This window comes from Marinovum sp. 2_MG-2023, assembly GCF_030548265.1.
In the GTDB taxonomy this organism is placed as follows: Bacteria; Pseudomonadota; Alphaproteobacteria; order Rhodobacterales; family Rhodobacteraceae; genus Marinovum.
In genome coordinates this window covers 113075-228417 of sequence record NZ_JAUOSD010000004.1, presented here as the reverse complement: position 1 = coordinate 228417, position 115343 = coordinate 113075, and the positions used below count along the sequence as shown (strand labels likewise).

Sequence of the window (115343 nt, the reverse complement as noted above, 5' to 3'; positions counted from 1 at the left end):
GTGAACATCGAAAGGGCTTTCATCGCGAACTCCTGAAACAACTGTTTGGCGGCATGGTGGGCGTTGCCGCGACCAAGGTCAACGCCACCACCTTGCCCCGAGACGCAAAAACCGCTATCGCCCGCCGCTAATACTGCTGTTATTCCCGCCGTTGTTCCAGCGTGCCGTCATTCAAAAAGGAAATCGCACATGTCCGCGCCCAAGAAAGTTGTCCTGGCCTATTCCGGCGGCCTTGATACCTCGATCATTCTGAAATGGCTGCAAACGGAATATGGCTGTGAGGTGGTGACATTCACCGCCGATCTGGGCCAGGGCGAGGAATTGGAACCGGCCCACAAAAAAGCCGAGATGATGGGCGCGGCCGGCATCTATGTCGAAGATCTGCGCGAAGAATTTGTGCGCGACTTCGTCTTCCCGATGTTCCGCGCCAATGCGGTATATGAGGGGCTGTATCTGCTGGGCACATCCATTGCGCGCCCGTTGATTTCCAAACGTCTGGTCGAGATTGCCGAAGAAACCGGCGCCGACGCGGTGGCGCATGGCGCGACCGGCAAGGGCAATGATCAAGTGCGGTTCGAACTGGCTTGTTATGCGCTGAACCCCGATATCAAGGTGATCGCGCCCTGGCGGGAATGGGATCTGTCGTCGCGCACCAGATTGCTGGAATTCGCCGAAGCGCATCAAATCCCGGTCGCCAAGGATAAACGCGGCGAAGCGCCGTTTTCGGTTGATGCCAACCTTCTGCACACCTCGTCCGAGGGCAAGGTGCTGGAAGATCCGGCAGAACTGGCACCAGAGTATGTCTATCAGCGCACCGAAGACCCGATTGGCGGACCGGATGCGCCTGAATACATCGAAGTGACCTTCGAAAAGGGTGACGCGGTTGCGATCAATGGCGTGGCAAAAAGCCCGGCAACCATCCTGACCGAATTGAATGAATATGGCCGCCGTCATGGCATTGGGCGTCTGGATTTCGTCGAAAACCGCTTTGTCGGCATGAAATCGCGCGGCATCTATGAAACGCCCGGCGGCACCATCCTGCTTGAGGCGCATCGCGGCATCGAACAGATCACATTGGACAGCGGCGCAGGCCATCTGAAAGATTCGATCATGCCGCGCTATGCGGAACTGATCTATAACGGTTTCTGGTTCAGCCCGGAACGCGACATGTTGCAGGCGCTGATCGACAAAAGCCAGGAACATGTCACCGGCACGGTCAAACTGATGCTGTTCAAGGGCATGGCGCGCACCGTGGCCCGCTGGTCCGATCATTCGCTCTATTCAGAGGCGCATGTGACCTTCGAAGATGACGCGGGCGCATATGATCAGAAAGACGCAGCAGGCTTCATCCAATTGAATGCCCTGCGGCTGAAACTGTTGGCAGCGCGGAACCGTCGGCTGAAGGGCTGACAGCCCCGCGCACCACTCGTTAAGCCAACTGCCCGGCGGCTGAGGGTTTTGCCGGGCAGTTGGTGACGCATAAAATCGAACTCGTTAAGACACAGATCCGGCGGTTACTGGGCGGTGATGGTTGTCATCACCAGCTTGCCGTTGGGTTTGATCGGGCCATCTTCGGTTGCGCCAAGGGTGTATTCGAACACACCGGTTTTCATCCCGCCCGCTTCGGCGTGGATCATCAGCATCAACATGTCCCCGGATGCGACCTCTTCTTGCAGGATCGCGGCCACGTCGGTGGTTTCACCTTTGCGGATCGGGGCATAGGCCACGACCGGGCCGGGCTTCATCTCTGCATCGGTGCGGTGCACAACCAGCCAGCCATTTTCACCCGCAGTGATTTTGGAGGCACTTACAACGCCGTTCGATACATCCTGATCGACGGCTTCGACAGCGGGGGCCATACCGTGCCCACCCGCGAAAACGGCCGTGGCGGTCAGGGCTGCGGCGACGGTTGCAATGGCGAAACGTGTCATTTGATAGTCTCCTTCGGTCTTTGGTTACAGCGGAGCATCCCCGCCATCTGAGGGAGATACGCAGCGGTTTCCGAAAAAGTTTCATTTCAGGAAAAGTTTTTTTCTCACACCGCGAATTTTCGCCCCCCGTGGTGGCCGTGGTCGGTAAACTCGGCTCACCTCTGTGTGACGTTTGATGTCAGGGCTTGTCCGACGGCGCCGTCCCGGACAAGGCTGACAGCAGGAGGACCGATCATGACCCGTTTTGACATTTTTAAACCTGCGCTGTTGGCGGCGCTGATCATCGTCGGGCTATGCGCCCAATCACAACAAGCCCAAGCGGCAGACAAACAGGTGCTGACCGTGGCTGGCGGCTGTTTCTGGTGCGTCGAAGCCGATTTTGAAAAGGTCAAAGGCGTGACAGAGGTTGTCAGCGGCTACACCGGCGGAACCAAGGCGAACCCAAGCTACAAGGATGTGACGCGCGGTGGCTCTGGCCATTACGAGGCGGTTCAGATCATGTTCGACGCCGATGTGGTCAGCCGCAGGCAGCTGCTGTCGCTGTTTTTCCGTTCTGTTGATCCGACGGACGCGGGCGGCCAGTTCTGTGACAGAGGTGACTCTTACCGCACCGCGATTTTCGCCAATGGGGCGCAGGAAAAAACACTGGCCAACGAAGCCAAGACCGCAGCCCAGGCAGAATTGGGCCGGAATATTGTGACACCCGTGCTGAACACATCGGCATTCTATCCCGCCGAAGACTTTCACCAGAATTACTATAAATCGACCGAGAGCACATTGACCCGGTTCGGCTATGTCACCCGTGCCAAGGCGTACAAGAAGTATCGCGCGGCCTGTGGTCGTGATGCCAAGGTGCGGGCCCTCTGGGGTGATGCGGCGCCATTTGCTGGAAGCTGACGCCGGGCTGCGCGCCGTTCGCTGACGCGCACCCCAAACCCGGGTTTCAACGCAAAATCAGCGCTGGAACCCGGCCAGATCCTTCAGATCCGGGATCACATCCGCCGTGCCCTGGCGTGTCACCATCAACGCGCCAGCCCGCTGGGCACGTTCGATTGACGCCTCCATCGACATGCCGGCATCCAGACCCGCCACAAGATAACCGGTAAACGTATCGCCGGCCCCGGTGGTATCGACCACCTCGACCTTGATGCCGGGGAAATGCCGGTCGATCCCGGCGCCGCTGGAAATATGGCGGCACCCATCGCCACCCAGGGTGATGACAATATCCGCCACATCCAGAGCGGTGATCTCGCATCCCATGGCTTGCGTCAGCTGCGCGGCCTCTATCTCGTTCAACACCAACAGGTCGATACGTTCCAACACCTCGGCCACGGCGGCGGCATCAAATGGCGCGGCTGCATAGACCACGCGCATTCCTTTTTGGCGGGCCAGGCCGGCAGCATAGCTTTGCAGATTGGTCTCGTTCTGGAACATCAGGGTATCGGTTGGCCCCGCGTCGCCCAGCGCGGCGGTCACATGCCCCTGCCCCAGACCCAGATTGGCACCGCCAAACAACACAATCTGGTTTTCGCCCGCACCATCCACATAGATCACCGCATGGCCGGTGGCGGCCTCACTGCTGGCAATATGACGGGTATCAACGCCGTATTCCATAAGCCGGGCAACCGCCCATTTACCATCCTCGCCCACCGCGCCAATATGGGCGACATGGGCCGCCGCACGGGCCGCCGCCACCGACATATTGGCCCCTTTGCCACCAAGTCCGCGATGAAACCCGGTCGAGGCCAGGGTTTCCCCCGGCCCCGGAAGATGCGGCAGCTGATAAAACAGATCGGCGTTGATTGACCCAAGATTGTAAATCATCGCCCGCCCTAGCCCACTTTGCAGGCTGCCAACACCGCCATGTTGAGAATGTCATTTGCGGTCGAATTGCTCGAACAGATCTGGATAGAGTTATCGACCCCCGCCAAAATCGGCCCGATCACCGTTGCGCCGGCCATTTCCTGAAGCAATTTGACCGAAATGCTGGCCGAATGCCGTGCCGGCACGACCAGGATATTGGCAGGTCCGGTCAGACGCGAAAACGGATAGGCCTTTTGCGCATTGGTGTTCAGCGCCACATCGACGGTCATTTCGCCTTCGTATTCGAAATCCACCCCACGCTGGTCCAGAACCTGGGACGCGACATGCATTTTGGTGGCGCGTTCCGACACCGGATAGCCAAAGGTCGAAAAGCTGACAAAGGCGACGCGCGGTTCCAACCCCAGATCGCGGGCCACATCGGCGCTGCGTTCGGCGATGGTGGCCAGATCTTCCTCGTCCGGCCATTCCTGCACCAATGTATCGCTGATCAGAACAATCCGCCCCTTGTGCAGCAACGCCGTGACACCCACCGCGCCATGTTCGGCATCGGCATCAAAGACATAATTCATCCGCTCCAGCACATGCGCCGATTTGCGGGTCGCCCCGGTGATAAGCCCATCCCCATGACCATGCGCCAACATCAGCGCGGCAAAGACATGCCGGTCTCGCGCGGCGAGCCGGTGAATGTCCTTCATGTCATGGCCCTTGCGTTGCAGGCGCTGATAGAGAAAATCCTTGTAGGTATCGAGGTAACGGGAATTCGCCGCGTTGATGATTTCCAGCTCGCGGGCCGCATCGCCCAGACCGGCGGCTTCAAGTTTCATGCGCACGTCGTCTTCGCGCCCCACCACCAGAGCTTTGCCCAGACCATTGCGTTGATACATCACCGCCGCGCGCAATACGCGGGGATCATCACCTTCGGCAAAGATCATCCGCGCCTGATTGGCCCGCGCACGGGTATTGATGCCGCGCAGGATGGACGCGGTCGGATCAAGCCGGGATTTCAGGCTTTGTTCATAAGCCTCCATATCGACAATCGGCCGCCGCGCAGCGCCGGTGTCCATCCCGGCCTTGGCCACGGCGGGCGGAATACGGTGGATCAGCCGTGGGTCAAACGGCGTCGGAATGATGTAATCCCGCCCGAAGGTCAGGTTTTTGCCATAGGCCAGCGCCACTTCGTCGGGCACATCTTCGCGGGCGAGTTCGGCCAGCGCCTCGGCGCAGGCGATTTTCATTTCGTCGTTGATCGCGCGGGCATGCACGTCCAGCGCCCCACGGAACAGATACGGGAACCCCAGAACGTTGTTGACCTGATTGGGGTAATCGCTGCGCCCGGTGGCGACGATGGCATCAGGACGAACCTCATGCGCTTCTTCCGGGGTGATTTCGGGATCGGGGTTTGCCATGGCAAAGATCACCGGATTGTCGGCCATGCTGGTGACCATGTCCTGGGTCACCGCGCCCTTGGCCGACACCCCAAGGAACACATCCGCCCCTTTCATCGCCTCTTCCAGCGTGCGCAGATCGGTATTGGCGGCATGGGCCGATTTCCACTGGTTCATACCCTCGGTACGGCCCTGATAGATCACGCCCTTGGTGTCGCACATGATGCAGTTGTCCTGCTGTGCGCCCATGGATTTCACCAGCTCCAGACAGGCAATCCCCGCCGCGCCGGCCCCGTTCAACACGATGCGGCAATCTTCGATCTTCTTGCCCGACAGATGCAGCGCATTGATCAGCCCGGCCGCACAGATCACCGCTGTGCCGTGCTGATCATCGTGGAACACCGGGATGTCCATCTCTTCTTTCAGGCGCTGTTCGATGATGAAACATTCCGGCGCCTTGATGTCCTCAAGGTTGATGCCGCCGAACGTCGGCCCCATCAGACGCACCGCATTGCAAAAGGCGTCCGGGTCTTCGGTATCCAGTTCGATGTCGATGGAATTGACGTCGGCAAAGCGTTTGAACAGCACCGCCTTGCCCTCCATCACCGGTTTTGATCCCAGCGCGCCAAGATTGCCAAGGCCCAGAACCGCCGTACCGTTGGAAATCACCGCCACAAGGTTGCCCTTGTTGGTGTAATCATACGCGGTTTCCGGATTGGCAGCGATTTCTTCGCAGGGGACCGCCACACCGGGGGAGTAGGCCAGCGACAGATCCCGCTGGGTGGTCATCGGCACCGTGGCCGAAATTTCGAATTTGCCCGGTGTCGGCTCCAGGTGGAAGGCCAGTGCTTCTTCCCGTGTGATCTTGGCTTTTGGCATTTGATGGGCCTCCCGTTCCATATGGTCCTATTGCTCTTACCGAAGCGCTGACCCGCTGCCAAGGACAGCTGTTGCAGTGTCTGGCCGATGGTGCTTTCGGCTTTTCGTGACAATGCGGGCTTTGTATGGTCCGCCGAAACCCTGGGGGACTTTATGAGCCGCGAAAAATCAACCGTCACGCCAATGATGGCACAGTATCTGGAGCTGAAATCCAATCATACGGATTCACTTCTGTTTTACCGGATGGGTGATTTTTACGAAATGTTCTTTGACGACGCCCGCGCCGCAGCAGAGGCGTTGGACATTGCGTTGACCAAACGCGGCAAACATGACGGCGTGGATATTCCGATGTGCGGCGTGCCGGTGCATGCCGCCGAAGGCTATTTGCTGACGTTGATCCGCAAGGGGTTTCGCGTCGCGGTCTGTGAACAGATGGAAAACCCCGCCGAGGCCAAGAAACGCGGATCAAAATCCGTGGTGAAACGCGATGTCGTGCGGCTGGTCACGCCGGGCACCTTGACCGAAGAGACCCTGCTGGAGGCGCGGCGACATAATTTCCTGGCCGCCTGTGCCCTGGTCCGTGACGAGGCCGCCCTGGCCTGGGTCGACATATCCACCGGGGCGTTTCACGTGATGAGCTTGCCACAGGTCCGGTTCGGCCCGGAATTGGCGCGTCTGTCGCCCTCTGAGGTGCTGGTGGCCGAAGCCCATGAACGCGACATCGCGGATGTGGTGACCGATGCCGGCGCGGCGCTGACCACATTGGGCCGTGGATCGTTTGATTCCGCTTTGGCCGCCGACCGGATCACAGAAGTGTTTGGCGTCGCCTCGCTTGAGGCCTTTGGCCATTTCGAGCGTGCCGAGCTGTCGGCCATGGGGGCCTTGGTCGATTATCTGAAAATCACCCAGAAAGGCAAATTGCCACTGCTGCGTCGGCCACAAAAGGAATCCAGCGGCGGTGTCATGCAGATCGACGCCGCCACCCGGCGCAATCTGGAGCTGACTTCGGCCTTGTCCGGCGGGCGTGCCGGATCTTTGTTGGCGACCATTGATCTGTCGGTGACGGCCGGCGGCGGGCGGTTGCTGGAACGGCGATTGTCCAGCCCGTCCCGCGATCTGGCTGATATTTCGGCACGGCTTGAGGCCGTAGGCTTTGCCACGGAAAACACCGGGTTTCGATCCGCGCTACGGGATGCGCTACGCAAGGTGCCGGACATTGACCGCGCCCTGTCACGATTGGCGCTGGACCGGGGCGGCCCCCGCGATCTGACCGCGATGCGCAATGCGTTGGAACAGGCCGCGAGGATCGGTGCGGATCAGCAAGACGCCGAACTTCCGGCCCGGTTGCAGGATGCCGTGGCGCGCCTGTCGGGGTATGACGCGCTTCACGACCTGTTGGATCAGGCATTGGTGGCGGAACCGCCGCTTTTGGCGCGCGATGGTGGGTTCATCGCAGCCGGCTATCACCAAGAGCTGGACGAGGCGCGCACGCTGCGAGACGAAGGCCGCAGTGTGATTGCCCGGATGCAGCAGGATTATATTGCCGACACCGGCATCAATTCGTTGAAAATCAAGCATAACAACGTGTTGGGCTATTTCATCGAAACCACGGCCACCCATGCGGAAAAGATGCTGTCGGCGCCGCTGTCGGAACGCTACATCCACCGCCAGACCACGGCCAATCAGGTGCGTTTCACCACCGTTGAACTGTCCGAGCTGGAAACCCGGATCCTGAACGCCGGCAATCGCGCGCTAGAGATCGAAAAACGGCTGTTTGCAGATCTGCGGCAAAGCGTGCTCGACGCGGCCGGGCCCCTGGGCGATTTGGCACGTGCCCTGAGCGAGCTGGATGTCAGCACCGCCTTGGCAGAACTGGCCGTGCAACAGGATTGGACCAAACCGACCGTCGATTCCTCGCGGATGTTTCACGTGGAACGGGGGCGCCATCCGGTGGTCGAAGCGGCATTGCGAAAATCCGGTGATGCCTTTGTCGCCAATGATTGTGACCTGAGCGATGGCGACAGCGCGGCGGCCATCTGGTTGCTGACCGGGCCGAACATGGCGGGTAAATCGACCTTTCTACGTCAGAACGCCCTGATCGCGGTCCTGGCGCAAATGGGGTCTTTTGTCCCGGCAGAGGTGGCGCACATCGGATTGGTCAGCCAATTGTTCAGCCGGGTTGGCGCGTCGGATGATCTGGCGCGGGGGCGATCGACCTTTATGGTCGAAATGGTCGAAACCGCTGCGATCCTTAACCAGGCGGACGACCGCGCGCTGGTGATCCTGGATGAAATCGGCCGTGGCACAGCGACCTATGACGGGTTGTCGATTGCTTGGGCGACGCTGGAGCATCTGCATGACATGAACCGCTGTCGCGGATTGTTTGCCACGCATTACCACGAAATGACGTCACTGGCCGGGCGCATGGATGGTGTGGAAAACGCCACCGTTGCCGTCAAGGATTGGGAAAACGAGGTGATTTTCCTGCATGAGGTCAAAAAGGGCGCGGCGGATCGCAGTTATGGTGTGCAGGTCGCGCAATTGGCAGGGCTGCCGCCGGTGGTGGTCAGCCGCGCGCGGGAAATCCTGGATGCGTTGGAAAAAGGCGAGCGTGAGGGCGGCAAGCAAAAGGCCGTAATCGACGATCTGCCATTGTTTTCCGCGGTTGCCGCCGCGCCACCGCCCGCGCCCGCCGCAGAGACATCACCGATCAAAGCCCGACTGGATGAAATTCATCCAGACGAGCTTTCGCCACGCGAAGCCTTGCAATTGATTTATGACTTGAAGGCACTGACCGTCCAGTGAGGGCGGTCAAATAGAACCGGGTAAGAAATGTGCGCGGCAACCGCCCCGCACATTTGACCTTAGCCGCCGGTGTTTGACGACACACCCACCTGTGCCGGGCGCAACAGCCGGTCGTGCATGATGAAACCGTCAGCAGAGACCTGAATGATCTCGCCCGCTTTGGTGCCGGGCACAGGCGCTTCGAACATCGCCTCGTGGTGCTGCGGGTCGAATTTGTCACCAACCTTGGGCGCAATGGGTTCGATCCCGTGTTTCTTCAGCACAGAAACCATTTCCCGCATCGTCAATTCGACACCTTCGATCAGGGCAGCGGCAAGTTCCTTTTGCTCCTGCGGCGCGGATTCAACAGCACGCTTCAGGTTGTCGTACACCGGCAGCAAATCCCGCGCCAAGCGCGAACCGCCATAGCGTTCGGCATCATGACGTTCCTTTTGCGCCCGCTTGCGCGAGTTTTCGGCATCCGCCAAAGCCCGCATGAATTTGTCCTGAAGCGCATCACGTTCCGCGCGCAGCGAATCCAACTCTATCGCTTCCGGCTCCAATTCCTCAAACTCATCCGCCAATTCCTCGGCCTCGGCTTCGTCGATATCATCGAGGAAATCGTCCTTTTCCGGCTCTGCCATTCTTCACCTCTAACTTCGGTCGGAAATCAATTTTCCAACCAGCTGTGCCGTGTAATCCACGATCGGAACGATGCGCCCGTAGTTCAGCCGCGTGGGGCCAATCACACCGACCGCACCGATGATCTTTCGATCCGCGTTCATATATGGAGAGACCACCAAAGAGGAACCCGAAAGTGAGAAAAGTTTGTTCTCGGAGCCGATAAAAATGCGCACACCTTCGCCGGTTTCGGTCAGTTCCAGAAATTCCGCAATGTCACGTTTGCGTTCCAGGTCGTCAAACAGCACCCGGATGCGATCCAGGTCGGCCTCTTCATCCTGATCCCCCAGAAGATTCGACCGCCCCCGAACCAAAAGACGCGCCGAATCAGCGGCCTCTTCCGACCAGACGGCAAGGCCGCTTTCCACCAGATCGTGGCTGAGTTGGTCGATTTCCTGCCGGCGGTTGGCAATTTCGCGGGTAAACTGCGTGCGCAATTCGCTGAGCGTGCGCCCGCCAATCAGGGAATTCAGAAAATTCGCGGCTTCGCGCATCGAGCTGGGGGTCTGGCCCGGCGGTGGCGTGAAGATGCGATTTTCCACATGTCCATCCGCAAAGACCAGAACCACCAACGCGCGGTCCTGGGCCAGCGAGACAAATTCGATGTGGCGAATGGGCGCTTCGTGTTTCGGGGTCAACACCAACGACGCGCCATGCGTCACCCCCGACAAGGCCGATCCAACCCGATCCAACAGGTTCGACACATCCCGGCCATTGTCGCCAAGGGTGGAATCAATCGCCGCACGATCCTCAACCGCGAGGTCATCAACCTCTAGCAGGCCATCGACAAACATCCGCAACCCCTGTTGCGTCGGGATGCGCCCGGCCGAGATATGCGGGCTGTCGAGCAGACCAAGGTATTCCAGATCCTGCATCACATTGCGCACTGTCGCGGCGCTGACCTTTTCCGACATACTGCGGGTCAACGTGCGAGAGCCGACAGGCTCGCCATTGCTCAGATAACCTTCGACAACGCGACGAAACACTTCGCGCGAGCGGTCATTCATTTCTTCCAGAAGTCTGGAACCATCGCTCATCTGGTTCGCTACCTTTCCTATTCCGGCGCTTTCCCCGGTTTTTCACCGGATCACGACAGGGTTGCGAAACATGCCTACCCCCCGTATCCCAACATTGAAACCAACAAGGACAAGATCATGCGACCCTCTGGACGGAATTTAAGCGAAATGCGCGCCGTTTCAATCGAAACCGGTGTGACCAAACATGCCGAGGGCTCTTGCCTGATCAAAGTTGGTGACACCCATGTGTTGTGCACCGCAACGATCGAAGACCGCGTGCCGCCCTTTATCAAGGGCTCGGGTCTTGGCTGGGTCACCGCCGAATATGGCATGCTGCCCCGCGCCACCAACACACGGATGCGCCGCGAGGCCTCGATGGGGAAACAGGGCGGAAGAACTGTTGAAATTCAGCGGCTTATCGGTCGCTCCCTACGGGCCGGTGTCGATCGCGTGGCCCTGGGCGAACGTCAGATTACCGTCGATTGCGATGTCATTCAGGCCGATGGCGGGACGCGCTGTGCCGCAATTACCGGTGGTTGGGTGGCCTTGAAACTGGCGGTGAACAAGCTGATGAAGGTCGGCGATGTTGTATCGGACCCATTGGTTGACCCGGTTGCCGCTGTCAGCTGCGGTATTTATGCTGGTCAGCCGGTGCTGGACCTCGATTATCCCGAAGACAGCGAAGCCGGCGTCGATGGTAATTTCATCATGCTGGCCAGCAAACAATTGATCGAAGTGCAAATGTCGGCCGAGGGATCGACATATTCCCGCGCTCAGATGAACGAGCTTCTGGACCTGGCCGAAAAAGGCGTGACCGAATTGGCCGAACTGCAAAGAGCGGCTGTGGCATGACCCGGAAATTTGCCGACAAGAAGCTGGTTATTGCCACCCACAACAAGGGCAAGCTGGAAGAAATTCAGGACCTGTTGAAGCCCTATGGGATCGAAGTTGTCGGCGCCGCCGAGCTGGGGTTGGCCGAACCGGACGAAACCGAAGATACCTTTGTCGGCAATGCCCGGATCAAAGCACATGCAGCAGCGCAGGCCACGGGTCTGCCTGCGCTGGCGGATGACAGTGGAATCGAGATCGAAGCGCTGGACAATGCGCCCGGTGTCTATACTGCCGATTGGGCGGAGACCCCAAATGGGCGCGACTTTGTCATGGCAATGCAGCGCAGTCATGACGCGCTGGAAGCGCGCAATGCCCCACACCCCCGTCTGGCCCGGTTTTGCTGCACCTTGGTGCTGGCCTGGCCAGATGGCCACGACGCGGTTTTCCCCGGCGTGATGGCCGGTCAGGTTGTCTGGCCGATGCGCGGCGCGCTGGGCCATGGCTATGATCCAATATTCATGCCGGACGGCTATGACATCACCTGTGGTGAGATGGATCGTTGGGAGAAAAACCGGATAAGCCATCGCGGCGACGCATTTAAAAAACTTGTGGCAGGATGCTTTGACTGAAGATTGGCAACTCGGCGGATTTGGGCTTTATCTTCATTGGCCGTTTTGCGAGGCGAAATGCCCCTATTGCGATTTTAACAGCCATGTCACCCGCCGAATTGATCATGAGGCCTGGACCGCAGCCTATTTGACAGAAATCGACCGAGTTGCCGCAGAGACCCCGGACCGGATCCTGCGGTCGGTTTATTTTGGCGGTGGGACACCGTCGTTGATGCAGGTCAGCACCGTCGGCGCCATTTTGGAACGTATCGCTGCGCGCTGGACCCTGGCGAATGACGTTGAAATCACCCTTGAGGCCAACCCAAGTTCCGTTGAAGCAGCGCGGTTTGCCGGCTTTCGCGACGCCGGCGTCAACCGGGTGTCGCTTGGGGTTCAAGCGCTGAATGATCCGGATTTGAAACGCCTTGGCAGGTTACATGATCTCGGCCAGGCCGAAGCGGCAATTGAAATTGCGCAAACGACGTTTGACCGGATGAGTTTCGATCTGATCTACGCCCGTCAGGACCAAAGCATTGATGATTGGCGGGCTGAGTTGCAGCGTGCCTTGGACATGGGCGCAAGTCATCTGTCGCTCTATCAATTGACAATCGAAGACGGAACCGCATTTGGGGACCGGTTTCGCGCCGGAAAACTGCGGGGTCTGCCGCAAGACGACATCGCCGCTGATATGTATGAGGTGACACAGGAGATGTGTTCCGCCGCGGGATTGCCGGCCTATGAGGTGTCAAATCATGCGCGCAGCGGTCAGGAATCCCGACATAATTTGATCTATTGGCGGGGCGGAGATTACGCCGGTATCGGCCCGGGCGCACACGGACGGCTGACGCTGCAAGGGCAACGGTGGGCCACAGAGGCCCGGCGCAACCCCGGTGCCTGGCTCAACGCCGTCAAGGAAAACGACGCAGAGCAGCGTGATCCCCTATCACTTCAAGATATTGGGTTGGAATACCTGATGATGGGGCTTCGTACCATTGAGCCACTTGATTTGGACAGGCTGGAGCGTCGCACCGGCCTATCCATCCCGTCCGAGAGGTTGGAATCTCTGGTCTCGCTTGGGGTTTTGACCCATCACGACCGCCAAATTGCCGTCACCGCCGCCGGACGTCCGGTGCTGAACGCGGTAATCGGCGAATTGATCAGGGACTTTAGCTGATCAAACGCCCTATTGTTGGTTAAATATTGCTTTCGCCGCTGATTTCAGGATCCCGCGAGCAATCGACAAATGTCATCAAGTTGCTCCAGCGAACTATAGTTCAGTACAAGCTTGCCGCCTTCGGTCCCTGCTTTGTGCTCTACACTCACTCGAAGCCCCAGATGCGCTGAAAGATCGCCCTCAAGTGCGCGCGTGTCGGCGTCTTTTCCGCCGCCTGATGGTGCAGCTCCACCGAACTCACTTTTCGAAGGGGCCTCTGGCTTTGGCGTTTTGACAGCTTTTTCCGTATCACGGACCGAAAGACCCTGTGACACGATCCGACGCGCCATGCCAATCGGATCTTCGCAGGGAACAAGCGCCCGGGCATGTCCGGCCGAAAGATCCCCGGAGCGCAACATGTCAAGCACGTCACCGGGCAGATTCAAAAGGCGAAGCAGGTTGGCAATGTGGCTGCGGCTTTTGCCAAGCGCACTGGCCAGCTTTTCTTGGGTATGACCAAAGCGATCCATCAACTGGCGATAGCCCATCGCCTCTTCCACGGGGTTCAGATCAGCGCGTTGGATGTTTTCAATGATCGCAACTTCCAACACTTCTGTGTCAGTAAACTCGCGAACAATAACCGGAACTTCATGCAGTTGCGCCATTTGGGCGGCGCGCCAGCGGCGTTCCCCCGCAACGATTTCGAACTGATCCTCGCCTTTTGGCCGCACGATCAGCGGCTGGATGACACCCTTGGTCGCAATGGAATTCGCCAATTCCTGCAGCGCATCCGGCAAAAATTGCCGCCGTGGCTGTTCAGGATTTGGGAAGATCTGTTCAACCGGAATGTGACGATCCGCGCGCCGAGGTGTTTCCGCGTTTTCAGTAGGTTCAACGTCCGCCATCAACGCGGAAAGACCGCGACCCAGGCCGCGGCGTTTCTCTTTTCCTGAATTCATAGATCGCCCCCGATTATGCTGCGCGTCGTGCGTTCTTGCCGACGAGTTCTTGCGCCAAAGCGCGATACGCCATCGCGCCTTTGGAACCACTATCATATTCCAACACGGGAATGGAATAGGATGGCGCTTCGCTGACCCGAACATTTCTGGGAATCAGGGTTTGGAACACCAAATCACCAAGGTTATCCCGCGCGTCCGTTTCGACCTGTTGCGAAAGATTGTTGCGAGAATCGTACATGGTCAATACCACGCCCTCGATCCGAAGTGCGGGGTTTGCGGTTTGGCGCACTTCCCGAATGGTCAACATCAATTGCGAGAGCCCCTCCAGGGCGAAAAATTCGCTTTGAAGTGGAACAAGAATGGAATGCGCAGCCACCATGGCGTTCACTGTCAAAAGGTTCAGCGAAGGTGGGCAATCAATCAAGACGAAGTCGAACTTAAATTGATCAATGGCCGTTTGCCGCAAGGAATCATGCAACAGAAAACTGCGTTTTTCGTTTGAGATCAGCTCGATATCTGCCGATGAGAGGTCCACAGTTGCCGGTATGATCGCGAGGTTTTTTACAGCCGTGGTTTTGATTGCCTCTGCAAGATCAACGTCTTCCAGCAACAATTCATAAGTTGTCAGATCCCGATCCTTCGGCACCACCCCCATTCCGGTAGATGCGTTGCCCTGAGGGTCGAGATCGACAATCAGAACGTTGAACCCCTGCTCGGCCAAAGCCGCGCCGAGGTTGATTGTGGTCGTGGTTTTACCAACTCCACCTTTTTGATTAGCGACAGCGATGATCTTTGGGCCGACGGGCCGGATCGGATCAGACACGGGAAATCTCTCCTATTCGAAGAATGACGGCGCCTTCTTGGGTACGACTCTTAACTATCTCGTGCTGAAATGAAAACATGCTCTCTGCCTCTTTCAGTTCTTTTTTCCAGGTCACGCCCTTTGGAAAGAGCGCGAAACCACCGGGGTTGAGGTGTAGACTGGCGAAATCAAGCAACTTTGCCAGCGGCGCAAGTGCACGGGCGGAAATTACGTCGGCGTTCTGGGGCGTAATCGCCTCTATTCTCTCGGCAATAACCTCTGCCTTACATCCGGTTTCGCGAAGGACAGTCCGGAGGAAGGTCGATTTACGTAAATCGGACTCGACCATTGTGACCGCAAGATCTGGATTAGACAGAGCAATCACCAGTCCAGGCAGGCCACCGCCTGAACCAAGATCAACCCATTTCTCGCCCGTAGCTCCAGCTGCCTCAACAACCTGGATTGAATCTGCAATATGACGCTCCCAGACTTGGGCCATCGTTGACTTGGACACAAGATTTATACGCGGTGACCATTTGCGTAGCAATGCCACGAATATTTCCAATCGATCAAATGTTTCACGTGAAACATTGAGAGACTCAGGTGTTGGGTTAATCATGCACTGCGCCGCTGTGAAAGTTTTCGTAGCCACGAAAGGATCAATGTCAGTGCCGCCGGCGTCATACCCTCTACCCGAGACGCTTGAAGGATATTTTCCGGCCGCGCTGTGTTCAACTTTGACTTCAATTCGTTCGACAGCCCCTGCACCAGGTCATAGGAAAAATCCGCCGGGATTGTCAGTTTCTCGTCACGCTTGAGCGCCTCAACATCGCGGTTCTGCCGATCCACATAGTTTGAGTAGAGAGCATCGCGAGCCAACTGATCAACAATTTCCAGATCGAGATCGTTCAACCCTGGAACCAATGGACCAAGTTCAGCAACGGTCACGTTGGGAAAGGAAAGAAGCTGGTAGGCGCTGCGGCGAACACCGTCATTGGCAACAACAATTCCAACACCCGCAACATCGCGCGGCGTGAAGGTATTGGACTGTAGCAAATCCAGTCCGGTCCCGAGTTTTTCTGCCTTCTCGCTATACTCCGCTTTCCGCGCGTCACCCACGCAACCTATTGAGATGCCACGCGGCGTCAGTCGCTGATCTGCATTGTCAGCTCTGAGAGAAAGACGGAACTCAGCTCGAGAGGTGAACATCCGATAGGGCTCGGACACGCCCCTGCTGATCAGGTCATCGACCATCACACCAATGTAACTTTCCGCACGGCTAAACAGAACGGGATCTTTTTCCAGAGCATGTGCCGCCGCGTTCAATCCTGCAACCAAACCCTGTGCCGCAGCTTCCTCATAGCCGGTGGTGCCATTGATTTGACCAGCCAGAAAGAAGCCGCTCAACCCCTTGAGTGCAAGTTGCGAGGTCAGCGCGCGCGGGTCGACGTAATCATATTCAATAGCATACCCGGGTTGAAGAATTTCCACATTCTCCAGCCCACGAATTGACCGGACATAGTTGTGTTGAACTTCTTCTGGAAGACTGGTGGAAATCCCATTTGGATAGACCGCGTTGGTGTTAAGTCCCTCAGGTTCCAGAAAAATTTGATGACTGGCTTTGTCGGCAAAGCGCACGACCTTATCCTCGATCGACGGACAATACCGCGGGCCGACACCATCAATATGACCACCGTACATTGCTGAGCGATCAAGATTCTTGCGAATAATCTCGTGGGTGGCTTCATTCGTATGGGTAATCCCACAGGGAAGCTGCGCCAATGTCGGCCCGGTGGATAGAAAGGAAAACAACACAGGGCTCTCATCGCCCGGTTGATTTTCCAATAGATCCCAATTGATGGTCTCGGAATTCAATCTTGGCGGTGTACCGGTTTTCAAGCGGCCGATCGGCAGGTCCATTGCGTATAAACGATCCGCCAGCGCGTTTGAGGCATTATCGCCCATTCGTCCGCCGGAATATGACACATCCCCGATATGGATCAATCCGTGCAGAAACGTGCCGGTGGTCAAAACCACGGCAGTCGCACTCAGCTCAGATCCATCCGCCAGAACGACGCCATTGACGGTCGTTCCCGTCATGCGCAGATCGGCAACCTCACCTTCGACAATCGTTAGACCAGGAAGGGACTGCATTTCCTTCAACATCTCTTGACGATAAACCGCACGATCTACCTGCGCCCTGGGACCTTGAACAGCGGGGCCTTTACGCCGATTGAGCAATCGAAACTGAATACCGGCACGGTCGGCAACGCGACCGATGACGCCGTCCAGCGCATCAACTTCGCGAACCAGATGGCCTTTACCCAACCCGCCAACAGCGGGATTACAGGAAAGAACCCCTATCCCGTCGATTTTCAGCGTAACAAGAGCGGTCTTGGCCCCCATCCGCGCCGAAGCATGCGCAGCATCACAACCAGCATGTCCACCACCCACCACGATGACGTCAAAATGTTTCACGTGAAACACTCCTATTTACCGACACAGAACCGAGAGAATATTTCATCAAGCAGGTCCTCGACGTCGACCCGCCCGAGCAACCCCTCTAACGCACGAATCGCGATGCGTAACTCTTCTGCAGCTATATCATATCCATCCGGTCCTTTTTGAACCCAATCCTTTGCAATCTTAAGTCCCGCCAACGCGCGTTCCATTTCGTCACGGTGCCGCATATGCGTCGCCAAACCGGCATTTGCACTTCGATCCGTCAACACATCCGTTATGCGAGACACAAGATGATCTATACCCACACCAGATTTCGCGGAAACCGACAATCCGTCTACTTGATGAAGATCGGCCTTCGCAGTCACCACAAGATCACCCGGCAAGACTTCTATATCCGGGGTATCACCTGGAAGCAAAAGTATCACGCGCAGATCTGCCGCCAGCGCCCTTTCGCGGGCCCGCGCCACGCCCATTGCCTCAATCTGATCTTCGGTCTCACGCAGACCCGCAGTATCAAGCAAGGTCACCGGAAGGCCATTCAAATCCATGCGAACTTCAATCACATCCCGCGTTGTGCCAGCAATTTCCGATGTGATCGCCGCTTCACGACCCGCCAGGGCATTGAGCAGCGTCGATTTTCCGACGTTGGGTTTTCCGACAATTGCAACTTCGAAACCGGATCGAATCCGTTCTGATACAGCAACCCCCGCAACCTGCCGTGCGATATCCTCTTCGACACCATCCAACAGCGACGCGACCTCTGGCGTGACATCAACCGGCACCTCTTCATCGGCAAAATCGATGACCGCTTCTAGCAGCGCCGCGGCCCGGACCAAATCATTGCGCCATTTCGCAACCAATCGCCCAAGATCACCGGACAGCACGCGCAACGCATGACGTCTCTGCGCCTCTGTCTCGGCATCAATCAGATCTGCCAAGCCTTCGGTCTGGGCCAGATCCATACATTCATTGTCAAATGCACGGCGGGTAAATTCGCCGGCCTGCGCCAACCGAAGACCAAACATTGCCGTCAGCTCTTCCAGAATCTTGCGCACCACCGCAACAGAGCCATGAACTTGCAGCTCAACACTCTCTTCCCCGGTAAAGCTCGCGCCTTTGGAAAAACACAAAACCAGTGCCTGATCAATGCGGTGCCCTGCCCGATCGGTCAGGATCCGCAGGCCGGCGCGACGCGGCTCTGGCAGATCCCCGCAAAGCAATCGGCCCGCGGCAAATGCCTGCGGGCCGGAAATCCGAATGACCGACACGCCGGCCTTTCCCTGGGCCGATGCCAGGGCAAATATGGTGTCCATGGCCGCCCCCGGCTCAGGTGTTCATCGAATCGAAGAATTCCGAATTCGTTTTGGTCTGCTTCAATTTCGACAGCAGGAATTCCACCGCATCTGTTGTCCCCATCGGGTTCAGGATGCGCCGCAACACAAATGTCTTTTGCAGATCCAGTTTTTCGATCAACAGATCTTCTTTCCGCGTTCCGGATTTCAGAATATCGATCGCGGGGAACACGCGTTTGTCTGCAACCTTGCGATCCAAGACAATCTCACAGTTACCGGTCCCTTTAAATTCTTCAAAGATCACCTCATCCATCCGGCTGCCGGTGTCGATCAGCGCGGTCGAGATAATGGTAAGCGAACCACCCTCTTCGATGTTACGGGCCGCACCAAAAAACCGTTTCGGGCGCTGCAGGGCGTTGGCGTCAACACCACCGGTCAGAACCTTGCCCGACGACGGCACCACGGTGTTGAACGCCCGGCCAAGCCGCGTGATGGAATCGAGCAGGATCACCACGTCGCGTTTATGCTCAACCAAACGTTTGGCTTTTTCGATCACCATCTCTGACACTGCAACGTGACGCGCCGCAGGTTCATCAAAGGTCGACGAAATGACCTCGCCTTTGACCGACCGCTGCATGTCCGTCACTTCTTCGGGACGTTCATCAATCAGCAAAACGATCAGATAGCATTCCGGGTGATTGGATTCGATCGAATGCGCAATATTCTGCAGCAACACGGTTTTACCGGTCCGGGGTGGCGCGACGATCAGGGCCCGCTGGCCCTTGCCAATCGGCGCAACCAGGTCGATCACCCGTGCCGAGCGGTCCTTGATGGTCGGATCTTCGATTTCCATCTTGAACCGTTCATCGGGGTAAAGCGGTGTCAGGTTATCAAAGGCAATCTTGTGCTTGGCGCGTTCAGGATCCTGGAAATTGATTGCTGTCACATTGATCAAGGCAAAATAGCGTTCGCTGTCGTCCGGCGCGCTGATTTCCCCTTCAATCGTATCCCCGGTGCGCAAGGAGAACTTGCGGATCATCGTCGGCGATACATAGATGTCATCAGGACCCGGAAGGTAATTCGCTTCGGGGGATCTCAGAAATCCAAACCCGTCCTGCAACACCTCCAGAACACCATCACCAGAGACTTTCCATCCCTCATCCGCGCGTTCACGCAGGATTTGGAACATGATCTCACCCTTGCGCATGGTCGAGGCGTTCTCGATCTCCAGCTCCTCTGCCATGGAAAGGAGGTCCTTGGGGCTCTTGGCCTTCAGGTCAGCAAGGTTCAGGTGTTCTTCTGTCATGAAATATCCGCGCCTGCGCCGCTTCTTGGCGTTCTGGCAAGTTCTGAATGGGAAATGCGCCAACCGGACGGTAGCGTAGGCCTTAGGTAAAGAGACTGGCGACCAAAGTCAATCTTTGCCGTTACCGATTTTTTTCGGCGGCCTGTCGTCCGTGTGGGTTCTTATTAAAATAAAGAAAAGAAAAGAAAGGATGATGAGGTTAGTGTCGCGGTTTCTTGTGGATTATCTTGTGATCCCTAGACTTATCAACACTGTGCGAAACCTGACAGGTGCTTGGGGGAAAGATTTGGGCCTTGGCAATCAGTCTTTGGAAATTTCTCTTGTTTTCAAACTGTTGACCAGAGATTTGGCCTGTTTCGACCTGTGTGTATCTCCGTGGGTGAAATCAGGATGGATGATATTCCCCCCTGCTGCGGGTTTATGCTTTTCCCGTTGTTAAAACTTTTGTGACAAGGCCACGAGATACGCGGTCTGTGGATGTATCCGGTCTCGACCTTTAAGTTTCGCTTCGGTATTCCTTAATTCGTTCCGCCGCTCATCCACGGATTCATCCACATGAAAAAACCGCTTGTTTTGGCATCTGCCTCCGAAGTTCGCGCAGATTTGCTGCGGCGGGCACATGTGCAGGTTGAAACGATGCCATCACGGATTGATGAAGAATCGGTAAAGGCCGGGATGTTGGCCGAAGATGCCAGCCCACGGGATATCGCCGATCTGCTGGCAGAGATGAAAGCAACCAAGGCCGCTGGTAAACGGCCCGATGCGCTTGTGCTTGGCTGTGATCAGGTGCTGGACCTGAACGGCAGCCTGCTGTCGAAACCAAGTTCGCCACAGGATGCGGTCCGGCAATTGCATTTGATGCGGGGTCAACGGCACAAGCTTCTGTCTGCCTGCGTCGCGGTGGAAGACGGAAAACCGGTCTGGCGACATGTCGGGGTTGTGACCCTGCAGATGCGCGACCTGTCGGATACTTATGTGGACGACTATGTCGACCGCAACTGGGACAGCATTCAATCCAGCGTTGGTGCGTATAAATTGGAAGAAGAAGGCAGCCGCTTGTTTACATCAATCAGCGGGGATTACTTCTCTGTACTTGGCCTTCCGCTTCTGCCCCTGTTGAATTGGCTCGCGATTCGAGGAGACATTGCAACATGATTGAAAATGTGCCCCTGGCCGGGGTGATCGGACATCCGATCACACAATCAAAATCACCGGTGCTGCATGGCCATTGGCTGCGGCGGTATGGTATTCGCGGGCATTATATCCCGATGGATGTCGCATCGGCGAACCTGGACTCTGTGTTGCGGGCATTGCCAAAGATGGGGTTTGTCGGGGTCAACATCACCATCCCGCACAAGATCAAGGTGCTGGAGATCGCCGATCAGATCACAGACCGCGCCACAATTATCGGTGCGGCCAATACGCTGATCTTTCGGCGTGATGGCAAGATCATGGCCGACAACACCGACGGGTACGGGTTTATCGAAAACCTTCGCCAACATGCGCCGCAATGGGCAGCGACAGATGGGCCCGCGGTGGTGTTTGGCGCCGGCGGCGCCAGTCGCGCGGTGGTGTCGTCATTGATTGATGCCGGCGTGCCCAGGATACTTTTGTCCAACCGGACAAAGATCAAGGCAGAGCAACTGCAACATGAATTTGGCAAACGAATTCAAGTGGTTGAATGGGTTCAGGTTGGCAATTACCTCGAAGAGGCCGCGCTGGTGGTCAATACCACCGCCTTGGGTATGACCGGGCAGCCGGACATGCGGGTGCCTTTGGATGGGTTGCGCCCGGGCACCTTGGTCACGGATCTGGTCTATAACCCGCTGCGCACCCATCTTCTGGAAGAAGCCGCGCAGCGCGGCTGTCACACCGTTGATGGTTTGGGAATGCTCTTGCATCAGGCGGTGCCGGGGTTTGAACGCTGGTTTGGGCATCGCCCCGACGTTGATGACGCCTTGCGGGCGGCTGTCCTGTCATGACCTTCCGGCTCGGCCTGACCGGGTCAATTGGCATGGGAAAATCCACCACGGCCGCCATGTTTGCGGAACTGGGTTGTCGTGTTTGGGATGCGGATGCGGCGGTTCATCAATTGTATGATGTCGGCGGTGCCGCGGTGGCACCAATCGCCAAGGTCTGGCCGGTGGCAATCCAGGATGGCGCTGTCTCTCGGGCAAGATTGAAGGACATCATCGCCGCCGATCCAGATGCCTTGCATCAGCTGGAGGAAATAGTGCATCCGCTGGTTGCCCAGGACCGGGGCAATTTCGCCCGCAATACAGATGCGGACATTCTGGTGTTTGATATTCCTTTGTTGTTCGAAACCGGCGGCGAGGCGATGATGGACGCCGTGGCCTGTGTGTTTGTGACCCCAGAGGTCCAGCGCCGCCGCGTCATGGCGCGCGGAACAATGACCGCCGCTCAGTTTGAGCAAATTCTCGCAAAACAGATGCCGATTGACGAAAAATTGGCACGGGCCACTTTTCAGATCGAGACTGATACGCTTGAACATGCGCGGACACAGGTCAAAGATGTGGTGCAACAGATAAGATCGGGATTTGCAGATGCGTGAGATCGTTCTGGATACGGAAACCACCGGGTTTGAACCCGAAAGTGGCGATCGGATTGTGGAAATCGGCGCGGTGGAATTGCTGAACCACATGCCGACCGGCCGCACCTATCATCAATACATCAACCCCCAGCGGTCCATGCCAAAAGAAGCCTTCGAAGTGCATGGTTTGGGTGACGAATTTTTGGCTGACAAACCGTTGTTCAAGGCGATTGCGCAGGATTTTCTTGATTTCGTGGCCGAGGATTCGATCCTCGTGATCCACAATGCGTCCTTTGACATGAAATTCCTCAATGCGGAACTTGGCTGGCTCAACATGCCAAAGATCCCAATGGAGAGGTCGCTGGACACGGTCGCCATGGCGCGCAAGAAATTTCCCGGCTCGCCGGCGTCGCTGGATGCGCTGTGTCGTCGGTTCAATATCGACAATTCCGCACGGACCCTGCACGGCGCGCTTCTCGACAGTGAAATTCTGGCCGAGGTTTATCTGGAACTTATTGGTGGCCGACAGCCGGGGCTTGTCCTTGCCAATGTCGAGAAAACCAATGTTGCCAGCCAGGGCGGTGTTTGGAAACCCAAACCGCGGGCCAATCCCCTGCCCCCGCGTCTGACCGAGGCCGAATTGGCCGCCCATGCCGAATTTGTCGACGCCATGGGCGATGATGCTTTATGGAAAAAAGCCTGACGGCTTATGCGTCGGGTGCGACCTTGGCCTGTTCCGCAGCCCGGCGCGCGATTTCATTGCGGTAAAGTGCAATAAAATCAATGTTTTCCAGGTTTAGCGGCGGGAAGCCACCATCGCGGGTCACATCGCTGACGATGCGGCGTGCGAATGGGAAAATCATCCGCGGGCATTCGATCAACAGGAACGGATGCAGCTGTTCTTCTGGCACGTTTTCGATATTGAAAACGCCAGCGTAATCCATTTCCAACAGGAACAGAACCGCGTCACCGTCTTTGGCTTTTGAAGTGATTTTCAGCTTCAACACAACTTCGTATTGGTTCGGCTGCTGGCGCTTCTTGGCATCCAGATTGACCTGAACCTGAACGTCAGGTTGGACTTCTCCGGTGGCGCCCTTTTGCGACAGGATGTTTTCGAACGATAGATCGCGCACATATTGTGCCAGAACGTTCATTTTGACCGGTGCAGCTTGTTCCGCCGCGCCATTTTCGATTTCCGCCATATGTCCTCTCCGCAGGAAGTTTTTGGTGCTTTACCAGCCCCGTGTCCTATCCTCAATGGTTGCTCCATCCTGATGGGCCGGCTTTGTCGTCCTTTTCTGGCGGGACTTCGGAATATTCGGCATCAATCACGGTGTCCTGGGGCCGGTGTTGGCGGGGATCATGCGGTTGCCCCTGCCCCAACTGGAATTTCTGGACTTTGATCCGCGTGCGGGCAAATTCATAGACCGCCTGGCGCACCGGCGGCATCAACAGGGCAAACCCAACCGCATCGGTAAAAAACCCCGGCGTCAGCAGCAATGCGCCAGAGATCAGGATCATCGCCCCGTCCGCCAGTGGTTTGGTTGGATCCTGCAGTTCAGAAAACGAGCGTTGCAAACCGGCCAGCGCCTGACGTCCCTGTTGTTTGACCAGCATCGTGCCAAGGATTGCGGTGATCACCACAATTGCCAATGTCGGCCACAGGCCAATTGCGCCACCGACCTGGATGAAAAGCGCAATCTCGATGATGGGGACGATAAGGAAGGCCAGTAGAAGATACATTTGTTGTTATCCCGAAGGTTACCGATGGTGTGGTGGACTTGACCCCACCTAGCGCTTACATAAGTGCAACACCAACCGCTTTCAAAGTGCGCCAATGATGAGGTCCAGATGAATTCGCCCCTGCTCCAGCTCTTAGTCCTTGCTGGGATTGCTGTTTTTCTAATTCTGCGGCTGAAATCCGTGCTCGGCACACGTGACGGTTTTGAGAAGCCGCCAGTGCCACGCGGGGCCGAGCCCAAGGATTCGCGCCGCGAGTTCGAAGTCATCGAAGGCGGGCCAGATCACGATATCGTTGATAACGTCGACGCGAACAGCGACGCCGCTGATGCGCTGGCGCGGATGAAGCGGATTGAACCGGGGTTCAGCGTTTCGGAATTCATGGGCGGCGCTCGCGGTGCCTATGAGATGATCCTGATGGGTTTTGAACGCGGTGACCTGGCCGAGATCAAGCCGTTCCTGGCCGAAGATGTGTATGAAACATTTGCCGAGGTGGTGGAGTCTCGTGAAGAGCAGGGTCTGACCATCGAAGCCGAATTTGTCGGCGTGCGCGAATTGACCCTGCACAACGCGACATTGGATGAAGGCACAAACCGGGCCGAGATCACGATGAAGTTCATCGGCGAATTGACCCAGATTGTGCGCGACCGCAGCGGTGAGATCATCGAAGGCAGCCCGACCCAGGTCAAAAAGCAAAAAGATATCTGGACCTTTGCGCGCGATATGGGCTCCGATGACCCGAATTGGGCGCTTGTGGCCACGGATGAGTGATCTGTTACGATGCGGAGGTTGCTGTCCCTTCTTGGCTTGATTGGCCTGACGATGGGCGGTGCGCCGACCTCTGCTGAGACCACATATTCGGTGATGTCCTTTGACCAGCTGGACGGCTGGCAAGAGGATGATCACGATGCAGCCCTGACGGTTTTCCGCAATACCTGCATTGATATGAAGGGCCCGGACTGGAAGGCGCTTTGCGCTTTGGCGCATGACATGTCAGACGGCCGGGCGTTTTTTGAACTGACGTTCCGGCCGGTGCTGATCGAAGATGGGCAACCGGCCCTTTTCACCGGATATTTTGAACCAGAGCTTGACGGATCACGCTATCGCACGCCGCGCTATCGTTATCCGGTCTACCGCATGCCGGGCGAAGCACGGCGCAACCAACCTTGGCTAAGCCGACGCGACATCCTGACCAGCGGGGTCATGGATGGGCGCGGGTTGGAAATTGCCTGGGTAGATGACCCGGTCGAATTGTTTTTCCTTCAGGTTCAGGGCTCTGGCCGTATTCGCATGAACGATGGATCGGTGGTCCGGGTCGGATATGGCGGCAAGAACGGCCATGAATACCGCTCTGTCGGGATGGAGCTGGTGCGGCGCGGCGTCTATCAGGCGCATCAGGTGTCAGCGCAGGTGATCAAGAACTGGGTGAAACGCAACGGCGATTTGGGTGAGGATCTGTTGCACCATAACCCGTCCTATGTGTTTTTCCGCGAAGTATCAGAGGTGCCTGCCGACAAGGGGCCTTTGGGGGCCATGAACAGATCGCTCACCACCATGCGCTCGATCGCGGTTGATCCTTCTATTGTGCGGTTGGGCTCGCCGGTCTGGATTGAAAAGGACGGTGCTGATCCGCTGCGCCGGTTGATGATTGCCCAGGACACAGGGTCAGCGATCAAAGGTGCACAGCGCGCGGATGTGTTTTTTGGCACCGGCGATGCCGCGGGGCGTGCGGCGGGCAAGCTGCGCGATCCCGGTCGGTTGCTTGTGCTGATGCCAATTCAACGCGCCTATGCCTTGCTGCCGGAATCGATTCAATGACGCGCAAGCGCAAGCTGCGGGCCGAAGAAGTTGAACTTTGGGGGCAAGTGGCCAAGACCACCACCCCATTGGGAAAGCCCCGTTCGGCCCCCGCCGCGCGACCCGCGCTAAAATCACCCAGCCCAAAGCCGGCACCGGAACACCCGCAACAGATACCGGAGTTTCGGGTCGGCGAAACGGCGCGCCAGGACAGACCATCGCATTCTCTGGCCCCTTCCCTGTCGGCGTCATTGGCCGCCGATCCAATTGCGATGGACAAGAAGGCGTTCACGCGCCTGAAGCGTGGCAAGCTGAAACCCGAGGCCCGGTTGGACCTGCATGGTATGACCCTGGATCGGGCCTATCCGGCGTTGATCGGGTTCATTCAGCGCGCCGCCGCCCGCGATCTGCGGCTGGTTCTGGTGATCACCGGCAAAGGCAAACACAAACCCGACGAAGGCCCAATCCCGCAACGCATGGGGGTTTTGCGCCATCAAGTGCCCCAATGGCTGCGGATGCCGCCGCTTGGCCCCTTGGTGATGCAGATCAGCGAAGCGCATTTGCGCCATGGCGGTGGTGGCGCGTATTACGTGTATCTACGCCGGCGGCGGTGACGTCGATCTTAGCCTTTTGATCTGTTCGATTGGGTATGACCCACCTGCGCGATGCCGATTTTCATCATCACCGTGGCAAAGATGAAATAGCCGGCAACAAACAGATATTGCGTCTCGATGCCGATCCCAAGGTCGATCAAAGCGCCGGTCAGCCCCGGCCCAAGCGCAGATCCCAGCACCATGACAGCGGCGGACATCGCCTTGATCGCGCCCAGATTGGCGGTGCCGTAGAATTCGGCCCAAAAGGCGTTTGGCAATGTGGCGTTGGCCCCGGCGGTCATCGCCAGGAAGAACAATCCAACCAGCGCCGACATTGGCGAGCCGGCAATGGCGAACCAGGCAAAGGCCACAACCATCGGCAATTGGTAATATGGGATCAGACGACCGGTGCCGACACGGTCCAGCAACCACCCCGATCCCAGCATCGCCGCAATGCCAAACCCGGTGTAGATTGGGAACAGGCTGACCAGGTCAAGATGGGTCCAGCCTTTGATCTCTGCATAATGGACCTGTTGAAAGAAAAACGCCGTGATGAACGCCGGCGGGCCCAATAACGCGGGCACCATGAACCAGAACAATGGATGGCGCAGCGTCTGGCCGCGGGTCCAATGTATGTTTTTCATGCCTGTGCTTTGATCGTTTTCCGCCATGCTTTGCGGTGTACGCTCGCGGCGCAGCAACAAGCGCAATAGCGGCACGCCGGCAATGGCGATCAAAGCGGACAGAACCCAAAGCTGGCGCCAATCCCAGACCGTCAACAGGGCGACAAACAGGATCGGCATCACCGCTTCGGCCAGCGATGACCCGACCGAGGCGATCGAAAGCGCCTTGCCGCGTGAGGCAACAAACCAGCGCGCCATGGAAACAGCGGCAATATGGACTGTCATCCCCTGGCCTGTCAGGCGCAGGGCAAATATCACCGCCGGCAACAGCCAAACAGTGGACACAGCCATCGCCAGACATGCCAAGGCCAAAAGGATCAGAACGCCCGACCCCAGCAATCGGGACCGAAACCGATCCGTCAGCCCGCCGGACCAGACCATGACCGCGGCCGACAATGTGGTTCCAAGGGAATAAATCCCGCCCCATTGCCCATGTGTCAGGCCAAATTCCGCACGAATTTCGCCGGAAAATATCGAAATGAAATAAGTTTGGCCGAAGCTGGACAAAAAGGTCAGCAACGTCCCGGCCATCAACCAGGGCGCGTTAGCAACCAAAAAAGATCGGTCACGCAAAGCGATTGCTCCTCTTGCACGTTCGTGCCGGAGCAGTCGCGCTGGATTACAGGTTAATTCGAAACCGCTGTGGCGACCCGGGTCGTGGTGTTCAACGCCGCCCCAAACAGGGACAGAACGGTGCGCAGGGCCACAACCGGCGATTCAGTTGCCAGAACAGTGTCATTGGGATTGATCAAGAAGTTACGTGCGGCAAACAACCCGTCTGCCGTCGTGAGATCAAGCGAAAAGATGACTTGTTGCTGGCGCGGTCCCACTTTGGGTTCGGCAACAACGGCCTTTGCCGGGTACTCCCGCAGGACCAGAATACCTTTGGGGTCGGCCCGGTCATCTTGAATTCCACCCATCAACGACATCGCCTCAAGCGCGGTGACATATTCCTTGGGGAAGTAAATCAGGCTTTCCGAACCGGATGCGCCAAGTGCGGTAAAGGCGCGTTCGTCCTGTTGAACGATAATCTTGTCATCGCCATAAAGCCGGGCGTTTTTGTCTGGACTGGCAAACAGATCCTTGGCCGGGATCGAATATGTCGCGTTGCCACGGTGCAGGGATACCACTGGATTGCGGAAGCTGTTATTGATACCGCCCGCAGAGGCGATCACACTGAGAATAGAGGTATTGCGGTTCGGCAGCGGGTAACTTCCGGGTGACGCCACGCCACCAACCACAGACACCGAATTGTCGACGCCGGGTGTGGCGGTCAGCTGGACCTGGGCGTCTGGCGCGATGGTGGCCAGTTCGTTTTGAATGCGTTTGCGGGCCCCGTCCGGGGTCAACCCGTTCACCACGACATCGCCAATGTAGGGAATGAAAATCGTGCCGGAAGGCGACACCATCAACCCGTTCAATATCGCCAAATTGTTGCCGGATTGGGTCAGCAGGGAATTTTCCTGGTTGTCCCAGATATTAAGATCGATCCGGTCGCCGGTGCGCAGCACCTGGCTCTTGGGACCACGGCTTGATTTGATCCAATGAAACCCGCCGGTCCAACCGGTCACCGGCCATTTGGCAATCAATTCAGCATTTGCGCGGGTGACTGGCACCAAATCGAATTGGGCCGTTTCGGCGTTTGCTTCGCGGATAACTTCACGTTGCAAGGCGGCACCGCGGGGCAGGTTGCCACAAGCAGAGACCGCAAACATCAAAGCAATGGCCAGAAGGCGCGTCATCATCTTCACGAAGATATTCTCCTGATCACCGTCGCATCGTCCAAGCGCTTTCTAGCGGCTCTTGGCGATGATAAACAGAGTGTGAGGTGAAGAAAATTCAGAGTATTGCTTGTATGACTCAAATGAGGACGAAAAAGACGGTTTTGGTCTTGGGCGCATCCGGGCGGGTTGCCGAAATGCTGGCCAAGGTCTGGCTGGAAAAACCATCCGAAAACATAATCTTTGTCCGGGTCGCGCGCAAAGCGGGCCGTGGTGTGGACTGTCAATGGGCACCGGGTGACAATGTGGCCAAATTGCCACGGGCCGATGCCGTGGTTGCGTTGTGGGGTGTGGTGCCGGGCGGGGGCGCGCCGGTCGAAGAAAACATTGATTTGGCCCGCATTGCCCAACAAATTGGCACATCTTGTGGTGCTGACCGCGTCATTCATGCGTCAAGCGTTGCGGTCTATACGCCATCCGATCAGGTTTTGGATGAATCCGCGCCTTGCGTGCCCCGCAACGCCTATGGGCGGGCAAAATTGCAAATGGAGACGGCAGTTTCCAAATCCTTGCCGCGATCTGTGTGTTTGCGGATTGCGAATGTCGCGGGCGCTGATGGGGTGTTTTCTGCCTTGGCCGGTGATGGGCCTATCACCCTGGATCAGTTTGCCGATGGCACCGGGCCCCGGCGCAGCTACGTGCAGCCGTCAACCTTGGCTCAGGTGATAGAAACACTGGTGTCCTTACCGACAGAGCACCTGCCGCAGGTGATCAATGTGGCCGGGAAAACGCCGGTTGCCATGCAGGATATTGTGGTCGCGGCGAATCGGCCAGTGTTATGGCGCGCCGCCCCGCAAGAGGCCCTGCCGGTTATGGCGGTGGATGTCGGACGATTGAACGCCTTGGTTGACTTGGGGGCGCAAAGCACGGATGCCGTTGAACTGGTTCAGGAATGGCGCAAATACGGGGGCGGGGCGTGACAGCACAGAAACGTTTGTTTGATATTGCCAGTGCTTTGTTTCTGCTGGTTGTGCTGAGCCCCCTTATCCTTTGGGTGGCGTTTTTGATCTATTGGCGGGATGGTGCGCCGGTTCTGTACGTGTCGGAGCGGATGAAAGCACCGGGGGTGCCATTCAATTTGTACAAATTCCGCACAATGACCAAAACCGACCAGAATACCGGTGTCTCTGGCGGTGACAAATCCGAGCGCATCACCAAGACGGGCAAGTTTCTGCGCGCCAAGCGATTGGATGAATTGCCGCAACTTCTGAATATCCTGAAAGGTGATCTGAGCTTTGTCGGCCCGCGCCCGCCGCTGCGGATGTATGTGGAACGGTTTCCAGAATATTATTCCAAGGTGCTGCAGTCGCGGCCAGGTGTGACCGGTCTGGCGACCTTGGTCTTTCATCGCCACGAAGAAATGCTCTTGCGTCCCTGTCAGTCGTCGGAAGAAACCGATGCGGTTTATTCCCGCCGCTGTGTGCCCCGCAAAGCCCGACTGGATTTGATCTACGCCGCACATCAATCGGTGTTTTTCGACCTTAGGTTGATGTTTGCCACTGTGTTTCGCGCAATTCCTGTAAGAACGTCGCGTAAATCAGCCGGTTTGCCGGGCAAATAGGCGGAAAATTGCCATATGTGGCGCTAATGCTGCACCCGCGAGAACGAATCTAGCCCGAATAGACCTGTCACGATACAGTGACTAATACGCCGATATGTAAGTCTGCGCTGTCCTTGCTGATCGGTGTCGCAACTGCCTGGGGAATGCCAATGCTATACAGTCTATTGGTTCGGATGAGCCGTGGCCAGAAGGCTGTGATCATTGCAACGATCGATTTTTGTCTTGTTGTGCTTTCCTTTGTGGGGGCCAATTCGCTTTTGGTGGGCCAGGTTCCGTCTTTCGAGGTCTTGCGCGCAAGTCTGCCTTATTTGGCTGTGATGGGTCCGGTTGCCTTGGCCGTGGTGCTCTATTTCGACCTGCACCGAACCAAACTTATCTCATATGAGCTTAAGGGTGTCTTACAGACCGCCCTGGTTGCGGCGGCTGTTGGCGTGTCCGGGCTTTTGACCTCAGTGATGATTGGCTCGCGTATCTCACCCCAGCTATTTGTCATCGCATCCATGATCCTGCTGATTTCCTCTGCCAGCATTCGCCTGATCCTGCGCGAGGTGGTGATCCGGATCTATCGTCGCGGCAAGTCTTTGAAACGGGTGTTGATTTACGGTGCTGGACGCACAGGGCAACAGCTGGCATCAGCGTTGTTGACTGATATTGAACTGTCGCTTGTCGGGTTTGTCGATGACAATCCGGCGATGCACGGGCTGACAATTGCGGGCTTCAAGGTCGCCCCGTCCAGCCGGGTGGAGCGTATGGTTGAAAACCTGCGAATTGACCGGATTATTTTGGCGATGCCCTCCGCAAGCGAGGCTGACAAGGCGCGCATCGCGCATCAGCTCAGCCATCTGTCCTGCGAAGTGCATATCATGCCGTCCTTTGCCCAGATGTTGATCACGCAAAGCGGCCCGGTGTCGACCACACCGCTGGATTTCTCCAAACTGCTGGGGCGCAACCACCTCGAGGCAGAATTGCCCGGGGTGAGCGGCGCCTATGAAGGCAAATGTGTGATGGTCACCGGGGCAGGGGGATCAATCGGATCGGAACTCTGCCGTCAGATCGCAAGCTGCCAGCCATCAAAAGTTATCCTTTTCGATCACTCGGAGCTGCTGCTGTATAATATCCAGCGGCGGTTGGCGTCGATCAATCCCGGTGTGGAAATCGTCACGGTGCTGGGCTCGATCTGTGAACAGGGTCTTGTGGACCGGGTGTTCGGCGATCACGATATTGATGTGGTGTTGCACGCAGCGGCGTATAAACACCTGCCGTTGCTGGAGCTGAACACCATCGAAGGCATGCGCAACAATGTCATCGGCACCAAATTGCTGGCGGATGCTGCGCGGCGCAATCACGTGGAACGGTTCATCCTGATTTCCACGGACAAGGCTGTGCGCCCGACCAGTGTTCTGGGCGTGACAAAGCGGCTGGCAGAGATGTTGATTCAGGATCTTGCCACCCGGTCTGAACATACGATGTATTCGATGGTGCGGTTTGGCAATGTGCTTGGCTCTTCCGGGTCGGTCATCCCGCTGTTTCAGGATCAGATCGCCAAAGGCGGGCCGGTCACGGTGACGCATTCCGATGTGACCCGCTATTTCATGACCGTCAGCGAAGCTGTGCGTCTGGTGCTTTTGGCCGGGTCGTTTGCCCGCGGCGGTGATGTCTTTGTGCTGGACATGGGCAAGCCGATTTCGATCTGGCAAATTGCCCGCAAGCTGATCCAAAATGCCGGCTACAAGGTGCGGGATGCCGCCAATCCGAATGGTGATATCGAGATCATGTTTACCGGTTTGCGCCCCGGTGAAAAGCTTGAGGAAGAATTGTTGATTGGCACCGACATGCTGACAACACCGCACCCGAAAATTCTGCGCGCGCAGGAAACCCATTTGTCCGAGCTGGAAATGGCGAATGTCATGGCCGAAGTGCGCAAGGCGGTGGCAGCGCATGATTGTGATGCGGCAAATGAAATTGCCACCCGCTGGGTCGAGCGTCGGCGTGACAAAAATCAGCAGTCCGAAGGAACGCTGGAGGTCATCTGAGGATTTTGTTGCTCCTCAGACCCGCGTAATGCCGCGCCACATGTGTTGGGCGGCATCATGATCTATCGGTGAAATGGTGGTCTTGGCCTCGACCACTCTCACATAGCTAAGCAGTGAGAGCGATCCAGACGATCAGAAGCGCAGTTGCTGAATCTTGACCTGGCCCAAATAGTTGCTGGCCCATTGATCAGAGCTGACAACACGGCCCTGGCCATCCACGTCATAGGTATTGGTGAAGCGGATGTTGCCGTTCTGCTGGGTGCAGTTTTCGGTCATTGTGGTCACGCGCGGCGCGCCACCGGTTCCGGTCACAGCCACGTCGCAGCTGAACTGCTGCCGCACGGTGATGTCTTCGCCGTTCAGAATCCGCACTTCCCGCTGTGTCGACCCGGATTGCCGGCGGGCGATCAACTGTGGCAACCGACCAAGATCAGCTGACATCAAATCACCGCCCATACCGCGAGTGCCGCGCAACAGACCATTTTCCATGGACAAGGTCTGGCGGGCTGCTGTGGCATAGGTTTCCACAGACCGGTTTTGGCCAATACGGACCAGAACGGCATTCGACTGGGTCTTGGGGAAGTCGATCAAGATCAACGCATTGGTCGCTCTTGCGGTCAATTGCTGAACCTGGGCCGGGGTAACACGCACGGGTCCACGACCGTTGGGACCAAACCGTTCCACAACGGCGTTACGAATGAGTTCCGGGCCATCCCGGCCTTCGCCGCCACCGCTACAGGCCGCGAGCAAGGCCGTCGCGCACAACGCGGCCACGGGGGCGAAACCACTCCGCCGGATCTTTTGTTTCACGCTCATCTCCAGAACTTGCCCCAGGTCTTGGCCATTTGTGGTTGGTGATAGTCGCGAACCTGTTCATAAAGCCGCCCATCAACAAGCACCTTGGCCCCGCCATCACGCGTCAGCGATTGAATGTCAAAAGTGGTTCTGTCGGTCGATGGCGAACCGGACACGCTTCCAAGCGGAATGGTCACGCGGATGCCTTTGTCAAACGACCCTTCGCCAAAGTCATCGTAATCAACGTTGGTAAAGGTGGCATAGGCCCCGACGCGCCAGCCATTGGCAAATTCGCGATCCAGGGTCACTGTCGCACCATAATCGCCGGCAAGATAACGGCCGACATCAAGCTGGCCGTGGAACCCGTTGCCGATGTCGTAATAGGCCGACACATGGCCGTTGAAATCCGGGATCACGCCAGCGCGGGTTTCCGAAGACCGCAGGCCGAACAGCTGATCGTAGTCGCGTGGTTTGACGTAGTTCATTTCGACGCCAAGGGCCAAACGGCTGTTTACCGGTTTCCACAACAATTCGCCGGACACCCCGGCATACATTGATTCAAGGTAACCCGCCGTCACGCGGCTATACAGATTTGTCCCGGGACGGGCATAATGTGCGACGGTCAGCCGCTCGATGGCGGGATCGCCCTCTTGTGAATACCGGGCCTTTTCCGTGCGTACCGACGGCAGGGCCGATCCGGTGTTCCGGTTGGATTCGTCCAGGTTGCCCGCGAGCTTCTTGGTGATCGATCCGGAAAACACCAAATTCGCGGTCGGCCGGAAACTTGCGCTGGCCCGAATGCCAAGGTCAGCCCGTGCCGGGTTATCCGGGTCAAAAACCGAAAATTGCGTATAAGGCGCAATCGCCCAACCGAACCGTGGGTATACTTCGTCAAAAGCCGAAGGCGCGCGACCAAAACCATCGGTGATCGACGCGCGTGCCAGAATTTCGGCATTGTCGGAATGTTCCAAAGCTTCAAGATCCGACCGGCGCACCGTGACCGCAGAAAGCGCCATACCTTCGACCACTGGCACAATGACAAAGGTTTCCACCGATGCGGGCAGAACACGTGTCATGGCGCGGGCCGTGCGACCAATGGCCTGTGGCACCTGGCCGTAACGCGGATTGCGCAGACGCACGGTGGCCTGACGGGCGTCCAGTGTCAGTCCCTCAAGCACCAATTCATCATTTTCCAGCGCAGCGGTCAGAGTCTGCCGGTAGCTGTTTGTGGGCAGAGCCGTCCAGCCGAGGTCATTTGCCGCGCCGGGCCGTCGCACCGATACCGGGACCGGCGCGGTTTCGCGTCCGCCCGGGGTCGCCGCAGATTTCGGATTGGTGTGGAAAGAGATCTGCGCGCCAAAGGTGTTGCCAAAGGTATGGTAAAGCGAAAGTTGCGTGCCATCGCGGAACCGGTAATCCACGCCAAAGTTCCATGGCGAATCGTCTTCATGCTCGCCGCGCCGTTGTTCCCGGGCATAGGTATCGGAGGAATATTCCGCCGAGAATGTCAGGAATTCGGTGGGTGAATAGCTGACCCCGCCAAAGCCGGCGGCATCGCCGCGAAACCATTGGTCATAGGTCGGCGTTCCGCCCGTGCCGATGTCTACATTCGGGCGTGTTCCCGTTGAGCCAAAGGGATCGCGAGAACCCAATCGGCCCCACCCAATCCCGCCAGTCAGCTCAAGCCCAGGCAGCACCTCTTTGGTCGCGACCAGATATTCCCCACCATAAATGCCGGTGCCGATGAAATCCTGTAACCCGACCACAACGCTGGGCAGGTAGTCAGTTTCCTTAAGCAATTGGTAGCGCAGGTCGAAACTGCGGTCGTAATAGACGCCATCAACCGACCCGCCGATCGGAAATTCGGCAATCCCGGAATAGCGAAAACTGCCGGACAGGCGCGGCGTGATCTGAAAGCTCAGCGTGCCGCGCGTGTGGTTTCCGGCATTGGCCGCCGTGATGCTCAGCGTGGCATCCGGCGATACATTGGCCGTCGGCATGTCGATCAGACCGGGCACACCATACAGATTGTATGATGGGATGCCTTCGGCCAGACCGGCCGGCGCGGCAAACAGGCTTGCGCCCGCCAGCAACACAGCTGCACTGCCCTTCAGGGTAGCTTTCAAAGTATTTGGCATCAATACGTCCCGCCCGCTGAAACTCTCTGGATTACTACGGGTAATGTCGGGACAAGTCCATCGTGCTGCCAAGGGAAACCCAGGATTGTGGCAAATACCGAACGCCGATCTGCCAGGGCGAAAAAAGTTCCAATTGTAAGTGTTAAGGCAGCGGTAACAGCTGGCCTGATATTGCCAAAGGTGGGTGAAAATAGGTGGTGAAAAATGGCTGTAGACGGAAACGTCGCGCCAGTGATCATCAAAAGGAAAAAAGTTGTTGCCAGTGATGCGCACCATGGCGGTGCCTGGAAGGTCGCATATGCGGACTTTGTCACGGCGATGATGGCGTTTTTCCTTTTGATGTGGCTGTTGAACGCGACAACGGAAAAACAAAGAAAGGGTTTGGCGGATTATTTTGCGCCAACCATTCCGGTCAACCGGGTGTCGGGCGGCGGCACGGGGGCCTTTGGCGGTGACAGCGTGTTTTCCGAAGAAACCTTGCCGCAAAACGGCACCGGCGCGTCAAGCCGACACCCGACCAATAGCGCCCAGGCGCGGGGGGATACCGGGATCAATCCTCAGGGCGAAAACAATGGCCAGGGCGATGACGATGCATTTCAAGAGCGGGCAAATACCATCAAAGAGGCGCTTTATGGCCATGGTGGTGAAAGCATGGTTATCGAAAACGCCCTGAAACATGTTGTGCTGAAAAGCACGGATGAGGGGCTTGTGGTTGAATTGTTCGAACTGCCGGACAGCCGCCTGTTTGACGATCTTGGCAATCCGACAGAGACACTTTCCGTGCTGGCCGATGCGCTGGCCGAGGCTGCGAAAACGGTGTCAAACCCGGTTGCAATCGAGGGCCATGTGCCCACAAGCCCGATTGTCGTGCGCCGAAATGTCAGTTGGGATCAATCGGTTCAGCGGGCCCAGGCCTTTCGTAACCTGATGGAGCAAGAGGGTCTGCCCAAGGGGGATGTGGCGCGGGTGACCGGCCATGCCGACCGGGAACTGGCAGAGGTAAATCCGCTTTCCCTGCGCAACAGCCGGTTGGAAGTGATTTTTCTGCGGAACCAAAACTAGAGCGCATTTTAGCTGTTAGGTCAGCGTTAAGGGGCGATGTCTATCTGTTGCATCTAAGTTTGATGCAGCAGAAAGGCGTGTCCATGACGATTTCCTCCTCCCTGAATGCGGGCGTTGCGGGGTTAACCGCAAATGCCACCCGATTGGCAGGTATTTCCGACAATATCGCGAATTCTTCGACCTATGGATATAAACGGGTTGAAACGGATTTTCATTCCCTGGTCCTTAACCAATCTTCGCGCACCTATACCGCCGGGGGCGTCCGCACCAGCACACAACGGATGATTGATCAGGGCGGGTCGTTGGTCACCACCTCCAATCCAACCGATCTTGCGGTGCGTGGGCGTGGCATGTTGCCGGTTGCCGCCGGGGGGGATGTGCGGTCCAACGGTGTTGATGCGGAAATGCTGCTGACTACAACCGGGTCTTTCCGCATTGACGAAGATGGCTACCTCAGCACCCCATCCGGGCTGGTGTTGATGGGCTGGCCTGCCGGCATCGATGGGACGATCCCGGCGTTTTCCCGCGATACGGCCGATGGGTTGGAACCAATTCAGTTTTCGCAGAATCTGACCGGTGATCCGACAACCACAGTCGATATGAGCCTCAATCTGCCGGCCACGGCAACCGATGCCGGGTCATCTGGCGATCCATATTCGCTTTCGGTCGAATATTTTGACAATCTCGGCACATCGCAGACGATTTCAATGTCGTTCACACCAACGGTTCCGGCCACCGGGTCATCCAATGAATGGACGATGGTGATGACCGATTCCGCCCAGGATGACGCTGTGGTTGGGGAATACACTGTCGCCTTTGACAACAGCCGCGCCACTGGCGGCACGATTGCATCGGTCACCACGGTGTCCGGCGGCGCCTATGATCCCGCCACGGGATCGGTTGAGGTAACCGTCGCCGGCGGGCCGATCAATTTCAACATTGGCACAGTTGGGGACACGCGCGGATTGTCGCAATTGTCCGACAGTTTTGCACCAATTTCGATTACCAAAGACGGCTCTTCGGTTGGCAATATGACCTCGGTCGAAGTGGATGAAAACGGCTTTGTTTACGCGATTTATGACAGTGGCGAAACTCAGCGGCTTTACCAGGTGCCGCTTGCCGATATGCCGAATCCCAACGGGTTGCAGGCGCTTGATCAGCAGACCTATCGCGCCTCGCCAGAAAGCGGGTCTTACTTCCTGTGGGATTCAGGTGAGGGGCCAACCGGCGACATCAAATCCTTCTCGCGCGAGGAATCGACCACCGACGTGGCGACAGAGCTGACCTCGATGATCAAGACCCAGCGGGCCTATTCATCCAATGCCAAGGTTATTCAAACCGTGGATGAGATGCTTCAGGAAACCACCAACATCAAACGTTAACGGCCGTCGCGCCGATTTGAGGTGATCCATGTCCTTCACCGGTTCAATATCCAATGCACTTTCGGGGTTGCGCGCCTCGTCCCTGGCGGCCGAATTGGTGTCTTCCAATTTGGCCAACGCCACGAACGAGAATTACGCAACGCGCAATATCGAAGTTTCCTCCCGCGTGAATGGCACGTCCGGCGGGGTCAGAATCGACGGAATCACACGTTCCGTCGATCCGACCCTGCTGGACGAATGGCGCCGCGCCAGTGCCAGCACATCAGAGCTCGATACCACCACCAGCTATCTGTCACGGGTGGAAGAATTGTTCGGCGCGCCGGATGATGCGGGATCACTGGCGGATTTGATGACACGGTTTGAATCCGCGCTGGTGTCCGCGGCGAGCAGGCCGGATCTGACGAACAGGTTGCAGGATGTCTATTCCCAGGCAAATGATCTTGTGACTGCTTTTTCCCAGGCGTCTTCGGGCGTGCAGAGCTTGCGCACCGAAATCGACCAGGGGATCGGCCGGATGGTTGCGGATTTGAACAGCCATCTAAGTAATATTGTCGAGCTGAACACCCGGATTTCCCGCGCAGAGTCGACCGGTGACAATACGCAGGCGCTTTATGATATTCGACAAGAAGCCATTGATAAGGTTTCTGAAATCGTACCATTGCGTGTCCTGCCCCGTGATCGGGGGGCGGTTGCCTTGGTCACAACGTCCGGCGCTGTTCTGTTGGACGGAAACGCAGCCGAAATTGAGTTTACTGCCGCCACTATGGTGACTGAATTCAAGTCGTTGGAAAATGGTGCGCTGTCCGGCCTGACCATTGATGGCATCGACATTCCGGTGGGATCCGAAAACAGCAGGGTCAAAGGCGGTCGCATGGCGGCCTTGTTTGAGCTGCGGGATGATACTTTGGTCACTTATCAGGCCGAAGTTGATGCGTTGGCGCGAAATCTGGTCGAGCGGTTCCAGAGTTCGGGATTGGACCCAACGATCGGGGTGAATGATCCGGGTTTGTTTACCGATAATGGCCAGGCGTTTGACACCACAGAAGAGGTTGGCCTTGCCCGTCGTCTATCGTTGAATGATCAGGTGAACCCGGATGCGGGTGGTGCGTTGTGGCGGTTGCGCGATGGTCTTTATGCCACGATACCCGGGCCGCCGGGACAAGGTGATCTCATTCTGTCGATGATCGACCGACTGAACGAGGATTTGACCGTCGCATCTGGTGATCAGGCCGGGCTGGCTGCCACCGCCTCTGAATTGACGACAACCCTGTTCTCCAAGATTGGCGCAGATCTTTCCAGAACCGAAGACCGCCTGAGCTTTGCAGCCGCCCGCAGCAGCGAGCTGACCGAACAGAAATTGCGATCCGGTGTCGATACCGACACGGAACTTCAGAAGCTTCTGCAGATCGAAAAAGCCTATGCCGCCAATGCACAGGTTTTGAAAACTGTCGATGAGATGTACGATCTTCTCTTGGGGATTACCTGATGAACCTGACAACACTTGGCGACCTGTCTCATAGTTTCGCGCTGCGCCAGCGTCAATTCGACCTGAAAACAGAATCCCAGAAGCTGCAAATGGAGCTTACCACCGGTTTGGCCGCGGACACCCGCAGCCACCTTCAGGGTGATTACGCGCATCTGAACGACATCGAGCGCAGCTTGAAAATGTTGGACAGCTATCGCTTTGCCATCACAGAGAGTGACACGACAACCCTGGCGATGCAGAGTTCGCTTGGGGTTATCCAGGACGTGACGGTAGAGCTTTCATCAGCTTTGTTTCTGGCGGCGCAACCGGGGGGGCAACAGGGTCTGAAAACCGCATCGGCCCAGGCGGAACAGTCCTTTGCCACGATCGTCGGTCAACTGAATACCAATGCAGCAAACAGATCTTTGTTTGCAGGCGCGTCTTTTGATACCAGCGCATTGGCGCCCGCCTCTGAACTGATGTCGGGGTTGCGCGCGGCGGTCACTGGTGAAACCACTTTGACTGGTGTTCAATCTGCGCTCGACGCTTGGTTTGACACCCCCGGTGGTGATTTCGAAACCTTGGGATATGTTGGATCCACGGTGGATGGCACGCCATTGCAACTGTCAGAAGATGTTCGGGTTGGCCTGTCGATCCGTGCGGATGATCCGATTTTTCGAGAATCGCTGAAATCCGTGGCAATGGCGGCGCTCGCAGGGGATCAAACCCTTGGATTCAGCCAGGATTTGCAGGTGGTCATGGTCAATCAGGCGGGCAGTGCACTGTTGGAATTGCAACCGGAATTGACCGACACCATTGCTGGTCTGGGGCTTGTTCAGTCACAGATTGAACAGAGCCGGACCAGAAATGAATCTGCCGCCCTCGCGCTGGAGGTGTCGCGCAACGCCTTGCTTTCGGTCGATCCATTTGAATCCGCGACCCGATTGGAACAGGTACAAACCCAGATCGAGACTTTGTATGCGGTGACCGTGCGGGCATCGCGATTGACCATGCTGGATTTCATGAGGTGACTTCGTGCGTTTAAAACTTCTCTTCGCGGCCTTTTTTCTGATCCTGCCATCGTTTCTCACGGCAAGCCCGATCCGGATTAAGGATCTGGTGGAATTTGATGGCGTGCGGGGCAATGACCTTGTTGGTTACGGCTTGGTTGTCGGGCTGGATGGATCTGGCGATGGGCTGCGCAACGCGCCATTTACCGAAGAAATCATGACCAACATCCTCGAACGGTTGGGTGTGAACGTCACGGGTGAACAGTTTCGGCCGAAAAACGTGGCAGCCGTGTTTGTCACTGCGACTCTGCCGCCCTTTGCCCGGTCCGGCAGTATGATTGATGTCACTGTTTCGGCGATTGGTGATGCCAAAAGTCTTTTGGGTGGCACGTTGATCATGACGCCGCTGAATGCCGCCGATGGCGAGATCTATGCCGTTGCACAAGGCACGGTGATTTCCGGAGGTGCCAAGGCCGAAGGCGATGCCGCGCAGGTCACATTTGGTGTGCCGACGGCGGGCGTCATTCCCGCCGGTGCACGGATCGAACGGGAGGTCGATTTTGATCTTTCTTCGCTGGATGTGATGCGCTTGGCGTTGCGCGAACCGGATTTCACCACCGCAGCCCGTATCGAAACCGCCATCAATCGGAATTTTGGGCGGCAGGTTGCATTGATGTTGGATTCCGGCACGGTGCGACTCGACATCGGGGCGACGCGGATGCCGTCGACCGCCCACGCATTGGGACGTATCGAAAACCTGCTGGTCGAGCCGGAGCGAAAGGCCCGCGTCGTGGTTGATCAGAGATCCGGCACCATTGTCATGGGCGAAGATGTGCGAATTTCGCGGGTGGCTGTCAGCCAGGGCAATTTGACCTTACGGATCGAAGAGGCCCCGGTCGCGGTGCAACCCAATCCTTTTTCCGAGGGTGAAACGGTTGTTGTGCCCCGTACCCGTGCCGAGATTGAGGAAGAGCCGGGCATCAATCTTGCGGAGGTGCCGGATGGCACATCCCTGTCGGAGGTGGTCGCAGGCCTGAATGCCCTGGGGGTGTCACCGCGCGACATGATCGACATCCTCAAGGCGATCAAAGCCGCCGGCGCGCTTCATGCAGAGTTTGTGGTGCGTTAGCGCACCGCAGGAAGCATTGAGAACATCAGTCATCATCTGGCTGGTATGTATAATTTCAGTGGCTTAGGTGGCCAATCCGGTGGCGCGCATGCCGTTTGCCGTTGCTTTGGGTGTCTCGGGCGCCAAGATTTTTCTTTTGATTTTCCGACACTCGGTGCGACCACCGCGGATCTGCATAGAATTCCGGTATGACGACATGCTTCATTGGTATTTTCCAATTGAGGGCAGCGGTGAGCATATTTGGGGCGATTGACGGCGTTGTGCCCAATCCCTGTTCCCAAACACAGAAAGCTGCGTGAACCGATGAAACTTGCCGCCGTTACCAACGAAATTGCCCCACTTACATCGCCGGGAAGTTTGGAGAGTATTTTCCGCACCGCCGTAGAGCATGGCATTACCACTTTTGAGGCACGCACCGTTGAAGGGCGACATCCGATCCGGCAGAGTTTTCACGCGTCGTGGATCTGTTGGGTGAGATCGTTGCCACGGCGGAGGCCCGCGGTTTTGATGTCCAGCTTGAAAATCTGCCCGGCACATGGGCCGATACCAGCGCGGCGTGCGGCGGTTTCAATCACCTGGCGTATGGTTTGAATTTCACTGTTCACGCCGCCTATATCCTTGTTGTTAAGCAGGACAATGCTGAAATACGTTTCGAGGTAGGCGATCTGTTGGCTGAGCGTCGGTTGCGCGATATGCAGGATTGACGACACCCGTGACATTGCTTTTGCACGGTTCTAAAGAAAAGGGATCTGTCCGAATTTCCGGTGACACAACGTGCTTTTCTTTACAATATGGCCGCTTTTTGCGCTGATTGGTCTGGGGTTCTGGCTGGCACGGTCCGGGTTTCCGCATCCTGATTTCTGGGTCGGTGCCGAGAAACTGACCTATTTCATTTTCTTTCCGGCGCTGCTGTTTACCAGTCTGTCCCGTGCACCATTAAGTGACCCCGCGCTGGCCCGCATGGGTGCCGCGGCCGTGGCCACGATCCTGGTTGCCGCTGGGGGGCTGTGGCTGGCGCGCCGGATGCGGCCAACCCCAGCCGCCCGCTTTGGGCCGGCATTTCAGGGGGTTGTCCGCTTCAATACCTATCTTGGATTTGCTGTCATCGGCAGCCTTGGCGGTGCCGAGGCGGTTGGCCGCGCGGCGGTGTACCTTGCGATTGCGGTGCCGTTGGTCAACCTGTTGTCGATCCTGGCCCTGACTGAGGCCGGTCCGGCCCGTCGGCCGGTGGCCCTGCTGAAGACAATATTCGGCAACCCGCTGATCCTGGCCTGTATCGGCGGATTTGCCGTGGCGCTGACGGGGTTTGGCCTGCCCTATGGCACGGGCAGCTTTCTGGATCTGCTGGCACGGGCCAGCCTGCCGCTTGGGCTTCTGTGTGTGGGGGCGGCCCTGCAACCCGCGGCTCTGCGGCGCGATCTTTTGGTTTTGGCGGGCAATACGGTGCTGCGCTTGTTTGGCATGCCGATGCTGGCCTGGCTGGTTGCCTTGGCTTTTGGTCTCGACGCCGGCACGGCGCTGGTCTTGGTGGTGTTTTCGGCGGTGTCGACGGCGCCAACATCCTATGTCCTTACGCGGCAATTGGGCGGTGACGGCGCGTTGATGGCGGGGCTTGTGACCTGTCAGACATTGTCGGCAGCGATCACAATCCCGCTGGTCCTGATGATTTTTGCCCCCGGCTAAAACGGGCGGCCCCACATGGAAAAACGACCGGATCCTGGGAACCCGGCCGTCGTCTGCAATGCGTGTCGCTTATTTTTTGCCGGTCAAAACCACCTCGTCACCGACCCGTTTGCCGGTGCGCAATCCACCCGGAACTTGCAAGGTCGGCAGAAGCTCGATCAAGCCGATATTGACATATTGTGGCGTATCAACGGCGTATTCCACGGCATCGGCAATGTCGGACACCTGCGGCATCTCGAAGCCTTCGAAATACTTGCGTTTTGCTTCTTCGGGGCTGATCTTTTCAACATGCGCGAAAATGTCGGTTTCGACGCGTCCGGGGCTTATTTCGGTCACGCGCACCCGGCGGCCAAATGCATCGACCCGCAACTGTCGCGACACCACATGCATGGCTGCCTTGGTTGCATGATAGGCGATGTGGCCGCCAAATTCATTATGTCCGGCCATTGAGGTAATATTGACGATATGGCCACTGTCGCGGTCCATCATGCCGGGCAGGACCTGCCGCGCCAGATGCAGTCCGGCGCGCAAATTTACGTCGATTTGTTCGTCGATGTCGAAGGCTTCGGATTGCAAGAGCTGATATGGGCCATCAGGGCAGCATCGTCGGCAATGCGATACGGGCCAAAACCTTCGCCCATGTTGGAATTGATGTCGATTTTCATTGGTGCGGCTCCAGTGTGAACAGGACATCGCCAAATCCAAGAATCTGGCCTTCGTCCGGGGTGGGACCACAAAGCGCCCCGTGGTCCGGTGAACAAAGCGCCAGGCGCACCGATCCCTGGCCAAGATAGCCAAGCACCTCACCTAGTGAGACAGGTGTCGCCGGGTCAAGCCGTGGCAGGCCATCGTCGCCACCACGGGGAGAAAACCGCCCGATGCCGGGGCTTTTTATGTCACGCGATAACGGTTTTGCCGGCGTTTGTGGTGCCGGATCGACACCTGCGGCAAGATCGAGATGCAGTTTGTTGTGATTGTCGCGCAACGCGAGAGAGGTCACCCCATTGGCGCGCATGGCGGCAACTATCCGGTTGAGGTCGCTTTGGGGAAACATGTCAGGTCCAGCTCCTCTGTTTTTGGGATATTTTGGCGACTTCGCTGCGCCAGCTTTCGACCGTTCTGTTGATCTCGCGGTCTGCCTCTGCCGCGGTGGGCAGATCCACAGGTTCAAAACGCAGACTGTCGCCGGGGCGGGCCTGACCGAGACGCCAGAGGTCGGCTGAGATGACCGCCGCGATTTTGGGATAGCCGCCCATAGTGGCGGAATCCGCCAGTTGAATGATCGGTGCGCCACTGCCCGGCACCTGAACGATGCCCGGTACAATCCCGTGTGACCGCAGTTCGCCGCGACCCTCACGGTTCAGCGCAACCCCATCAAGCCGATAGCCCTGCCGATTGCTTTGCGGTGTCACAACGAAAGGTGTCGCCCAAAAGGCCTGCTGCGCCTCGGCGGAAAAGTCGTCATATTCACTTGCCACCAGGGCTCGCAGGGTGATCGCCGCGTCGTCGGCGGGGCGTATCTGCGGCAGTTCAAGGCCAAAGCCACCTTTGGGCAGAAAATGCGTGCTGTCGGACAATGCGCGCAGTTGATCGCCGGTGGCCAGAACACGGCCATGAAAACCGCCAAACGCCTCGCGCAATTGCGTGCTGCGCGATCCCAGAACCTTGGGCACGTCGATGCCGCCCGGCAAGGCAAGGTAGACGCGGGCGCCCGATGTCATACCACCAAGGTCAAGACAGTCGCCCGCTTCGGCGTGACCGGCCCAGACCCGGGGCAGGGCGCGATCCGCCAATGTGGCACCACAGACCGCACCGGCAATTGCAAAAGCCTGCCGTTTGGTGAATCGGAACCGGGCCGGGGTAAGTGGAATTTCCAGCGTGGCAGCAGAGTCGTCATTGCCAAGCAGAATATTCGCCGCACGATGGGCGAGGCTGTCCATGACACCGGCACGGCCCAGCCCCTGAAACCAATGACCATGGCGGCCAAGATACTGCACCGTGGCAAGGGGGGGAATGGCGCATACCTCGATCATGCGATCACCTCTGCCGGTTTAAAGCGGATACGGTCGCCGGGCATGAGCAGCGCAGCAGGGTCGCGGTGCCGTAGCGGTCGGCAATCACCTGAATTTCGACATGGCGGGGATGGCGCAGGTATTTCTCCATATAGATGTCGCCATTGCCAAAGAATTGCCGGGCCTCCTGATGGGTGATGGCAAAAGCCGCGGCCAGTTCATCGGCGGCCTGCACCACGCGCATACCGCGCCCACCGCCCCCGCCGGGGGCCTTGAGGATCACGGGAAATCCGATGTCATTGGCCATGCGCAACAGCGCGTCGGGATCGTCGGGCAGAACGCCCGCCGATCCGGGCACGCAGGGCACGCCAGCCGCAATCATCGCTTGCTTTGCAGCGACTTTGTCACCCATCTGGCGCATGATCTTGGCGCTGGGTCCGATCAGGGTCAGCACGGCCTGGGCCACAGCCTTGGCAAATTCGGCATTTTCGGACAGAAACCCATAGCCGGGATGCACAAATTGCGCGCCGGTCACCTCTGCGGCGGCCAACAGGGCGGGAATATTGAGATAGCTTTGCAGCGCCGGAGCAGGTCCGATGCAAATCGCCTGATCCGCCAGATCGAGATAGCCGGCCCCCCGATCATCTTCGGAAAAAGCACAGACTGTGCGCAGCCCGAGCCTGCGACAGGCGCGCATGATCCTGAGGGCGATCTCGCCGCGATTTGCGATCAAAACGGTGTCCATCCGGCGCCCCATGTCACACCACCCGCGCGAGCGGCGTGCCGACAGTGACGGATGTGCCGTCCGCCACCAGAATTGCGGCAACCCGCCCGCCATGGGGGGCTGGAACGGCGGTCATGACCTTCATTGCCTCGATAACACAGAGCGTTTGACCGGCCTCGACGGTATCGCCGACGCGCAGATATGGCGCGCTTTCGGGGTCAGGTTTCAGATGGCACAAACCGGCCATCGGCGCAGCAATCCGGGCTTCATCGTCCTTGATGTCGCCAGCATCGGTTCCAATATTGGCAAGTGTCACCGATGGTTGTGAAACCGGATCACTCGGCGCGCCATGTGTGGTGTCGCGGCGGATCTTCACCTGTGTTCTGCCGATCTTGCACAGCAGTTCCCGCACGTCATTTTCGGCGGCCCATGCCATTTTTTCGATTAGGTCCTGGGGGTCGACAGACATGGGGTGAACGGGCCTCTTATTGTGTAATTTCTGATGCTTCAAACCTATCATCGCCGATTGGGAATGATGTCAAATCGGTTTCGGATGACCCGGCACACAAGCATCGCGAAACCCGATCACATCAGACACAGACGTTCTTATGCCGTGGCACTTTGGCTCTTTAAGATTCGGTCAGATTGGGCCGCGATCCGCTTTTGCGCGGCTCTGCCAGACAAAAAGGATCTTTCAGATGCCCCATGTGATCACAAAATTCGAGCGCGCCGATGCCGAGGAGGTTGCCGCCCTCGCGGAGTTTGGCAGCGCGACCATCCACGAAGCCCAGGGGCGCCTTGGCGCGTTGTCTTCGCGGCTCAAACCGATTGACCAGGCGATGTCGCTTTGTGGTTCGGCCTATACGGTGGAATGCGCGCCGCGTGACAACATCATGTTGCAATTGGCCATTCATTTTGCCCAGCCGGGCGATGTGATCGTTGTGTCAGCAGGGGAATACGAAGAGGCCGGCAGCTTTGGCGATGTGCTGGGAAATGCCTTTCTCGCAAAGGGTATTGCCGGCGTGGTCACGGATACCGGCGTGCGTGACACGGCGGAACGTATCAAACTGGGCCTGCCGGTGTTTTCGCTGAGCGTCTGCATCAAGGGCACGGTCAAGGAAACGCTTGGCCAATTGGGTGGCACCATCATCGTGGGCGGTCAGGAAATCCGTTCCGGTGACATCATCCGTGGCGATGCCGATGGGCTGGTCATGGTGCGCCGCGAAGATGCCGCCGCAGTGGCCCAGAAATCCGCCGACCGCGAAAAGGCCGAAGCCGAGTATATCGAAGCCTATAAATCCGGGCGCACGATCATTGACGTTTGCAATCTTGACGCGGTGCTGAAGGCCAAGGGCCTGACCACGGATTTTTGAGCCAACGCATCGAAAAAAGTTCGTGAAGGAGGCCATCGTGAGCCGCATCAAACTTGCCCGTCGGGTGACGGACATCAAAATTTCACCAAGCACAGCCGCAGCGCAGAAAGCCCGCGATCTAAAGGCAGAGGGGCGTGATATTGTCGATCTGACGGTTGGCGAATCCGATTTTGACACGCCAGACACGATCAAGGACGCAGCGATTGCGGCGATCCGGGCTGGGGATACCAAATATACCCCGGTGAACGGCACCGTCGCATTGCGCCAGGCGATTCAGCATGATTATGCCAGCCGCCTTGGGCTGGATGTCGACCTTGACCGGATCTGTGTGGGCGGTGGTGCCAAACAGATCCTGTTTCTGGCCCTGACCGCCACCGTCGAAACCGGGGACGAGGTGATTATCCCGGCGCCGTATTGGGTCAGCTATCCCGATATGGTGGTGGCCAATGGCGGCACGCCGGTGATTGTTCCCTGTGGCGAAGAGGTCAGGTTCAAATTGACGCCAGAGCGTCTTGCGGCGGCGATCACCCCGGCGACGCGCTGGGTGGTTCTGAACTCGCCTTCGAACCCGACCGGTGTGGCCTATACCGCCGCCGAATTGGTCGCGCTGGGCGAGGTGTTGAAGAAACATCCGCAGGTGTTTGTGCTCTGTGACGAGATTTACGACCGCATCTGGTACGCCGATTTTCCTGTCACCTCGATTGCGGCGGCGGTGCCGGAATTGGCCGAACGCGCGCTGGTGGTGAATGGGGTGTCGAAATCCTTTGCGATGACTGGTTGGCGGATCGGCTATGCCTCTGGTCCAAAAGAGCTGATCGGCGCGATCAACAAACTGCAATCGCAATCGTCCTCCTGTCCCAGTTCGATCAGTCAGGCGGCGGCAGTCGCGGGGTTGATGGGCGATCAATCCGGGGTCGAAGCCACGGTTGCGGTGTACCGCGAACGCTGTGATCGGATTTGGCGACGGTTGAATGCCATCGACGGTCTGAGCTGTCTCAAGCCGGACGGGGCATTCTATCTTTACCCCAATTGTGCCGGGGTGATCGGCAAGACCACACCCGAAGGCAAGACAATCGAAACCGATCTGGATTTCGTGATCTACCTGTTGGAAAGCGTCGGCGTGGCCTCGATCCATGGTGCCGCTAACGGCATGGAGCCGCATTTTCGGATTTCCACAGCTACCTCGATGGCGGTTCTGGAGGACGGTTGCGACCGGATCGAAGCGGCCTGCAAGGCCCTGACATGACACCAAATCCGAAAGCTGCGGCTGGCGGCGGGTGATCCTGTAAACATGCTTTTGGTTTCGGGTTTTGAAGTATCGCCCCCATTGTCGTGATGCGACTTTGGGGGCGGACCTTGGGCTCGGATGGATCAGGCCACCTGATCAAGACTTTTGGCATAAAGATGACAGCGCAGATCACATCCGTCGCGGTTGACCAGTTCCGGCGCGGTCTGGGCGCAGATGTCGCCAATCACCTTGTGACACCGCGGATGAAAGGCGCATCCCGTCGGCGGATCAAGCGGCGAGGGAACTTCGCCCCGCAACGAAATTTCCGCGCGCCGTTGGCCCGGCGTACTGGGCAGCGCCGCCGACAAAAGCGCCTCTGTATAGGGATGGCGGGGTGTTTCGAAAATATCATCCGTCGCCCCGGTTTCGACAATCGACCCGAGGTACATCACCGCCACCCGATCCGCGAGGTATCGCGTGGTGGCGAGATCATGCGCGACCAGAAGGTAACTGACCCCGTATTCCTGCTGAATGTCTTTGAACAGGTTGATGATCTGCGACCGGATAGAGACATCAAGACCGGAAACAGGTTCGTCCAGAACGATCAGATCCGGGCGCGACACCAGCGCGCTGGCAATGGCGATCCGTTGACGTTGACCGCCGGAGAATTCATGCGGAAACTTGCGGGCATGAGCCGGGCCAAGCCCCACTGCGTCAAGCGCCTCATGCACCCGGCGGTCCACTTCGCCTGCGGTAAGCTTTTCGTTGACCACCAGCGGTTCGGCCACAAAATCGCGAATACGGACGCGGGGATTGATCGAAGACCAGGGATCCTGAAACACCGCCTGGACCCGCGATCGAAACCGTTTCAATCCGCCGCCGGAAAGGGCGTGAATATCCTCGCCGCCGAAGCGCACGGTGTCACGTGTCGGCGTTTGGAGCCGCAAAAGTAGCCGGGTCGTTGTGGTCTTGCCGCAGCCGGATTCACCAACCAGCGCCAGGGTTTCGCCCTTGCCGATATGGAAATTCAGGCCGCTGACCGCTTTGACGCGATGGGTCTGGCCGCCGAAAAGACCCTGTTGCAGGGTGAATTCCTGGGTCAGATCGCGGGCTTCAAGTATCGGTTCCATTGTCATGCCTGTTCCACCTTCCAGCAGCTTGCCTTGTGATCCGCCCCCGCCGTCAACCGTGGGGGGCGCTTCGCTGCGGCAGAGGTCATCGGCCTTGTCGCAGCGCGGTGCAAAGGGGCAACCGATGACAACATCCGTCGGCGCCGGTGGCTGGCCGGGAATGGTGCGCAGCTTGCCCTGATAACCATAGAGTTTCGGGACCGCTGCAATCAGCGCCTCGGTATAGGGATGGGCCGGACGGGCAAAGATCCGGTCCACCGGGCCGCCTTCGACGATCCGCCCAGCATACATCACCAGAATGCGGTGATACAGGTTGGCGACGATACCAAAATCATGGGGTCTGCCAGACCTTCGGAATAGCCGGGAAACCGTGGGTCCATGGTATAAACCGGCAGCTTGCCGACGCCCTGACCATAAAGAACCTCTAGAATGGCCTCGCGCACGCGCTGATCGGCCCAGGCATAGCTGCGCGCATCGCGGTTTTCCTCGGCCTCTGGATTCATGAACTGGCCGGTGAACAGCATGGTGGTCTGCATCGCGCCGGCGCTGGAATCGATCACGGTCTGTCCGGCCTCTGCGGCGTCGTCGCGCAGATCGCGGGGCAGGGTGACGGCATGGGCCTCTCCGGCCGAAAGCATGGCAAGACGGGTTGAAGGTTCGCTGACCCAACGAAATTCAATCTCGTCGAATTCCGGATCGGCGCCGGACCAGTGATCCTCGACTGTGCTGAACAGGATCGATTGACCAACTTCGCGGCCTTCATAGCGGAAATGCCCGGAGCCTGCCGGCTTGGCCTCATAACCCTCGATGCCCTCGGCCTCGTATTGTGCCTTGCTGTAAATCGCCAGGGAACCGCGCCCGGCATGCGAGAACAGGAAATTCGGCTCTGGGGCGGGCAGGTCGAATTGCACGGTGTGATCATCAACCGCGGTGATTTCGATCTGTTTGAACAGGCTGATGCCGCTCAGCTTTGCATCATCGCCGATGTGAAGATTGAAGCTGTGCACCACATCGGCGGATGTGACGGGGCCCCAATCGTCGTTGAACTGCGCCTCGGGGTGAAGCCGGAAGGTCCAGGAGGTGAAATCCTCGTTGTGTTCCCAGCTTTCGGCAAGCCCGCTGTTGTCGTATTTGCCGGTGTCGGGGTCCTGCCCCATCAGCGTTTGCAGCGACGGCAGGATGAAAGCGCCCGTTGTTGTCCAGTAAAGGTTGGCATCTGCGCCCAGCGGGCTGATCGCGATGACCACGCGCTCTTGTGCATCGGCGCTTTGCGCCATTCCGGTGGCAAGAAAGGTGCTTGCCAGTAGGGCCGCAGCCAGGCTGCGGGTGGTGTTGTGCCGTTTGGTTTTTGTGTTGCTTGGCATTTGAGGTCTCCCCTGTTGGAACATGCCCGCCCCCAAACCCGCCTTGGGCATTTCCCGTTGCGGGTTGGGTTCGAGATGGTGTTCAGTGTGGGGCCTTGGCCCGCCGGGGCGCCAATTCCGATCGGGACTGATGACATAGCCGTTCGCGATGGGCAGGGTGGTGTTGCGCGGGACCATTCCATTTTGGTGGCAACGACGCCTTGCCCGGATCCGGGGTTTTCTAGACCGGGGCAGGCTTTGGGTGTTCGGGTCAAATTGTGTGCCCCAAGGCGCAGGGGAACGGACCTATCCCACCAGACAACCACGCGCAGCGCGGCAAACAGGCCGACAATCGCCAATGATGCGTTTGCCGAAAAGGTGACCTTGCGAAACCCTGTTTCGGGTCAGATCAGCCGCCAGTGTATTTGGCATCCGGTTGGAATTTCTACTCCAGATAGCCGCGCACCAAACTGCTGGTGACCAAGGCCCAGCCATCAGCGACCACAAAAAACGCCAATTTGAACGGCAGGGACACAATGGCCGGGGGCACCATCATCATGCCCATCGACATCAGGATCGCCGCAACCACCAGATCGATAATGAGGAAGGGCAGGAAAATCAGGAACCCGACCTGAAATGCCCGGGAAATTTCGGATAACAAAAAAGAGGGGATCAGCACGCTCAACGGCGCCTCGGGCGACACCTCTGCCTCGACATCGGGGCGCAGGGCGGCCATGGCATCAAACGTATCAGAGTCAAGCCGGGCAGCCATGAAGGCGCGAAAAGGATCCAGCGCCCGTTTGAAGCCATCTTCCAACGGCAGGGATTCTTCAAAAACCGGCTGAATTCCCTGTTCCCACGCGGCGGTAAATACCGGATCCATGACGTAATAGGTCAGGAACATGGCCAGCGTCACAATCAACATGTTCGGCGGCGCCTGTTGCAGGCCTAGAGCCTGGCGTAAAATGGATAACACCGTGACAATAAACGGAAAACACGTGACCATGATGGCGATGCCCGGCGCAAGGCTGAGCACCGTGATCAATAGGATCAACTGAATCGACCGCACGGTGATTGACCCGCCATCGCCAAGATCCAGCGACAATTCCTGAGCCTGGATTTCTGTTCCGGTGAGCGCAAGAAAGACGATCAAAACAACCGGGACAACGCGCGTAAGACAGGCCGACATCAGCCTTCTTCCAGGTTGTCTCGCAGGTCTGCGACCTCGGTCAGGCGAACAGCCAATTGCCCGGGCATATCTTCCCCGGCCTCCATCAATTCGCCGCGCGCAATCAGCCGCGTTCCAACATAAAGTTCGACAGGATCATCGACCCGCTTGTCGAGCGTCAGCACAGATTCCGGCCCAAGACGCAGAAGGTCACGGACGGTGGGCCGGGCTTTGCCGACGGAAATCGTAATTTCGATCGGGACCGAGGTGAACGGACTTTTGGTGGTATCAAACGGCGTGTTGTCGCCCATGGCTGTCTTCCTTCTGAAGATCGAGGGTGAATGCGTCCAGCGCGGCGGAAATTTCCGAAATCACGTCATCCAGATTGATTTCGATTTCGCGGTCAGCGAGAGAAAGCTGCGCCTGACCCTCGGCCATTTTCACATCGCCACGGATCAGGACCGGAAAGCTGTCTTCGCGTTCGATCAGGGATTCAACCGTTTCGACCAAGCCGGGATGGACCAGGATATGGGCATCGCAGGCAAGGTTTTCGCTGGCGGCATTTTGAAGCTCTTCGACAATCCGGGGTCCAATCGAGCGGCGCATGACTTCTGGTAAGAGTTTGTCAATAATTTCAATCAGAAGGGGCCGCATTTCCCGCAACAGATGGCTGTAGGCCTCATTATAGGTAAAAGAGAGATCCAAGAGATTCTGAGCCAAATCAGAGGTCAATCTGATCTTGTCCTTTGCGTGGGCCTGAACCGCGTCATCCCAACCCGCTTGATACCCCTCTTCAAACGCAGCAAGGCGACGCGTTTCTATCTCTTCATCATCCTGCAGTACGGGCGTTGTCGCAGCGGCGCGGGTGCCGCCAAAATCCTCTAACAAATGACCGATTGTCATTGGGCCTTCTCCTCGGTGTCATCCAGCCATCCGCGCAGAATTTCGACCGTTTCTTCCTGTCGTTCGCCGATCAGATTGCGCAGCCGTTCCACCGGGTCAGTTGGGGTATCGAGTGGAAAGGCATCCGTGTTCGCCATCCCGGTTGGTGCAAGCGGCATAAATCCGCCCCGGCCATCGTCGATTTCGCCGTCCAGCGGTTCAAATTCCGCGGTGGTGTCGTCAAAGCTCGATTCCGCTGGGCTGGATTCGGGGTCATTCGCGCGGGGCGGCAGCGCGAGAACGTCCGGCGCGGGTGGGTTGTTAAAGATCGGACGAACGACAAACAGCCCCAGGATCAAGGCCACCAGACCCAAAACCGCCATTTGAATCAAAGTGCCCAGATCAAGCGGCAATTGCGCCAACAGCCCCGGCACCGCTTCGGTCCCGGCCTCGGAAATGGGTTCAAAGGCCATGGATCGGATGGTGATGACATCGCCACGGGCGGCATCAAATCCAACGGCCGATGACACCAGGTCCCGCAGCCCCTCGATCTCTTCTTCGGGCAGCGCGGTGAATATCTCTGCGCCATTGGCATCAAGGGCTGTTGTGCCATTAACCAAAACCGCAACGGTCAGGCGGCGAATGGCCCCCGGACCACGCACCAATTCCCGCTCGGTTTCGGAAATTTCATAGTTAACACGTTCGCGGGTTTCATTGCCCTGAGAGTTCGATTCGCCCCCCGTGCCATCCCCGTCAGGCAGATTCGACGCCACGGTGACATCGCCGCCGCCGCTGCCAGCCTCTTGGGAATTGTTCGACCGTTCTTCTGTATCGGTGCTGATGGCGACCCGGCTTTCGGGGTCAATGCGGCGCTCCCGGATCGATTCGCTTTCGGTGACTGTATCAACGCTGACCTCGACAACGGCATTTCCAAATCCGACTCTGGCCTCGACCAGCCGCATGACGGCCTCGCGCAATGTGGCAGAACGTTCATCGCCGACAGTTGCAGGTGCGTCTTCCTCGCTTGCGGCGATCAGGCCAGCGGCACTGTCAATCACAGCCACATTTTCCGGCGACAAACCGGGCACGGCAGAAGACACTAGATATTTCAATGCCTTGGCCTGTTGCGGCGACATGCCAGACCCGGACGCGGTCACAAAGACCGACGCAGAGCCATCTGAATCCCGGCGAAACGGATTGGACGACGCGTTTGCAATATGAACGCGCGCCGCGGCAATCGCGGGGCTGGCAAGGATAGTTCTGGCCAATTCACCCTCTTTCGCGCGCCAGTAAGCAGCATCGAACATCTGTGAGGTCGTGCCAAATCCGGTCAGCGAATCGAGCAGTTCATAGCCCTTGGTATTGTTCGTCGGCAGGCCCTCGCTGGCCAGGGTAAGGCGCAATTCATCCCGTTTGTTCGACGCGACGAAAATCGATCCGCCGCGAATATCATACTCCATTCCGCGTTGTTCCAGGGCGCGCACAACCTCGCCCGCGGCACCGTTTTCAAGACCGGCATATAACAACGCCATGCTTGGGGTTGCGGCCATGCGGCTCATGAAGAAGACGGCGATAAACATGCCGAGACCGGCGGCAACCGCACCGATTTTTTTCTGCAAACTCAAGGCTGCCCATGTTTTGGCAATTTGATCCACGGTGTCCTCCGTCGGGTCGGCGTTCTGCGCGACTTGTCCTAACGGTTTCGCCGATCAGCCTTAACAATCGGTTAGTTCCTCTGCGGTTATAGATTGGTCAGCGAGTAAATAGGTGGCGCATGGCACTATCCGACGAAGTTGAGGAAAAACCGGCTAAGAAGAAGTCGAAACTGCCGCTGATCATCGGCCTAGTCCTGGCAATTGCGGGCGGGGGTGGCGGTTTTTATGCGGTGTATTCCGGATTGATTCTGGGTGCTGGCGAAAGCCATGCCAGTGACGCGGGCCAAAATAGCAAAGACGAAAGCGCATCCGGCACACATATGGCGATGCCGGATGTGGCATTTGTTCCATTGGATCCGATGGTTATCTCTTTGCCGACGTCCGGCGGGGCACGCCACTTGCGGTTTACTGCGCAGTTGGAGGTCCCTTCGAGTGTGAAGGCAGACGTGGAAACGCTGCGCCCGAGGGTCGTGGATGTGTTCAACAGCTATCTTCGCGCTGTGGAGGTCGCCGACCTGGAAGAGCCAACGGCGCTGTTGAAATACCGGTCGCATCTGTTGCGACGGGCCCAGTTGGTGCTGGGGGATGAGCGGGTGAACAACCTGCTTGTCATGGAATTTGTGGTGAATTGACGGGGCAACATGATGGAAATGATTGCGGATGTGCTGCTTGTCGCCGGGGCGCTTGGGGCGGGCATGTATTGTTATGTTCTTGCGCGGCGATTGAGCCGGTTCAACGATCTTGAAAACGGTGTTGGTGGGGCCGTGGCCGTTCTCTCCGCTCAGGTGGATGACCTGACCAAAACACTGCAGTCCGCGCAAGCGGCGGCAAATGGGTCAAGTAAGTCGCTGGAGGATCTGACAGGCAGAGCTGAATCTGTGTCCCGAAAGCTGGAATTATTGGTTGCCTCAATGCACGACATTCCAGATCAGGAAGAAAATGCCCCCCTGAACGAAAAGGAACCGTTGGTTGAGGCCGCCCCGGTATTTGCCCGGCATTCTCGGGAACCCGGAAGGGCAGGGTGATGAATAGAAATCTGAAACCCGGTGCAAAACCAAAGGCCAAGGACGGATCCGCGACCAAGACCACACGGCCGCGCCGGCCCGGGCGGGGAACGTTAACCGTGATTGCCGCTTTACTGCTGGGCTCTGCGATTCTGCGCATCGGCCTGCAAGCAACAGAGGCGATCGCGCGCGAGGCAAGCCCGGAAGAAATGGTCGCAGAGGTTACAGACAACCTGCCCGAACCCCTGCAATGCGAGACAGACCCTGATCTGCTGCCACTGCTCAACGCGATGGAAGATCGGGAATCACGTATTCTGGAACGTGAGGAACGGATCATCATGCGGATGCGGGCGCTTAGGGTCGCAGACGATCAAATTAGTGCCAAATTGAAAGAACTGAAGGCGGCAGAAACCGCCTTGCGGGCCACCATTTCTCTGGCGGACGAGGCTGCCGAATCTGACCTGGCGCGTCTGACCGCGGTCTATGAAAACATGAAACCCAAGGATGCGGCGGCCCTGTTTGAAACCATGGCGCCCGAGTTTGCGGCCGGGTTTCTTGGCCGTATGCGGTCGGAATCGGCGGCTGGCATCATGACCGGTCTGACACCGGAAACCGCTTACACGATTAGTGTGGTTCTTGCAGGACGCAATGCCGAAGTTCCAAAGCAATAATCGAACGAAATCTTCAGAAATTTATGCGACTTCGATGCAAGGTTTGCAAAAGGTATCAAGATGATTGGCTTTGTCGGAATTTCTATTGTCTTTGTCATGGTCTTCGGGGGCTATCTTCTCGCCGGGGGAAAACTGGCGATAATTATGAAGTCCCTGCCGTTCGAAATGATAATGATCGGGGGCGCCGCATTGGGGGCCTTTCTTATCAGTAACGATGCCGGGGGCGCGAAACACACAATAAAAGATATTGGAAAAGTTTTTAAAGGCCCGAAGTGGAAACAAGAGGACTACCGGGATCTTCTATGTTTGCTATTTGAATTGATACGGATTGCGAAGCAAAATCCGGTGCAGTTGGAAGAGCATATTGAATCGCCCCAAGAGAGTTCCATCTTTTCACGATATCCTAAAATACAAAGCGACAAAGAATCTGTTGAACTGATTTGTGACACCTTGCGCGCCGCAACCATGAATTACGATGATCCACATCAGGTTGAAGAAGTGCTGGAAAAACGTATGGAGGCGGCCCTGCACCATAAGATGCATTCCAGCCATGCGCTGCAAACCGTGGCCGATGGCCTTCCTGCCTTGGGTATTGTTGCAGCGGTTCTGGGTGTTATCAAAACGATGGGATCGATTGACCAACCTCCAGAAGTATTGGGGAAAATGATTGGTGGCGCTCTTGTCGGGACGTTCCTCGGTGTGTTCCTGGCCTATGGGTTGGTCGGCCCTTTTGCTGCGCGGGTCAAATCCGTTGTCGAAGATGACTCTCACTTTCACCAACTAATACGTGAAGTATTGGTGGCGAATCTACATTCCCATCCAACCAATATTTGCATCGAAGTGGGGCGCCAAAATACACCCTCGCATTTCCGGCCGGACTTCAATGATTTGGAAGAGGCACTCAAATCCCTGAAACAGGATGCCGCATGAAACGCCTAATCGCCATACTTTCAATTCTCGTTTCATCTTTCCCAGCGAGTGCCGATACCGTGGTATTGCGATCAGGAGAACACGATGATTTCACGCGCATTGTCGCCTTTCTACCTGATGAGACCGATTGGCAAGTGGTGCAAAATGACCGACAGGTTGAGGTTCTTATCACTGGTAAAACCGATCATAAATTCGACAGTGGGACCGTTTTCGACCGCATTCCGCGTACCCGTATCTCGGATGTGAAGACAGTCGAGGAAAATCATCTTACTATTGAATTGGCTTGCCATTGTCGGGCTAAATCGTTTTTTCAAGCACCCAATATGTTGGTCTTCGACGTGACAGAAACTGATCAAGCATTGCCGTCTAGTGAGGAGGATGTTTCTTCTCCGGCCTCAAGACAGACCGATATGGTAAATCAAGAGGGCGCGCCGATCGACCTGCGCGATGCCTTAAAGCTCCCTACGCAAGAACGTCAGGTTTATTCCACCTCCAGCGTGTCGCAATTCGCGCAGGCTCTCGCGAACCGCACCACCAGGCAAGTTCTTGAAATTGGCGCTCCAAATTCAACCGTGCCGACAGAAAACGTTGTTGTTGGCACAGAGTTTCGCAATGTCGCCCTACCAAATATTGCCCTACCGGAAGCCCCCGGTTCCAGAGCCGCCAATGGGCTGAGGGACCTTACCAAAGCAAATTGCACAGCGTTAAGCCGTGCACCGATTGATGAGTTCCTGGAAGTCGATGATTTCTATAAAGTCAAAAATCAATTTCTCGCGGCGCTCTACACGGACGGGCTGCAATTGGACCGCAAGGTAGCAACGAGGTTGGCGCAATTGTATCTTTCGCAGGGGCTTGGTGCCGAGGCAGCACAACTTCTTGACCTGGCTGGTTTCAATGGCGAAGGTCACGAATTTTTACGAAATTTGGCGGCGGTGATTGAAGCATCTAACGAGATTCCGCGCATTGAGTTCGAGAAATTTGAACATTGCAGCCCGGACAACGTACTTTGGTCAAACCTGGCGGCCGCCAAAAAACCGATGACCGACGAAGAAGGGCTCGCAGTTGTGCGAATTGCAGAGGGCATGCCACGTCCGCTCCTCCGTACTATTGCGCCGAGGTTGATAACAAATCTGTTTTCGGCGGGCCAACCGGAGGCTGCCAATCTAATTTCCAAAATCGTTGATCGGTCCGGGATGTCGAATCCCGCATCAATGGCAGAGGTCCTGCTCTCGGAAACCGAGACTGAGCAAGACAAGTTATTGGAATCCATATCGCATTCCAATGGGGAAGAAGCCGCTGAGGCAGCTGCCTTGCTCGTCGCCCGACACGTCGAGTCCGGTGAGGTCGTCCCCGCCCCTCTTGCCGATTTGGTGGCCAGTCACGCGGTGGAAAATCGCCACAGGGAGAATTCCGGAATGTTGCGCAAGGCTGAAGCATACTCTTTGATTTCACGCGGCGACTTTGATTTGGCTCTCGACAAGATCAAAACCGAAACCTTCGCGCCAGAAGATACTTTTGACGTAAGGTCGAAGTTCTTTGAGTCTCTAGCCGCATCGGATAACACGGTTACGTTCTTACGCATTGTACATTCCGAGCTCCCCTTGATTTTGGAAGTTGCACCAGAGGTCCGTCGCGCGGTCGCGGCGCGGCTATATCAAAATCAATTTCCCCAAACCGCCGCGCGGCTCATCGAGACCGCCGAACCTTTGAGCGGCGAGCTATTGGCCCAAGCTCTGGCTGCACGCGCATCAGGTGAGATTGGTATTTCGGATGATCGGCTTTTTGGCGCCGTGTCATCCGATCAAAAAGATGTAGACGAGGCTCGTTATCATGCGTTGCTCGCTGCTGGCGAGCTAGTAGAAGCCAAGAAAACGGCGTCCACGTTGGGTCGCATGGACCCAGTGGACACCATGATAGCTGCAATCGACCCGTCGTTTGCCACAGATACTTTTGATCCCGCCACATCAGGTCTCATCACATTGAAAGATGCCAATGAACTGGCCGATGCAACCGCGTCGTTAGCCGATTCCGTGACGTCAGTTTTAAATGACCCAGGCTTGGGGGTGTTGCCGTAATTTCGTCCAGTTGGGTCAGAGTTTTTGGGGCAATTAGATCAAAGTTCGGCGAAAGAAATCATGATGAAAAAAGTCAATCTAATTTCAAAAATGGTCCTCAATCACACGGTTCTGCTTGCTTTGGGGCTATTGGGAATCATTGCGATGATGATTTTTCCCGTGCCGGCGGTCATATTGGATCTTGGTTTATCGCTATCCTTTGCGATCGCAATTCTGGTATTTGTCATTGTGCTTTTTATTGAGGAGCCGTTGGAATTTTCTTCGTTTCCAACCATTCTCCTGGCCGGACTAATGCTGCGCCTTGCTTTAAACATATCCTCCACGAAACTCATTATTGGCCAAGGGCACACCGGAACGCAGGCTGCGGGAAATGTCATTGATGGGTTCGCTGGTTTCATAATGGGCGGCAATTTTGTAATTGGGTTAGTTACATTTTGTGTCATCCTTATTGTCAATTTTATGGTAATTACAAAGGGTGCTGCCAGAATGGCAGAGGTAGGAGCGCGATTTGCGCTCGATGGAATGCCAGGAAAGCAATTGGCCATTGATAGCGACGTATCGGCGGGTGCGATAGATCATGAAACCGCCAAAAAACGCCGTGAGCACGACCAAAGTGAAACAACGTTTCTTGGCTCCCTAGATGGCGTTTCCAAGTTTGTAAAGGGCGATGCCATTGCAGGCCTCCTAATTACCATTCTGAATTTGGTGGTTGGGACATCAAATGGCGTCATAGCACATGGAATGGAGTTTGGCGTCGCTCTTGAAACCTATGCAATTCTGACGGTTGGGGATGGTCTGGTCACGCAAATTCCGGCGGTCATTGTTTCAATAGCGTCCGCGTTATTACTGGCCAAAGGCGGTAACTCTGGAACCGCGGATGTTGCGCTGATCAGGCAATTAGGTAATCATCCGTCGGCGCTCATGGCGGTTTCTGCATTGCAATTCTCTTTTGCAATTCTACCGGGCTTGCCGTTTGCTCCTTTTGCCTTGGGTGCGATCGTATTTGCGGGGATGGGTGTTCATCAATACAAAAAATCATCTCGGCTAGCTCAAGAACCAATTGACTCAGGTATGCCGCCAGAGCCGCGAGTAAAACCTATTGGTGACCTGCTTTCGCTAGACGACATCCATTTGGAGTTTGCGAGCGATTTGGTTGATATGGTTTTAGATCCCGCATCGGGACTAGATGCACGGATATCCAATATGCGAACCCATATTGCGACGTCATTTGGTTTGATATTGCCTGAGATTCGTCTGACGGACAATGTATCTGTCGATCCCGGCACTTACATCATTCATATACAAGGCGTCGAACAGGCGCACGCGCAAGTGCATCCTGATTTGATTTTGGCTCTCATCCCCCAGGGGTCAGAGAATCTGCCGGAAGGCAAGGATGTAGATGAGCCAGTTTATGGGGCTCCGGCAAGATGGATAAAAGCGGATCAGCAGGAGGATTTTGCATTACAAGGTTTGACTATTGTCACGCCAAACGAGGTTCTGGCGACGCATCTATTGGAGGTAATCAAAGCTAATTTCAGTCGGTTGTTTACGTATAAGGCGCTTACTAGACTCCTGGACGAAATGGTGAATTTGACCGAGCCTGAACGAGCAGAAGCGAACCGGAAACTGCTGAACGAGATGATTCCGGACCGTGTCCCAATGGACTTGTTGCACCAAGTTTTGAAGCATTTGTTGGACGAACAGGTTTCAATACGTAACCTTCCGGTCATTTTGGAGGCGATCGGCGAAGCGCGCAAGTTCACAAATCAACCCGAAGGCATCTGTGAACATGTTCGACAGCGGCTTGGATTTCAGATCGTTTCCGGATTGAAGCGACCTGATGGAACTATTCCGTTAATTCAGCTCGCTCCGGAATGGGAAGAGATATTTGCAACATATCAGGTGGATACGGATCAAAACGCTGTTGATGTGGCGTTACCGCCCGAAGTTTTTGCCAAGCTGACTGGGTCAATGGCAGATCAAATCGAGCAAAGCAGTGAAAATGGATTTTCCGCCTCTATCGTCACGTCGTCGCGTCGCCGCCGATTTCTGCGACGAATTACTCGGGCTAAGGGATTTCAAACACCAATCCTGTCGTTTGAAGAGTTGGGATTGGAGGCTCGTCCGATGTTGGTTGGAACCGTGGCTGCATGACACTTGCTGATATTTACGGCGATTTGAGCAGTTCGAGTGCTCTTGCGACGCTCATCTTTTTTCGTATCGGTGCTGCCATGTCCGTAATGCCAGGGATAGGGACACAAAGTGTCCCAACAAGAATAAAACTGTCTCTTTCAATTGCGGTCAGCCTGTTTATTTCATCGCTGTTTCTTGATTCGGCGCATTTTGTGCCACCCTTGACCGTCGTGATTCTAGTAAGTGAGTCGGTTATCGGGTTGGCGGTTGGTCTGGCTTTTAGATTTATGGTCTTTGCATTACAGATAGCCGGAACAATTGCGGCGCAATCGACATCCCTTAGCCAGATTTTGGGCAATTCGGGAGTCGAGCCGATGCCGGCCATGGGTCACATTTTGGTGGTTGGTGGTCTTGCTCTGTTGTTCATGTCCGGGTTTCATTTAGATTTCCTGTCTACAATAGTTCGATTGTATGAAATCTGGCCGATTGGTGCAAAGCCCGAACCGGGCGAATTTGCGATGTGGATTACCCAACAGGCGAGCGATGTTTTTGTATTGTCATTTCGGATGGCTGTGCCCTTCGTGATCCTGTCCATGCTTTATAATGTGACACTTGGAGTTATAAATAAGGCGATGCCGCAGTTAATGGTATCATTTGTGGGGGCCCCAATTATCACCTTGGGTGGGATGATTTTTCTGGCTCTTAGTGCGTCTTATATGCTGAGTTTGTGGAAAACCGCGGTTGAAAGCTTTGTTGCCAACCCAATAGGAGGCGTGTGATGGCCACAGAAACGGAAAGTGGTGACAAACCTCATGAACCTACGCCCAAAAAACTAGAGGATGCTCGAAAAAAGGGTGAGTTGGTTAAATCTGCCGAGGTCAACACCGCTGCGATGTATTTCGGGTTTCTTATTGCGGCTACAATATTCGGTGGTTCGATGCTCAATAGTCTTGGAAAGACTATGACTCCGCTGCTGTCACATTCTGAAGACCTCGCAAATGGGATATTCCGTGGGGATGGGCGCGAGTTTGGCGGATATTTAATTGGCGCCGTTGCGATGGCAGTGGCGCCCTGGGTTCTTTTGCCCTTCTTGACGGTACTGACATCGGTGCTTGGTCAGCGCAGTATGGTTTTTGCACCAGATAAGCTGAAATTTAAAGCTTCACGAATTTCGCCAGTTGCCAATTTCAAAAACAAATTTGGTTGGAATGGGCTGTTTGAGTTTTTCAAGAGTGCTGTGAAACTGGTGATCTATGCCGTGATCTTGGCGATGTTCCTCAATGGAAAACAAGAAGTCATTCTTGGCGCGATGCAGCTGGAGGCCTCTGAAGCCATATTGATTTGGCTGAACCTGTCTATTTCTTTGTTGGCAATTGTTCTGGGTATTGCAACCTCGATTGGTGTTATTGACTATCTTTGGCAATTTCGAACGCATGTGGCCAAAAACCGCATGTCTGACAAGGAGATCAGGGACGAAGTCAAAGAGGCTGAGGGCGATCCGCATCTTAAAGCATCCCGCCGAAATAAGGCGCAGGAAATTGCGTTTAACCAGATGTTGAAACAGGTTCCGGAGGCGGATGTGGTGATCGTCAACCCAAGCCATTTTGCTGTGGCGCTGAAATGGAGCCGCGCGGCGGGGGAGGCCCCGGTTTGCATCGCTAAGGGCGTCGATGAGATTGCGCTGAAGATCAAGGAGATAGCGCGGGAAGAGGGTGTGGCGATATATAGTGACCCGCCTACCGCGCGTGCGCTCTATGCTGATGTGAAACTGGATCAGCAGATTTGGTCGCAGCATTTCGAGGCCGTCGCCGTTGCCATTCGCTACGCCGAAGCATTACGCCGAAAGAGCCGCGCATGGACATAAATCAACTGTCGGAATTGAACCAGGTCGCCCGCGCGCAATTTGATCGGGATGCATTGAATTTGCGCGAGGCAATGGCCAAGGAGGCCGCGCTTCGAGCCGAGTTAGAGGCGCTTGTATCGTCAGAAGGCAAGCGGGTTGTGGCTCAGCAGGGAGGGCTGGAGGTTGCTTTTGCCCAAACCGGCGAGGCGCTGTGGCAACATTGGGCGGACATGCGTCGCCGCGAGTTGCTGGCCAAACTGGCGCATCAACTCGCGGAAAAGGATGTTCTGAGGGCGCGCGCGCGACGGTCATTCGGGCGCCATACGGCACTGACATCACTGGAAAACGAGTCCCGCGCCGAACGTCTGGATCAGGCCGGAAAACGTGACTTGCAGGATCTTCTGGATCTGGAGATTTGCCGGGAATGGGGAACCGGATCAATGGCCCCGAAACCGTAGTGTGGCCTGACCCTAGGTATCCTGGCGTGCGATGTCGGTAATCAAGACGTCTTGGACCAGATCGCCGAAATGGCTTTGCGCGGTTTCGCGCAGCGCACGTCGCAAGACATCAAGGTTTCTGGAGCTGGTAAAAGTGCCGGTAAATCCACCCAGGTTGGCGTGATCAAAAAACACCTGAAGGAAGGCGTCGCGGAGCTTTGGTTCGCGCAGGTAGACCTCATCCGAGCGTCCGGTTGGTATTTCAACGCTGAGGGCAATGACCATCATCGAAGCCACGCGCGCCTCTGTGACCACTGGGACGACGAATTGGTTGTTTAATTTGATGTATTCGACGTCGGTCGGGGCGGTTTCGGTGGTGTGGTCACTTGCCATTTTGGCCGGCATCTCGCCGCATGGATTGTCCAGGACCACAGCCTCGGCCGTTGGTTTAAGCAGGATGCCGGCACCAACACCGGCACCAATGCCAAGAAGCGCAAGCAGGATTGGAAGAATTTTCCCCATTTTGGCCCCCTAGAATGGCAGAACGACATCAAGCACTTGCTGCCCGATCCGTGGTTGCTGCACATCGGTAATTTGACCGCGCCCACCATAGGAAATTCGGGCAGATGCGATTTTGTCGTAAGTGATTTCATTTTGGCGAGAGATATCTTCGGGCCGCACATATCCGGTCACAATCAATTCACGCAGCTCGAAATTGACCCGCACCTCCTGTAGCCCTTGAATGGACAGGGTGCTGTTGGGCAAGACGTCGACGACGGTCGCAGCCACACGCAGCTCGAGCTTTTCATTCCGCCGGACGGACCCATCGCCACCGGAGTTCGACGAAGAATTCAGGTTCACGGCATTGGAAAGCGAAGCCCCCTCTGGCAGATCCGGGTCGATCCGTTGCGGCAGGCCAAAGAGTTGCGGTACCGCCATGGTTTCAGCGCCAGAGCGTGATCGCGCGGTGGAATTCGAAATTTCTGCGCTTTCGTCTATTTCGATGACAACCGTCAGGATATCGCCCCGTTTGGCCGCACGCCGGTCACCAAAAAGCGATTCCTGACCGCCCTCCCAGAGGGAGGATTCCGGGCGACGCACGCCATGTTCGCTTTCCACCGGCAGACCCGGGCTGAGCATCGCAAAATGCTCTGCGGTGTCGTTTGTTTCACTGAACGTCGGCGCGCGACCCACATGATCGAGCCGGGCACAACCCGCAGCTGTGAGCAGCAGTGCCACGAGGGAGACGGGTAGGGATTTGATAGGGGATTTCACTGGCTGACCTTTATCGTTCCGTCCATTTGGACATTTCCAAACAGGGTGGTGCGTGACGCGAGGTTCATGACCCGGACACGGTCACCCACGCCGCCGCGCCCAAGCGAGCGGCCATCCACATTGATGGACAGGCCGTTGGCAATATATTGCAAGACGACAATCTGATTGCGTTCGACCAATGCTGGCGGGCCGATGTCGCCGGGGCGGATCGGCCGGCCGGCATATAGCGTCACCCGGGTTTCCTGACCAATCACCTGGTCGGGATCGGACAGTGCCCCGGGCGTGTCGACGGGGCGAAGCACGAGATCGGCACCGGTCACAATGGTATTGGCGCGCAGCGTTTGTGACGGCACAAGGGTGTCGCCCGCGGCCTGGCTGGCCAATAGTACGATGATGACGGCGGCAAATTCCCCTCGCATCAGCGTAACTGGGTTGTTGCGCCGAGCATTTGGTCAGCGGCAGAAATGACTTTGGCGTTGAGTTCATAGCCCCGCTGCGCCTCGATCAATTCGGTAATTTCGCGCACGGCATCGACCGAACTGTCTTCCAGATAGCCTTGGCGCAGAATGCCCAATCCGTCTTGGCCCGGGGCGGATACAATGGCGGGGCCGGATGCCTCGGTTTCGAGAAACATGTTCGATCCCATCGCCTCCAACCCTTTGGCGTTGGTGAATCCGGCAAGGGTGAATTGACCCAGAAGCTGGGCTTCGGTTGTGTCGTTGAAATAGGCATAGACGTCGCCGTCGGCATTGATCGACAGGCTGCGGGCGTCCGCCGGGATGACAATTTCCGGCGCGACCGGAAAACCGTCAGAGGTTACGATCAATCCTTCGGCATTGCGTTTAAGACCGCCATCGCGGGTATAGGCCGCCTGACCGGAGGGGAGCGTGATTTCCAGGTAACCTTTGCCGTCGATGGCCACATCAAGATCACTGGATGTCGCGGACAGCGCCCCTTGTTGGAGATGCATTGAAACCGCGGCGGGGCGCACGCCAAGACCAAGCTGAATACCGGTGGGCAAAACTGTGCCGTCTGCGGCGCTGACCGTGCCGGCCCGGGCATATTGCTGGTAATGCAGGTCGGCAAATTCGGCGCGGCGGGCGTTGTACCCGGTTGTCGACATATTCGCCAAATTGTTGGAGATCGTTTCGACCCGCATCTGCTGTGCGGTCATGCCAGTCGCGGCAATTTTCAGGGCGCGCATAATGTGGTTCCTTTATTTCAGCAGGGTTTGCACCGCGGTGCGAACACGTTCGTTTTCAGCATCGAGAAAGCTCGCGCCCATTTCATAGGCCCGTTGCACCTCGATCATGCGGGCGATCTGGCGGATGGGATCGACATTGGAATTTTCCAACGTCCCTTGCAGCACCTTGGGGTTTTCGGCCGGGTCAAATCCGCTGTCAGCGCGGAACAGCACGCCGTCTTCACGCACCAAATTCTGGCTGTCGACCGGGATGACAATGCCAAGCTGCGCCAATGGCACACCGTTGGAGGACAAAGTCCCGTCAACCGCGACGCCGATCTCGGTGGAATCGGGCGGGATGAAAATGGCGGCACCCCCGGCATCCAGAACGGGATAGCCATCAAAATTGACCAGATCGCCCTGGCCGTTGACCGAAAAATTGCCAGCTCTGGTCAAACGTTCACCGGCAGGGGCCTGAACCAGAAAATACCCCTCGCCTTCGATGGCGAAATCAAATGGCCCGCCGGTGGATGTCAGTGTTCCCTGAATTTCCGACGAATGGCTGATATTGGCCGTGGCCATTGAAATCGACGGGCCATTGTCGACCCGCGCCACATGTTCCGAAAACACAATATCTTCGCTGCGAAATCCGGTTGTGGCAGAATTGGCGATGTTATTCGCCACAATCTGCATTTCCCGCATCAATCCGCTTTGGCGGGTCAATGTGGTATAAGACGCATTTTCCATTTCAGGCTCCGGCAATCAAGGGAATGATCCAATTGTGAAAAAAGGCGACAAGCCGTTCGGTCATGAAGCTCATCGACGCCCAGAAGACGACGATGATAGCGCCCAGTTTTGGCACGAAGGTCAGCGTCATTTCCTGGATAGAGGTCAGGGCCTGAAACAGCCCGATCGTGACCCCGGCCAGAAGCGCAGCAAGCAGGATCGGCGTTGACATGATCACCGAAACCCAAAGCCCATGGCGCAATGTGTCGAAAAACAGGGCCTCGTCCATGCGGCTAGACCGGCATCCGAAGAATTTCCTGGTAGGCTTCGACGACCTTGTCGCGCACCGTCACCACGGTTTCCACGGCCAATTCGGACTGGGCCAGCGCCTGAACCAATGCATGGGGATCGGCATCGCCAACCATTGCCGATTTTGCTGTGTCTTCAGCCACTTGCAGGGTTTCTGCAAAGTCCCGGGCCTGATCAAGCATCGCGGCGCCCATGGATTGCTTGGACTCATCCGGTGTTGTGACGGGACGAGAGGCCGCATATTTCTGTGCGGCAAAAATTGAACGGACATCCATTCTGGGTCTCCTTCAAGGGGTTTTGAGAAAGTTTATCTCCGCAGGAGATCAAGCAGGCTGGTGGACATTTGCCGTGCCTGATCAAACATTTTGAGGTTCGCCTCGTAACTGCGCTGGGCTTCGCGTGCATCGGCGATTTCGATCACCAGATTCACATTCGATCCTTCATAATGGCCGGTTTCACCGGCCAAAGGATGTGAAGGATCGTAAATTTGGGCCAGATCATTCTGATCCAACCTGACGCGACCTGTGGTCACCTGCCCCTTGGCATCGCCATTCTGGCGATCCACTTGGAATGGGACGGTTTTACGCCGGTATCCCGGCGTATCGGCATTGGCGATATTTTCCGACAAATGCCGCAGTCGCGTTGCCTGGGCCTTCAGGCCACTGGCGGACACGGATAATGAGTTTGAAAGGTCACTCATGAAATAACTCCTGATTATTTGCGGCCAAGGCTGCCGCGCAAAATATTGAGTGAGGAGCGGTAGATCGCCAGCGCACGGTCATGTTGACGGCGAATATCGACGCCACGCATCATTTCGGTTTCCAGCGACACGGTATTGCCATTGGGGTCACCAACCGCACCTTCGTCTGGAATGGCCTCGGGCATTGCCCCATCCATGGTGCCATGCAGATGGTCCGCCCGAGAGGCGCGCAATCCGAATTGCGCCGAATTCTGGCGGATCATTTCCGGGAATTTCATAAGGTCGCGGGACTTGTAGCCCGGCGTATCGGTGTGGGCCATATTCTCGGCGGCCACGGCCTGACGCGCCGTGGCATGGCGTGCCATCGCCTGCGACAATTGCAGGACTTTCAGATTATCGTACATCGGGGCTTCTCCCTCGATTGGCTTCAACCAAGGCTTAACCCTGATTCCTTTAGAAATTGTTGTCAGCAGATAAAGGAAGCGCCCGATGGAACAGCCCCGGCTGGAAGGTTTGACAAAAAGGATCGCCAGAGTGACGCCCATTCGGCCGTTTGGCCGGGTCGTCAGTGTGGATGGCACCTATCTTATGGTGGCCGGTCTGGGAAAGCGGGTGCGCATGGGCGATCAGCTTCGGCTGGTGCGGTCGCGCGGGGAACCGTTGCGCGGCGAGGTTTTGAAAATCACGCCGGACGGGGTGATGATGCTGCCCGATGACGCATTGGAAGGTGTGGCGCTGGGCGATCGTGTGTTCTTGATGCCGGAAGCACAGATTTCGCCGCATGCTGGATGGGTTGGCCGTGTTGTCGACCCCTATGGTGTGCCGTTGGATGGCCGCCCCTTGCAGGGTGGTACGGAATTGCGACCGATCCATGCCCGTCCGCCGGAACCGGCGGTGCGCGGGCGGATGGGCGGTCGGCTCAATACCGGAATGGTGTTGTTCAACACGCTCCTGCCCTTGGTGCGGGGGCAAAGGATCGGGTTGTTTGCCGGATCTGGTGTCGGCAAGACCAGCCTTCTGGGCCATTTCGCCCGCAAGGTTGAGGCAGATGTTGTGGTGGTGTCACTGGTGGGTGAACGTGGCCGTGAACTGCGTGAGTTTATTGATGATGTCATGGGCCCCGAAGGTATGGCCCGCAGTGTGGTTGTCGCCGCAACCTCGGATCGCTCACCGCTGGTGCGCCGTCGGTGCCCGGCTGCGGCCATGGCGATCGCAGAATATTTCCGCGATCAAGGGCTTCAGGTTCTGTATCTAGCGGATTCGATTACCCGCCTGGCCGAGGCGCATCGCGAAGTCGCCGTTGCCGGTGGCGAGGTGCCGGCCCTGCGTGGATATCCGCCGTCGATGTCGCATATGATCATGTCGCTGTGTGAACGCGCCGGTCCCGGCAAAGAGGGCAGCGGCGACATTACAGCGATTTTCACCGTGCTGGTGGCGGGATCAGATATGAATGAACCCGTGGCCGACGTCCTTCGCGGGGTGCTGGACGGTCATGTGGTGCTTGAACGGGCAATTGCGGAACGCGGCCGCTATCCTGCGGTGAATGTGTTGCGCTCTGTATCCCGCAGCCTGCCGGCCTGTGCGACGGACCACCAGAATGGCCGGATTGCTTTCGCCCGCAAATTGCTCAGCGCCTACAGTGGGTCTGAAACCATGATCAAAGCGGGGCTTTATGCCCCTGGCAGCGACCTTGCGCTTGATCAGGCCGTACATGTGTTTGAAAAACTGGATGGTCTTGTCGCACAGAAGGAACCGGGAACAATCGAACAAAGTTTCGAGCGGCTGGAACTGACCCTGAGAGAAGCAGAATCCTATCGCCCCAATCAAAAACAACTTGGACGAATGCCGACAACCCGGGCGGCGCAACGTCCAGGCTAGGACCAATCCAAAATGGGATGAATTAACCGGTTCAGGACCGCGGCGTCAGCCAGCCGATTGCAGCAAGGTAAGCGCGACGGACATGCTGGAATAGCTGGTGCTTTCGGCCAGCTGACTTTGCAGCAAATACTGCTCGATCAACTTTTCCTGCAATTCGGGGTCCGCAAAATCGGCGACTTCGGAGACGCCAAAACGCTGTTCGGACCGGTCGCGATAGATCTCTAGCTGTTGTTCAAGATCAAGCTGGCTGAAACCGCTAGGCATGTTCATTGCGGTATCAAAAACCTCTCGCAGGTACGGCGTGCCCATGACCAGATACCAGCGGCCATCATCGGTGCCGTCCTCAGCAGCCAATTCCGGAAGATCCTGGGCGGCATTCAACGCCAGGCGCATGCTTTCGTCCTGATCGCCAAGCGCAATCTCAAAAGCATTTCGATTGTAACGGTCGACGACCTGTTGGGCGAAAGCTGGTGAATAGGTATTGGAGCCAGTAAATTGGTCGAACCCAAAGGCGGCAGAGAATTTCGCGTATCTCTTGTCGGTCAGCTTGTTTGCCAACGCGTCTTCTGAGCGGGTGCCTTCCTCCAGGATTTTTTGAACGAAGTATCGATTGTCGATATCGTCTTCCAGACCAAAGGCGCCCAACGCCACGCGTAACAGTCGGCGATCATCGACGAGTTGTTCCGCGGTTTCTATTTTGGCGATATTCGCCTTGTAGTAGTCGGCATCGCGCAAATTTTCCGGCGACTGGTCAAAGGCCCGTTGCTGGGTTTCCAGCGTTCGCGTCAGCATCTTCCAACCGACCAGGCCAGAGGCAGGGAGGATCGGCTGAAAACTCATTTCTGTGTGGCCGCCATCAACCGATCCTCGCGCGGAATAAGCGCGCGCAAGGATTTCAGGCATTGGTAGAATTGATCGCCCAACACGGCCTCGGTTGCATTGGCCAAAAGCCGACGGCTGTCCGTGTCTGTCAAAACCTGACTCAACTCTTCTATGCGTCGCAAAAGTTGATGTCGCGATTCTTCGGGTTCCGCGTCACCCGTCAGCACAAGTTGCGCGGCAAAACAGACCCGGCGGACCGGGGTATTTGCCTCTTCCGGGTGAATTGCGTCCCGCAGCCGCAGGATATGGGCATTGGGCGTCAAAATGTTCAGCCTGCTCCGGCGGTCCCCGTTTTCGATCACCGCGCCGTTTACCAGGACCCTTTCCTTGGGTCCCAGTTTGAGGACAAGCCCGCTCATGACTGTGAACTCCCATTGCGCAAACCTCGAAGGATTGCGGTGTTGATTTCCAGCAGCGGCGCGACATTGGCCTTGCCCGCCAGGACCTGGGCTGAGTGGCGTTTCGAAAACTCGGACAGAAAGAAAATCCGCGCCTTCAGATCTTTGGGTAATTGATTGGCTTGATCCGCAACATCTGTTGCCAGGATGGTCCAAAGCCGATTGTTGCGATGCAGGGCGTCTGCCAAGCGCGGAAAATCGGCGCGGGAATTTTCGGCGGCAGCCTTTAACTCGTGTGTGGCACGGGCAATAGTTTCGTATTCCGCCCGGCGATGAGTTTTTGTTGGCGCGGCGGATTGCGAATAGGCGCGTTGGGCCATGGACTGAACGTTCACGACGCATCCTTCCTTCTGGAGTTCGACGAGTTGTTTACCGAGGGCTCAAAGGCGGGGAAAATCCCCGCCTTTGAACGATCCATTTACCGGAAAAGCGACAACAGGGTTTGCGGCGCCTGGTTGGCAATCGACAGCGATTGAACACCCAATTGTTGTTGCACCTGAAGCGCTTGGAGACGGGCCGACGCTTCTTCCATGTCAGCATCGACCATGGCGCCGATGCCCGATTGCATCGAATCTGTCAGGCTTGAAATGAACGACGCCTGAATTTCAATGCGGCCTTCCACCGAACCAAAGGCAGAGGAGGCGCTGATCGCGGTATTGATCAGGGTTTCCACTGTTGCCAAGGCCGCTGTTGCGCCGACCCCGGTGCTGACGTTAATGCCGGTCATGGCGCCCAGGCCACCAGATCCTGCGTTGGTGAACTGGCCAGTCACTGCCAGGTCGACGGTGCCGGCATTGGTAAAGGCCAATTCACCGGGGCTGCCGCTGTCGTAATCAACGGTCAAACCAGCGATGCCGAGGTTGTCGATGGCGTTTTTCAAGCCAACAGCGACAATATCCGACGTGGTGGTCGCCGCCGCGTCATCCGCAGTCACGGTATAGGACACTTCCTGGCCGCCAACATTCAAAGACACCCGATCACCCGCAGCAAAGGCCGCGCCGGCAGAATCGTCGATGGTGATCTGATCATTGCCGCCGCCGTTATCAAGAGAGAGCGCGACCGTGTCACCATTGGTTGACGGTGTGCCGCCGGACGAACCAAAGACGTCATTCGCAACATAGTTGCCGGTCGACAGATCCTGGCCTGTGACCGTGATCGACGATGCTGTCACATTGCCGGAAGAATCGCGGTCCAGAGATGCAAGGATTGAGGCGCTGGCAGCGGAGCCATCGACCAGGTTCAGACCATTGAACTGCGCGGCAGATACAACGGCGTTGATCTGGTCTTTCAGAGCGGTGACATCATCGTTGATTTTCGAACGGTCAACATTGTCTTCTTGCGCGGCGACAATCTTGCCCTTCATTTCGGTCAGCAGATTGGTGATGGTTTCCGATGCGTTCCGCGCCACGGCCACGGTCGAAACACCCAACGAAAGGCTGTCGCCAATGGCTTTGAAGCCTTTTACATCTGATTCCATGACCTTGGAAATGGCCCAGACGGCGGAGTTATCTTTGGCGGTCGCAACGGATTTGCCGGTCGAGATTTGCGATTGAACCTCGGACATGCCTTTGTTGATGGATTTGAGTGTTTGCAGCGCGACCATCGCGCCATTGTTCGTCAGGATGCTAGACATAGATTTTCCTTCATACGCCAGACGCTTTTGCGTCGGATTGGGTTCGTGTCGGGTTTTCCGGCCACCGGTCCCCCGGTTGCGATGTCATTCTGACAAGTGCGGCCCGCGTATGTTCGGCGAAGGCTGCGCCACCGATATGGTGCGCTGCCAATTTGAATGTTTTGTCCTAACGCTTTCCTAATTCACATTTCCTCGGTCCGTAGCATTTGAAACAACCAATTCAGGTATTTTTCCTAAATTGATTTCATGCCCGTTTTTCCAATCGACCGCTCTTTGATACTTCGATCATCTGTTTCTGGCCGCTGCGATCATAGGTTTCCAGCGACTTGCGGACACGGCGGATGGTGGAAAACCGTTGCGCTACCGCCTGAATTCCCTTCATCGCGCTTTCAATCAATTCCTGATTGCGCGACAGCTTGTCCTTCAGCTCACCCAGGCCCGTGGTTTCCACATCGGCGCTTTCCGTCAGTTCGCGCAGCAGTCGTTCCTTGGTGTCCAGCACGCGGCCAACCTCATCAATATCGCCGTGCAAAAGCGCCTTGCGCTCGGAATCGAGCAAATCATTGAGTTCGTCCAGAATTTCGCTTGCCTGTTCGGTCATTTTTCAGCCTCCATAAGAGCTTTGACAAAGGTTTCGGTCAGACCCACACCACCGGCGCGCACCATCGCTTCGGATTGTGCCTGGACAAGAAACGAAGAAAATTGTTCCTCGCCGGCACCGCCGCCAAAAGAATCGCGCTGCTTGCCGAAACCTGCGGATTTCAGCATTTCAGCAAGAAAAGTCGCCTCGAGCTTTTGGGCGGCGTGATGAATATTGCGTGCCTTTTGTTCAGTTTGATCAAACCCACGGCTCGTTTGCCCTAAAGGGCCTGTCGCGATTGCAATTGAATGCACCATATCCGGCATCGGAAAATCCTCAAAATTGAACGGGTTTTTCTCAATTTGCCGGAGTATCGGTAAAGAATCGGTAACCGACATGGTGGATATTCATCGGAATTGAGAAGAATTCCTGGAGAACACATGCAGTCGGATGTTTCCACGACCTTGTCTTTGACGGCGCGCACCGGGCCGGATGCGCGCAAATCGCATTCACGCGTAATGTTGAACGGTTTGATCCCGGTGGATCCGAAGACCGGCAGCGGTGGTGCGGCAATTGATTTTGCCAAGGTCTTCGCGGATGGGGCCATCAAGCTGAATGCGGTCAGAAGTGACCCCATATTGGCGGTGCATGCAAAGCAAACGTCGAAAGCCGACGAGGTTGGCTCCACAGTGGCGGCAGAGGGCGAAGCCGCCTGGGACGCGGAGGGTATCCAGCCTGAACCCGAAGAGTCGGGAACCGGAAGGTTGCGGCAAGCGGATGTTGCAACCGCGATGAGCCATGACCAAATGGCCGAAGCCGATCGCGGCGCATCTGAGTCCGGCGTCGCCCCAAAGAATTCGCGGGAGACAAGCTGGAGCGTTTCAGGGTCGCATTTTTTGCACAATACCAATGTGTTTGCGCCAGTTCGTGAGAGCAGCGGTGATTTGGATCGTCGAGGGGAGCCGCAGGCGCGCATTGATGGTCACCAGCCCGGCGACATCATTCCAAATTTTCGTCCTGCACAAGATCCGGTTTCGTTCGGCATGGTTTCGGAGGAGGCTTCGGTCGAAGCCGGGTTTGTTTCGCCGACGGGCCGGGCGGAGAATGATCCAAGCGTTGGTATCGTCAAAAATGTCATGCGTCTTGCGGATGCCAGCCAGCTAAATCCGGTGGAAACCGCTGATCATATGGATTCAGTGCCCAGTCTGGTCGCATCGGTGGATGACGAACCGGATCACGCCCGTGACCCAAGCCGTCCGACGGCCGTTTCCCGGCTACAACCTCCGGCCAGTGACCCGGAACTCACTGGGGTGGAGTCCCCCCAGATGGCCAACGTCGCGTATCATATCCCGTCGTCTGGACCGACATCCGATCTTTCCGGCGACAGCGAAATCCGGCGCTCTACACGGGCGGAAGATGGGCTGCGATCCGTCATTCCCCATCAAACGACAGATATTCCAGTGCGTTTCGGGCAGGTAGCCTCGAAAGATCAGAAATATGCATTGCCGGTTGATGGTCAACTGCCCGTCGATCCGCAGGGTGCGGGCCAAGGACCGTCACTTTCCGGCGACCCTGAAAACACCGACGCCAGGGGGCTGACAAAGACGGACAGAACACCGGCAGGGACCGGCCGATTTAACACAGCCGCCCCTCAGGAAATTGAATTGAACCCGGGTGGGGCCAAAATTGAATTCTCCGCAGCGCCGGAAATCGCTTCGGGTTCAGGGGATCGGATGCATCCGCCGACCGAAACAAACGGTCACAGGGGTCCGGCACCTGAACCGTTAACGCAGTTGACTGCGACTACCTTGCAATCTGACCAAGAGGTTAGGTTGGTCACGTCAAACGAACCGCAAAGGTTTGCCACCACCGAAGATGCTTTGCCGTCTGATATGGTCTCGACACGTCGCGGAACGGCATTGTCGACGCCATTCAAGGGGTCACAACCGGGCAATTTGGCGGAACTGGCCTGGTCGCAGAAGGTCGTGCAAATCATGGGCAATGAGGCCGGTGCCAAACCGGTAACCGCCGACCAATCTCAAAGCTCGCAAACGCCCCCCACAACGTTTGTGCCCGCGATTAATGCGCCAATCGCGACGGATCTGGGACAATCATCGGGAATGGCGGGCGGTGGGGTGGCCGACGTTGTTGCGCCCGTCAGATCACCGCAAGTAGAGGCACCGCCAACGCCGCAAGCCCACAGAGCGGCACCGGACACCACCGGGGGAGTTGCATTGCCACAACCTTTGCCAAAGGGTGAAGGCGCAAGGGAGACGCCATTGGGGGTTTTGACAGGGTCAGACTGGATCGCGCCCGCCGCCAGACCAACCGAGGCAATTTCAACCGCGAACGGGATGCCCGCGCAAGATCAGGGGCAAGGTCGCGAAAAACCGGACGTGCCGACAACCATGGCCGCATCCGATTTGGGCCGTGCGCAAGAACCGCAAACCAAGGCAGCTTTGCCGACAGATTACAGCACGCCGGGATCACCAGCGGAGCCTTCATCGCGGGGCATCGCCGCGCCACCGGACAACGCATCAGGTGGCGATCCCGCCAAACCCAATGCCCTTCAACCGGGCGTCGAAACGCAATCGGTGCAGCCGCGGTCCGAATTGGCCGCGCTGCCCACGCGGGACGTTCCACATCAGAGCGTGACCGCGCCGCAGCCCGCCACTCAGATGCAAAATGCCATGGTCGCCCGCGATGTGGCGCAGCAACTGTCGCTTGTCACCCGAAGCGCCGCCGGCGAGGTGACTGAATTGTCGCTGCGGCCAGACGAGCTTGGCCATGTGCGGATGCGAATGACCGGGGGCGACGGGCAGATTGTGTTGCAAATTCTTAGCGAACGCCCGGAAACCCATGATCTCATGCGGCGTCACATCGACATCGTTGAACGGGCGTTCCGCGAGCTTGGCTACAACGACATCGCATTTGAATTCTCGTTCAATGGCCGCCGCGATCGCAATGCCGCGGGCGGCGATGATATCGGTCAGGTTGCGGAGGAGCCGCAATCCAATGCAACCGAAGGCGCGGACGCACCCGCCACAGCCCCCCAGGCTGAACGCTTGGCTCTTGGCGCCACGCGATTGGATATTCGGCTATAGGAGGCCCCAAATGATTTCATCAAGCACGACATCGGTGACAACCGCCGCCACAAATACGACCACACCCGCCAGCAGCGAGGCGATCCTGAGTTCGGATTACGAAACCTTTCTGAAAATGTTGACCACCCAGGCGCAAAATCAGGATCCATTGAACCCGATCGATTCATCGGATTATGCCGCGCAATTGGCGACGTTTTCGTCGGTGGAGCAGCAGGTCGTGACCAATGATCTTTTGCAAAACATGATGTCGCTCCTCAGCGTCGGCGGGTTGGGGGATCTGGCCTCTTGGGTGGGGCGCGAGGTACGCAGCGATGCTCCGGGGTATTTCGATGGCGCGCCTCTGTCGCTTGCGGTCACCACGGTCACCGGCGCGGATACTTCGCAGCTTGAGGTGCGGGATGCGGCCGGAAACCTGAAGCAGTCGCATCCTCTGACCCCTGGCCAGGCCCGATTTGAATGGGCTGGCGTGGATGAGTTCGGCGCACCCTTGCCAATGGGGGAATACAGTTTTTCGGTCGAAAATTTTACCAATGGCGAGTCTGTTGGCGTGACATCGGTGGCCACCTACAACAGGGTGCAAGAGGCACGGGTGGACAACGGTCAAACCTATCTCGTTTTGAAGGGGGGGCATGTTTTGGCGACAGATTCTGTTACCGGTATCAGAGAGTAACTCAACCAAAGCGTGTATTGGTATTTTTTTTGGATGAAAAACCAGCAGAATATCGGGTTTCGGGGCAGTTTTCCGCAGTAAATGAACGCCACTGTTGCGGAAATGACGCTCAGGTGCTTGCGCCGAAAACGGAGCCAAAAACATGATCAAACGGGTTTGAAGCCTGAGCTATTTCAATGTACTCTGGCGCTGCGTGGGGTGTGTGTTCACCCAATAGTGTCTGGAGAACATGATGAAGAAATTTGCATTGGCGGCGGCCGCAGCGGTTACGCTGGCGTCTGCTGCTCCGGCAGTGGCCGAACCGGCTGACGTCGCGGCCGATCCATTTATCGCCACTCAAGGCGATACAACTGCACTCGCCATTCTTGGCGGTGTTACCGTTCTGGTTTTGATTGCGGCCGGTGGCGGCAATGGTGGATCCTCGAGCACGTCCAGCTCGACCGGAACTCCCTGAGTCGGAATGACCCAAAAAACGAAACGGCGGCCCTTGGGTCGCCGTTTTGCGTTTGGCCACCCGAGGGTGGCAGCGCCGCCAAGATGGCATAAGGCTACGGTCAGGTAAGCGGAATGAAGACCGCCGCCAGACCCGCCCCCATCACAAGCCCACATGCCAGGAACAGCCACCGGCTGCGCAGAATGCGGGACGTGTCTCTGTGTTCCGCTTTGTCGACCTGCTGAATCAGGGCGGCCTCTGCCAGCTCTGGCAACCGGGGCCCGAAACGCGCCAGAACCTTTACCGTGTTGGCCAGATCTTCCAGAAAGGCGCGCGGGCCGATGCTGTTGCGAATATAGCTTTCGACGATGGGATGGGCGACCTCCCATATATTGGTGTGTGGGTTCAGCGAGCGCGCCACCCCTTCGACCACCACCATCGTGCGCTGCAACAGGATCAACTCGGTCCGGGTTTCCATGCCGAAACGTTCAGTCACTTCAAACAGATAGGCCAGCAATTTGGCCATGGAAATGCGCGTCGCATCCATGCCGAAAATCGGCTCGCCCACCGCGCGCAGGGCACGGGCGAATTCATCGACATCGCGGTCGGCGGGCACATAACCGGCCTCGAAATGCACCTCGGCGACACGTTTGTAATCGCGGCGGATAAAGCCAAACAGAATTTCGGCGTAAACCCGGCGGGTGTATTCGTCGATATGGCCCATGATGCCGAAATCAAACGCGATGATATCGCCGTTGGCCGCCACCTTCAGGTTGCCCTGATGCATGTCAGCGTGAAAGAACCCGTCGCGCAGCGCATGGTTCAGGAACAATTGCAGCACGCGTTCGGCCAGTTCCACCCGGTCATGCCCGGCGGCGTCCAACGCGGCATTATCCCCAAGCGCCGCACCCTCGGCCCAGCCCATGGTCATCACCCGGCGGTCCGACAAATGCCATTTGATTTCCGGCAGTTGGAACCCGGCGTCTTCCTTGGTGTTGGCAGCGAATTCCGATGCGGCGGCGCTTTCCAGGCGCAAATCCAATTCGCCGGTCACCACGCCTTCGAAATGGCGGATCACCTCCATCGGGTGCAACCGGCGCGAAGACGGTGACAGCAATTCCACGGTTTTGGCCGCAAAGTAAAACGCGTCGATGTCGCGGTGAAAGGCGCGTTCGATGCCGGGGCGCAGCACCTTGATCGCCACGGTTTCGCCGGTTTCGGCGACAACGGCCTTGTGTACCTGCGCAATCGAGGCCGCCGCCACAGGTTCGCTGATTTCGGAAAAGATTGCCTCGGAAGGTTGGCCCAATGCGGCGGAAATTGTGGCGCGGGCCTCTGCAACGGTAAAGGGTGGCAATTTGTCCTGCAGGACGCGCAATTGCAGCGCCAGGTCGTCCCCCACCACATCGGGGCGGGTCGACAGGATTTGACCGAACTTGATATAGGCCGGTCCCATCGCCGTCAGCGCGCGGCTGACCGGCGGCAGGGCCGAATCGCCACGATAGCCCAGCCATTTGAACGGCCAGCCCAACGTCTTGGCGGCAATGCGCAGCGGCGTTGGCGCGTCAAACGCGTCCAATACGTCATTCATGGCGCCGGTACGTTCCAGCGTTGCGCCAGTGCGGATCAGACGGAAAATATTGTGCGGTCCACGCATTCTAGATCTTCCAACCGGAATGAAGACAGGCCACGCCCATCGTCAAATTGCGGTATTTCGCCTGTTCGAACCCTGCGTCGCGCACCATTTGCAAGAATGTTTCCTGGTCGGGGAATTGCCGGATGGATTCCACCAGATATTGATAGCTGTCGCGGTCATTGGCGATCAACCGGCCCATTTCGGGAATGACATTAAATGAATAGCGGTCATAGGCCCATTGCAGACCGGGATTGGGGATCTGGCTGAATTCCAGCACCATCAACCGCCCACCGGGGCGCAACACGCGATAGGCTTCGGCCAGGGCGTCGGCCGGCCGGGTGACGTTGCGAATGCCGAAACTGATGGTGTAAACATCAAAGCTGTTGTCGGCAAAGGGCAGGGCCATCGCGTCCCCGACCACCCAATCGAGGCTGTCGGCCATGCTTTCGGCCTCGGCACGTTTGCGGCCTTCGACCAGCATCGGCTCGGTCAGATCCAATACGGTGGCATGGGTGGTTTCGGCCCCGCCTGCGCCCGCCCGCTTCAGGAAACGGAACGAAATATCGCCGGTGCCGCCCGCCACATCCAGCAGCTTTTGCCCGGCGCGGGGCGCCAGCCAATCCATCATCGCATCTTTCCAGATCCGGTGAATGCCCATCGACATCGCGTCGTTCATCACGTCATAGCGGGACGCAACAGAGCCGAAAACGCCCTGCACGCGGCCGGCTTTTTCTTCTTCGGGCACCGTTTGGTAGCCGAAATGCGTGGTCTTGGGATTGTCCTGCGTCATGGGGCTTGCCGTTTGGTTCCAGTTGCGTGTTGTTATAGTGCGCTGACAGGCCGACACAATGCGGCCCTTTGTATGGGAGCACCGACTTGCCCGAATTACCCGAAGTTGAAACCGTGCGCCGCGGCATGGCCCCGGCGATGGAGGGCGACGTGATCGCAGCCGCGGCGGTGAATCGGCCTGATCTGCGTTGGCCATTTCCGGAAAATATGGCCGCGCGGCTGACTGGGCGGCGGGTTCTGGCCCTGCGGCGCCGGTCGAAATACATCCTGGCCGACCTCGATTCCGGGGAAACCCTGTTGATCCATCTCGGCATGTCGGGCCGCATCCTGATTTCCGGCGATCCGCAGGGGCGGTTTGTGCGTGATCACCCGGCGGCGGAAAAACATGATCATGTGGTCTTCGACATGGCGGGCGGGGCGCGCATCACATTCAACGACCCGCGTCGGTTCGGCGCGATGGATCTTTTGCCGACCGCAGGCGCAGAAGAGCATCCGCTTCTGGCCAAGCTGGGGCCGGAACCTTTGGGCAATGATTTCAGCGAAACCTACCTGGCCACGGCGTTGGCCCGTCGCAACACGCCGATCAAATCCGCGCTTCTGGATCAGAAAATCGTCGCAGGATTGGGCAATATTTATGTGTGCGAGGCATTATTTCGTTGCGGAATATCCCCAATTCGCAAAGCGCGTGATCTTTCTGAAACACAGATGCACGCGCTGGTGCCGGTCATTCGCGACGTGTTGATGGCGGCGATTGAAGCGGGGGGATCATCGCTCAAGGATTTTCGCCAAGCCGATGGAGAACTTGGATATTTTCAGCACAGCTTTGACGTCTATGGCCGCGAGGGCGACCCCTGTCGCACCCCGGATTGTGACGATACAATTGCCCGTATCGTGCAATCTGGGCGATCAAGCTTCTATTGTGCCAACTGTCAAAGATAGCTTGAACCGCGCAATCAAGCTGATAAGCACGGGAAACTGACCGAAACAACGGAAAGCTTTTTACATGGCCTATGAGACGATCATCGTCGAAGTAGAAGACCACGTTGCCACCATCACCCTGAACCGTCCTGACGCGCTGAATGCGCTGAACTCGCAATTGTTGGGCGAGCTGTGTCAGGCGCTGGGCGAGGCGACGAAAAACGACAAGGTGCGCTGCATTGTGCTGACCGGCTCGGCCAAGGCCTTTGCCGCCGGGGCGGACATCAAGGAAATGTCCGAAAAGTCCTTTGTCGATGTCTTCACCCAGGATTTCTTTGGTCCTGAACATGCCCAGATCATGGGTGTGCGCAAGCCGATCATCGCCGCTGTGGCGGGGTACGCGCTGGGCGGCGGTTGCGAGCTTGCAATGATGTGTGACTTCATCATTGCGGCGGACACTGCAAAATTTGGCCAGCCAGAGATCAATCTTGGTGTGATTGCCGGACTCGGCGGCACCCAACGTTTGACACGGCTGGTGGGCAAATCGAAATCCATGGACATGCACCTGACCGGGCGTTTCATGGATGCAGAAGAGGCCGAGCGCGCCGGTCTTGTCAGCCGCGTGGTGCCCGCCAAGAAGCTGATGGAAGAAGCCCAGGGCGCAGCCCAGAAAATAGCCGAAAAATCCATGCTGGCCGCAAGCGCCGCCAAGGAAGCGGTGAACCGGGCCGAGGAAGTGTCGCTGGCCGAGGGACTGTTGTTTGAAAAGCGGCTGTTCCATTCGCTGTTTGCCAGCGAAGACCAGACCGAAGGCATGGCAGCGTTCCAGGAAAAGCGTCAGCCACAGTTCCGCGACAAGTAATCACACAGGCAAAGGCTGGATTGCCCAAATTTGGCCTTTGCAAACGCGGCGAAGTTGCGTATATCCCGCCGCCATACATGCGCGTGCAGCCCGCTTAGGCTAGAATCATCTCAGACCGGTGCCAGTTTTGGCCGGGGTCCGGGCGGTCCGGCATTGCGCTATTGAAAATACCAGACCCTCGAAAGGGAAGATCAGCATGGCAAATACGCCCCAGTCCAAAAAACGCGCCCGCCAGAACGAGAAACGTTTTGCCGTCAACAAAGCCCGCCGTTCGCGCATGCGCACCTATCTGCGCAAAGTAGAAGAAGCGATCGAAGCTGGTGACAAAGAGGTTGCGGTTGCCGCACTTCGCGCCGCTCAGCCCGAGCTGATGCGTGGCGTTACCAAAGGTATCCTGCACAAAAACACCGCCGCGCGGAAGATGTCGCGCCTGGCTGCACGGGTCAAAGCCATCGGCTGAGTCGCGCTGAAATCGCGTTTCCACGTCGCTATACAAAACGCAAGGGCACCCGGATCTTCGGGTGTCTTTTTTTGTTTCAAAGGCCTTTCATTGGCGGGTTTGTGTCCTGTCTGCACAGCCCGATAGATTCTTTTTCGCCATTCCCTGAGTCAACATTTAGTTTGGGTTGCCGCTCCGCGGCGCGACTTGCTAAGTTCATCTTGCGATTCATGTCGTGAAGTTGGGGGGACAGGCGGAAACAGTCGATTTGCCACGACTGGCTTGGTCAAAGAACCACCGGAAAGCGGTGGAATTTGAACGAGTTAGAGCATTTGCTCACAGCCATGTCCAACAAGTTAGGTTCGGCCAGATACCGATTCCCAGGGGCACTCACCCCTGGTCGGGAAAGGTGTCTGTACAGGTAGGCGCACGCTGTTGGGTATCCGGCAGGGGACCGTGCGGCGCGTTCTATTAGTAGGGGACCGGATGTTGAGGGACATTCGGAAAATCGGGAACAGATGCAGGGACAAATGACAGAAGACCAATGGGGAGCACTACAAGGGCAGTTGCGGGAAACCGTGGGGGCAAACAATTATGCCAACTGGATTGAGCCGCTCGAATTCGAAGGTGTGACAGACGGGATCGCCCGCTTTGCTGTGCCAACCAGTTTTCTGGGCAACTATGTGCACCGGAATTATGGCGAGTTGCTGCAATACACGATGAGCACGGCCGGCGCCGAAGTGCGCCGTCTTCAATTCGACGTGCCGGCGAACAAGGCAACCAGCCCAATGGCGCAGGCCGGGCAGAGTGCCAAAATGTCTCCGGTGCCGCGCGGCCCGGCAAAACCCGCCCCGTCGAAGTCGTCGCAACCCAAGTCAATGCCGAGGTCCGATTTGGCTGATCTGTTGCCAAGCGCACCTTTGGACAAACGGTTCACCTTTGACACTTTTGTCGTCGGCAAACCGAATGAATTGGCGCATGCTGCCGCGCGCCGGGTGGGCGAGGGCGGTGAAGTCACCTTTAACCCGCTGTTTCTCTATGGTGGCGTCGGATTGGGCAAAACCCACCTGATGCATGCCATCGCATGGGAGCTGAAGTCGCGTTCCCCGCATTTGAATGTGCTGTATCTGTCGGCCGAACAATTCATGTATCGCTTTGTTCAGGCGCTGCGCGACCGCAAGATGATGGATTTCAAACAGATCTTCCGTTCGGTTGATGTGCTGATGGTCGATGACGTGCAATTCATCGCCGGCAAGGATTCAACCCAAGAGGAATTCTTTCACACTTTCAACGCGTTGGTCGATCAGAACAAACAGATCATCATTTCCGCGGATCGTGCGCCGGGCGAGATCAAGGATCTGGAAAACCGGATTCAGTCGCGTTTGCAATCGGGCCTGGTGGTGGATCTGCACCCCACCGATTATGAACTGCGTCTGGGTATTCTGCATTCCAAACTGGCCACGCATCGTCTGCAATATCCCGAGCTGGAGTTGGACGAAAAGGTTCTGGAATTCCTGGCGCATCGCATTTCCACCAACGTGCGCGTGCTGGAAGGGGCGCTGACCCGGCTGTTCGCCTTTGCGTCGCTTGTTGGTCGGCCGATCACCATGGAACTGACGCAGGATTGTCTTGCAGACGTGCTGCGGGCATCGGAACGCAAGATCACCATCGAGGAAATCCAGCGTCAGGTGGCCGAGCATTACAATATTCGCCTGTCTGAACTGGTTGGGCCGAAGCGGCTGCGGGTCTTTGCCCGTCCACGTCAGGTGGCAATGTATCTCTGCAAGCAATTGACCAGCCGGTCCTTGCCGGAAATTGGCCGTCGGTTTGGCGGGCGCGATCATACCACGGTCATGCATGGCGTGCGTCGGATTGAAGAGTTGAAGATCCAGGATGGCCAGATTGCCGAAGATCTGGAAATGCTGCGCCGGACGCTGGAAGCCTAGGCCATAGTTGCCAAAAGAGCAGGCAAGAGACTTTCCTTGCCTGCGGCACCCTTGACGCCCCCCTCAAACCATTGGAAACCTCACAGCAACGCCCGAAAAGGGCTTGGAGCACATGGGGGATGCGGCTAACGTGCCGGTTCCGGGCTTTCGGAGGGACAGGGATATGAAGATCAGTATCGAACGCGGCACATTGCTCAAGGCAGTGGCGCAGGCGCAATCGGTTGTCGAACGGCGCAACACCATCCCGATCCTGGCAAATGTGCTGATCGAGGCGGAGGGGGACACCGTGTCCTTTCGGGCGACCGATCTTGACATCGAAGTGGTGGACAAGGCCCCGGCCCAGGTCGAGCGCGCCGGTGCAACGACGGTCTCTGCCGTCACATTGCACGAAATTGTCCGCAAATTGCCGGACGGCGCCTTGGTCACGCTGACCGAAGAGCCAACAAATGGTCGTCTGACGGTCGAAGCCGGGCGGTCCAACTTCTCGTTGGCGACCCTGCCAAAAGAAGATTTCCCGGTCATGGCGACTTCGGAATATTCGTCGAACTTTTCCGCCCCGGCCCCGGTGCTGCGCCGGTTGTTCGATAAATCGAAATTCGCGATTTCGACGGAAGAAACCCGGTATTACCTGAACGGCGTGTATATGCATGTCTCTGATGCCGAAGGCGGCAAGGTTCTGCGCTGTGTGGCGACCGATGGTCACCGGCTGGCGCGGATTGACGCTGATCTGCCTGATGGTGCGGCGGAAATGCCCGGCGTGATTGTCCCGCGCAAGACCGTGGGCGAAATGCGCAAGCTTCTGGATGATGACGATATGGAAATCGCGGTTTCTGTGTCGGAAACCAAAGTGCGCTTTGCCACCCCGGAAATCACCCTGACGTCCAAGGTCATTGACGGCACATTCCCCGACTACACCCGCGTCATTCCCCAGGGCAACACCCGCAAGCTGGAAGTCGATGCATCCGATTTCGCCCGCGCAGTGGACCGGGTTGCGACCGTCAGTTCGGAACGTTCGCGGGCGGTGAAATTGTCGCTCGACGAAGATCGGCTGGTACTGTCGGTCAATGCGCCCGACAGCGGCGCAGCCGAAGAAGAGCTGGCCGTGGCCTATGCCGACGAACGGTTGGAAATCGGGTTCAACGCGAAATACCTGCTGGAAATCGCCAGCCAGGTGGATCGTGAAAACGCGGTGTTCATGTTCAACTCCTCCGGTGATCCGACCCTGATGCGCGAAGGCAACGACACCAGCGCGGTCTATGTCGTCATGCCGATGCGGGTATAACGGGGCAGGGCACAGATTGCCCTCTGCGCTGCCCAGCCATCTGACCCGTCTGAAACTGTCGCATTTTCGCTCGCATAAACATGTGGCGATGACCTGTGATGCGCGTCCGGTGGCCCTGTTTGGTGACAACGGCGCGGGCAAGACCAATATCCTGGAGGCAGTGTCGCTGTTTTCCCCCGGTCGCGGGCTGCGCCGTGCCAGCGCCGAGGATATGACCCGCCGCCCCGAGGCATTGGGCTGGAAGATCTCTGGCGAGTTGCATGTCGAAGGCCGCCCGCGCGAGATTGAGAGCCAATCGGAAAACGGCGCATCGCGGCAGGTGAAGGTGGACGGCAAACCCGCCGCACAGGTGGCTTTGGCCAAATTGGCCCGTGTGCTGTGGCTAATCCCCGCAATGGATCGGTTGTGGATAGAAGGCGCAGATGGACGGCGGCGGTTTCTGGACCGGATGACGCTCAGCTTTTTTCCCGAACATGCCCAAGCGGTGCTCGATTACGAAAAGGCGATGCGGGAACGCAATCGTCTGCTCAAGGATCAAGTGCGCGACGGTCATTGGTATGCCGCGTTAGAGGTGCAGATGGCCCGCGCCGGCGCGGTGATCCATGGCAATCGCCAGGCGACCCTGACGCGGATCGCTGCGGCCCAGGCAGAGGCCGAGACCGCGTTTCCGGTCAGCACCCTGGAACTGACGGCACCAGACGACGACATGCCGGACGGGGAAGAGGCGCTGCGCACCGCCCTTGCCAACAGCCGATCCCGCGACATGATCGTCGGTCGGGCGATGATTGGACCGCACCGCACCGATCTTCATGCGGTTTACACCGCCAAAGGTACGCTGGCCCGTGATTGTTCCACCGGCGAGCAGAAGGCGCTTTTGATTTCGCTGATACTGGCCAATGCCCGCGCGCTGGCCAATGACATTGGCAGCCCGCCGATCCTGTTGCTGGACGAGGTCGCGGCACATCTGGACGCAGCCCGCCGTGCCGCGCTTTATGATGAAATCTGGGCGCTGGGCGCGCAGGCCTGGATGACCGGCACCGGCGCGGAATTGTTCACCGACCTTGGGGATCGCGCGCAGCGGTTCGAAGTGTCGGAAACCGCGGGCGAATCCCGGGTGGCGCCCGCCTAGGGGCCACGCAGAGGTGACACAAAATATTGTGGCATCTGCGTGACATGCCCCCAAAAACACCTTATATTTCGGGCGAGAGAAAAAGAAGGCAACGCATGTCCGAGCAAGCAAATCCCGCACCCGAATATGGCGCGGATTCGATTAAGGTTCTCAAAGGCTTAGAAGCTGTCCGCAAACGTCCCGGTATGTATATCGGCGATACGGACGATGGTTCGGGTCTGCACCATATGGTGTATGAGGTCGTGGACAACGGCATTGACGAGGCGCTGGCCGGTCATGCCGACTATGTCCACGTGAAAATTCACGCCGACAACTCGGTTTCCGTGCGTGACAATGGCCGGGGTATTCCCGTGGACATCCACGAGGAAGAGGGCGTTTCCGCCGCCGAGGTCATCATGACCCAGCTGCACGCCGGCGGTAAATTCGACAGCAATTCCTATAAGGTGTCGGGTGGTTTGCACGGCGTGGGCGTGTCGGTGGTGAACGCGCTTTCTGTCTGGTTGGAATTGCGCGTCTGGCGCAATGGCAAGGAACACTACGCCAAGTTCGAACATGGCGAGACCACCGAACATCTGCGCGTGGTGCGCGATGCGGTGGGTGAATCCGGCACCGAGGTACGGTTCCTGGCTTCAACCGACACGTTTTCCAACCTCGACTATGTGTTTGACACCTTGGAAAAGCGGTTGCGTGAGCTTGCCTTCCTCAACTCCGGTGTGAAAATCATTCTTGAGGATGATCGCCCGGCAGAGCCGCTGCATGTGGAACTGATTTACGAGGGTGGCGTCAAGGAATTCGTCAAATACGTGGATCGCCACAAAAGCCCGATGATGGAAGAGCCGATTTATGTGGCGGGTGACCGCGACGACATCGGTGTCGAAGTGGCGATGTGGTGGAACGACAGCTATCACGAAACGGTGCTGCCCTTTACCAACAACATCCCGCAGCGCGACGGTGGCGCGCACCTTGCCGGGTTCCGTGGGGCGCTGACCCGCACCCTGACGCGCTATGCACAGGAAAGCGGAATCGCAAAACGCGAAAAGATCAGCTTTACCGGCGATGACGCGCGCGAGGGCCTGACATGTGTGTTGTCGGTCAAAGTGCCCGATCCAAAATTCAGCTCGCAGACCAAGGACAAACTGGTCAGCTCCGAAGTGCGCCCAGCGGTCGAGAATCTGGTTGGCGAAAAGCTGTCTGAATGGTTCGAGGAAAACCCGGCGCAGGCCAAGATGATTGTCGGCAAGATCGTCGAGGCCGCCATGGCCCGCGAAGCCGCCCGCAAGGCCCGCGAATTGACCCGCCGCAAATCGGCGATGGATGTGAACTTCCTTGCGGGCAAGCTGAAGGATTGTTCGGAAAAAGATCCGTCCAAGACCGAATTGTTCCTCGTCGAGGGTGACAGCGCCGGCGGATCGGCCCAGACCGGTCGCGACCGGGGCACCCAGGCGATCCTGCCGTTGAAGGGTAAGATCCTGAACGTTGAACGCGCACGGTTTGACCGGATGCTGGGCAGCCAGGAGATCGGCAATCTGGTGATGGCGCTGGGCACCGGCATCGGGCGCGACGAATTCAACATCGAAAAACTGCGCTACCACAAGATTGTCATCATGACTGACGCCGACGTCGATGGCGCGCATATCCGCACGCTTCTGCTGACGTTCTTCTTCCGCCAAATGCCGGAATTGATCGAAGGTGGTTATCTCTATATCGCGCAACCGCCGCTTTATAAGGTGTCGCGCGGCAAGTCCGAGGTCTATCTGAAAGATCAGGCCGCGATGGATGACTACCTGATGAATCAGGGTGTTGACGGCGCGACGCTGAAACTGGCGGATGGCGCGGAAATGGCCGGTCAGGATCTGTTCCGCGTGGTGGAAGAGGCGCGGCAGCTTAAACGGGTTTTGGACGCCTTTCCAACGCATTACCCGCGTCACATCCTTGAACAGGCCGCCATTGCCGGGGCTTTTGTGCCGGGTGCTGTCGATGCCGATCTTCAGGGCGTCGCAGACAAGGTGGCGCGGCGGCTGGACCTGATTGCGCTGGAATACGAAAAGGGTTGGCGCGGTCGCATCACCCAGGATCACGGTATCCGATTGGCCCGCATTCTGCGTGGTGTTGAAGAGGTGCGGACATTGGACGGCCCGATGCTGCGCTCGGGCGAGGCCCGGCGCACGGGCACCTTCACCCAGAACCTGCAAGAAGTTTACGGCTCTGCCGCGTCGTTGCACCGCAAGGAACGTTCGCAAATCATCCAGGGCCCGCTTGATCTGTTGGCGGCCATTCTGGAAGAGGGCGAAAAGGGCAATACCCTGCAACGCTACAAAGGTCTGGGCGAAATGAACCCGGATCAGCTTTGGGAAACCACGCTCGACCCCGACGCGCGCACCTTCCTGCAGGTCAAGATCGACGATCTGGCCGAGGCTGATGACATCTTTACCAAGCTGATGGGCGACGTGGTCGAACCACGTCGCGAGTTCATCCAGAAGAACGCGCTGAGTGTGGAAAACCTCGACTTCTGAGGTCTTTCGGCCAAGCGAATAAACCCGTGTGGCGCGCATGATTTTGCGCGTCACGGATGGCGTCTGAATATATGTAACCGCTTCTATTCAATGGCTTGAGCCTTGTTGCCCGAACCGGTTGATCGGACACAAAAGCACTAGGCCATCCCCCCGGCTGGCTTCGAAAAGCGGCCCATCCATCAGGAGCCTGCGGTCGATATATCCTCATCATTCGCAAGATGGTCGATCAGGGCGCGCACGCGGCGGGTCAGGCGGCGGTTTTGTGGGAACAATGCGGCCACGGTGTAGGGCGCGACGCGATATTCCGGGAAAAGCTCGATCAGGGCACCGGACTGCAAGGCTTCGGCGACGGAATAGGCCGGGCAACGCGCGATGCCGGCCCCCGCTATGGCAAGGCGCGCCGTCGCGGCGGGCGCATTCGCGCGGAGCCGCCCGGTGAGATGAATCGCCACCGGCGCTCCGTCTACGTTGAACCTCCAGATTGTCGGGTCCGTCATGTTGCCATCCAGAATGCAATCATGCGTGGGCAGCGCGTTTGGATGCGCCGGTGTTCCCGCACGCGCCAGATAGGCTGGCGCCGCGCTCACGATCAGGGGCATCGGCCCCAGTTGTCGCACCTTGAGCGAGCTGTCGCGCATGGGGCCGATCCGCACAGCAAGGTCCAGCCCCTCTTCGATGATCGAAACCCTTTGATCTGAAAGCCGAAGGTCGATGTCGACCTCGGGGTGTTGCGCGGCAAAGGCCGCAAGCGACGGTGCAAGCCGGACAGAGCCAAAACCGGTCGGGGCGGAAATGCGTATCACCCCGCGCAATGATCTCTGTTCATTTCGAACCGTTTCTTCAAGCTCGTCAAAACCTTCCAGTAGCGGTTCGCACATGGCCAGATACGTCGCGCCCGCATCGGTCAGGGAAACACTACGTGTTGTCCGGTTGAGCAGTTGAACCCCCAACGCATCTTCCAGATCGGCAACATATTTACTGACCAACCGCGCGGATTTCCCCAGGCGTTTGGCCGCCGTGGTAAAGGACGCGTGTTTTGCAACCAATGCAAAGGCGCGCATTCGGTCGATCTTATCCATGGCGCATTGCGCCCTGTGGGGGCTTAAACATCCTCTAAAAGTGGCAATTATCATCCAGATGCGCAAGTGGCATCTGATGGGGCAGACACGCCAAACACAAAGCAGGAGCTGAAAGATGTCCAACGCCGTTCGCATTCACCACTTTCCGAAATCTGGCCATGCCCACCGTGCCTTGGTCTTTGCCAAGCTTGCGGGGATTGCCCATGACGCCGTTCATGTCGATCTGGCGGCGGGTGCCCACAAGACGCCGGAATTTCTGGCGATGAACCCGAACGGTCAGGTGCCCGTTTTGGAAGACGGCGATGTGGTCGTGTCGGATTCCAATGCCATCCTTGTCTATCTTGCGCGCCAATATGCGCCCGATTGGATGCCAAGTGATGCGGTGGGTGAGGCCAATGTGCAGCGCTGGTTGACGCTGGCGGCGGGTGAAATCGCCTTTGGCTCTTGTGCTGCCCGTCTGATTACCGTGTTTGGCGCGCCGTTGAATGCCGATTTTGCCGCTGCAACCGCCGCCAAGGCGATGCAAAAGCTCGAAGCGGGTTTGGCTGGGCGCGATTGGCTGGTCGGGGATCGCCCAACCATCGCCGACGTTGCCGCCTATTCCTATACGGCACATGCGCCCGAAGGGAATATCTCGCTTGAACCCTATCCCAATGTGCGCGCCTGGCTCACCCGTTTCGAGGCGCTTGATGGCTTTGAAGCGATGCCCGCCACCGCAGCGGGCCTTGTTGCCTGATCCTGTGTCGGGTGGAGGCCGCGTTCTGCGCCTTCACCAGATCCCCTGCCCGCCAAGGATATTTCGATGACCGATACCGCCCCCCGCCATCCTCTTCCCCCGTTCACCCGCGACACCGCGATTGAGAAGGTCCGTCTTGCCGAAGATGGTTGGAATGGGCGCGACCCGGCCAAGGTCACGCGCGCCTATACCCCCGACAGCAAGTGGCGCAATCGGGCTGAATTTCCGCAAGGCCATGCCGAGATCGAGGCGTTCCTGACCCGCAAATGGGCCAAGGAACTCGACTACCGTTTGATCAAGGAGTTGTGGGCCTATGAGGGCAACCGCATCGCGGTGCGCTACGCCTATGAATACCACGACGACAGCGGCAACTGGTTCCGTGCCTACGGGAACGAGAATTGGGAATTCGACAAAAACGGCTATATGGCCAATCGGTTTGCCAGCATCAACGAACACCCGATCACGGAAAAAGAGCGCAAGTTCCACTGGCCCCTTGGGCGGCGCCCGGACGGTCATCCGGGACTAAGTGATCTGGGCCTCTGACCCCGAAAAACTGCAAAAGGATCAGGACAATGCCGGATCGGAACGCCCCCTTTCACAGTGGCGAATTGGCTGCACAAAAACGCGCTGGCGCCAGCGACATCGCAGAACGCGCCGGTCCGTTCATCCGCGATTTCATGCCCGCGCAACACCGCGCGTTTTTTCAGGCACAGCCCTTTCTTGTCGTCGCCTCCAGCGATGCAAAGGGCCAGGTTTGGGCCACAATTGTCGAGGGGGAAGACGGGTTTATTCAATCGCCAGATCCCCGGACCCTCACCCTGTCCACGCAGGTTGATCCAAGTGATCCATTGGCGGCGGGCCTTGGGGCGCAGGTGGATATTGGCGTTGTCGGGATCGAGCTTGCCACCCGCCGCCGCAACCGGATGACCGGCCAAACGCGCCCCACGCCGGGCGGCTTTGCCATTGATGTGCGCCAGTCGTTTGGAAATTGCCCCAAATACATCAACGAACGGGAATGGTGGCGCGAGCCCCTGATCGCTCCGGTTGAGGCGGTGGCAACCGACCAGCTGACCCAAGATCAAATTGCCCGGATCGCCGCCGCCGATACGCTGTTCATCGGATCAGGGCGCCAAGGTCAGCAGGGCGCTGTTTCTAACGGCTTTGACGCCTCTCACCGGGGGGGCGAGGCGGGGTTTGTCCGGGTGGTCGGCCCCAATCGCCTGCGTATTCCCGATTACACCGGCAACAATTTCTTCAACACCATCGGCAATCTGTTGGAAGACCCGTGTATCGGCCTGTTGTTTGTCGATTTCGCCAGTGGCGGCTTGCTGCATGTGACCGGACGGGCCAGCATTGACTGGACCCCAGCCGAAGCACGCGACCCCAGCATCCTGCGCGTGATCGAGGTTGAAATCGACGCCGTGATCGACCGTCCCGCCGCCTTGTCATTGCGGTGGTCGGCCAAACCCACCCCCGCCAGCAACCTGATTGTAAGCGATAAAGTGGTAGAGGCCGAGGGCATCACGTCCTTTCACCTGACACCCGCGAACGGCACCGCGCCCGCGCCGTTTCTTGGCGGTCAGCATTTGCCCATTGCGCTGAACATCCCCGGGCAGGCCAGCAAGCTGCGCCGCACCTATTCCCTGTCGAACACATCCGGTGAAGGGCATTACCGGATCACGGTCAAGCGTGAGCCGGCTGGCCTTGCCTCGCAATTTCTGCACGACCACGTGCAGATCGGTGATGTGATCGAGGCCAAGCCGCCCGCCGGTGATTTTGTGGTTCCAAAAGGGGATGGGCCGATCATATTGGTCAGCGCTGGCGTCGGGATAACACCCATGCTTGCCATGCTCCGCCAGCTTGTGACCCAGGGCGATGACCGCGAAATCCGGTTTGTCCACGGCACACGGAATGGACGCCAATACGCCCTGCGCGATGAAGTCGACGCGCTTGTCGCGGCCCGTGTAAACATCGAAAAACACATCTTTTTCAGCGCGCCAAACCCAGAGGACAAAATCGGTCTGCACCATGACGCCCAAGGCCGGATCACAGCAGAAAGCCTGTTGCCCGAGGGCATAAAACCGGACGCGCAATTCCTGCTCTGCGGTCCGCTGGGGTTCATGATGGACATCAAATCGGGCCTTGAGCAGGCCGGGATCGGGAGCAATCAGATCAAATTCGAAACCTTTGGGTAAACCGGGTGACTGCGTGCCGACCTGTCACAGTGGGGGCGCACGCCATCCGCTGCCCGGCGGCGATGTCCTCAAACCTCTAAAGCGTGGGGTCGTTGGCGGCACGCACCAGCCGGGTCAGATCGCTCAGCCGCTCTTTCTGGCGGCCATCCGCGTCGAAATTTGACGGCGCCAACCAAGCGGAAAACGCCTCTTGCAAGGCGGGCCATTCACGGTCGATTGCGGCAAACCAGGCGGTGTCGCGGTTGCGGCCCTTGACCACCATCGCCTGACGAAAGACGCCTTCATAGCTGAAACCCAGCCGTTGCGCGGCGCGGCGCGACGGCAGGTTCAGCGCGTTGCATTTCCATTCATAGCGCCGATACCCGGCCTGAAACGCCCATTGCATCATCAGATACATCGCCTCAGTCGCGGCGCGACTGCCCGCAAGATCAGGCGAAAGTTGGATGTTGCCGACTTCAATCGAGCCTTCCGCCGGGTTGATCCGCAGATAGCTCGCGACTCCGCCGAATTTGCCGCTGTCCAGATCCTTGATCGCATAAAAAACCTGACCCGGTGCCACAACGGTTTCCCGCACCCAACGATGATATTGCGCGGCGGAATGGAACGGGCCGTAAGACATGTAGTCCCAGCGCGCGTCATGGCCTTCAAAAGCGCGGAACAGCAAAGCGGCGTGCTGTTCGGCATCCAGCGGTTCCAGCCGGGCATATTGGCCTTGCATCACCGCACCTTTCGGGGCCGGCGGTGGGGCCCAGTCTTCGACTTTTTCACCCAGAACGTTCATCGCATCGGCTTTCGTCAGTTCAGGGCAGGATAGGGGGTTGGCAAATTGGCGCAATGGGGAAAAACCAGTGTCTTTCCGCCATGCGCCAATGCCGCCAGACCTAGCTGTCCTGCGGGATCACCCGCAGTCCCAATTCCATCAACTGATCCGACATCGGTTCGGATGGGGCGGACATCATCAGGTCCTCGGCGCGTTGGTTCATCGGGAACATGATGACCTCGCGGATGTTGTCCTGATCGGCCAACAGCATGACAATCCGGTCGATACCGGCGGCACAGCCCCCGTGCGGCGGCGCGCCATATTGAAAGGCGTTGACCATGCCGCCAAAGCGTTTCTTGACCTCGTCGGCACCATAGCCGGCGATTTCAAACGCTTTGAACATGATTTCCGGCTTGTGGTTCCGGATCGCGCCAGAGACCAGTTCATAGCCGTTACAGGCCAGGTCATATTGATAGCCCAGCACATCCAACGGATCGCCATTCAGCGCATCCATCCCGCCCTGCGGCATCGAGAACGGGTTGTGTTCAAAGTCGATCTTGCCGCTTTCTTCGTCTTTTTCATAGATCGGGAAATCGACGATCCAGGCAAAGGCAAAACGGTCCTTGTCGGTCAGGCCCAGCTCTTCGCCGATGACATTGCGCGCCTTGCCGGCGACGGTTTCAAACGCCTTGGGTTTGCCACCAAGGAAAAACGCCGCATCGCCGACATCCAGACCCAATTGCTGGCGGATGGCTTCGGTGCGCTCGGGGCCGATGTTCTTGGCCAGCGGACCGGCGGCTTCCATGCCGCCCTCGATCTCGCCCGATTTCAGCTTGGCCTGGGCTTCTTTTACCTTGATGCCCAGCTCTTGCGCCACGGCATCTGCGGTTTTTTCCCGCCAGAAGATATAGCCCATGCCCGGCAGGCCTTGTTCCTGGGCGAATTTGTTCATTCTGTCACAGAACTTGCGGCTGCCGCCCTTGGGTGCGGGAATGGCGCGGATTTCGGTGCCTTCCTGCTCCAGCAGCTTGGCAAAGATCGCAAAACCAGAGCCTGCGAAATGTTCGGACACGACCTGCATCTTGATCGGGTTGCGCAGGTCGGGTTTGTCGCTGCCATACCAAAGCGCAGCGTCGCGATAGGAAATCTGCGGCCACTCCTGGTCAACCTTCCGGCCACCACCGAATTCTTCGAAAATGCCGGTCAGAACAGGCTGGATCGTGTCGAACACATCCTGTTGCTCAACAAACGACATTTCGAGGTCGAGTTGGTAGAAATCGGTCGGGCTGCGATCCGCGCGCGGGTCTTCGTCGCGGAAACAGGGCGCGATCTGGAAATATTTGTCATAGCCGGACACCATGATCAGCTGTTTGAACTGCTGTGGCGCCTGGGGCAGGGCATAGAATTTGCCAGGGTGCAGACGGGACGGCACAAGGAAGTCACGCGCGCCTTCGGGGCTGGATGCGGTGATGATCGGGGTCTGGAATTCGCGGAAATTGCTGTCCCACATCCGGCGGCGCATCGAGGCCACGACGTCGGAACGCAGCTTCATGTTGTTCTGCATCACCTCGCGGCGCAGGTCGAGATAGCGATAGCGCAGGCGGGTTTCCTCGGGGTATTCCTGATCGCCGAACACGATCAGCGGCAATTCCTCTGATGCGCCCAGCACTTCCATGTCGCGGACATAGACCTCGATTTCGCCGGTGGGCAGCTTTGGGTTGATCAGGCTCTCGTCGCGCGCCTTGACCTCGCCATCAATGCGAATGCACCATTCCGAGCGGACCTTTTCCAAGGCGGCAAATGCCGGGCTGTCGGAATCGCACAGCACCTGGGTGATGCCATATGTGTCGCGCAGGTCGATGAACAAGACGCCACCATGATCCCGGACGCGATGCACCCAGCCAGAGAGGCGGACGGTTTGACCGACGTTGGATTTGTTCAGGTCGGCGCAGGTTTGGCTGCGATAGGCGTGCATTTGCGGGCTCCGGTGGGTCTTTGCGGTTCGCGCCGATACACCGCGCCCGGGCCAGAAAGTCAAGCAGAGAGGGCGCTCTTCCGCCCCTTGCGGGCCGTCTTCGCGACGACGACCACAAGGTCGGAGGAGCGCCGATCTGTTACATTTCGATGATTGGCGCGATTTCGATCGTGCCTTTGCCACCTTCCAGGATCGGACATCCCTTGCCCAGTTCGGCCGCAGCTTCGATGCTTTCGGCCTCGATGATGCTGTAGCCGGACAATGGGTTGGCGCCGCCGCCGTCGGCAAAGCCATCGGCGCTGAGGGTCGATGACATGCCGACGGGATTGCCGCCGTCCACCATCGCCGCACCACATTCGCCCATCCAGGCCATCCAGGCGGCCATCATCCGCTTTCCTTCTTCTTCGGTCTCCGGCATGCCGCCGCCGTGATATGCAAACATGAATTTGGCCATTTTTCGTCTCCTGTTAAGTTTTTGGGTAATTCGGGGTGGTCAAACAAAGTCTCCAGCCTGCGGAGTGTCGCGGCCCATCCGGCTTCATGACCCTTGGCGACATCATCGCTGGGCAGGCCATTGTGATACAGGATCAGGCGGCTTTTGTCGGGGCCATCGGGTTCCACATTGAAAATGACCTCGCTTTCCGCACCGCGCCTGCCCTGATCATCGTGCCAGGCCCATGTAATATGAACTTGTTTCGGTGGCGTGACCGCCAGCACCTGGCCGCTCATGTGATAGATCCCGCTTTCGGCCCCGGCAAAACGCGAAAACCATTGGCCGGGTTGGGTCAGGTCGAGTTGATATTCCTGAAGGGTCCAGCCCTCGTGACCCCACCATTGCAACAGGTTTTCGGCCTCGGTCAAAAAGGCAAAGACTAATGCCTGTGGCGCGTTGAAGTGGCGTTCAATCGTCAGGTCGGTCATGGTTTGCCTATCTCCTTGGCCAGCGCACGGTCCAATCGGTCAAAGCTGCTTTCCCAAAAACGCCGCGCCTCGGCGGCCCAATCCGCAACCGCAAGAAGCCCCTCGGGCCGGATGGAATACATCCGGCGCTGCGCCATGGCCCGACGGTTGACCAGCCCCGCCGCCCGAAGCACCCCAAGATGTTGCGACACCGCCGGGCTGGAAATCCCGAACCCTGCACCCAGATCGCCCGCCGCCAATTCACCTTCGTTCAACAGCCGCTCCACGATGGCAAAGCGGACAGGATCGGCAAGGGCGGCAAAGGTCTGGGGCAGTGGCGTCATGGTGTGGCCCTTTGGCTTGGGATTCTGTCAGATCATTTGTTGTCCACCCACTTAATTAAGTAAAGTCTAAATTACGGCAACAGCAGATGAAGCGCGACAATGCGCCTTATGCCCTTGAACCCCGGCGTTCGACGTCTATAACCCACCAAGATTTGCGCGATGCCCTCACCCCCCGCGCTGAACCCCGAGGTCCGTTATGCCAAAAAGAACCGATATTCAGTCGATCATGATCATTGGAGCGGGACCGATTGTGATCGGTCAGGCGTGCGAATTTGATTACTCTGGCGCACAAGCCTGCAAGGCGCTGCGCGAAGAGGGTTATCGCGTGGTTTTGGTCAACTCGAACCCGGCGACGATCATGACCGACCCCGGTCTGGCCGATGCCACCTATATCGAGCCGATCACACCCGAAGTTGTCGCCAAGATCATCGAAAAAGAACGCCCCGACGCATTGTTGCCGACGATGGGCGGGCAGACGGGGTTGAACACCTCGCTTGCGCTGGAAGAAATGGGCGTGCTCGAAAAATTCGGCGTCGAGATGATTGGCGCCAAGCGCGAGGCCATTGAAATGGCTGAAGACCGCAAATTGTTCCGCGAGGCGATGGACCGCATCGGGTTGGAAAACCCCAAGGCGACGATCATCACCGCGCCAAAACGCGACAACGGCAGCACCGATCTGGATGCCGGCGTGCAGATGGCGCTGGCCGAACTGGAAGAAATCGGTCTTCCGGCGATCATTCGCCCGGCCTTTACCCTCGGCGGGACTGGCGGCGGCGTTGCGTATAACCGCGAAGATTACATTCATTTCTGCCGCACTGGCATGGATGCCTCGCCGGTCAATCAGATCCTTGTGGATGAGTCGCTGTTGGGCTGGAAAGAATTCGAGATGGAGGTGGTGCGCGACAAGGCGGACAACGCCATCATCGTCTGTGCCATCGAAAACATCGACCCGATGGGTGTGCATACCGGCGATTCGATCACGGTGGCCCCGGCGCTGACCCTGACCGACAAGGAATATCAGATCATGCGCAACGGCAGCATTGCCGTGCTGCGCGAAATCGGTGTCGAAACCGGCGGATCGAACGTCCAATGGGCGGTGAACCCCGAAGATGGCCGCATGGTTGTGATCGAGATGAACCCGCGGGTGTCGCGGTCATCGGCCCTGGCATCCAAGGCCACGGGTTTCCCGATTGCCAAGATCGCGGCGAAACTGGCCGTCGGCTATACGCTGGACGAGCTGGACAACGACATCACCAAGGTCACACCGGCCTCTTTCGAGCCGACCATCGACTATGTCGTCACCAAGATCCCGAAATTCGCGTTCGAGAAATTCCCCGGCTCCGAGCCATTCCTGACCACCGCGATGAAGTCGGTCGGCGAAACCATGGCGATTGGCCGCACCATCCACGAAAGCCTGCAAAAGGCGCTGGCCTCGATGGAAAGCGGGCTGACCGGATTTGACGAGGTCGCCATACCAGGCGCACCGGAAAAATCCGCCGTGATCAAAGCGATCAGTCAGCAAACCCCCGACCGGATGCGCACCATTGCCCAGGCAATGCGCGAGGGTCTGAGCGACGATGAAATCCACGGCGTCACCATGTTTGACCCTTGGTTCCTGGCCCGCATCCGCGAGATTGTGGAAACCGAGGCCGAGGTGCGCGAAAATGGCCTGCCTGACAATGCGGCGGGCCTGCGCCATCTGAAAATGATGGGCTTTACCGATGCGCGTCTGTCGAAACTGACCGGGTTCTCTGAAAAAGACGTGCGCAACCGGCGGATTTCCAAGGGTGTGGTCGCGTCGTTCAAACGCATCGACACCTGTGCCGCCGAGTTCGAGGCGCAGACGCCTTATATGTATTCCACCTATGAAGCGCCGATGATGGGCGATGTGGAATGCGAAGCGCGGCCCAGCGACAAGAAAAAGGTCGTGATCCTTGGCGGCGGTCCCAACCGGATCGGGCAGGGGATCGAATTTGATTACTGCTGCTGTCACGCCTGTTTCGCGCTGACCGAAGCGGGATACGAGACCATCATGGTCAATTGTAACCCCGAAACGGTTTCAACCGACTATGACACCTCTGACCGGCTGTATTTCGAACCGGTGACCTTCGAACATGTGATGGAAATCCTGCGGGTCGAGCAGGACAACGGCACATTGCACGGCGTGATCGTGCAGTTCGGCGGTCAGACCCCGCTCAAACTGGCCAATGCGCTGGAATCCGAGGGTATTCCGATCCTTGGCACCACGCCCGACGCCATCGACCTTGCCGAAGACCGCGAGCGTTTCCAGGCGCTGGTCAATCAGCTTGGTCTGAAGCAGCCGAAAAACGGCATTGCTTCGACCGATGCCCAGGCGCTGGCAATTGCCGAAGACATCGGATTCCCGCTGGTGATCCGCCCCTCCTATGTGCTGGGTGGCCGCGCGATGGAAATCGTGCGCGATATGGCGCATCTGGAGCGTTATATCAACGAAGCGGTGGTGGTGTCCGGCGACAGCCCGGTTCTGCTGGACAGCTATCTGTCGGGCGCGGTCGAACTGGACGTTGACGCGCTTTGTGATGGCGAGGCCGTGCATGTCGCGGGCATCATGCAGCACATCGAAGAGGCCGGCGTGCACTCTGGCGACTCTGCCTGTTCGCTGCCGCCCTATTCGCTGTCGCAGGACATTCTGGCCGAGATCAAGACCCAGACCGAGGCTTTGGCCCGCGCGCTGAACGTTGTTGGTCTGATGAACATCCAATTCGCGATCAAAGATGGCGAGATCTATCTGATCGAGGTCAACCCGCGTGCGTCGCGCACCGTGCCCTTTGTCGCCAAGGCGACGGACAGCGCAATTGCCTCCATCGCGGCGCGGGTGATGGCGGGTGAGAAGCTTTCGAACTTCCCGCTGCGCCCTGCATACCCGGAAAATGCCGATTATGACACGGTGCTGCCGCTGGCCGATCCGATGACATTGGCCGATCCCAACATGCCGTGGTTCAGCGTGAAGGAAGCGGTGCTGCCCTTTGCCCGGTTCCCCGGTGTTGACACGATCCTGGGACCGGAAATGCGTTCAACAGGCGAGGTCATGGGCTGGGACCGCAGCTTTGCCCGCGCGTTCCTGAAGGCGCAGATGGGCGCCGGTATGATCCTGCCCGAGGGTGGCAAGGTGTTCCTGTCGATCAAGGATTCCGACAAGACACCGGAACTGGTGGAAACGGCACAGATCCTGGCCGGGCTTGGCTTTGCCATGGTTGCCACCTCTGGCACGGCGGCGTTCCTGCGCGAGCATGGGTTGACGGCGGAAGTGGTCAAAAAGGTCTACGAAGGCCGGCCCAACGTGGTGGATATGTTGAAAAACGACGAGATCACCCTGGTGATGAACACAACCGAGGGCGCGGCGGCCGTTGCAGACAGCCGCGAGATCCGTTCAGTCGCGCTTTATGACAAGATCCCGTATTTCACGACCGCCGCTGCCGCACATGCTGCGGCGCTGGCCATGCAGGCCCGGCGTGAGGGTGAATTGGTGGTAAAGCCGCTACAAGGCTAAAGGCGGGGTGCGCCCCAAGAGGCGCACCCTTTGCTTAGAACTGCCAGTTGAACTGCCGGATCAAAGTGACCCCAAAGCTCATCTGATCTTCGCTGCCCGCACGGGTAACCGGCGAATCCGCGAAATCATTGGTCAGCCGGTGCCAGCCCAATTTGCCTTCGATCGCCCAGGTGTCGGTCAGTTCGCGGCGCGCGATCAGCTCAAGCCCATAGGATTTCACCCCGCCATCCGCGGAATAGGGGCTGAGATTGGACGCGGACGCCGGGACCGAGAAATAGGTATCGGCGTAATTGTCATCGCCAAATGTCACGCGCGGGCCGAACCGCAGGGTGGTCAATGCGTCCGGGCGCAGAATGGCGTTGGCCTTCAGGTCGCCGACAATGCCGTCATGGCCGTTGATGCCCTTGCGGATCGCGGCGGACACTTCGGCATTTTCCCAAGTATAACCTGCCTGAATCCCCAGCTCGAGCGCCCAATCGACGTCATCCATGCCTTTGAGGTCGTCATGTTCCGACGCATCCCGCGCCGAGACAAAGCCAAAAGACGGGCTGATGCGGAAACCCGTGGTCTCGCCACCACCTGCGGAAACACCGCCAAAAGACAGGCTGTGCAAACCGCCCTGGATTGTGGGGCCAGCCTTATAGGTATCTGCGCCCTCGTAATCGGGCGAATATTTGGTGCCGATCCCCAATTCAAAGGCAATATGATTGCCTTCGGCAGATCCCAGCGTGGGGCTGAGGGCGATCAAAGCGGCGACAAGCGATGCAACGGGGCGGCGAAGACGGTTTTTCACGGCAACGTCCTTTCAAGGAAAATCGGTCAGGGTGATGTCCCGCAGCAGCGCGGGGTCTTATAGAGCCAGTAACATAGTCTCTGGGACAATCCGCCATATAGTTCTGCGAAAAGTTTTTGAAAGCAGAATTTTGCAATCCGCGTCCCGTGCCAGAAAAATCCCGGTGTTGCCGGGAAAATGTGTCACTCTTGCATCGCCATTGGCGGTGGTTCAGACGACTTGGCCCCAGAAAATAAGGCCGAGGCCCAGTATTACCCGATAGACGACATAGGGCGTAAAGCTGATTGATTTCAGTAGCCGCATCATCAGTGCCAGCGCCAGCAATGCCGAAAAGAAGGCAAACACCGCGCCAATGCCCGCCAGCCGAAGCATGGCCCAATCCGCGCTGCCGACAACCTCGGCGCCCAGAAGCAGGCCAGAGGCGATAATGGTCGGGATCGACATCAGCATCGACAGCCGCGCCGCATCGCTGCGCTCATAGCCCAGAAACCGCGCGCCGGTGATGACGATACCGGACCGGGACGTGCCGGGAATCAGGGCAACGGCCTGCCATATGCCCAGAATCCAGGCGTGATGCGGTGACCAGTCGGCTGTGGTGCGATTGGATTTGCCTTTTTGATCGGCCCACCACAGGACAAGACCAAACAGCAACATGGACCAGCCAATCACCGTGATCGACCGCAATGCATCGTCCAGCCCGGTCAGTTTGAGCAGCAATCCGGCCAGCACCACCGGCACCGTTGCAATCAGCAACAGGAATGCCAGTCGCGCGCCCGGCGTGTCGATATGCCCGCGCAGCACCCGGGGCAGACCGGCAAGCGCCATGCGCACATCGGACCAGAAATAAAGGATCACCGCCCCCAACGTGCCGAGATGAACGGCGACATCAATGGCCTGTCCCTGATCCGCCATGCCGGTCAGATTCGGCAGAAGAATCAGATGACCGGAGCTGGACACCGGCAGAAATTCGGTAATGCCCTGGATCACGGCAACAATCAGAAGATGAAATAGCGTCATGGGGCTGAACCTTCGCGATGCGGATGCCGCTTTATAAACCCAAGGGAAATCAAACGGAAACGGGAATATGGGTCCGTATCGGATCTATTTTATGACATTTACCCCTGCCTTGGGGTGCGGCTTGTTAAAATAACATGATAATAGGTCAGCATAACTGACTTTTCATGCGTCGCGACCTGCGCTAAAACGCATCCAACCCATTCAAGAACCGGAGCCCAGCAAAATGGCCAAGCAGCCGATGTTGAAATTCGTCCAGATCGAACGCGACATGCCGCAAAAGCGGGACGCACAGGTGCGTAACAGCGATTTTGACGAGATCTATGCAGAGTTTGCCAAGGCCAAAGCCGAAGAGCAAGCCAGCCGGTGCAGCCAATGCGGCGTGCCCTATTGCCAGAGCCATTGCCCGCTGCACAACAATATCCCCGATTGGCTGAACCTGACCGCCACCGGCCGCCTGAAAGAGGCCTATGAGGTCAGCCAGGCCACCAATACCTTCCCCGAGATTTGCGGTCGCATCTGTCCGCAGGACCGCCTGTGCGAAGGCAATTGCGTGATCGAACAATCCGGCCATGGCACTGTGACCATCGGCTCGGTCGAAAAATACATCACCGATACCGCTTGGGAAAACGGCTGGGTTCTGCCCGCCAACCCGGCGCAGGAACGCGTTGAAAGCGTGGGCATCATCGGCGCGGGCCCTGGCGGTCTGGCGGCGGCGGATGTGCTGCGCCGTGCGGGTGTACAGGTCGCGGTCTATGACCGGTATGACCGCGCCGGCGGCCTGCTGACCTATGGTATCCCCGGTTTCAAACTGGAAAAGCCGATTGTCATGCGCCGCAACGAGCAGCTTGAAAAGGGCGGCGTGACCTTCAAGCTGAACTGTACCGTGGGCGAAGACATTTCGTTTGAAGAGATCCGAGCCGCGCATGATGCGGTGATCATCGCCACCGGCGTGTACAAATCGCGTGATCTGAAGGGTCCGGGCAGCGGCGCCGACGGTATCGTCAAGGCGATCGACTATCTGACCGCGTCGAACCGCGCCGCCAACTTTGGCGACAAAGTGCCGGAATTCGAAAGCGGCGAGCTGAATGCCAAGGGCAAAAAGGTTGTCGTGATCGGCGGCGGTGACACCGCGATGGATTGCGTGCGGACCGCCATCCGGCAAGGCGCGGAAAGCGTCAAATGTCTCTATCGTCGGGACCGTGCCAACATGCCCGGTTCGCAGCGCGAAGTGGCCAACGCCGAAGAAGAAGGCGTGCAGTTTGAATGGCTGACCGCGCCGCAGGGCTATACCGGCGACACGGTCGAGGGTGTAATGGTGCAACGCATGCGTCTGGGTCATCCCGATGCCAGCGGCCGCCAAGCGCCCGAAGTGATCGAAGGCAGCGATTATGTCGAACCCGCCGATCTGGTGATCAAGGCGCTGGGCTTCGAGCCAGAGGATCTGCCAACGCTCTGGGATTGCCCGGAATTGTCTGTGACCCGCTGGGGCACCGTCAAAGCCGAGTTTGAAACCGGCGCGACCGATATGGAAGGCGTCTATGCCGTGGGCGACATCGTGCGCGGTGCGTCGCTTGTGGTTTGGGCAATCCGTGACGGGCGTGATTGTGCGGATGCAATCCTCAAACGGTTGGATGCCAAGGCCGCGGCACAAATCGCAGCGGAATGATTTTGACGTTCCCCTGAAGGGGGCAATGCAAGAGATATCAATTCGGGCCGGGGCGCATAACGCGCCGACCGCCCGCACAGTGGGAGACCCCTGATGACCAAATATGATGCCGATTGGGTGCGCGCCGAAGAAGCCAAGCGCGAATGGATGAACGAAAACGGTATGTTCCGCGAAGAGCATGAACATTCCTCCTGTGGTGTTGGCCTTGTGGTCGCGCTGGACGGCAAGGCGACCCGCAAAGTGGTCGAAGCCGGGATCAACGCGCTCAAGGCGATCTGGCACCGTGGGGCGGTGGATGCGGATGGCAAAACCGGCGATGGCGCGGGTATTCACGTCCAGATTCCTGTGCCGTTCTTTTATGATCAGGTGCGCCGCACCGGCCATGAACCGCATCCGGATCAATTGCTGGCCGTGGGCCAGGTGTTTCTGCCGCGCACCGATTTTGGCGGTCAGGAAACCTGCCGGACCATCGTGGAAACCGAAGTTCTGCGGATGGGCTATTACATCTATGGCTGGCGCCACGTGCCGGTCGACATCAGCGTGTTGGGCGAAAAGGCCAATGCCACACGGCCCGAGATCGAGCAGATCCTGATTTCGAACTCCAAAGGCGTTGATGAAGACACGTTCGAGCGTGAGCTTTATGTCATCCGCCGCCGGATCGAAAAAGCCGCGATCGCCGCAGGGGTCAAAGAGCTGTACCTCGCGTCGCTGTCCTGCCGGTCGATCATCTACAAGGGCATGATGCTGGCCGAACAGGTTGCGGAATTCTATCCCGACCTGAAAGACGACCGTTTCGAAAGCGCCTTTGCGATCTATCACCAGCGGTATTCGACCAACACCTTCCCGCAGTGGTGGCTGGCGCAACCGTTCCGCATGTTGGCCCATAACGGCGAAATCAACACGTTGAAGGGCAACCTCAACTGGATGAAAAGCCATGAAATCCGCATGGCCTCGTCTACATTTGGCGATCTTGCCGACGACATCAAACCGATTGTGCCCCAGGGGTCATCGGATTCCGCCGCGCTGGATTCGGTGTTCGAGGTTCTGGTCCGTGCCGGGCGCAGCGCCCCGATGGCGAAAACCATGCTGGTGCCCGAAAGCTGGAGCAAACAGGCGGTTGATCTGCCGGATGCCTGGCGCGACATGTATTCCTATTGCAACTCGGTGATGGAACCTTGGGATGGCCCGGCCGCCCTGGCGATGACCGATGGTCGCTGGGTCTGTGCCGGTCTGGACCGGAACGGTCTGCGCCCGATGCGCTATGTGGTGACCGGTGATGGTCTGGTCATCGCGGGCTCTGAGGCGGGTATGGTGCCGGTCGATCAGGCCACGGTTGTCGAAAAAGGCGCGCTTGGCCCCGGTCAATTGCTGGCCGTCGACATGAAAGAGGGCAAGCTGTTCCACGATACCGAGATCAAGGATAAACTGGCCAATGCCCGTCCCTTTGGGGAATGGGTCGGCAAGATCAATGATCTGGACGATCAGTTGGCCGGCGTGACAGAGACCGCGCTGCACAGCGGCGAAGACCTGCGCAAGCGTCAGATCGCCGCCGGTTACAGCATTGAAGAGCTGGAACAGGTGCTGGCGCCCATGGCCGAAGATGGCAAAGAGATGATCGCCTCGATGGGGGATGACACCCCGTCGGCGGTTTTGTCGGCCAAATATCGCCCGCTCAGCCATTATTTCCGCCAGAACTTCAGCCAGGTGACCAACCCGCCGATCGACAGCCTGCGGGAATATCGGGTGATGAGCCTGAAAACACGGTTCGGCAACCTCAAGAACGTGTTGGATGAAAGCAGCGCCCAGACCGAAATTCTGGTGCTGGACAGCCCCTTTGTCGGCAGTGCCCAGTTCGATGTCCTGACCAAGCAGTTCAATGCGGACATGGTGACAATCGACTGTACCTTTGCGGTGGGCGGCGGCGATGGCGCATTGCGCGATGGTCTAGCCCGCATCCGGGCCGAAGCCGAGGACGCAGTGCGTTCGGGGGCCGGGCATCTGGTTCTGACGGATCAGGCGCTGGGCGCGGACAAGATCGGCATGCCGATGATCCTGGCCACCAGCGCGGTGCATTCGCACCTGACGCGCAAGGGGCTGCGGACCTTCTGTTCGCTGAACGTGCGGTCGGCGGAATGTATCGACCCGCATTATTTTGCCGTGCTGATTGGCGCGGGCGCGACGGTGGTCAACGCCTATCTGGCCGAAGACAGCCTGGCCGACCGGATCAATCGCGGCCTGCTGGATGGCACGCTGACCGAAAATGTGGCGCGCTATCGCAATGCGGTGGATCAGGGTCTGTTGAAGATCATGTCCAAAATGGGGATTTCGGTTCTGTCGTCTTATCGCGGCGGGTTGAACTTTGAGGCCGTGGGCCTCAGCCGCGCGATGTGTGCGGCCTATTTCCCCGGCATGCTGAGCCGGATCAGCGGCATCGGGGTCAGCGGCATCCAGAAGAAACTGGAAGACGTGCATGCGCTGGCCTATTCGCAGGGCCGTGATGTCCTGCCGATTGGTGGCTTCTACAAGAGCCGGAAATCGGGCGAGACCCACGCCTGGGGCGCACAGACCATGCATATGATGCAAATGGCCTGTAACACGGCGTCTTTCTCGCTTTGGAAAAAGTATTCCCAGGCGATGCAGGCCAACCCGCCGATCCATTTGCGCGACCTGCTGGCGATCAAGCCGCTTGGCGCTGTGGTGCCGATTGAACAGGTGGAAAGCGTGACCGCGATCCGCAAACGGTTTGTCACGCCGGGCATGTCGCTGGGCGCGCTCAGCCCTGAGGCGCACAAGACATTGAACGTCGCGATGAACCGGATTGGCGCACGGTCGGATTCGGGTGAAGGCGGCGAAGATCCGGCGCATTTCGTGCCTGAACCCAATGGCGACAACCCCAGCGCCAAGATCAAACAGGTCGCTTCGGGGCGTTTCGGCGTCACGGCGGAATACCTGAACCAGTGTGAAGAGCTGGAGATCAAGGTCGCCCAGGGCGCCAAGCCCGGCGAAGGTGGCCAGTTGCCGGGGATGAAGGTCACCGACCTGATCGCGCGCCTGCGCCATTCGACCAAGGGCGTGACGCTGATTTCGCCCCCGCCGCACCACGACATCTATTCGATCGAGGATCTGGCGCAGCTGATCTATGACCTGAAACAGATCAACCCGCGCTGCAAGGTGACGGTGAAACTGGTGGCGTCGTCCGGCGTTGGCACGATTGCGGCCGGTGTGGCCAAGGCCAAGGCGGATGTGATCCTGATTTCGGGCCACAATGGCGGCACCGGGGCCAGCCCGGCAACCAGCATCAAATATGCGGGTTTGCCGTGGGAAATGGGTCTGACAGAGGCGCATCAGGTTCTGGCAATGAACAACCTGCGGTCGCGCATCACCCTGCGGACCGACGGTGGTTTGCGCACCGGACGTGACATTGTCATGGCGGCGATGATGGGGGCCGAAGAATACGGCATCGGCACCGCTGCATTGATCGCGATGGGCTGTATCATGGTGCGTCAGTGCCAGTCGAACACCTGCCCGGTGGGCGTTTGTACCCAGGACGAAAGCCTGCGGGACAAATTCACCGGCAATGCCGACAAGGTGGTCAACCTGATCACCTTCTACGCCCAGGAAGTGCGCGAAGTGCTGGCCAGCATCGGTGCGAGATCGCTTGATGATGTGATCGGGCGTGCCGATCTGTTGACCCAGGTGTCGCGTGGCGCGGATCACCTTGACGATCTTGACCTGAACCCGCTGTTGATCACCGTCGATGGCGCACAGGACATCGTTTATGACCGCAACAAGCCGCGCAATGCGGTGCCGGATACGCTGGATGCGGAAATCGTGCGGGATGCGCAGCGGTTCCTGGAAGACGGCGAAAAGATGCAGCTGCAATATTCGGTGCAAAACACCCATCGTACCGTTGGCACGCGCACATCCAGCCATATCGTCAAGAATTTCGGCATGCGCAACACCCTGCAAGCCGATCACCTGACGGTCAAATTGCAAGGCTCTGCCGGGCAATCTCTGGGTGCCTTTGCGGCCCCAGGGCTGAAGCTGGAAGTGTCGGGCGATGCCAACGATTATGTTGGCAAGGGCCTGTCGGGGGGCACAATTGTGGTGCGTCCGCCGATGGTGTCGCCGCTGAAGGCGCGGGAAAACACCATCATCGGCAATACCGTGCTTTACGGGGCGACCGATGGCTATCTGTTCGCGGCGGGTCGTGCCGGCGAACGGTTTGCGGTGCGCAACTCTGGCGCCAAGGTCGTGATCGAGGGCTGTGGCTCGAACGGTTGTGAATATATGACCGGCGGGGTTGCGGTGATCCTTGGCTCGATTGGGGCGAACTTTGGTGCCGGGATGACCGGTGGCATGGCCTATCTGTATGATCCCGATGGTGTGGCGGAAAAGCTGATCAACCCTGAAACGCTGATCATTGGCGCGGTAGAGGTCGACCACTGGGAGGCTGAGCTGCGCGGTCTGATCGAACGCCACTGCGAAGAGACCGGAAGCCGCGCTGCGGCGGACATTCTTCAGCATTGGGAGAGCGAGAAAGCGAACTTCCGCCAGATCTGTCCGATCGAAATGGTCAACAACCTGGCGCATCCGCTGACCAAGGAAGCGACAGCCGTGCCGGCGGAATAAGCCGAAGACAACTGAAAAACGGGCCGCGGCGCTAAAACGCGCCGTGGCCGGATCTTGCCCCGCGATTGCGGCGCTTTTTCGGGCGCGCGCGTGGTGGCATGACATTTGCCAAACACGATGCGCAAAGGTCACGAAGCGATGATTTTGCGGGTCCGAGGCGATTTCCTTGGCCCACGACAGCGGCTAGGGTGCGGCCATGGCACGCAAGGCAAAATCGCGGAAACCCGCACCCAAACCCCGCATCGCATTTCGGCCCGGACGTTTCATCCGGCGCTGGGTGTTGCGGCTTGTCAGTCTTGCGTTTCTGATCGTTGCCTTTCTGATTGTGGTGTTTTCGATCTTTAACCCGCCTGCCACGATGTACATGCGCCAGGAACAGGCGCGATTGGGCCAGATTGATCATGTCTGGGTGCGGATGGACAATATCGCACCGGTCATGGGCCGGTCGGCGGTGGCGGCGGAAGACGCCAATTTCTGCAATCACTGGGGTTTTGATATGGTGGCGATCCGCGCGGCGCTGAATGCCGGCGGCAGCCGTGGCGCTTCGACGATCAGCCAGCAGGTGGTGAAAAACGTCTATCTCTGGCATGGCCGCAATTGGACCCGCAAGGCGCTGGAGGCTCTGATCACGCCAATGGTCGAGACGGTTTGGTCCAAACGGCGCATTTTGGAAGTCTATTTGAACGTCGCGGAATTTGATGAAGGCGTGTTTGGGGTCGAGGCCGCCGCGCGGCATTATTTCGGTGTCTCACCCGGCAATCTCAGCGCGGTTCAGGCGGCGCGGCTGGCGGCGATTCTGCCCAACCCCAAGGGGCGTTCGGCCAGCAATCCATCGGGGGCGGTGCGGCGCAGGTCGGCATCCATCCGCGACGGGGCGGCAACAATTGACCGGGACGGCCGGGCGGATTGTTTTCAGTAGTCCTGCGCTCTGGAACGGCTTAAGGGATCAGGGCCGCCCGGATTTGTGCCGTCTGAGATCGGACATGGCGCGATAGATTTCCCGCCGGGCGCGGTTGATGAACCCCAGCGGGCAGTGCGCAGGCAGGGACATCCAGGGATTGAAACGCATGGTTTCGGCGCTTTTGTCCCGATCCGGTGCGTTGCTTTGCCGGAATAGGGTCAAGTCCGCCAGTTTGATGAAATCCGCACCATTGGTGCCCCAGTCGACGGTTGGGTCTTCGATTGGATGTGCCTCCGCGTCCGCCTGCACCACGACCCCGAAATCGAATTGCGCCGGACCCTCTGCCAAAACCCGCCAGAGGTCTTGGCGCAAACCATCTTCACTGTCCACGGTGGCGGTTGGCGGGCCGTGGCCGATGACCTTGTATTTCACGGCGCGACCGTCCCCACAGAGAAAGGCCGTGGTGCTGTGATAGGTCAGTGACACCAGCGCGCCGACCTGACGACCGGCAAATTCACGCGCGGCGCGCAGGGTTTTGCGATGAAACAGCCAGAGCATCGCCAGCCCCCAACCCGCCGCCAGGATCCGGCCCACAGTGATCCCATTGCCGCGCAGGTCCTGCATGGGCGTGAAATAGCGGTTGAAGGCGACATATTCCGCCATTGTGGCGGTGAAATAGGTGGGGTGATCAACAAGGATGAAATCCTGTTCTGTCACCGGACCCCGCCCCGGCAACAGCTTCTGTCCCGGCACATCCAGCAGTTTGATCGCCATGCCGCGTACGTCGCGGCGGCGATCGTCGGTCTGCCCGCCGTTGGAAAACCGCACCAGACAGCGATAGGTTTGCCCCGGTTGAAACACCCCAACCGCAAAACCATCCGGCAGGTCACCCCGCACCCGCAAGCGCCCTTCGACCAATCCATGATGTTTGCCATGCTGGCCGCGCTTGGCGGTCTTGCCCTCCAGCCAAACGGTCTTCAAATTGTCGCGGATCAGCCCCGCAATGACCTGCGGTTCCCTCTTGGGAATGACCTCTTGTGCCAGCATGCTGCGCCTCAGAGCGATTTGAGATACTCCAGAAGCGCAGATTTCTCATCCGCGTCCAGATCGGTGCCATAAAGATGCCCGCCGTTGCCATTGCCAATCAGGGTGGTGTCAAACGCAAAACCATCAGTACAGGCAAACCCGACACGCTCGGGATCGAAATGGGTACAACCGCGAAAGAATTCCGCCGGGCGATCCGCGGGGGGCGACAGAAGATCGGCCAATGTCGGCACAGATCCGTTGTGCAAATAGGGCGCGCGCATCCAGATGCCATCCAACGGCATGTTGGCATAGCCGTCCGTCACGCGATAATTGTTGAATTTCCAGGAGTATTTGTCGCCGACAGTACCAAAGTAGCGCACCATCGTGGCGTCAAACAGATCGGTGCGCTGGCGGTCGGTGCCCAGCACCTCTGAGGATGTGACCTGGCCCATGCGGACCGCGCCGGGATCGTGACAGGTATCACAGGCTGCGCGCTGGTAAATTTCGCGCCCTTCAGCGGCCAGATCCGGGTCAAAGGCCACCGGAAACGGCGGCGGCGGGAAATCCATCAGCCAATTGGACACCCGCTCAATCGCATGTTTTTCCAACAGCCAATCCGAAGCACCACCGGCCATCGCGGCGGAAATATTGCGTTCGTCGAGCGAGGCGTTGTTGCCGTCCCAGTGAAACCAACCGTCCAGCCGAATACGCTGGTTCCAGACAGACGGGAAATCCACCGTGCCGACACGGGTATCGCCGGCGGGTTCCAACCCCCAGCGTTGACGCCAGAAATTGCCGGCATCGGTGCGCCCGGGTCCATGTTCGGGGCGGGTGGCAAGCCAGGCAAGACCATCTTTCAGGCTGGTGATCTGATCCTCCAATCGCGGGAACACCACAAACCGCAAAACGATCTTGTCGAGAAAGCCGGGGGGCCGGCCGTTGGCCTCGGCCGCGGCGATCACCGCATCAGCGGTCAATCGGGCATCGCTGGCGGCCGTGGTCAGGAATTCGATATAGGCCTGAAGATTCAGCGCATTGGCCGGCGCGCCCAACACCAGATGAGCCGCGCCATTCAACTGATAGGTCGAGACATGGCAGGTTCCGCAATTGAATCCGACCCGTGGCACCCCGATCCGGCGCACAGATACGCCAATCGGCAGCTCATGCCCCGGTTCGGTGAGAAACCCGAATTCGGCAAATCCATTTGGAAGATCATCGGCGAATATCGTCGGCAGTTCCCGCCAGATGGCATAGGGAAACCCGTCAACTTCGGCCCCGACAGAGCCATATTTGAAATGCTCGGCCTCGTCCGCGAAATAGGGTGCAGGCCAGGGTTTCACCGTCAGCCTCTTGAACTCAAGGAACAGCGCGGCCGCGAGCAGGGCGAAGAAGGCCAGAAATATCAGTTTCTTCATGCTACAACTCTATCGGGAATATTGTTGGACACAACACGCATGAGTGTGACACACTGCCCCCCATAAATCGAGAAATTTCAGACCTTGGACAGAGCGATGACCATTGTCGATGACGCGATGAAGGGGCCGTTTTCCGGCTGGAACTGGGCCAGATGGCGCCGCCCTCTTTTGCAACTGACCTGCATTCTGGTGGGCGCGATGATGTTTTATCGCGGGCTTTTGAACCTGTTTGGTTATCCCAGTGAATGGATTTCGTTGTTTCCCGGCGTGCCATTGCTGGGCGATATTTGCCGGGTGCCGGCCTATTGGGAACGCTGGGTGCTAGGCCCGGTGTTCATGGGCGGGGTGTTCGGCATTGTGTTGATGTGGCGCGAGTTGAAGATCGGCTGGTGGGTGTTCACTGCGCTGAACTTCTTTGTCGGCTATTGGTTCATCTTTGTGCTGGAGGATATCTGGCAGCATCACGTCCTGCCGCATATCGTGTTTTCGGCGGTGTTCCTGCCGTTTTATCCCGGCATGACCACGTCGCATTGGTTGAAACGCCAGATTGTCGGGCGGCTGGATGCATGGCTGTTGGGGCTGTTGCAGAAACCGGTCATTGGCCGGTTGATCGAGGGGGTGCCGCCGCTGCATTCCTGGGTCAACAAGTTGCTGATCAATCGTATTGTCACCCAGGCGCGCAGCCGTCCCCATCCGTTTTCGACGATGGCGCCCTATACCTCCTGGAGCAGTTTGACGGACCGGGTTTGGGCGGGACGGCATTTGGGGGTGTCAGAGATAGATCAAACGACCCTGCCGGACCCCGAAGGGGTGAAGGAGCTGTTTCGCAGACCGGATGGAACCCAGCGGATGTGCCCGAAATCCACCTGTCTGTTCCCCACATTTGCGCAATATCTGACCGATGGTTTCCTGCGTACCATGCCGGAAAAAGACCCGGTGACGGGTGATTTGGACCCGGAGCGGCGCAAGAAGAACACATCGAACCACGAAATCGACATGTGCCCGCTTTATGGCCGCACATCCGCCCAGACCCGTGCCCTGCGTGTGCCTGATCCGGGGCCGGAGGCACGTGGCATGTTGCGGTCGCAACTGATCAACGGCGAGGAATATCCGCCGTTTCTGTTTCGAGATGGCGCATTGGATGCGGATTTCGCCGTGTTGGACCCGCCGCTGGGGCTGGACCAGATTGTAAAGGCCTGTGCCAACCCGGACCCACAGATCGCGGGCGGCGCGGTGATGGTGCGCGATGCCCTGTTTGCGGTAGGGGGCGATCGGGTCAATTCCGTGCCTCAGGTGTCGATGATGAATACGCTTTGGCTGCGCGAACATAATCGGCTGGCGCGGGAATTGGGCCGCCGCAACCCCGCGTGGGATGACAGCCAAGTGTTTGAAACCGCACGCAATATCATTGTGGTGCAATTCATCAAAATCGTGGTCGAAGATTATATCAACCACATCGCGCCCTTTGCGGTGTCGTTAAAGGCCGATCCGGCGGTGGCGTGGAATGCGCCATGGAACAAACCGAACTGGATCACCACGGAGTTCAGCCTGCTCTATCGCTGGCACGCGCTGATCCCCGATCGCATCACCTGGGGCGAAAGCACGCTTGAGGTGGGGCCGGGGTATTTCATGAACAATCTGCCGCTGTTGGCGGTCGGGTTGAAACGCGGGTTTGAGGACATAAGCGCCCAGACCGCGGCGGAACTGGGGCCGCGCAACACCACAGATCACCTGTTGGATGTGGAAAAGGAGTCGATCCGGCAGGGGCGGATTTGTGAATTGGCCTCCTATAACGACTATCGCGTCTATATGGGACGGGACCGCGTGGCGGGCTTCGACGAAATCAGTTCCGATCCAGAGGTGGCGCGCATGTTGGCGGACCTTTACGGCGAGGTCGACAAAGTGGATTTCTTTGTTGGTATCTTCTGCGAAGACCGGGTGGCAAATTCGCCTTTGCCCCGCACCATCCTGTCCTTTGTCGCGCTGGATGCGTTTTCCCAGGCGCTGCCGAATCCGTTGTTGTCAGAGCATGTGTTCAAACCGCCCGCCGGGTTTGATCAGGACGAAGACATGGAGCATCCAAGCTTCACCCGCTATGGCTGGCAACAGATTGTCAGCTGCACCAGCCTGCGCGATGTGGTGGCGCGCAATGTGGCGGAGCCGGAAACGCTGGGTTTTGTTGCGATGACCCAACCGGGCTGGCAGGTGGAATAAGGCCGGTATCTATCCGGTATCTATTCGGCCCGCGTCGCCGGTCGGATGGTACAGCCGAGCGTGGCCAGCACCGCGCGCACCTCGCTGTCATGGGTTGCGGCCTCGTGGCCCAGCCATTCCGCAAACCGCTTGACGATCCGGCGGCTAAGGTGGCGCGGCGGACAGACCAGCCAATAGGTTGGTGTTTCCAGCGCGGGAAAGTCCACGGACAGCGGCACAAGATCACCGCGTTTCAGATCGTCGACATAAAGTGCGGCATTGTCCAGCGCGACGCCGCCGCCGCGTTTGGCCATTTCGATCACCATCGACGACCGGTCAAACCGGAAAGGATAGGTGAGGTCCGACAGCTCTATCCGGGTTGCCGCCAACCAGACATCCCAGCGGCATTGCGATTTCACACTGTCAATCAACCGCGCCTGGGCCAGCTGCTCGGCCGGGGTGTCGGCAAGGGATTGCAGATGCGCCAGATATTCCGGGCTGCAAACCGGCATCACCAGATCATTCATGATCGGTTCCACCGACAGGCCGGGCCAATCGCCATGACCATAACGCAGGTCGAAATCAAACGGCTCGGCCTCAAACGCCGAGATTTCCGGCGTGGCGTCGATGCGAATGTTCCAATCGGGATTGTCGGCGGCAAAGGTGGCAATGCGCGGGCCAAGAAACCGCACACCAAACGACGGGCTGACCCGCAGTGTCAGACTGCGCAGATGGCGTTGGCGGCCAATGGCGGCGGTGGCATTGCGCAATGCGCCAAAGGCCTGGGTGGTGGTCTGAAACAGCCGGTCGCCATCCAGCGTCAGCACCAACCGTCGCTTTTCCCGGCGGAACAATTTGACGCCGAATTGCCCCTCCAGGGTGCGAATCTGTTGCGACACGGCAGAGGGGGACACCCCCAGTTCCGCCGCCGCACGGGTCACCGTGCCCAGACGCGCCACCGCTTCGAAATAT

Annotated in this window: 111 protein-coding genes (2 of these 111 running past the window's edge); 52 read left to right on the top strand and 59 right to left on the bottom strand. The window is 57.8% G+C overall.

Features of this window, described 5'->3' with window-relative positions; genetic code table 11:
* Positions 1-23: the beginning of a hypothetical protein gene (locus Q4577_RS07305; RefSeq protein ID WP_303469047.1), read on the bottom strand. Its footprint begins 721 nt before the window's first position; only the first 23 of its 744 coding nucleotides appear in the window; it begins with the start codon at positions 21-23; its stop codon lies beyond the left edge, outside the window.
* 166 nt (positions 24-189) lie between these two features.
* Between Q4577_RS07305 and Q4577_RS07300 the strand changes: the two genes are divergently transcribed.
* The gene (locus Q4577_RS07300) at positions 190-1410 is read left to right on the top strand and encodes an argininosuccinate synthase (protein ID WP_303469046.1); all 1221 of its coding nucleotides are present in this window, start codon (positions 190-192) and stop codon (positions 1408-1410) included.
* 104 nt (positions 1411-1514) lie between these two features.
* Here the strand turns inward: Q4577_RS07300 and Q4577_RS07295 are convergent, their stop codons facing one another.
* The gene (locus tag Q4577_RS07295) at positions 1515-1859 is read right to left on the bottom strand and encodes a hypothetical protein (RefSeq protein ID WP_303469107.1); all 345 of its coding nucleotides are present in this window, start codon (positions 1857-1859) and stop codon (positions 1515-1517) included.
* 306 nt (positions 1860-2165) lie between these two features.
* Between Q4577_RS07295 and msrA the strand changes: the two genes are divergently transcribed.
* The gene (gene msrA, locus Q4577_RS07290; RefSeq protein ID WP_303469045.1) at positions 2166-2828 is read left to right on the top strand and encodes a peptide-methionine (S)-S-oxide reductase MsrA; all 663 of its coding nucleotides are present in this window, start codon (positions 2166-2168) and stop codon (positions 2826-2828) included.
* 57 nt (positions 2829-2885) lie between these two features.
* On the opposite strand, the gene Q4577_RS07285 is transcribed toward msrA, so the two are convergent.
* Together Q4577_RS07285 and Q4577_RS07280 are read right to left on the bottom strand one after the other, a co-directional pair.
* Positions 2886-3755 (bottom strand): ribokinase, encoded by an 870-nt coding sequence (locus Q4577_RS07285; protein ID WP_303469044.1) that lies wholly within the window; start codon positions 3753-3755, stop codon positions 2886-2888.
* Between the two features lie 8 nt (positions 3756-3763).
* Entirely contained in the window at positions 3764-6019 is a 2256-nt protein-coding gene (locus Q4577_RS07280) for an NADP-dependent malic enzyme (RefSeq protein ID WP_303469043.1), read from the bottom strand.
* Between the two features lie 153 nt (positions 6020-6172).
* Here Q4577_RS07280 and mutS point away from each other — a divergent pair, with 153 nt between their 5' ends.
* Entirely contained in the window at positions 6173-8824 is a 2652-nt protein-coding gene (mutS, locus tag Q4577_RS07275; RefSeq protein ID WP_303469041.1) for a DNA mismatch repair protein MutS, read from the top strand.
* Between the two features lie 59 nt (positions 8825-8883).
* On the opposite strand, the gene Q4577_RS07270 is transcribed toward mutS, so the two are convergent.
* Together Q4577_RS07270 and hrcA are read right to left on the bottom strand one after the other, a co-directional pair.
* A complete protein-coding gene (locus tag Q4577_RS07270) occupies positions 8884-9447 on the bottom strand; it encodes a nucleotide exchange factor GrpE (protein WP_244683944.1) in 564 nt (187 codons plus the stop codon).
* A gap of 9 nt (positions 9448-9456) precedes the next feature.
* Positions 9457-10521, bottom strand: coding sequence for a heat-inducible transcriptional repressor HrcA (gene hrcA, locus Q4577_RS07265; RefSeq protein ID WP_244683947.1), 1065 nt, complete (start codon positions 10519-10521; stop codon positions 9457-9459).
* Between the two features lie 117 nt (positions 10522-10638).
* Here hrcA and rph point away from each other — a divergent pair, with 117 nt between their 5' ends.
* The 3 genes from rph to hemW are packed head-to-tail and all read left to right on the top strand — an operon-like array spanning position 10639 to position 13113.
* Positions 10639-11352: a ribonuclease PH gene (rph, locus tag Q4577_RS07260; protein ID WP_303469040.1), complete on the top strand. Its 714-nt coding sequence runs from the start codon at positions 10639-10641 to the stop codon at positions 11350-11352.
* Positions 11349-11960 (top strand): RdgB/HAM1 family non-canonical purine NTP pyrophosphatase, encoded by a 612-nt coding sequence (gene rdgB / locus Q4577_RS07255; RefSeq protein ID WP_303469039.1) that lies wholly within the window; start codon positions 11349-11351, stop codon positions 11958-11960. The genes rph and rdgB overlap by 4 nt, the downstream gene beginning before the upstream one ends.
* The gene (gene hemW / locus Q4577_RS07250; RefSeq protein WP_303469038.1) at positions 11953-13113 is read left to right on the top strand and encodes a radical SAM family heme chaperone HemW; all 1161 of its coding nucleotides are present in this window, start codon (positions 11953-11955) and stop codon (positions 13111-13113) included. Before rdgB ends, hemW begins: the two co-directional genes overlap by 8 nt.
* Positions 13114-13157: 44 nt before the next feature.
* On the opposite strand, the gene Q4577_RS07245 is transcribed toward hemW, so the two are convergent.
* Genes Q4577_RS07245 through rho form a run of 6 tightly spaced genes read right to left on the bottom strand, consistent with a single transcriptional unit; the run spans position 13158 to position 19914 of the window.
* Positions 13158-14051, bottom strand: coding sequence for a ParB/RepB/Spo0J family partition protein (locus Q4577_RS07245; protein WP_303469105.1), 894 nt, complete (start codon positions 14049-14051; stop codon positions 13158-13160).
* A 13-nt stretch (positions 14052-14064) separates the two neighbouring features.
* Positions 14065-14874, bottom strand: a complete 810-nt coding sequence (locus tag Q4577_RS07240) for a ParA family protein (protein WP_303469036.1) — start codon at positions 14872-14874, stop codon at positions 14065-14067.
* On the bottom strand, positions 14867-15472 hold the full coding sequence (gene rsmG / locus Q4577_RS07235) for a 16S rRNA (guanine(527)-N(7))-methyltransferase RsmG (protein ID WP_303469035.1): 606 nt from the start codon (positions 15470-15472) through the stop codon (positions 14867-14869). The genes Q4577_RS07240 and rsmG overlap by 8 nt, the downstream gene beginning before the upstream one ends.
* A complete protein-coding gene (mnmG, locus tag Q4577_RS07230; protein ID WP_303469034.1) occupies positions 15469-17331 on the bottom strand; it encodes a tRNA uridine-5-carboxymethylaminomethyl(34) synthesis enzyme MnmG in 1863 nt (620 codons plus the stop codon). Before mnmG ends, rsmG begins: the two co-directional genes overlap by 4 nt.
* 11 nt (positions 17332-17342) lie before the next feature.
* On the bottom strand, positions 17343-18629 hold the full coding sequence (gene mnmE, locus Q4577_RS07225) for a tRNA uridine-5-carboxymethylaminomethyl(34) synthesis GTPase MnmE (RefSeq protein ID WP_303469033.1): 1287 nt from the start codon (positions 18627-18629) through the stop codon (positions 17343-17345).
* 13 nt (positions 18630-18642) lie between these two features.
* Positions 18643-19914 carry a transcription termination factor Rho gene (gene rho, locus Q4577_RS07220; protein WP_303469031.1) on the bottom strand — a complete coding sequence of 424 codons (1272 nt, stop codon included), beginning with the start codon at positions 19912-19914 and terminating at the stop codon, positions 18643-18645.
* A 555-nt stretch (positions 19915-20469) separates the two neighbouring features.
* Between rho and Q4577_RS07215 the strand changes: the two genes are divergently transcribed.
* Genes Q4577_RS07215 through dnaQ form a run of 4 tightly spaced genes read left to right on the top strand, consistent with a single transcriptional unit; the run spans position 20470 to position 23168 of the window.
* Entirely contained in the window at positions 20470-21069 is a 600-nt protein-coding gene (locus Q4577_RS07215; protein WP_303469030.1) for a nucleoside triphosphate pyrophosphatase, read from the top strand.
* The gene (locus Q4577_RS07210) at positions 21066-21896 is read left to right on the top strand and encodes a shikimate dehydrogenase (RefSeq protein ID WP_303469029.1); all 831 of its coding nucleotides are present in this window, start codon (positions 21066-21068) and stop codon (positions 21894-21896) included. Before Q4577_RS07215 ends, Q4577_RS07210 begins: the two co-directional genes overlap by 4 nt.
* Positions 21893-22486, top strand: coding sequence for a dephospho-CoA kinase (gene coaE, locus Q4577_RS07205; protein ID WP_303469028.1), 594 nt, complete (start codon positions 21893-21895; stop codon positions 22484-22486). The genes Q4577_RS07210 and coaE overlap by 4 nt, the downstream gene beginning before the upstream one ends.
* Complete coding sequence (dnaQ, locus tag Q4577_RS07200) at positions 22479-23168, top strand: DNA polymerase III subunit epsilon (RefSeq protein ID WP_244683978.1); 690 nt, start codon at positions 22479-22481, stop codon at positions 23166-23168. The genes coaE and dnaQ overlap by 8 nt, the downstream gene beginning before the upstream one ends.
* A 4-nt stretch (positions 23169-23172) precedes the next feature.
* On the opposite strand, the gene secB is transcribed toward dnaQ, so the two are convergent.
* Together secB and Q4577_RS07190 are read right to left on the bottom strand one after the other, a co-directional pair.
* Entirely contained in the window at positions 23173-23667 is a 495-nt protein-coding gene (gene secB / locus Q4577_RS07195; RefSeq protein WP_303469027.1) for a protein-export chaperone SecB, read from the bottom strand.
* A 52-nt stretch (positions 23668-23719) separates the two neighbouring features.
* Positions 23720-24208 carry an FxsA family protein gene (locus Q4577_RS07190; RefSeq protein ID WP_303469026.1) on the bottom strand — a complete coding sequence of 163 codons (489 nt, stop codon included), beginning with the start codon at positions 24206-24208 and terminating at the stop codon, positions 23720-23722.
* Between the two features lie 108 nt (positions 24209-24316).
* Here Q4577_RS07190 and Q4577_RS07185 point away from each other — a divergent pair, with 108 nt between their 5' ends.
* The 3 genes from Q4577_RS07185 to Q4577_RS07175 are packed head-to-tail and all read left to right on the top strand — an operon-like array spanning position 24317 to position 26616.
* Positions 24317-24976 carry a Tim44/TimA family putative adaptor protein gene (locus Q4577_RS07185; protein ID WP_303469025.1) on the top strand — a complete coding sequence of 220 codons (660 nt, stop codon included), beginning with the start codon at positions 24317-24319 and terminating at the stop codon, positions 24974-24976.
* 9 nt (positions 24977-24985) lie between these two features.
* Positions 24986-26023, top strand: coding sequence for a murein transglycosylase A (locus Q4577_RS07180; protein ID WP_303469024.1), 1038 nt, complete (start codon positions 24986-24988; stop codon positions 26021-26023).
* Positions 26020-26616 carry a Smr/MutS family protein gene (locus Q4577_RS07175; RefSeq protein ID WP_303469023.1) on the top strand — a complete coding sequence of 199 codons (597 nt, stop codon included), beginning with the start codon at positions 26020-26022 and terminating at the stop codon, positions 26614-26616. Before Q4577_RS07180 ends, Q4577_RS07175 begins: the two co-directional genes overlap by 4 nt.
* Before the next feature lie 8 nt (positions 26617-26624).
* Here Q4577_RS07175 and Q4577_RS07170 read toward each other — a convergent pair whose 3' ends face one another.
* Positions 26625-27851 (bottom strand): MFS transporter, encoded by a 1227-nt coding sequence (locus tag Q4577_RS07170; protein WP_303469022.1) that lies wholly within the window; start codon positions 27849-27851, stop codon positions 26625-26627.
* 53 nt (positions 27852-27904) lie between these two features.
* Positions 27905-29023 (bottom strand): polysaccharide biosynthesis/export family protein, encoded by a 1119-nt coding sequence (locus Q4577_RS07165; protein ID WP_303469104.1) that lies wholly within the window; start codon positions 29021-29023, stop codon positions 27905-27907.
* 119 nt (positions 29024-29142) lie between these two features.
* On the opposite strand from Q4577_RS07165, the gene Q4577_RS07160 reads away from it, so the two are divergent.
* The 3 genes from Q4577_RS07160 (at position 29143) to Q4577_RS07150 (ending at position 32653) form a co-directional block, all read left to right on the top strand.
* Complete coding sequence (locus Q4577_RS07160) at positions 29143-29979, top strand: NAD(P)-dependent oxidoreductase (RefSeq protein WP_303469021.1); 837 nt, start codon at positions 29143-29145, stop codon at positions 29977-29979.
* A complete protein-coding gene (locus Q4577_RS07155; protein WP_303469020.1) occupies positions 29976-30620 on the top strand; it encodes a sugar transferase in 645 nt (214 codons plus the stop codon). The genes Q4577_RS07160 and Q4577_RS07155 overlap by 4 nt, the downstream gene beginning before the upstream one ends.
* A gap of 149 nt (positions 30621-30769) precedes the next feature.
* Positions 30770-32653: a nucleoside-diphosphate sugar epimerase/dehydratase gene (locus tag Q4577_RS07150; protein WP_303469019.1), complete on the top strand. Its 1884-nt coding sequence runs from the start codon at positions 30770-30772 to the stop codon at positions 32651-32653.
* 132 nt (positions 32654-32785) lie between these two features.
* Here the strand turns inward: Q4577_RS07150 and Q4577_RS07145 are convergent, their stop codons facing one another.
* On the bottom strand, positions 32786-33463 hold the full coding sequence (locus tag Q4577_RS07145; RefSeq protein WP_244684015.1) for a YjbF family lipoprotein: 678 nt from the start codon (positions 33461-33463) through the stop codon (positions 32786-32788).
* Between the two features lie 2 nt (positions 33464-33465).
* On the bottom strand, positions 33466-35586 hold the full coding sequence (locus tag Q4577_RS07140; protein ID WP_303469018.1) for a YjbH domain-containing protein: 2121 nt from the start codon (positions 35584-35586) through the stop codon (positions 33466-33468).
* 204 nt (positions 35587-35790) lie between these two features.
* On the opposite strand from Q4577_RS07140, the gene Q4577_RS07135 reads away from it, so the two are divergent.
* The 5 genes from Q4577_RS07135 (at position 35791) to Q4577_RS07115 (ending at position 41634) form a co-directional block, all read left to right on the top strand.
* The gene (locus Q4577_RS07135; RefSeq protein WP_244684036.1) at positions 35791-36648 is read left to right on the top strand and encodes a flagellar motor protein MotB; all 858 of its coding nucleotides are present in this window, start codon (positions 35791-35793) and stop codon (positions 36646-36648) included.
* Positions 36649-36731: 83 nt separating this feature from the next.
* Positions 36732-38030, top strand: coding sequence for a flagellar hook protein FlgE (locus Q4577_RS07130; protein WP_244684039.1), 1299 nt, complete (start codon positions 36732-36734; stop codon positions 38028-38030).
* A 28-nt stretch (positions 38031-38058) separates the two neighbouring features.
* Positions 38059-39516, top strand: a complete 1458-nt coding sequence (gene flgK, locus Q4577_RS07125) for a flagellar hook-associated protein FlgK (RefSeq protein ID WP_303469015.1) — start codon at positions 38059-38061, stop codon at positions 39514-39516.
* Positions 39516-40526: a flagellin gene (locus Q4577_RS07120; RefSeq protein WP_303469014.1), complete on the top strand. Its 1011-nt coding sequence runs from the start codon at positions 39516-39518 to the stop codon at positions 40524-40526. The genes flgK and Q4577_RS07120 overlap by 1 nt, the downstream gene beginning before the upstream one ends.
* 37 nt (positions 40527-40563) lie before the next feature.
* On the top strand, positions 40564-41634 hold the full coding sequence (locus Q4577_RS07115; protein ID WP_303469103.1) for a flagellar basal body P-ring protein FlgI: 1071 nt from the start codon (positions 40564-40566) through the stop codon (positions 41632-41634).
* Between the two features lie 449 nt (positions 41635-42083).
* Here Q4577_RS07115 and Q4577_RS07110 read toward each other — a convergent pair whose 3' ends face one another.
* Positions 42084-42353: a hypothetical protein gene (locus Q4577_RS07110; RefSeq protein WP_303469013.1), complete on the bottom strand. Its 270-nt coding sequence runs from the start codon at positions 42351-42353 to the stop codon at positions 42084-42086.
* Positions 42354-42408: 55 nt separating this feature from the next.
* On the opposite strand from Q4577_RS07110, the gene Q4577_RS07105 reads away from it, so the two are divergent.
* A complete protein-coding gene (locus Q4577_RS07105; RefSeq protein WP_303469012.1) occupies positions 42409-43317 on the top strand; it encodes an AEC family transporter in 909 nt (302 codons plus the stop codon).
* 69 nt (positions 43318-43386) lie between these two features.
* Here the strand turns inward: Q4577_RS07105 and Q4577_RS07100 are convergent, their stop codons facing one another.
* The 6 genes from Q4577_RS07100 to Q4577_RS07075 are packed head-to-tail and all read right to left on the bottom strand — an operon-like array spanning position 43387 to position 46522.
* Positions 43387-43848: an SDR family oxidoreductase gene (locus Q4577_RS07100; protein ID WP_303567608.1), complete on the bottom strand. Its 462-nt coding sequence runs from the start codon at positions 43846-43848 to the stop codon at positions 43387-43389.
* Between the two features lie 2 nt (positions 43849-43850).
* Positions 43851-43982: a LamB/YcsF family protein gene (locus tag Q4577_RS07095; protein WP_303469010.1), complete on the bottom strand. Its 132-nt coding sequence runs from the start codon at positions 43980-43982 to the stop codon at positions 43851-43853.
* Positions 43979-44371: a hypothetical protein gene (locus tag Q4577_RS07090; protein ID WP_303469009.1), complete on the bottom strand. Its 393-nt coding sequence runs from the start codon at positions 44369-44371 to the stop codon at positions 43979-43981. Before Q4577_RS07090 ends, Q4577_RS07095 begins: the two co-directional genes overlap by 4 nt.
* A gap of 1 nt (position 44372) precedes the next feature.
* The gene (locus Q4577_RS07085) at positions 44373-45350 is read right to left on the bottom strand and encodes a biotin-dependent carboxyltransferase family protein (RefSeq protein WP_303469007.1); all 978 of its coding nucleotides are present in this window, start codon (positions 45348-45350) and stop codon (positions 44373-44375) included.
* Positions 45351-45354: 4 nt separating this feature from the next.
* Positions 45355-46074 (bottom strand): biotin carboxylase N-terminal domain-containing protein, encoded by a 720-nt coding sequence (locus tag Q4577_RS07080; RefSeq protein ID WP_303469005.1) that lies wholly within the window; start codon positions 46072-46074, stop codon positions 45355-45357.
* Between the two features lie 13 nt (positions 46075-46087).
* Positions 46088-46522: a biotin/lipoyl-containing protein gene (locus tag Q4577_RS07075; RefSeq protein WP_303469003.1), complete on the bottom strand. Its 435-nt coding sequence runs from the start codon at positions 46520-46522 to the stop codon at positions 46088-46090.
* Positions 46523-46751: 229 nt separating this feature from the next.
* On the opposite strand from Q4577_RS07075, the gene Q4577_RS07070 reads away from it, so the two are divergent.
* Complete coding sequence (locus Q4577_RS07070) at positions 46752-47426, top strand: 4-carboxy-4-hydroxy-2-oxoadipate aldolase/oxaloacetate decarboxylase (protein ID WP_303469002.1); 675 nt, start codon at positions 46752-46754, stop codon at positions 47424-47426.
* Positions 47427-47463: 37 nt separating this feature from the next.
* Entirely contained in the window at positions 47464-48672 is a 1209-nt protein-coding gene (locus Q4577_RS07065) for an aspartate transaminase (RefSeq protein ID WP_303469001.1), read from the top strand.
* Between the two features lie 125 nt (positions 48673-48797).
* On the opposite strand, the gene Q4577_RS07060 is transcribed toward Q4577_RS07065, so the two are convergent.
* The 6 genes from Q4577_RS07060 to fliF form a co-directional block, all read right to left on the bottom strand.
* On the bottom strand, positions 48798-50075 hold the full coding sequence (locus Q4577_RS07060; protein ID WP_303469000.1) for a dipeptide ABC transporter ATP-binding protein: 1278 nt from the start codon (positions 50073-50075) through the stop codon (positions 48798-48800).
* Positions 50075-51148 (bottom strand): ABC transporter substrate-binding protein, encoded by a 1074-nt coding sequence (locus Q4577_RS07055; RefSeq protein ID WP_303468999.1) that lies wholly within the window; start codon positions 51146-51148, stop codon positions 50075-50077. The genes Q4577_RS07060 and Q4577_RS07055 overlap by 1 nt, the downstream gene beginning before the upstream one ends.
* 424 nt (positions 51149-51572) lie before the next feature.
* Complete coding sequence (fliP, locus tag Q4577_RS07050) at positions 51573-52316, bottom strand: flagellar type III secretion system pore protein FliP (protein ID WP_303468998.1); 744 nt, start codon at positions 52314-52316, stop codon at positions 51573-51575.
* Positions 52316-52606: a FliM/FliN family flagellar motor switch protein gene (locus Q4577_RS07045; protein WP_244684063.1), complete on the bottom strand. Its 291-nt coding sequence runs from the start codon at positions 52604-52606 to the stop codon at positions 52316-52318. The genes fliP and Q4577_RS07045 overlap by 1 nt, the downstream gene beginning before the upstream one ends.
* A complete protein-coding gene (locus Q4577_RS07040) occupies positions 52584-53198 on the bottom strand; it encodes an ABC transporter ATP-binding protein (protein WP_244684065.1) in 615 nt (204 codons plus the stop codon). Before Q4577_RS07040 ends, Q4577_RS07045 begins: the two co-directional genes overlap by 23 nt.
* Complete coding sequence (fliF, locus tag Q4577_RS07035; RefSeq protein WP_303468997.1) at positions 53195-54832, bottom strand: flagellar basal-body MS-ring/collar protein FliF; 1638 nt, start codon at positions 54830-54832, stop codon at positions 53195-53197. Before fliF ends, Q4577_RS07040 begins: the two co-directional genes overlap by 4 nt.
* A gap of 119 nt (positions 54833-54951) precedes the next feature.
* On the opposite strand from fliF, the gene Q4577_RS07030 reads away from it, so the two are divergent.
* From Q4577_RS07030 to Q4577_RS06990, 9 genes are all read left to right on the top strand, one after another.
* Complete coding sequence (locus Q4577_RS07030) at positions 54952-55464, top strand: flagellar basal body-associated protein FliL (protein WP_303468996.1); 513 nt, start codon at positions 54952-54954, stop codon at positions 55462-55464.
* 12 nt (positions 55465-55476) lie between these two features.
* Positions 55477-55857 carry a hypothetical protein gene (locus Q4577_RS07025; protein ID WP_303469102.1) on the top strand — a complete coding sequence of 127 codons (381 nt, stop codon included), beginning with the start codon at positions 55477-55479 and terminating at the stop codon, positions 55855-55857.
* Positions 55857-56507 (top strand): MotE family protein, encoded by a 651-nt coding sequence (locus Q4577_RS07020; RefSeq protein WP_303468995.1) that lies wholly within the window; start codon positions 55857-55859, stop codon positions 56505-56507. The genes Q4577_RS07025 and Q4577_RS07020 overlap by 1 nt, the downstream gene beginning before the upstream one ends.
* A gap of 60 nt (positions 56508-56567) precedes the next feature.
* Complete coding sequence (gene motA, locus Q4577_RS07015) at positions 56568-57437, top strand: flagellar motor stator protein MotA (RefSeq protein WP_303468994.1); 870 nt, start codon at positions 56568-56570, stop codon at positions 57435-57437.
* A complete protein-coding gene (locus Q4577_RS07010; protein ID WP_303468993.1) occupies positions 57434-59512 on the top strand; it encodes a hypothetical protein in 2079 nt (692 codons plus the stop codon). The genes motA and Q4577_RS07010 overlap by 4 nt, the downstream gene beginning before the upstream one ends.
* Positions 59513-59575: 63 nt before the next feature.
* Positions 59576-61666: a flagellar biosynthesis protein FlhA gene (locus Q4577_RS07005; protein ID WP_303468992.1), complete on the top strand. Its 2091-nt coding sequence runs from the start codon at positions 59576-59578 to the stop codon at positions 61664-61666.
* A complete protein-coding gene (locus Q4577_RS07000; RefSeq protein WP_303468991.1) occupies positions 61663-62424 on the top strand; it encodes a flagellar biosynthetic protein FliR in 762 nt (253 codons plus the stop codon). The genes Q4577_RS07005 and Q4577_RS07000 overlap by 4 nt, the downstream gene beginning before the upstream one ends.
* A complete protein-coding gene (locus Q4577_RS06995) occupies positions 62424-63509 on the top strand; it encodes a flagellar biosynthesis protein FlhB (protein ID WP_303468990.1) in 1086 nt (361 codons plus the stop codon). Before Q4577_RS07000 ends, Q4577_RS06995 begins: the two co-directional genes overlap by 1 nt.
* On the top strand, positions 63500-63946 hold the full coding sequence (locus Q4577_RS06990; RefSeq protein ID WP_303468989.1) for a hypothetical protein: 447 nt from the start codon (positions 63500-63502) through the stop codon (positions 63944-63946). Before Q4577_RS06995 ends, Q4577_RS06990 begins: the two co-directional genes overlap by 10 nt.
* A gap of 12 nt (positions 63947-63958) precedes the next feature.
* Here the strand turns inward: Q4577_RS06990 and Q4577_RS06985 are convergent, their stop codons facing one another.
* Genes Q4577_RS06985 through Q4577_RS06945 form a run of 9 tightly spaced genes read right to left on the bottom strand, consistent with a single transcriptional unit; the run spans position 63959 to position 68522 of the window.
* Complete coding sequence (locus tag Q4577_RS06985) at positions 63959-64447, bottom strand: flagellar basal body-associated FliL family protein (RefSeq protein ID WP_303468988.1); 489 nt, start codon at positions 64445-64447, stop codon at positions 63959-63961.
* 9 nt (positions 64448-64456) lie between these two features.
* Positions 64457-65188, bottom strand: coding sequence for a flagellar basal body L-ring protein FlgH (gene flgH / locus Q4577_RS06980; protein WP_303469101.1), 732 nt, complete (start codon positions 65186-65188; stop codon positions 64457-64459).
* 8 nt (positions 65189-65196) lie between these two features.
* Positions 65197-65619, bottom strand: a complete 423-nt coding sequence (gene flgA / locus Q4577_RS06975; RefSeq protein ID WP_303468986.1) for a flagellar basal body P-ring formation chaperone FlgA — start codon at positions 65617-65619, stop codon at positions 65197-65199.
* Positions 65619-66404: a flagellar basal-body rod protein FlgG gene (gene flgG / locus Q4577_RS06970; RefSeq protein ID WP_244684085.1), complete on the bottom strand. Its 786-nt coding sequence runs from the start codon at positions 66402-66404 to the stop codon at positions 65619-65621. The genes flgA and flgG overlap by 1 nt, the downstream gene beginning before the upstream one ends.
* Before the next feature lie 12 nt (positions 66405-66416).
* Positions 66417-67130 carry a flagellar hook-basal body complex protein gene (locus tag Q4577_RS06965; RefSeq protein WP_303468984.1) on the bottom strand — a complete coding sequence of 238 codons (714 nt, stop codon included), beginning with the start codon at positions 67128-67130 and terminating at the stop codon, positions 66417-66419.
* Position 67131: 1 nt separating this feature from the next.
* The gene (locus Q4577_RS06960) at positions 67132-67398 is read right to left on the bottom strand and encodes a flagellar biosynthetic protein FliQ (protein WP_244684089.1); all 267 of its coding nucleotides are present in this window, start codon (positions 67396-67398) and stop codon (positions 67132-67134) included.
* A gap of 4 nt (positions 67399-67402) precedes the next feature.
* The gene (fliE, locus tag Q4577_RS06955; protein WP_303468981.1) at positions 67403-67693 is read right to left on the bottom strand and encodes a flagellar hook-basal body complex protein FliE; all 291 of its coding nucleotides are present in this window, start codon (positions 67691-67693) and stop codon (positions 67403-67405) included.
* Between the two features lie 32 nt (positions 67694-67725).
* Positions 67726-68118, bottom strand: a complete 393-nt coding sequence (gene flgC, locus Q4577_RS06950) for a flagellar basal body rod protein FlgC (RefSeq protein WP_244684094.1) — start codon at positions 68116-68118, stop codon at positions 67726-67728.
* A 14-nt stretch (positions 68119-68132) separates the two neighbouring features.
* The gene (locus tag Q4577_RS06945) at positions 68133-68522 is read right to left on the bottom strand and encodes a FlgB family protein (RefSeq protein WP_303468979.1); all 390 of its coding nucleotides are present in this window, start codon (positions 68520-68522) and stop codon (positions 68133-68135) included.
* Positions 68523-68607: 85 nt separating this feature from the next.
* Between Q4577_RS06945 and Q4577_RS06940 the strand changes: the two genes are divergently transcribed.
* The gene (locus Q4577_RS06940; protein WP_303468978.1) at positions 68608-69996 is read left to right on the top strand and encodes a FliI/YscN family ATPase; all 1389 of its coding nucleotides are present in this window, start codon (positions 68608-68610) and stop codon (positions 69994-69996) included.
* A gap of 45 nt (positions 69997-70041) precedes the next feature.
* On the opposite strand, the gene Q4577_RS06935 is transcribed toward Q4577_RS06940, so the two are convergent.
* From Q4577_RS06935 to Q4577_RS06910, 6 genes are all read right to left on the bottom strand, one after another.
* The gene (locus Q4577_RS06935) at positions 70042-70899 is read right to left on the bottom strand and encodes a DUF1217 domain-containing protein (RefSeq protein WP_303567607.1); all 858 of its coding nucleotides are present in this window, start codon (positions 70897-70899) and stop codon (positions 70042-70044) included.
* Positions 70833-71237, bottom strand: a complete 405-nt coding sequence (flbT, locus tag Q4577_RS06930) for a flagellar biosynthesis repressor FlbT (RefSeq protein WP_303468976.1) — start codon at positions 71235-71237, stop codon at positions 70833-70835. The genes Q4577_RS06935 and flbT overlap by 67 nt, the downstream gene beginning before the upstream one ends.
* Positions 71234-71611, bottom strand: a complete 378-nt coding sequence (flaF, locus tag Q4577_RS06925; RefSeq protein WP_244684102.1) for a flagellar biosynthesis regulator FlaF — start codon at positions 71609-71611, stop codon at positions 71234-71236. The genes flbT and flaF overlap by 4 nt, the downstream gene beginning before the upstream one ends.
* 83 nt (positions 71612-71694) lie before the next feature.
* Positions 71695-72909, bottom strand: coding sequence for a flagellin (locus Q4577_RS06920; RefSeq protein WP_303468974.1), 1215 nt, complete (start codon positions 72907-72909; stop codon positions 71695-71697).
* 244 nt (positions 72910-73153) lie between these two features.
* Positions 73154-73510 carry a flagellar biosynthesis protein FlgN gene (locus Q4577_RS06915; RefSeq protein WP_303468973.1) on the bottom strand — a complete coding sequence of 119 codons (357 nt, stop codon included), beginning with the start codon at positions 73508-73510 and terminating at the stop codon, positions 73154-73156.
* Positions 73507-73806, bottom strand: coding sequence for a rod-binding protein (locus Q4577_RS06910; RefSeq protein ID WP_303469100.1), 300 nt, complete (start codon positions 73804-73806; stop codon positions 73507-73509). Before Q4577_RS06910 ends, Q4577_RS06915 begins: the two co-directional genes overlap by 4 nt.
* 123 nt (positions 73807-73929) lie before the next feature.
* Between Q4577_RS06910 and Q4577_RS06905 the strand changes: the two genes are divergently transcribed.
* The 3 genes from Q4577_RS06905 to Q4577_RS06895 all read left to right on the top strand — a co-directional run bounded on the left by Q4577_RS06905 (position 73930) and on the right by Q4577_RS06895 (position 77717).
* Positions 73930-76593, top strand: a complete 2664-nt coding sequence (locus Q4577_RS06905) for a flagellar hook-length control protein FliK (protein ID WP_303468972.1) — start codon at positions 73930-73932, stop codon at positions 76591-76593.
* A 10-nt stretch (positions 76594-76603) separates the two neighbouring features.
* Complete coding sequence (locus tag Q4577_RS06900; RefSeq protein ID WP_303468971.1) at positions 76604-77263, top strand: flagellar hook capping FlgD N-terminal domain-containing protein; 660 nt, start codon at positions 76604-76606, stop codon at positions 77261-77263.
* A gap of 229 nt (positions 77264-77492) precedes the next feature.
* The gene (locus tag Q4577_RS06895; RefSeq protein ID WP_303468970.1) at positions 77493-77717 is read left to right on the top strand and encodes a hypothetical protein; all 225 of its coding nucleotides are present in this window, start codon (positions 77493-77495) and stop codon (positions 77715-77717) included.
* A 100-nt stretch (positions 77718-77817) separates the two neighbouring features.
* Here the strand turns inward: Q4577_RS06895 and ubiB are convergent, their stop codons facing one another.
* Positions 77818-79353 carry a 2-polyprenylphenol 6-hydroxylase gene (gene ubiB / locus Q4577_RS06890; RefSeq protein WP_303468969.1) on the bottom strand — a complete coding sequence of 512 codons (1536 nt, stop codon included), beginning with the start codon at positions 79351-79353 and terminating at the stop codon, positions 77818-77820.
* Between the two features lies 1 nt (position 79354).
* Positions 79355-80122, bottom strand: a complete 768-nt coding sequence (gene ubiE, locus Q4577_RS06885) for a bifunctional demethylmenaquinone methyltransferase/2-methoxy-6-polyprenyl-1,4-benzoquinol methylase UbiE (protein ID WP_303468968.1) — start codon at positions 80120-80122, stop codon at positions 79355-79357.
* Between the two features lie 86 nt (positions 80123-80208).
* Here ubiE and mutM point away from each other — a divergent pair, with 86 nt between their 5' ends.
* The 7 genes from mutM (at position 80209) to gyrB (ending at position 89210) form a co-directional block, all read left to right on the top strand.
* Positions 80209-81060: a bifunctional DNA-formamidopyrimidine glycosylase/DNA-(apurinic or apyrimidinic site) lyase gene (mutM, locus tag Q4577_RS06880; RefSeq protein WP_303468967.1), complete on the top strand. Its 852-nt coding sequence runs from the start codon at positions 80209-80211 to the stop codon at positions 81058-81060.
* A gap of 64 nt (positions 81061-81124) precedes the next feature.
* The gene (locus Q4577_RS06875; protein WP_303468966.1) at positions 81125-81901 is read left to right on the top strand and encodes an enoyl-CoA hydratase; all 777 of its coding nucleotides are present in this window, start codon (positions 81125-81127) and stop codon (positions 81899-81901) included.
* Between the two features lie 196 nt (positions 81902-82097).
* The gene (gene rpsT, locus Q4577_RS06870) at positions 82098-82361 is read left to right on the top strand and encodes a 30S ribosomal protein S20 (protein ID WP_244684120.1); all 264 of its coding nucleotides are present in this window, start codon (positions 82098-82100) and stop codon (positions 82359-82361) included.
* 509 nt (positions 82362-82870) lie between these two features.
* Positions 82871-84286 (top strand): chromosomal replication initiator protein DnaA, encoded by a 1416-nt coding sequence (dnaA, locus tag Q4577_RS06865; RefSeq protein ID WP_303468965.1) that lies wholly within the window; start codon positions 82871-82873, stop codon positions 84284-84286.
* Between the two features lie 163 nt (positions 84287-84449).
* On the top strand, positions 84450-85568 hold the full coding sequence (dnaN, locus tag Q4577_RS06860) for a DNA polymerase III subunit beta (protein WP_244684125.1): 1119 nt from the start codon (positions 84450-84452) through the stop codon (positions 85566-85568).
* Positions 85569-85596: 28 nt separating this feature from the next.
* Positions 85597-86697 carry a DNA replication/repair protein RecF gene (gene recF / locus Q4577_RS06855; protein ID WP_303469099.1) on the top strand — a complete coding sequence of 367 codons (1101 nt, stop codon included), beginning with the start codon at positions 85597-85599 and terminating at the stop codon, positions 86695-86697.
* Between the two features lie 95 nt (positions 86698-86792).
* A complete protein-coding gene (gene gyrB, locus Q4577_RS06850; RefSeq protein ID WP_244684127.1) occupies positions 86793-89210 on the top strand; it encodes a DNA topoisomerase (ATP-hydrolyzing) subunit B in 2418 nt (805 codons plus the stop codon).
* Positions 89211-89389: 179 nt separating this feature from the next.
* Here gyrB and Q4577_RS06845 read toward each other — a convergent pair whose 3' ends face one another.
* On the bottom strand, positions 89390-90289 hold the full coding sequence (locus Q4577_RS06845) for a LysR family transcriptional regulator (protein WP_303468964.1): 900 nt from the start codon (positions 90287-90289) through the stop codon (positions 89390-89392).
* Positions 90290-90404: 115 nt separating this feature from the next.
* Between Q4577_RS06845 and Q4577_RS06840 the strand changes: the two genes are divergently transcribed.
* The 3 genes from Q4577_RS06840 (at position 90405) to Q4577_RS06830 (ending at position 93220) form a co-directional block, all read left to right on the top strand.
* A complete protein-coding gene (locus tag Q4577_RS06840) occupies positions 90405-91025 on the top strand; it encodes a glutathione S-transferase family protein (protein ID WP_303468963.1) in 621 nt (206 codons plus the stop codon).
* Between the two features lie 66 nt (positions 91026-91091).
* Positions 91092-91568, top strand: coding sequence for a nuclear transport factor 2 family protein (locus Q4577_RS06835; RefSeq protein WP_303468962.1), 477 nt, complete (start codon positions 91092-91094; stop codon positions 91566-91568).
* A 29-nt stretch (positions 91569-91597) separates the two neighbouring features.
* Positions 91598-93220, top strand: a complete 1623-nt coding sequence (locus Q4577_RS06830; RefSeq protein WP_303468961.1) for a pyridoxamine 5'-phosphate oxidase family protein — start codon at positions 91598-91600, stop codon at positions 93218-93220.
* Between the two features lie 76 nt (positions 93221-93296).
* Here Q4577_RS06830 and Q4577_RS06825 read toward each other — a convergent pair whose 3' ends face one another.
* The 5 genes from Q4577_RS06825 to Q4577_RS06805 form a co-directional block, all read right to left on the bottom strand.
* Positions 93297-94001, bottom strand: coding sequence for a GNAT family N-acetyltransferase (locus Q4577_RS06825; RefSeq protein ID WP_303468959.1), 705 nt, complete (start codon positions 93999-94001; stop codon positions 93297-93299).
* 100 nt (positions 94002-94101) lie between these two features.
* Positions 94102-95955: an aspartate--tRNA ligase gene (gene aspS / locus Q4577_RS06820; RefSeq protein WP_303468957.1), complete on the bottom strand. Its 1854-nt coding sequence runs from the start codon at positions 95953-95955 to the stop codon at positions 94102-94104.
* Between the two features lie 139 nt (positions 95956-96094).
* The gene (locus Q4577_RS06815) at positions 96095-96373 is read right to left on the bottom strand and encodes a hypothetical protein (RefSeq protein WP_336623645.1); all 279 of its coding nucleotides are present in this window, start codon (positions 96371-96373) and stop codon (positions 96095-96097) included.
* Positions 96340-96876, bottom strand: coding sequence for an SRPBCC domain-containing protein (locus Q4577_RS06810; RefSeq protein WP_303468956.1), 537 nt, complete (start codon positions 96874-96876; stop codon positions 96340-96342). Before Q4577_RS06810 ends, Q4577_RS06815 begins: the two co-directional genes overlap by 34 nt.
* Positions 96873-97199 carry a helix-turn-helix transcriptional regulator gene (locus Q4577_RS06805; RefSeq protein ID WP_244684147.1) on the bottom strand — a complete coding sequence of 109 codons (327 nt, stop codon included), beginning with the start codon at positions 97197-97199 and terminating at the stop codon, positions 96873-96875. Before Q4577_RS06805 ends, Q4577_RS06810 begins: the two co-directional genes overlap by 4 nt.
* Before the next feature lie 196 nt (positions 97200-97395).
* Between Q4577_RS06805 and carB the strand changes: the two genes are divergently transcribed.
* On the top strand, positions 97396-100728 hold the full coding sequence (gene carB / locus Q4577_RS06800; protein ID WP_303468954.1) for a carbamoyl-phosphate synthase large subunit: 3333 nt from the start codon (positions 97396-97398) through the stop codon (positions 100726-100728).
* 34 nt (positions 100729-100762) lie between these two features.
* Here carB and Q4577_RS06795 read toward each other — a convergent pair whose 3' ends face one another.
* On the bottom strand, positions 100763-101521 hold the full coding sequence (locus Q4577_RS06795) for a MipA/OmpV family protein (protein ID WP_303468952.1): 759 nt from the start codon (positions 101519-101521) through the stop codon (positions 100763-100765).
* Between the two features lie 210 nt (positions 101522-101731).
* Positions 101732-102538 carry an undecaprenyl-diphosphate phosphatase gene (locus tag Q4577_RS06790; protein ID WP_303468951.1) on the bottom strand — a complete coding sequence of 269 codons (807 nt, stop codon included), beginning with the start codon at positions 102536-102538 and terminating at the stop codon, positions 101732-101734.
* 223 nt (positions 102539-102761) lie between these two features.
* Here Q4577_RS06790 and Q4577_RS06785 point away from each other — a divergent pair, with 223 nt between their 5' ends.
* From Q4577_RS06785 to mtgA, 3 genes are all read left to right on the top strand, one after another.
* Positions 102762-104204, top strand: a complete 1443-nt coding sequence (locus Q4577_RS06785; protein WP_303468950.1) for an NAD(P)-dependent oxidoreductase — start codon at positions 102762-102764, stop codon at positions 104202-104204.
* A 93-nt stretch (positions 104205-104297) separates the two neighbouring features.
* The gene (gene gltB / locus Q4577_RS06780; RefSeq protein WP_244684175.1) at positions 104298-108836 is read left to right on the top strand and encodes a glutamate synthase large subunit; all 4539 of its coding nucleotides are present in this window, start codon (positions 104298-104300) and stop codon (positions 108834-108836) included.
* A gap of 196 nt (positions 108837-109032) precedes the next feature.
* Complete coding sequence (gene mtgA / locus Q4577_RS06775; protein ID WP_244684177.1) at positions 109033-109755, top strand: monofunctional biosynthetic peptidoglycan transglycosylase; 723 nt, start codon at positions 109033-109035, stop codon at positions 109753-109755.
* 27 nt (positions 109756-109782) lie between these two features.
* On the opposite strand, the gene Q4577_RS06770 is transcribed toward mtgA, so the two are convergent.
* The gene (locus Q4577_RS06770; RefSeq protein WP_303468948.1) at positions 109783-110784 is read right to left on the bottom strand and encodes a hypothetical protein; all 1002 of its coding nucleotides are present in this window, start codon (positions 110782-110784) and stop codon (positions 109783-109785) included.
* 8 nt (positions 110785-110792) lie between these two features.
* Entirely contained in the window at positions 110793-112178 is a 1386-nt protein-coding gene (locus Q4577_RS06765) for a hypothetical protein (RefSeq protein ID WP_303468947.1), read from the bottom strand.
* Between the two features lie 96 nt (positions 112179-112274).
* On the opposite strand from Q4577_RS06765, the gene Q4577_RS06760 reads away from it, so the two are divergent.
* Entirely contained in the window at positions 112275-114392 is a 2118-nt protein-coding gene (locus Q4577_RS06760; protein ID WP_303468946.1) for a peroxidase family protein, read from the top strand.
* Between the two features lie 20 nt (positions 114393-114412).
* Here Q4577_RS06760 and Q4577_RS06755 read toward each other — a convergent pair whose 3' ends face one another.
* Positions 114413-115343, bottom strand: the 3' portion of a protein-coding gene (locus tag Q4577_RS06755; protein ID WP_244684192.1) for a LysR substrate-binding domain-containing protein. 29 nt of this gene lie beyond the right edge of the window; 931 of the gene's 960 nt are visible here — the last part of the coding sequence; its start codon lies beyond the right edge, outside the window — the gene reads right to left on this strand; its stop codon occupies positions 114413-114415.

Bases quoted from the DNA above. Each gene is read 5' to 3' on its own strand.
- Q4577_RS07070 (WP_303469002.1), top strand. From the start codon at position 46,752: ATGCCCCATGTGATCACAAAATTCGAGCGCGCCGATGCCGAGGAGGTT.
- Q4577_RS07160 (WP_303469021.1), top strand. From the start codon at position 29,143: ATGAGGACGAAAAAGACGGTTTTGGTCTTGGGCGCATCCGGGCGGGTT.
- dnaA (WP_303468965.1), top strand. From the start codon at position 82,871: ATGACAGAAGACCAATGGGGAGCACTACAAGGGCAGTTGCGGGAAACC.
- Q4577_RS07285 (WP_303469044.1), bottom strand. From the start codon at position 3,755: ATGATTTACAATCTTGGGTCAATCAACGCCGATCTGTTTTATCAGCTG.
- Q4577_RS07005 (WP_303468992.1), top strand. From the start codon at position 59,576: ATGAAAAAAGTCAATCTAATTTCAAAAATGGTCCTCAATCACACGGTT.
- Q4577_RS07165 (WP_303469104.1), bottom strand. From the start codon at position 29,023: ATGATGACGCGCCTTCTGGCCATTGCTTTGATGTTTGCGGTCTCTGCT.
- flbT (WP_303468976.1), bottom strand. From the start codon at position 71,237: ATGAGCGGGCTTGTCCTCAAACTGGGACCCAAGGAAAGGGTCCTGGTA.
- Q4577_RS07175 (WP_303469023.1), top strand. From the start codon at position 26,020: ATGACGCGCAAGCGCAAGCTGCGGGCCGAAGAAGTTGAACTTTGGGGG.
- fliP (WP_303468998.1), bottom strand. From the start codon at position 52,316: ATGTCGGCCTGTCTTACGCGCGTTGTCCCGGTTGTTTTGATCGTCTTT.
- Q4577_RS06785 (WP_303468950.1), top strand. From the start codon at position 102,762: ATGGCCAAGCAGCCGATGTTGAAATTCGTCCAGATCGAACGCGACATG.
- Q4577_RS07085 (WP_303469007.1), bottom strand. From the start codon at position 45,350: ATGATCGAGGTATGCGCCATTCCCCCCCTTGCCACGGTGCAGTATCTT.
- flgK (WP_303469015.1), top strand. From the start codon at position 38,059: ATGTCCTTCACCGGTTCAATATCCAATGCACTTTCGGGGTTGCGCGCC.
- Q4577_RS06965 (WP_303468984.1), bottom strand. From the start codon at position 67,130: ATGGAAAATGCGTCTTATACCACATTGACCCGCCAAAGCGGATTGATG.
- Q4577_RS06905 (WP_303468972.1), top strand. From the start codon at position 73,930: ATGCAGTCGGATGTTTCCACGACCTTGTCTTTGACGGCGCGCACCGGG.
- secB (WP_303469027.1), bottom strand. From the start codon at position 23,667: ATGGCGGAAATCGAAAATGGCGCGGCGGAACAAGCTGCACCGGTCAAA.
- Q4577_RS07120 (WP_303469014.1), top strand. From the start codon at position 39,516: ATGAACCTGACAACACTTGGCGACCTGTCTCATAGTTTCGCGCTGCGC.
- Q4577_RS07215 (WP_303469030.1), top strand. From the start codon at position 20,470: ATGAAAAAACCGCTTGTTTTGGCATCTGCCTCCGAAGTTCGCGCAGAT.
- fliE (WP_303468981.1), bottom strand. From the start codon at position 67,693: ATGGATGTCCGTTCAATTTTTGCCGCACAGAAATATGCGGCCTCTCGT.
- msrA (WP_303469045.1), top strand. From the start codon at position 2,166: ATGACCCGTTTTGACATTTTTAAACCTGCGCTGTTGGCGGCGCTGATC.
- Q4577_RS07090 (WP_303469009.1), bottom strand. From the start codon at position 44,371: ATGTTTCCCCAAAGCGACCTCAACCGGATAGTTGCCGCCATGCGCGCC.
- Q4577_RS06790 (WP_303468951.1), bottom strand. From the start codon at position 102,538: ATGACGCTATTTCATCTTCTGATTGTTGCCGTGATCCAGGGCATTACC.
- ubiE (WP_303468968.1), bottom strand. From the start codon at position 80,122: ATGACGCAGGACAATCCCAAGACCACGCATTTCGGCTACCAAACGGTG.
- rph (WP_303469040.1), top strand. From the start codon at position 10,639: ATGCGACCCTCTGGACGGAATTTAAGCGAAATGCGCGCCGTTTCAATC.
- Q4577_RS07185 (WP_303469025.1), top strand. From the start codon at position 24,317: ATGAATTCGCCCCTGCTCCAGCTCTTAGTCCTTGCTGGGATTGCTGTT.
- mnmE (WP_303469033.1), bottom strand. From the start codon at position 18,629: ATGGACACCATATTTGCCCTGGCATCGGCCCAGGGAAAGGCCGGCGTG.
- Q4577_RS06770 (WP_303468948.1), bottom strand. From the start codon at position 110,784: ATGCTGGCACAAGAGGTCATTCCCAAGAGGGAACCGCAGGTCATTGCG.
- flgA (WP_303468986.1), bottom strand. From the start codon at position 65,619: ATGCGAGGGGAATTTGCCGCCGTCATCATCGTACTATTGGCCAGCCAG.
- Q4577_RS07075 (WP_303469003.1), bottom strand. From the start codon at position 46,522: ATGTCTGTCGACCCCCAGGACCTAATCGAAAAAATGGCATGGGCCGCC.
- dnaQ (WP_244683978.1), top strand. From the start codon at position 22,479: ATGCGTGAGATCGTTCTGGATACGGAAACCACCGGGTTTGAACCCGAA.
- Q4577_RS07000 (WP_303468991.1), top strand. From the start codon at position 61,663: ATGACACTTGCTGATATTTACGGCGATTTGAGCAGTTCGAGTGCTCTT.
- Q4577_RS07020 (WP_303468995.1), top strand. From the start codon at position 55,857: ATGAATAGAAATCTGAAACCCGGTGCAAAACCAAAGGCCAAGGACGGA.
- Q4577_RS07025 (WP_303469102.1), top strand. From the start codon at position 55,477: ATGGAAATGATTGCGGATGTGCTGCTTGTCGCCGGGGCGCTTGGGGCG.
- Q4577_RS06960 (WP_244684089.1), bottom strand. From the start codon at position 67,398: ATGGACGAGGCCCTGTTTTTCGACACATTGCGCCATGGGCTTTGGGTT.
- coaE (WP_303469028.1), top strand. From the start codon at position 21,893: ATGACCTTCCGGCTCGGCCTGACCGGGTCAATTGGCATGGGAAAATCC.
- Q4577_RS07180 (WP_303469024.1), top strand. From the start codon at position 24,986: ATGCGGAGGTTGCTGTCCCTTCTTGGCTTGATTGGCCTGACGATGGGC.
- Q4577_RS06835 (WP_303468962.1), top strand. From the start codon at position 91,092: ATGACCGATACCGCCCCCCGCCATCCTCTTCCCCCGTTCACCCGCGAC.
- Q4577_RS07140 (WP_303469018.1), bottom strand. From the start codon at position 35,586: ATGCCAAATACTTTGAAAGCTACCCTGAAGGGCAGTGCAGCTGTGTTG.
- Q4577_RS06805 (WP_244684147.1), bottom strand. From the start codon at position 97,199: ATGACGCCACTGCCCCAGACCTTTGCCGCCCTTGCCGATCCTGTCCGC.
- Q4577_RS07040 (WP_244684065.1), bottom strand. From the start codon at position 53,198: ATGACAATCGGTCATTTGTTAGAGGATTTTGGCGGCACCCGCGCCGCT.
- aspS (WP_303468957.1), bottom strand. From the start codon at position 95,955: ATGCACGCCTATCGCAGCCAAACCTGCGCCGACCTGAACAAATCCAAC.
- Q4577_RS06945 (WP_303468979.1), bottom strand. From the start codon at position 68,522: ATGTACGATAATCTGAAAGTCCTGCAATTGTCGCAGGCGATGGCACGC.
- Q4577_RS06910 (WP_303469100.1), bottom strand. From the start codon at position 73,806: ATGGTGCATTCAATTGCAATCGCGACAGGCCCTTTAGGGCAAACGAGC.
- carB (WP_303468954.1), top strand. From the start codon at position 97,396: ATGCCAAAAAGAACCGATATTCAGTCGATCATGATCATTGGAGCGGGA.
- Q4577_RS06935 (WP_303567607.1), bottom strand. From the start codon at position 70,899: ATGCCTGAAATCCTTGCGCGCGCTTATTCCGCGCGAGGATCGGTTGAT.
- Q4577_RS06840 (WP_303468963.1), top strand. From the start codon at position 90,405: ATGTCCAACGCCGTTCGCATTCACCACTTTCCGAAATCTGGCCATGCC.
- hrcA (WP_244683947.1), bottom strand. From the start codon at position 10,521: ATGAGCGATGGTTCCAGACTTCTGGAAGAAATGAATGACCGCTCGCGC.
- Q4577_RS06830 (WP_303468961.1), top strand. From the start codon at position 91,598: ATGCCGGATCGGAACGCCCCCTTTCACAGTGGCGAATTGGCTGCACAA.
- Q4577_RS07010 (WP_303468993.1), top strand. From the start codon at position 57,434: ATGAAACGCCTAATCGCCATACTTTCAATTCTCGTTTCATCTTTCCCA.
- mutS (WP_303469041.1), top strand. From the start codon at position 6,173: ATGAGCCGCGAAAAATCAACCGTCACGCCAATGATGGCACAGTATCTG.
- Q4577_RS06810 (WP_303468956.1), bottom strand. From the start codon at position 96,876: ATGACCGACCTGACGATTGAACGCCACTTCAACGCGCCACAGGCATTA.
- Q4577_RS07130 (WP_244684039.1), top strand. From the start codon at position 36,732: ATGACGATTTCCTCCTCCCTGAATGCGGGCGTTGCGGGGTTAACCGCA.
- Q4577_RS06920 (WP_303468974.1), bottom strand. From the start codon at position 72,909: ATGTCTAGCATCCTGACGAACAATGGCGCGATGGTCGCGCTGCAAACA.
- Q4577_RS07095 (WP_303469010.1), bottom strand. From the start codon at position 43,982: ATGAAAATCGACATCAATTCCAACATGGGCGAAGGTTTTGGCCCGTAT.
- Q4577_RS06900 (WP_303468971.1), top strand. From the start codon at position 76,604: ATGATTTCATCAAGCACGACATCGGTGACAACCGCCGCCACAAATACG.
- Q4577_RS07190 (WP_303469026.1), bottom strand. From the start codon at position 24,208: ATGTATCTTCTACTGGCCTTCCTTATCGTCCCCATCATCGAGATTGCG.
- gltB (WP_244684175.1), top strand. From the start codon at position 104,298: ATGACCAAATATGATGCCGATTGGGTGCGCGCCGAAGAAGCCAAGCGC.
- Q4577_RS07110 (WP_303469013.1), bottom strand. From the start codon at position 42,353: ATGTCACGGGTGTCGTCAATCCTGCATATCGCGCAACCGACGCTCAGC.
- rho (WP_303469031.1), bottom strand. From the start codon at position 19,914: ATGACAGAAGAACACCTGAACCTTGCTGACCTGAAGGCCAAGAGCCCC.
- ubiB (WP_303468969.1), bottom strand. From the start codon at position 79,353: ATGCGTGGACCGCACAATATTTTCCGTCTGATCCGCACTGGCGCAACG.
- rsmG (WP_303469035.1), bottom strand. From the start codon at position 15,472: ATGATTAACCCAACACCTGAGTCTCTCAATGTTTCACGTGAAACATTT.
- Q4577_RS06765 (WP_303468947.1), bottom strand. From the start codon at position 112,178: ATGAAGAAACTGATATTTCTGGCCTTCTTCGCCCTGCTCGCGGCCGCG.
- Q4577_RS06990 (WP_303468989.1), top strand. From the start codon at position 63,500: ATGGACATAAATCAACTGTCGGAATTGAACCAGGTCGCCCGCGCGCAA.
- Q4577_RS07270 (WP_244683944.1), bottom strand. From the start codon at position 9,447: ATGGCAGAGCCGGAAAAGGACGATTTCCTCGATGATATCGACGAAGCC.
- Q4577_RS07280 (WP_303469043.1), bottom strand. From the start codon at position 6,019: ATGCCAAAAGCCAAGATCACACGGGAAGAAGCACTGGCCTTCCACCTG.
- Q4577_RS07300 (WP_303469046.1), top strand. From the start codon at position 190: ATGTCCGCGCCCAAGAAAGTTGTCCTGGCCTATTCCGGCGGCCTTGAT.
- Q4577_RS07045 (WP_244684063.1), bottom strand. From the start codon at position 52,606: ATGGGCGACAACACGCCGTTTGATACCACCAAAAGTCCGTTCACCTCG.
- flgC (WP_244684094.1), bottom strand. From the start codon at position 68,118: ATGAGTGACCTTTCAAACTCATTATCCGTGTCCGCCAGTGGCCTGAAG.
- flgG (WP_244684085.1), bottom strand. From the start codon at position 66,404: ATGCGCGCCCTGAAAATTGCCGCGACTGGCATGACCGCACAGCAGATG.
- Q4577_RS07135 (WP_244684036.1), top strand. From the start codon at position 35,791: ATGGCTGTAGACGGAAACGTCGCGCCAGTGATCATCAAAAGGAAAAAA.
- Q4577_RS06760 (WP_303468946.1), top strand. From the start codon at position 112,275: ATGACCATTGTCGATGACGCGATGAAGGGGCCGTTTTCCGGCTGGAAC.
- Q4577_RS07210 (WP_303469029.1), top strand. From the start codon at position 21,066: ATGATTGAAAATGTGCCCCTGGCCGGGGTGATCGGACATCCGATCACA.
- Q4577_RS06915 (WP_303468973.1), bottom strand. From the start codon at position 73,510: ATGACCGAACAGGCAAGCGAAATTCTGGACGAACTCAATGATTTGCTC.
- Q4577_RS07055 (WP_303468999.1), bottom strand. From the start codon at position 51,148: ATGCCAAGCAACACAAAAACCAAACGGCACAACACCACCCGCAGCCTG.
- motA (WP_303468994.1), top strand. From the start codon at position 56,568: ATGATTGGCTTTGTCGGAATTTCTATTGTCTTTGTCATGGTCTTCGGG.
- Q4577_RS07150 (WP_303469019.1), top strand. From the start codon at position 30,770: ATGCTATACAGTCTATTGGTTCGGATGAGCCGTGGCCAGAAGGCTGTG.
- Q4577_RS06940 (WP_303468978.1), top strand. From the start codon at position 68,608: ATGGAACAGCCCCGGCTGGAAGGTTTGACAAAAAGGATCGCCAGAGTG.
- Q4577_RS06995 (WP_303468990.1), top strand. From the start codon at position 62,424: ATGGCCACAGAAACGGAAAGTGGTGACAAACCTCATGAACCTACGCCC.
- rpsT (WP_244684120.1), top strand. From the start codon at position 82,098: ATGGCAAATACGCCCCAGTCCAAAAAACGCGCCCGCCAGAACGAGAAA.
- Q4577_RS07030 (WP_303468996.1), top strand. From the start codon at position 54,952: ATGGCACTATCCGACGAAGTTGAGGAAAAACCGGCTAAGAAGAAGTCG.
- Q4577_RS06875 (WP_303468966.1), top strand. From the start codon at position 81,125: ATGGCCTATGAGACGATCATCGTCGAAGTAGAAGACCACGTTGCCACC.
- Q4577_RS06845 (WP_303468964.1), bottom strand. From the start codon at position 90,289: ATGGATAAGATCGACCGAATGCGCGCCTTTGCATTGGTTGCAAAACAC.
- Q4577_RS07295 (WP_303469107.1), bottom strand. From the start codon at position 1,859: ATGGCCCCCGCTGTCGAAGCCGTCGATCAGGATGTATCGAACGGCGTT.
- rdgB (WP_303469039.1), top strand. From the start codon at position 11,349: ATGACCCGGAAATTTGCCGACAAGAAGCTGGTTATTGCCACCCACAAC.
- Q4577_RS07060 (WP_303469000.1), bottom strand. From the start codon at position 50,075: ATGTATGCTGGGCGGATCGTCGAAGGCGGCCCGGTGGACCGGATCTTT.
- gyrB (WP_244684127.1), top strand. From the start codon at position 86,793: ATGTCCGAGCAAGCAAATCCCGCACCCGAATATGGCGCGGATTCGATT.
- Q4577_RS07080 (WP_303469005.1), bottom strand. From the start codon at position 46,074: ATGGACACCGTTTTGATCGCAAATCGCGGCGAGATCGCCCTCAGGATC.
- Q4577_RS07245 (WP_303469105.1), bottom strand. From the start codon at position 14,051: ATGAATTCAGGAAAAGAGAAACGCCGCGGCCTGGGTCGCGGTCTTTCC.
- Q4577_RS06985 (WP_303468988.1), bottom strand. From the start codon at position 64,447: ATGGGGAAAATTCTTCCAATCCTGCTTGCGCTTCTTGGCATTGGTGCC.
- Q4577_RS06815 (WP_336623645.1), bottom strand. From the start codon at position 96,373: ATGCCGGAGACCGAAGAAGAAGGAAAGCGGATGATGGCCGCCTGGATG.
- mtgA (WP_244684177.1), top strand. From the start codon at position 109,033: ATGGCACGCAAGGCAAAATCGCGGAAACCCGCACCCAAACCCCGCATC.
- dnaN (WP_244684125.1), top strand. From the start codon at position 84,450: ATGAAGATCAGTATCGAACGCGGCACATTGCTCAAGGCAGTGGCGCAG.
- Q4577_RS06895 (WP_303468970.1), top strand. From the start codon at position 77,493: ATGATGAAGAAATTTGCATTGGCGGCGGCCGCAGCGGTTACGCTGGCG.
- Q4577_RS06825 (WP_303468959.1), bottom strand. From the start codon at position 94,001: ATGAACGTTCTGGGTGAAAAAGTCGAAGACTGGGCCCCACCGCCGGCC.